Genomic DNA, 115,343 nt, shown 5'->3' with positions numbered 1-115,343 from the left:
AGACAGCGCTGACCACCGCGTACACGTCGTTGACCGAGGTCGGAGCCGGAACTCGGCGTGCGGCGGTGTTGACCGGGCTGGTGCGTTCCACCGCGATCCGCCGCCGCAACGCGGCCGCGGGACCGAGTTCGGTTTTTCGGCAACCGGTTTCGGATCCGGTGAACAAGCTCTCCGAGTTCGAGCGCCGCAAGATCTTGGAGGTGCTGGGCAGTCCCGGGTTCGTCGATCTGGCGCCGTTGCAGGTCTTCGCTCAGCTCCTGGACGAGGGCACCTACCTGTGTTCGGTGTCCACGATGTATCGGGTGTTGCGGGAAAACAAGCAGGTCAAGGAGCGTCGAAGGTTGGCGCGCCATCCGAGCAAGGTGTGTCCGGAGTTGGTCGCCACCGCACCGAGGCAGGTGTATTCGTGGGACATCACCAAGCTCGCGGGCCCGGTCAAGGGACAATATTTCGATGCCTACGTGATGATCGACATCTACTCCCGCTATATCGTCGGGGTCCATGTCCACAATCATGAATCCGGTGTTCTGGCAACAGAATTGATGAAGGAGATCTTCGGAGTCCACGGGATCCCGCAGGTCGTGCACGCCGATCGGGGCACCTCGATGACCAGCAAAACCGTCGCCGCTCTACTGGCCGATCTCGAGGTCACCCGCTCGCATTCACGACCGCGGGTGTCCAATGACAACCCCTACTCCGAAGCACTGTTCAAGACCCTGAAATACGGGCCGGAGTTCCCCGAACGCTTCGGATCACTCACCACCGCAAGAGGATTCATGGATTCCTTCGCCGACTGGTACAACCACGAACACCGCCACACCGGCATCGGCCTACACACCCCCGCCGACGTCCACTACGGGCTGGCCACCGACAAGGCCGCCGAACGGGCAGCCGTGCTCGCCCAGGCCCGCGCGCGGCACCCACACCGCTTCGGCACCACAACGACACCGAAGATCCTCGACCTACCCGACACCGCCTGGATCAACCGACCAACCCAAGACACCACCCAGGAGACCGACACGACAGCCGCTTAACACCCGCTGGACTCATCCACCTTGAAAAATTCCGCCTGGACGGCGTCGATACCCCTGTCGCACTGTGGGGTTACTCCGGCGGCGGCATGGGCAGCGGCTGGGCGGCGGAGATGCAACCGAGTTACGCACCCGAGCTGAATGTCAAGGGCATCGCCATGGGCGCGCCCGTCTCCGACGTGGAATCGCTACTGCACGTGAATGGTTCGATGTTCGCGAGCCTGATCGGCGTCGGCATCTCATCGCTGCGCAATGCCTATCCGAAGTTCGCGGACGCGGTCGACCGGTATATGACACCCGAGGGCAGGGCGATCATGGATCGCACCGCGAATCAGTGTCTGGTGCGCAATGTGCTGAATCTGATGTTCACCGACTATCAGCGGATGCTGACCATTCCGATCGCCGACTTCCTGGCACTGCCGGAGGTGAAGGAGGTCTTCGATTCGACTGTGCTGGGCGACAATCCGCCCACTGCGCCGATGATGGTCTACCAGGGCGTCTATGACGAGGCGGTGCCCTGGTACACCAACGATCGCATGGTCCAGCGCTGGTGCGACGGCGGAACCGCGGTCTACTACAAGCGCGATCACCTCAGCGAACACCTCACGCTGACCACGCTCGGCATGGCCGACGCCTTCAATTGGATCAAGTCCCGGCTCGCCCCCGGCGCGGCCGATCCGGTGGACTGCCGCACCGACAATGTGATCACCATGCTCGGCAATCTGGACGCGCTCGCCACCCAGACCGAGATCGGCCTGAACGCGACTTTCGGCGCGCTCGGTTGGCCGATCGGACCACAGGAGCGCTGAACAGACCGCACAGAACTGTATGAATCCCCACTTCGCGGATTTCGGCAACCCGGTAAGGTCGGCGGCGGCATTCAACCATTTGCCAACGGGGGCTCGCACCAGCGGGCTGAGAGGACGGCTAGCCCAATCGCGGGCGGAGCAGGGCCGTCGACCGTATGAACCTGACCGGGTAATGCCGGCGTAGGGAGGATTCGACATATGTCATCGAAACGTGCCACCGGGAGCTCCGCACCCGTCGACACCGTGACCACCGGCCCGATTCAGGGCAGCGTCAAACACTACGAACTCGTCGAGGCCGACGGCGTGACGCTGCGCATTCCGGTGCGGCGGGTCAACCTCACCAACGGTGAGCATTTCGACCTGTACGACACCTCGGGTCCGTACACCGACGACACCGCGGTGATCGATCTGGAGGCCGGGCTGCCTCCGACCCGCGACTCGTGGACCAAGCCGGATGTTCCCGGTCCGCGCACCCAGTTGGCTTGGGCGCGGGCGGGAATCATCACCGCCGAGATGCGCTTCATCGCCGCCCGCGAGGGCGTGACCCCCGAGGTGGTGCGCGAGGAGGTCGCCGCGGGCCGCGCGGTGATTCCGGCCAATCACAATCACCCCGAATGCGAGCCGATGATCATCGGCAAGAAGTTCCTGGTGAAGATCAATGCCAATATCGGCAACTCGGCCGTGAGCTCCTCCATCGCCGAGGAGGTCGAGAAGATGGTGTGGGCCACCCGGTGGGGCGCCGACAACATCATGGATCTGTCCACCGGCAAGAACATTCACGAAACCCGCGAATGGATTCTGCGGAACTCCCCGGTCCCGGTCGGCACCGTGCCGATCTACCAGGCCCTGGAGCAGGTGAACGGCGATCCCACCAAGCTGACCTGGGAGATCTACCGCGACACCGTGATCGAGCAGGCCGAGCAGGGCGTCGACTATATGACCGTGCACGCGGGCGTGCTGCTGCGCTATGTGCCGCTGACCGCCAAGCGCGTCACCGGCATCGTCTCGCGCGGCGGGTCCATCATGGCGGCGTGGTGTCTGGCGCATCATCAGGAATCGTTCCTGTACACCAACTTCCGTGAACTCTGCGAGATCCTGGCCAAGTACGACATCACCTTCTCCCTCGGTGACGGTCTGCGTCCGGGTTCCATCGCGGACGCCAATGACGAGGCCCAGTTCGCCGAATTGCGCACCCTGGGCGAACTCACCAAAATCGCGAAATCCTATGGCGTGCAGGTGATGATCGAAGGCCCCGGCCACGTGCCCATGCACAAGATCGTGGAGAACGTGCGGCTCGAGGAAGAGCTGTGCGAGGAGGCCCCGTTCTACACCCTCGGCCCGCTCGCCACCGATATCGCGCCCGCGTACGACCACATCACCTCGGCCATCGGAGCGGCCATCATCGCGCAGGCGGGGACCGCGATGCTGTGCTACGTGACGCCGAAGGAACATCTGGGCCTGCCCAATCGCGATGACGTCAAGGTCGGCGTGATCACCTACAAGATCGCGGCGCACTCCGCCGATCTGGCCAAGGGTCACCCGCACGCCCAGGACCGCGATGACGCACTCTCCAAGGCGCGCTTCGAATTCCGCTGGCACGATCAGTTCAACCTGTCGCTGGACCCCGACACCGCGCGGGAGTACCACGACGAGACCATGCCCGCCGAGCCCGCCAAGACCGCGCACTTCTGCTCCATGTGCGGCCCGAAGTTCTGCTCCATGCGCATCTCCGCGGATGTCCGCGAGTACGCCGAGAAGCAGGGTCTGACCGATGTCGCCGCCATCGAGGCGGGCATGGCCGAGAAGTCGGCCGAGTTCGCCTCGACGGGCAACCAGGTGTACCTGCCGGTGGTCTGACGGTTACTTCTTATCCGCCGTGAGCGTCCCGCCGATGGCCCAGCTGTCGGTCGGGACCTCCTGGATCCAGACCTGCACGGCCTCGGCCGGGATCTGTAGGGCGTCGACGAAGGCGTCGGTGACGCGGCGTACCAGATCGCGCTTGGGTTCGACGGTGCGGGGACCCTGCTGGATGGTGACGATGGGCATGACTGTTCTCCTCGATTTCGATTGGTGAATTCGATTGGCCACCTCCGGATTTCCGGTTCTTCCGGCGGCGTGAGAACAGTTCACCGCAGTGCGCGCGCCGGGCCGATGGGCAGTGCACGCACGTAGCGATAAGCAATCCTTATCGTGCCGGTGACACCGCGGCCAGCAGTTCGACCAACAGGTTCAGCCGCGGCGAGGCCGCGTCCGCGCGCACCGCGAGGCCGATGGGCAGGGTCATACCGGGTTCGGCGAAGGGGCGGAAAACCACCCGCGGGTTGTGCACCAGGCGCGCGTTCGAGGCGTACACAACCGTCCACATCGGGATGCCGGAGCCGACGGCGGCCAGAGTGTCTTGCAGATTGCCCGCCGCCGGTGCGGACGTGGGCTCGAAACCCGCACGCTGACAAGCGGATAGGACCAGATCCACCAGCGCCGGGTGATTGCGCCGCTCGGTCAGCCGCAAGGGCAAGGCAGCCAGATCGGCAAGGCGCACCGACGACTCCTCGGCCAGCGGATGCCGCGCGGGTAGCGCCACCACGAGCGGATCATCCCAAGCCGGAAGGAAATCCAGCTCGGGATTCTCCGCCGGTTCGGGCGCGCGCACGAAGGCGGCATCCAAGGTCCCGTCCGCCACCTGTTTGACGCGCTCGCGCACAGGCACCCCGACCAACTCGACCCGCACGTGTGGCGCACGCTCGGCAAACCCGTCGAGCACCGCGTCCAGCCGCTCCCCGAGCCCGCTCACCGTCCCGATCCGGAAAACGGCGGCCCGCTCCCCCGCCAGATCGGCGACCGAGGCCCGCGCCTGATCGGCGGCCGCCAGTACGGCGCGCGCTCCCGGCAGGAACCGCAACCCGGCCTCGGTCAGCGCCACCCGTCGCGGAGTCCGTTCCAGCAGTTGAACTTTCAGCGCCCGCTCCAACCGCCGCACCTGCTGACTCACCGCGGGTTGTGCGATATGCAGCCGCTCGGCGGCCCGCCCGAAGTGCAATTCCTCCGCGACGGTCACGAAATAGCGCAGTTGCCGCAATTCCATCCGAGCCTCCTCGATTCCCGTCGCGTTACCGAAACCTATTTGGCCGCAATGGAACCGATGTCGACGGTGAGCTTCGGCTCGCCATCCTCACCGCCCGCGACCGTCCCCGCCGCCGCCACCCTGTCGAGCACGGCCAGCCCGGCCTGATCCACGGTGCCGAATACGGTGTACGTGGGCGGAAGGGTCGAATCGCCGTAGACCAGGAAGAACTGGCTGCCATTGGTGCCGGCGCCGGTGAGCGGATCCGGTCCGGCGTTGGCCATGGCAAGCGTGCCGCGCGGGTAGAGGACCTGCTCGGTCGCGGCCTTTTCGGGTGAGGCGAATACGTCGGTCGGGTATTCGTTCTCGAATTGATAACCGGGACCACCCATTCCGGTGCCGCTGGGGTCACCGCATTGCAACACCTTCAAGCCGGGCGAGGTGGTCATTCGATGGCATTTCGTCGCGTCGTAGTAGTGCTGCGTAGCCAGGCTGATGAAACTGTTGACCGTGCACGGTGATGCGGCGGTATCCAGCGACAAGCCGATCACGCCCAGACCGGTATTCATCTGATACGGCACCCGGCCGCCCGTATTCGCCCGTATGTCAGCGGTTTTCGGCAACTGCGCGGCGATCTGCCGCAGACCCGGTGTGGCGCGGTACGCGCAACTCACCATGGCCGGTTTCTTCTGAACCGGGTTGGGCAACTGCATGATCATGGTCTCGGTCGCCCATGCCGACACGGTGGTCGTGGTGAGCGGCACCGCCTCGGACTCACCTGCGGGCCGGTTCAGGTAGACCACCGCACCGGCCGCGATCACGATGACCGCCACCAGCATGATCGGAACAGTAACCAGCCACCACACCGGCACGTTGACGCCGCTTCGCCGCGGTGCCGGGTGCTGATAGCCGGGCATCGGGCCATTCCCGTATTGCCTCGGCGGATACCCACCCGGCGCGCCGCCCCCCTGCGGATATCCACCGGGTGGGACAGCCCCCTGCGGATACATCCCGGGAGGGAAGGGTCCTTGCGAATAGGCCCCCGGCGGAATGTCCGTTGGCGGAGTGAAGTCCCAGGGGACGGACCCGGGCGGATGGGTTCCCGGCGGCGGGGCCGGAAATTCGCCCTCGGTCATATCGACCGGTTCCTGCGGCGGTGTCCCGGCCGGGTCCTGATTCACGTTGTCCCCTCACTGTCCTACTGGCCGCGAGACTATTCCGGCGAGTAGAAGGTGCCCTTGCCGGGGGTGTGGGGAAGGTTGGTGTCGATGGTGACCTCTACGCGGCCCGGACCGGTCGGCAGGGTTTCGGGGACCCAGAGGGCGTCGGTGGGGCCGAAGGCGGTGCCGTCGCCGAGAGGGACGGGCGGGAAGCTGCCGGAGGCGCCGGAGTCGAGGTTCTTCCAGGACAGGGTGGCCGTGACACCGCAGCCCTGCGCGAGAATCGGCAGGAAGGTGAAATCAGCCCGGATCCAGACAGTTTGCTTCCCGTAGAAGGTGTTCTGCGGATCGTGGAAGGCCAGGACTTGACCGAAACACGGGAACGCGCCGACGCCGGCGGTATTGGCGGGGGTGAAGGTGGTGACCGGGTCGGCCTGGGCGGGTGCGGCCACCGCCAGCAGGGCGGCGGCCGCGACGGGGACTGCGAGCAATGAGCGGAACAAGCGCATCGGAACTCCTCGGGTCGAATCAGGAAACGACTGTCGGGTACGACTTACCTTCGGTGCGACGGCCGTAAACGCTACGCAGAACTAAGGATTCGCGGGGCGGGTTCGGCGAATCAGCGGTTACCGGGTTGCCAGCGATGCGCGAATTCGTTCGGCGCGGGTGGCGGGCCCGGCAGATCACCCGAGCCGGTGAGGCCGTCGAGGAGAAGGGCCAGTACGCGACGGCGGAGTTGGGCGGCGCGGTGTGGGTCGGGCAGGGTGATGGCGGCGCAGGATTCCAGGATGAGCCCCAGATCCGCGGTGGTGATCTCCTTGCGTAGCCGACCGGATTCGCGGGCGCGGCGGACCAGCTCCTCGTTGAGTTCACCGGCACGCATGACCGCGGGCAGGATCGAATCGTCCGGAGTGAAGGTGCCCGCGAGATGCGTTGTCAGCGAATGCACATCGGCGTCGACGACCCGCTCCAGGAAGCCGACGAGCCCCTGCCAACCGTTCGAATCCTCCAGCGCCGCTTCGGCTTCGGCGTTGTACCGGTGCAGCCCGTCATAGCAGAGCGTGCGCAGTAGGTCTTCCTTACTCGGATAGCGGCGGTACAGGGCGCTGATCCCCACCCCGGCGCGCTCGGCCACCGCGGAGATGGGGGCCTTGGGTTCGGCGAGGAAGACATCGCGGGCGGCGGCCAGGATGAGTTCGTCATTGCGGGCGGCCTGCGCCTTGCGTCCGGGCAGACCCCGCTGAGCTGGGGCTTCGACTGACTTCGACATGAATCGAGAATAGCACTTGAACGGAATCATCCGTTCCGCTATGGTTGGAAACAGAACAAAACGTTCCGTTCCAATAAGGAGAGAATGATGAACGCCATCCGCCCCTTCCGCATCGACGTCCCGCAGACCCAGCTCGACGATCTCGCCGACCGGCTGCGTAAGGCGCTGTGGCCCAACGAACTTCCCGGCGTCGCGGACGCCTACGGCGTACCCAACGGCCGCATTCGCGATCTCGCGCAGTACTGGCTGGAGAGCTTCGACTGGCGCGCCCTGGAGGCGAAGCTGAACGCGTACCCGCAGTTCACCACCGAGATCGACGGTGAGGACATCCACTTCCTGCACATTCGCTCCGAGCGCGCGGACGCCACCCCGGTGATCCTGACGCACGGCTGGCCGGGCTCGATCCTGGAGTACCTGGATGTCATCGCCCCGCTCACCGCCCCGGAGTCCGATCAGGATCCGGCCTTCCACCTGGTGATCCCGTCGCTGCCCGGCTTCGGGTTCTCCGGTCCGACCCGCAGCACCGGCTGGAGCCGCTACCGCACCGCCCGCGCCTGGGTGGAGCTGATGAATCGGCTGGGCTACCAGCGATTCGGCACCATCGGCAATGACGGCGGCTCCATGGTCGCCCCGGAGATGGGCCGCATCGCGCCCGATCAGGTGCTCGGAGTCCATGTGACGCAACTGTTCTCATTCCCCTCCGGCGATCCGGCCGAAATGGCGGACCTGTCCGAGGAGGACATGGCGGGGCTCGCGCATCTGCAGTGGTTCTACGAGAACAAGATGTCGTTCAACACCCTGCACAGCCAGCAGCCGCAAACCATCGCCTTCGCGCTCGCGGATTCCCCGACCGGCCTACTGGCTTGGAACGCACAGCTTTTCGGCGAATCGCTGGACAATGAATTCATCATCGGGAATGTGGCCGTCTACTGGCTGACCGGCACCTCCGGGTCGGCGCTGCGCTTCTACTACGAGGACGCGCATGCCGAGCAGCCGACCGAGCCGACCACCGTGCCGACCGGACTGGCCATGTTCAAGGGCGATTTCCAATCCATTCGCCGATTCGCCGAGCGCGATCACAAGAACATCATCAGCTGGCACGCCTACGACGTGAACTCCGTGCATTCGACCAGCGCGAATGACGCGGCCGGACATTACGCCGCGCATGAGGCCCCCGAGGTCCTGGTCGCCGATATCCGGCAGTTCTTCGCCCAGCTGAGCTGAGCCGACCGGCCACGTGGAGCCTCCCGCATGTCGGCGAGAGGCTCGACGATGGTTCCGGCCCGCGCCCGTTGATGTACTGAATTCACCTTCACGACAACGAATTACACGAGGTGAAAGCAAATGCGAATCGCAATCTTCGGAGGCACCGGAACCGTCGGCCGCGAGGTCGTCACCCAGGCCCTCGCGGCCGGTCACGAGGTCACCATACTGACCCGCTCGGCCGCGAATACCCCTGTCACACATGAGCGTCTGCACGTTGTGGTCGGCGATGTCCTCGATCCGGCCGCCGTCGAGCAGGTGGTCCTCGGCCAGGAGGCGATCATCGTCACCCTCGGCGCGGGCCGCAAAGGCGTGGTGCGCGCCGAGGGCACCCGCACCGTCATCGAGGCCATGCAACGCACCGGGGTCAAGCGGCTCATCTGCCAATCCACCCTGGGCACCGGTGACAGCGCGGGCAATCTCAACTTCGTCTGGAAGTACGTGATGTTCGGCATGCTGCTGCGGCAGGCGTTCGCCGATCACGTGCAGCAGGAGAAGTATGTGCTGGCCGGCGATCTGGACTGGACCATCGTGCGGCCCAGCGCCTTCACCGACGGCCCGGCCACCGGGCAGTTCCGGCGCGGCTTCGGCCCGGCGGAACCCGGTCTGGCACTGAAGATCTCGCGCGCCGATATCGCGGCATTCCTAGTGGAACAGCTCACCGACGCCACCTACGTGCACCGCACCCCCGGGATCTCCAACTGACGCGATGGATCCCGGTCGCCCGGCAATCCAGGGCGGCCGGGATTCCCGGTGCTCAGACATGCTCGTGCGCATCACCCCAGCGCGGGAAGGGATCCGGGAACCCCAGCCACGCCTGCCGCCCGGATTCCATCTCCGCATCGGTGAGCAGGGCCGAATACAGCAGGTCACGCACATGTTGGCGATCCAGTTTTATACCGATGAAAACGATCTCCTGCCCCGGCGGCATATCGAGAGCCGACCAGTACGCGCCCGCTTCGAAGGTGAGATTCGGCCCGGCTTGCGACCAAATGGCGGCCAGGTCCGGACGGCTCGCGAGCCAGAAGAAGCCTTTGCTGCGCAACAGTCTTTGGAGTTGCGCCAGCGCCGCTTCCAGGCGCTCGGGGTGGAACGGGCGATCGGCGGTGAAGGTGATACTGCTGATCCCGTATTCCTCGGTCTCGGGGGTATGCCCACCCGCGAGTTCCTCATCCCAGCCATCGAATTGGGCAGCGAGGTCCGGGTTATAGAGTCCGGTGCCGAGCACTTCGGCGAGATCCAGCACACCGTGCGCCGAATGCACCACGCGTGCGGTGGGGTTGAGCCGCTTCAGGGTGGCCTCCACCGTGCCGACGGCTTTGGCGCTCACCAGATCGGTCTTGTTGAGTACCAGCACATTCGCGAACTCGACCTGATCCACCAGCAGATCGGCGATGGTGCGCGCATCCCCTTCACCCGCTTGCATATTCCGCTCCGCGAGCGCCTGCCCCTTCACCACTTCGGCCAGGAAGGTCGAGGCATCGACCACGGTCACCATGGTGTCCAGTCGAGCGATATCGCCGAGTTTGAACCCATCCTCGAATTCCCACTCGAAGGTCGCGGCCACCGGCATGGGTTCGGAGATGCCCGTCGATTCGATGACGAGGTGATCGAAGCGCCCCTCGCGCGCGAGCCTGCCCACCGATTCGATGAGGTCCTCGCGCAGCGTGCAGCAGATACAGCCGTTGGTGAGTTCGACCAGCTTCTCCTCGGTGCGATCGAGATGCCCCTGCCCCGCGACCAGCGCGGCGTCGATATTCACCTCGCTCATGTCATTGACGATCACCGCCACTCGGCGACCCTCCCGATTGGCGAGTATGTGGTTGAGCAGGGTCGTCTTACCCGCCCCGAGGAAGCCGGAGAGCACGGTCACGGGCAGCTGGGCGGGGTGTTGGGCTGAGGTCACCAGTTAATGGTAACGGTTTTCATTAACCACGGAAGGGTGGGGTGGCCCACGCATGGAGACGAGACCTAGGGTCGGGGTTGTGAAGCTCTTGCCGCTGGCCCCGAATGGGCAGACCCCCGTCCGCGCGCTCACCATCGCGGGGACCGATTCCGGCGGCGGCGCCGGTATTCAGGCCGACTCCCGCACCATGGCGATGTGTGGCGTGCACGCGTGCGTGGCGGTGGCCGCGGTGACCGTGCAGAACACGCTCGGGGTAAGTGGATTCCATGAGATTCCGCCGGAGATCGTGGCCGGGCAGGTGCGAACCGTGGTGGGCGATATCGGAATCGGGGCCGCCAAGACCGGGATGCTCGCCTCCACCGCCATTATCGAAGCCGTCGCGGCGGTCTGCGAAGAGGTCGGCATCGGACGCGAGGGCAGCATCCCGCTGGTGGTCGATCCGGTGGCCGCCTCCATGCACGGCGATCCGCTCCTGCACGCCTCGGCCCTGGACGCCTTGCGCGACACCCTCATTCCCCTCGCCACCGTCATCACCCCGAACCTCGACGAGGTGCGGCTGCTCACCGGTATCGAGGTGGTCGACGATCTCACCGCGCACAAGGCCGCCGAGGCGCTGCACGCGCTCGGGCCGAAATGGGCCATCGTCAAGGGCGGACATCTGCGCACCTCGGAATTCAGCACCGATCTGCTGTTCGACGGCGAGACCTTCCATGAGCTGACCGCGCCGCGCATCGCCACCGGGAATGATCACGGCGGCGGCGACACCCTGGCCGCCGCCATGGCGAGCGCCCTCGCACACGGCTATTCGGTCCCAGCGGCCTTCACCTTCGCCAAGGAATGGACCCGCCGCTGCCTCGAAGCGTCTTACGACCTGGGCGCGGGGCACGGGCCGGTTTCTCCGCTGTGGCGCTTGCACGAAGATGCGACTTCCCTACTCGGCGACGGCACGGGCCCTTCGTAGCAGCCCCGTAGCCTGGGCGCGGGCTCCCAGGAACCTCCCAGCTCCGCCGCAGGGGTGGCCCAGCGTGCCGGACGACCGTAGTGATCATGTCCGACACCGTGACCGCCGTCCGGGCGGCGGAACCCGCAGAGTCCGTGACCGCGCCCGTAGTTGACGTGGTCGTGCCCGTCTACAACGAAGAGGTCGATCTCGGACCGTGCGTGCGCAGACTGCACGCCTTCCTCATCCTGAACTTCCCGTTCACCGCACGCATCACCATCGCCGACAATGCCTCCACCGACTCCACCCTGCGGGTCGCGCGCCAACTCGCCGCCGAACTCGACGGCGTCCGGGTGGTGCACCTGGACCGCAAGGGCCGCGGCCGCGCACTGCGCGAAGTGTGGCAGGGCTCGGACGCACAGGTCGTCGCGTATATGGACGTGGACCTCTCCACGGATCTGAACGCACTGCTGCCGCTGATCGCGCCGCTGGTCTCCGGACACTCCGATCTGGCCATCGGCACCCGGCTGGCCTCCTCCTCTCGGGTGGTGCGCGGACCCAAGCGGGAGATCATCTCGCGCTGCTACAACCTGATCCTGCGTACCTCGCTACAGGCCAAATTCTCCGATGCGCAATGCGGTTTCAAGGCCATGCGCAGCCAGGTGGCGCGCATGGTGCTGCCGCTGGTGGAGGATGGCGAATGGTTCTTCGACACCGAACTGCTGGTGCTGGCCGAACGCATCGGACTGCGCATTCACGAGGTGCCGGTGGACTGGATCGACGATCCGGACAGCCGCGTCGATATCGTCGACACCGCGCGCAAGGATCTGCGGGGCATCTGGCGGGTCGGGCGGGCGCTGGGCTCGGGGCGGCTGCCCATCAATGAGCTACGCGCCGCCATCGGACGCGAACCGCTGGTGGAGGGCGTCCCGCTCGGCATGGTCGGACAGCTGGTGCGATTCGGCATTGTGGGTGTCGCCTCCACCCTGGCGTATCTGCTGCTATACGTTCTGCTGCAATCGATTACGGGTGCGCAGGCGGCCAACTTCCTGGCGCTTTTGATCACCGCCATCGGCAATACCGCCGCCAATCGAGCCTTCACCTTCGGGGTGCGCGGATCCGCGCAGGCGGTATCGCATCAACTGCAGGGCCTGACCATCTTCGGTATCGGGCTGGCATTGACCAGCGGATCCCTTTTCGCACTGCATCATTGGGCGCCGGGCTCGGCGGTACATTTGGAACTGGTGGTGCTGGTGATCGCGAATCTTATCGCGACACTGGTGCGATTCGTCGGATTGCGCTGGGTGTTCCGCAAGGCCGGGGCACACGATGCGGCGGGCAGCCGGTGAACGCACCGCAGGGGCCGCAGATGGAAACCCCCGGGGGTTCAGCTCGCTTCGGTGGATCCCGGCCAAAAGCACGCCGGGATGACGGGGCGGGCCTGCGCCGGGATGACGGGGTGGCCGCGCCGTGGAGCGGCCACGGGCAGATGATCCGCTGGGTGTACTCGCCACCCGACACGCTCTCGAACGACTCATCCGAGGAGGCACGATGACCGCGACATTCACTGAACGCCAGGTGGTTTCGCCGCCACCCGCTGCCGACCCGCGAAGCTCGCGCTGGGAGTATCCGGCGCTGGCGGCGCTGCTCATCGGTACGGCGATCGCCTATCTGTGGAATCTGTCGGTGAACGGCTGGGCGAATTCGTTCTATGCCGCCGCGGTACAGGCGGGTTCGGTGTCGTGGAAGGCGTTCTTCTTCGGCTCCTCCGACGCGGCCAACTCCATTACGGTCGACAAGACGCCACTGTCGTTGTGGCCCATGGAGATTTCGGTCCGGATCTTCGGCCTGCACAGCTGGAGCATGCTGCTGCCGCAGGCGCTCATCGGTGTGGCCTCGGTGGCGCTGCTGTGGGCGACCGTGCGGCGGGTCTTCGGGCCGAGCGCCGGGCTGCTGGCCGGACTCGCGCTCGCCGTGACTCCCGTCGCGGCCCTGATGTTCCGGTTCAACAATCCCGATGCCCTGCTGGTACTGCTCATGATCGCCGCCACCTGGGCGATGACCCGCGCGGTCGAGGACGGCCGCTGGCGGTGGCTGCTGTACACCGGCTTGTTCATCGGACTCGGCTTCCTCACCAAACAATTGCAGGTGCTGCTGGTGGTGCCCGCGCTGGCACTGACCTACCTGGTCGCCGGGCCGCCGAAACTCGGCAAGCGTATCGCGCAGCTCTTCGCGGCCGGGGCGGCCATGCTGGCGGGTGCGGGCTGGTGGTTGCTGATCGCCGAATTCTGGCCCGCCGATGATCGGCCGTATTTCGGTGGCTCACAGCATAATTCGATTGTCGAACTGACCCTCGGCTACAACGGGCTGGGCCGGTTGAACGGCGACGAGACCGGCAGCGTCGGCCCGGGCGGCGAACTCCCCGCCGGCGGCAACGGCATGTGGGGCTCGACCGGTATCACCCGCATGTTCGAACCGCAGCAGGGCGGGCAGATCGCCTGGCTGATTCCGGCCGCGCTCATCCTGCTGGCGGCGGCACTCGTCTTGCGCGGCAGGGCAGCTCGCACCGATCAGCAGCGCGCCGGACTCCTGCTCTGGGGCGGCTGGCTGCTGGTGACCGGACTGGTCTTCAGCTTCATGAAGGGCATTTTCCACCAGTACTACACGGTGGCGCTGGCTCCGGCTGTGGCGGCGCTGGTCGGCATCGGCGTGGTCATGCTCTGGCGCGAACGCGAGAAGCTCTGGGTGCGTGCGGCTTTGGCGCTTGCCCTGGGCGCCACCATCGCGACGGCGTGGATGCTGCTGACCCGCAGCAACTCCTTCCAGCCCTGGCTGCGCTGGACGGTGGCGGCCGCGGGAGTCGCGGTCACCGCGCTACTGCTCGTGCGCCTGCCCCGCAGGATCGAAATCGCGGCGGCCACAGCGGCAATCGTGATCGGTCTCGCCGGACCGCTCGCCTACACGGTGGACACCCTCGCCACCGGACATGAGGGACCGATCCCCAGCGCCGGACCGAATGTGCGCGGCGGCTTCGGCTTCGGCCCCGGTGGGCCGCGCGGTGACGGCGGTGCGCAACCCATGAACGGTGATGGCGCCCAAGGCGGCCCGAACGGCGGGATCCCGGGCGGATCGACCGGTGGCAACCAAGGCGGGCCGAACGGTGGCAACCAAGGTGGTGCGCGCGGCAATCCGGGCGGCGCTCCCGGCGGCGCGAACACCCCGGGCGGTACCGGCAAGGGCGGTCGCGAGGGCGGTGGCGCGGGCAACTTCATGATGGCCAGCAAGCCCAGCGCGAAGATCACCGCACTGCTGTCCGCCAATGGTGACGAGTACACCTGGGTGGCCGCGGCCATCGGTTCGAACAGTGCCGCGGGCTTCCAGCTCGCCACCCAGCTGCCGGTCATGCCGGTGGGCGGGTTCAACGGCAGTGATCCGTCCCCGACCCTGGAGCAGTTCCAGCGGTACGTGGCCGATGGGGATATCCACTACTTCATCGGTGGCGGCGGCTTCGGTTCCAACCGGTCGGGTTCGCACAGCTCCGAGATCACCAAGTGGGTCGAGGACCACTTCACCTCGCAGGAGGTGGACGGCGTAACCCTCTACGACCTGACCGCACCGAAGACGCGGTAGTCCGGACACGACAAGAAGAGCCCGTCTCCGCCGATAGCGGAGACGGGCTCTTCGTTTGCTCTACGGCCGAATCAGGCCAGGCCCCACGCGTGCAGCAGGTAGGTGATATTCGACGCGATGCCGGTGACGACGTTCGCGAGATTCAGTGCGGCGGAGCCGAGATCGATAATGGGCACGACAAAATCCTTCGCGGATCGGGTTCGGGTACGACGAACAACCTAGGACGCTGGGCAAGCGTCCAGCAATGATCTAGTTCACGTATCACCGCAGGTCAGACGAGATGTCGACCACCCGAAAACGCCACTGTGGCCCCCACCACTCCCCTACCCTGGAATCGGCACCCGACAATCCGATCCAGGGACTGTCCGCATGAGCGACCCACTCGCACACCATCCCCCGCTACTCAGCGCTGAACGCCGCGAAGCCTTCTGGCGTCGCTCGGGCTGGCGGCCCGACCTCGCCGCCCGCGAACGGGAGTGCATAGAACAACGCTGGGATGACGAATCCATCGATATGGCAGAGATTTTCGGCTTCTAGCTCAACGCTCGGCAGCCAAAGCGGTGTGCAGGGTGGCCGCCCACTGCTGCACGATCTCCTTGCGGCGCAACGAATCATCGGTGAGCACATCCGCCAGCCCCAGACCGCGCGCCAGATCCAGGGTGGCCTGAACCAGATGGTGCGCAACGGGATCGGAGTCGTCGACGCCGAGCGCCTCCACCGCCATACGGTGCGACGTGCGGCCGAACTTGGCTTCGAGAGGCACAATGCGTTCGCGCAGTGCGGGATCGGCGGCGGCATGGGTCCACACCTGTAACGCCGCTTTGAACAGCGAGGTGGTGTAACCCTCCACGAGCGCGGTCACCACCGCCTCGGTGCGGCCCGCGCCCTCGGCGATCTCACCGATGGCCTGCGCGTCGGCGAGCGACTGGGCCATACGGGTTTCGAACATGTACTCCAGCGCCGCGGTGATCAGATCCTCGCGGGTCGGAAAGTGATGCTGTGCCGCACCGCGCGACACCCCGGCGCGCTCGGCCACCACCGCGACGGTCGCCGCCGCCCAGCCGGTCTCGGCCAGGCAGTCGATGGTCGCCTCCAGCAGCCGCTGCCGGGTGGCCCGGCTGCGGTCCTGCTTGGGTTCGTGGGGTGTAGCCATGGGTAGCTATTCTGCCCAGCTCGGTGGCCGACGCTGAAAGAAGGCCGTCATGCCCTCGATCACATCGGGGGTGCCGAAGAAGCTGCCCGAGCGCTTGGCCAGGGCGAGCGCGGACCGGTCGACCTCGGCGAGGGTGGCGGCGGTGGTGAGCCGCTTACTCTCCGCCAGACCCTGCGGCGAACCCTTGCGCAACTCGCTGATCAGGCGTTTCACCTCCGAGTCCGGATCGTCGGCGGCAATGCTGATGAGACCGTTGCGCTCGGCCTCGGCGGCGTCGAAGGTCTCACCGGTCTGGAAGTAGCGGCCTGCCGCCCGCGAGGTCATCCGGGGCAGCAGAGTCAGCGAAATCACGAAAGGCGCGAGGCCGAGGCGGGCTTCGGTGAGGGCGAAGCTGCTGCCGCGACCGGCGACCGCGATATCGCAGGCCCCGACAATGCCCATCCCGCCCGCGCGCACATTGCCGTCGATCTGGGCGATGACGGGTTTGGGCAGCTCCAGGATGTCGCGCAGTACCCGCACCATCCAGCCGGTGCGGATATCGGCGGCGGCCGCCGGATCGGCGTCCAGGGCCTCCTTGAGATCGGCCCCGGCGCAGAAGGTATTGCCGGTGTGGGTGAGCACCACCCCGCGCACCGCGGAATCGGCGGCCGCGCTCTCCAGTCCCGCCAGCAGCTCGGTCACCAGTTTCGAGGACAGGGCATTGCGATTGTGCGGGGAGTCCAGGGTCAGGACGGCGAATCCGTCCCGCACCTCATAGCGCACGAACGGCGCGTCGGGGGTGGCGTCACTCATCGAATTTCCTTACGGCTCAAAAGAACGCGGCTCAGTAGGACCGGGGCAGGCCGAGCGAATGCTGTGCCACGAAATTGAGGATCATCTCGCGGCTGACCGGGGCCACCCGCGCGATACGCGCGGCCGCGAGCATGCCCGCCAGGCCCACATCGGAGGTCAGGCCCGCGCCGCCGTGGGTCTGGATGGCCTGATCGAGTGCCTTGATACTCGCCTCCGCCGCAGCGTATTTCGCCATATTCGCGGCCTCGGCGGCACCGAAGTCGTCGCCCGAGTCGTACAGGAACGCGGCCTTGCACATCATGACCTTGGCCAGTTCCAGTTCGATCTTCACCTGGGCGAGGGGATGCGAAATGCCCTGGTGCGAACCGATCGGCGCGCCCTTCCAGACCGCGCGCTCCTTGGCGTAGGCGACGGCGCGGTCAATGGCGTAGCGGCCCATGCCGATTGCCATGGCCGCACCCATGATGCGCTCCGGATTCAGGCCCGCGAACAGCTGCGCGATGGCGGCGTCCTCCTGGCCGACCAGGGCGGTGGCGGGCAGGCGCACATCATCGAGGAACAGCGTGAACTGATTGTCCGGCTCGATAATGTCCATCTCCTGCTTCGTCTTCACGAAGCCGGGGGCATCGGTGGGGACGATGAACAGGGCGGGCTGCAGATTGCCGGTCTTGGCGTTCTCGCTGCGGGCCACGATGAGCACCGCCTCGGCCTGATCGACACCGGAGATGAAGATCTTGCGCCCGTTGAGAATCCAGTCCTCACCATCGCGGCGCGCGGTGGTGGTGATCTTGTGCGAATTCGAGCCCGCATCCGGTTCGGTGATACCGAAGACCATCTTGCCGGAGCCGTCGGCCAGCTTGGTCAGCCAGTGCCGCTTCTGCGCCTCGGTGCCGTACTTGGTGATGATGGTGCCGCAGATGGCCGGAGAGACCACCATGAGCAGCAGGCCGCAGCCCTGCGCGGCCAGCTCCTCCTGTACCAGGGCCAGCTCGTAGATGCCCGCGCCGCCACCGCCGTACTCCTCCGGCAGATTGACGCCGAGGAAGCCGAGTTTGCCCGCCTCGTCCCACAATTCGTCGAACGGTTCACCCTTGCGGGCCTTGGGTCCGGCGTAATCGCGGAAGTTGTACTTGGCGGCCAGTTTGGCGACGGCTTCGCGCAGCGCCTTCTGCTCGTCGGTCTCGATGAAGCTCATCGTCTACTCCTGATTTTCTTCGGGCTGGACCACGGCGAGCACGGCACCGACTTCTACCTGCTGACCCGCGATGACATTGAGTTCGGTGAGCACTCCGGCGGCGGGGGCGGCAATGGTGTGCTCCATCTTCATCGCCTCCAGCCACAGAATGGGCTGGCCCTTCTCGACACGGCTGCCCAGCTCGGCGCCCAGGCGGATGACCGATCCGGGCATGGGGGCGAGCAGGGAACCCTCGGCCACCTGATCAGCCGGATCCTCGAAACGCGGCAGGCGGCGCACGGTCACCGGACCGAGGGGGGAATCCACGGCCACCAGATCGCCGTAGCGCGCCACCTGGAAGCGGCGGCGCACCGGGCCGCGCTCGCCCGGCACCTGGAGGATGACGGAATCCGGTGTGGCTTCGAGCAATTCGAGACCCGGATGGCCGTCGACCCGAAGTCCTTCGCGGGTGCGGGTGTAGCGCACCTCGTGCTTACCGGTGACCCGGCTCTCGTACGACTTGGACTGCGGCTGCGACGGCAGATTGCGCCAGCCGCTGGGCAGGCCGAAACCGACGCGGGCGGCCCTGCGATTGGCGGCGGCATCGGCGAGGGCGGCGGCGATAATCGACAGTGCCTCATCGGATTCCGAGGCCAGCGGCGCAGACAGGGCGTCCAGGCCGTGCGTGGCGAAGAAGGCGGTATCGGTGTCACCGGCCAGGAACGCCGGATGCCGCAGGACGCGCACGAGCAGATCGCGGTTGGTGACCAGACCGTGAATCTTGGCGCGTTGCAGCGCCGAGGCCAGCAGATGCGCTGCCTCGTCCCGGGTTTCGGCGAAGGAGATGACCTTCGACAGCATCGGGTCGTAGTGCACGCCGACCACCGAGCCGTCCACCACACCGGTGTCCAGGCGCACGCCGGACTCGGTCAGTACGGTGAATTCGCCCGTGGTGCCCGGGATTTCGAGCTTGTGCACGGTACCGCTCTGCGGCTGCCAATCATGCGCCGGATCCTCGGCGTACAGGCGCACCTCGATGGAGTGGCCGCGCATACCGGGCTGGGTCGCGGGCAGTGGACGACCGGCGGCCACCTGCAATTGCAGGCGAACCAGATCCAGCCCGGTGACCTGCTCGGTGACCGGATGTTCCACCTGGAGACGGGTATTCATCTCCAGGAAGAAGAAGTCGCCCTTCTCGTCGGCCAGGAATTCGACGGTGCCCGCGCCCTCGTAGCCGATGGCCTCGGTGGCGAGCTTGGCCGCTTCGAACAGGCGCGCCCGCATCCCGTCGATCTTCTCGACCAGCGGGGACGGGGCTTCTTCGACGACCTTCTGATGACGGCGCTGAATGGAGCACTCACGCTCGCCGACGGCCCACACGGTGCCCCGGGTGTCGGCCATGACCTGCACCTCGATATGGCGGCCGGTCTCCAGGTAACGCTCACAGAAGACGGTCGGATCACCGAACGCCGATTCCGCTTCGCGCCGTGCGCCTTCCAACTGCTCTTGCAGGTCGGCGAGGTCGCGCACCACGCGCATACCGCGACCGCCGCCACCGGAGGACGCCTTGATGAGCACCGGCAGCATCTCCGCGGTGACCTCGGCCGGATCGAGCTCGGCGAGTACCGGGACACCGGCGGCGTCCATCATCTTCTTGGACTCGACCTTGGAGCCCATCTGCTCGATGGCGGTTACGGGCGGGCCGATCCAGGTCAGGCCCGCGGCCTGTACGGCCTTCGCGAATTCGGCATTCTCGGAGAGGAATCCGTATCCGGGGTGAATGGCGTCGGCACCGGCGGCCAGGGCCGCCTCGATGATCAGCTCACCGCGCAGGTAGGTCTCGCCGGGAGTATTGCCGGGCAGCCGAATAGCCGAATCCGCCTCCGCCACATGCGGTGCGGCGGCATCGGCATCGGAATACACGGCGGTGGTGGCGATTCCCATGCGACGGCAGGTGGCGAACACCCGCCGCGCGATCTCGCCACGGTTGGCTACGAGAACGTTCGTCAGCCCACCCGTCGCCCGGCCACCGCCCCCCACCGAATCGCTTCGCGATGCTGTCATTACGGCCCTCACATTCGGAAGACGCCGAAGCCCTCAGCGCCCTTGATCGGGGCATTGTGGATGGCGGACAACGCCATTCCCAATACCGTGCGGGTGTCGCGCGGGTCGATGACGCCGTCGTCGTACAGGCGGCCCGACATGAACATGGGCAGCGATTCGGCCTCGATCTGCGCCTCGATCATGGCGCGCATACCGGCATCGGCCTCCTCGTTGAACGGGATACCGCGGGCCTCATTGGCGGCCCGGCCGACAATGGAGATGACGCCCGCCAGCTGCGCACCACCCATGACGGCGGATTTCGCGCTGGGCCAGGCGAAGACGAAGCGCGGATCGTAGGCGCGACCGCACATGCCGTAGTGGCCCGCACCGTAGGACGCGCCCATCAGCAGCGAGATATGCGGGACCTTGGAGTTCGAGACCGCGTTGATCATCATCGCGCCGTGCTTGATGATGCCGCCCTGCTCGTATTCCTTGCCGACCATGTAGCCGGTGGTGTTGTGCAGGAACAACAGTGGGATGTCGGACTGGTTGGCCAGCTGGATGAACTGCGTGGCCTTCTGTGCCTCTTCGGAGAAGAGCACGCCCCGCGCGTTGGCGAGAATGCCGACCGGATAACCGTGCAGCTCGGCCCATCCGGTGACGAGACTGGAGCCGTACAGCGGCTTGAACTCGTCGAAGTCGGAGCCGTCCACCACTCGGGCGATGACCTCGCGCGGATCGAACGGGATCTTCAGATCACCGGGAACGATGCCGAGCAACTCGTCCTGGTTGTACAGCGGCTCGATGACCTCGGTGACCGGGCGTGGAGCCGGGCCCTTCTTCTGCCAGTTCAACCGGCGCACGATGGATCGGCCGAGCCGAATGGCGTCCTGTTCGTCCACGGCCAGGTAGTCCGCCAAACCCGAAGTCCGGGCGTGCATTTCAGCGCCGCCCAGGGATTCGTCATCGGACTCCTCACCGGTGGCCATCTTCACCAGCGGCGGCCCGCCCAGGAATACCTTGGAACGCTCCTTGATCATGACCGTGTAGTCGGACATGCCCGGGATGTACGCGCCACCGGCGGTGGAGTTACCGAAAACCAGTGCGATGGTGGGGATTCCGGCCGCCGACAGCCGGGTCAGATCGCGGAACATGCGGCCGCCCGGGACGAAGACCTCCTTCTGCGTCGGCAGATCCGCGCCGCCGGACTCCACCAGGCCGATGACCGGGAGCCGGTTCTCCAGCGCGATATCGTTCATGCGCAGGTTCTTGCGCAGCGTCCACGGGTTCGAGGTGCCGCCGCGCACGGTCGGATCGGGCGCGACGATCATGCATTCGACGCCCTCCACAATGCCGATACCGGCGATAACGCTCGCGCCGACATGGAAGTCACTGCCCCATGCCGCCAGCGGGGCCAACTCCAGGAACGGCGAATCCTCATCCAGCAGCAGCTCGATGCGCTCGCGCGCGGTCAGCTTGCCGCGCTTGCGATGCCGCGCCATCTTGTCCGGGCCGCCGCCCGCGATGTTCTTGGCGTACTCGGCCTCGACCTCGCCGAGTTTGGCCGTCATCGCCTCGGCGGCGGCCTGATAATCCGCCGACTTCGGATCTACGGTGGTGCGCAGAATACTCAAGACTGGAACCCCAATCGCTTTGCCGCCAGGGCGGTCAGGATTTCGTTGGTGCCGCCGCCGATACCGAGAATGCGCACATCGCGGTACTGCCGCTCCACCTCGGACTCACGCATGTAGCCGAGCCCGCCGAACAGCTGAACCGCCTGGTGCGCAACCCATTCCGCGGTTTCGACGGCGGTGTTCTTGGCGAAGCACACCTCGGCGATCAGATCGGTCTCGCCATGGGAGGAGCGTTCGGCGATCTGCCGGGTGTAGACGCGGGCCACATCGATCCGGCGCGCCATCTCCGACAGGGTGTTCTGTACGGACTGGCGGCTGATCAGCGGGCGGCCGAAGGTCTCCCGATCACGGGTCCACTGGAGTGTCAGGTCCAGGCAGCGCTGTGCCTGGGCGTACGCCTGTACTGCCAGACCCACCCGCTCGCTCACGAAAGCGTTTGCGATCTGGGCGAATCCGGAGTTCTCCGGACCGACCAGGTTCGAGACCGGTACACGCACATCGACATACGAGAGTTCGGCGGTATCCGAGGCCAGCCAGCCCATCTTCTCCAGCTTGCGGCTGACGGTGAATCCGGGTGTGCCCTTCTCCACGATGAGCAGCGAAACACCCGCCGCACCACTGCCTCCCGTGCGCACGGCCGTCACGACATAGTCGGCGCGCACACCCGAGGTGATGTAGGTCTTGGAGCCGTTGACGATGAACTCGTCACCATCGCGCACCGCGGTGGTGCGCAGATGCCCGACATCGGAGCCGCCGCCGGGTTCGGTGATGGCCAGCGAACCGATCTTCTCGCCCGCCAGGGTCGGCTTGGCGAAACGCTCGATATGGTCGGCATTGCCGGAGGCGATAATGTGCGGCACCGCGATCCCGCAGGTGAACAGCGAGGCGAACAGACCTCCCGAACCACCCGCGTAATGCATTTCCTCGCACACGATGGCGGCGTCGATGGCATCGCCGTCCGAGCCGCCGCCCGACTCCGGGAACTGGATGCCGAGCAGGCCCAGCGCGCCGGCTTTCTTGTGCAGCTCGCGCGGGATCTCACCCTCCCGCTCCCAGTCGTTCAGGTACGGCAGCACCTCACGCTCGGTGAATCCGCGCACGGCGGCACGCAATTCGCGACGCTCCGGCGTCTCCCAGGGGTTCACATAGGCAGTGCTCATGGCAGCAGCTCCACAGGAATTTCGATGTGCCGAGCCCGAAGCCATTCCCCGAGCCCCTTGGCCTGCGGATCGAAGCGCGCCTGATAGGCCACGCCCTCCCCGAGCAGACCCTCGACAATGAAGTTGATCGCGCGCAGATTCGGCAGCACATGCCTGGTGATCGGCAGTTTCGCGGTCTCGGGCAGCAGCAGGCGCAGCTCGTCCACGGTGAGCGCGTGCACCAGCCAGCGCCACTGCTCATCGGTGCGCACCCAGACGCCGATATTGGCATTTCCGCCCTTGTCACCGCTGCGCGCCAAGGCGATGGCGCCGAGCGGGACGCGCTTGGTCTCACCTGGCGGAAGCGGTTGTGGCAGTGCGGGTTCGGGAACCTCGGCGAGCTCGAGAGTCTCCCCCGCCGGGGCGATGTCCACCGTGCTGCCATCGGGCAGCACGGCGATATGCGGAACCTCCTTCGCATCCACATAGCCGGGCTTGAACACCCCGTACGGACCGCCGTTTCCGGGCGGCGCGGTCAGCGAGAAGCCCGCGTAGCTGGCGAGCGCCAATTCCACTGCCACACTGGAGAATCCGCGACCCACCTTATTCGGGTCCGGATCGCGCACCACGCAGCGCAGCAGCGCGCTGGCCTGCTCCTCGGTCTCGGCGTCCGGGCGGTCCAGCCGGGCCAGGGTCCAGTCCATCTCCGCAGGCCGCACCGGCAGCCAGGATTCCAGTTGTCGTTGCGCCAGTTCGGCTTTGGCCTCGATATCCAGGCCGGTGACAATGAACTCCATCTCATTGCGGAAGCCGCCGATGGTGTTCAGCGAGACCTTGGTGCGCGGCGGGGGCGCTTCGCCCTCGACGCCGCTGATAAGCACTCGATCCGGCCCCTCCTGGCTGAGCGCGATGCTGTCCAGCCGCGTCGTCACATCCGGTCCGGCGTAGCGCGCGCTCTGGATCTCATACATGAGCTGCGCCTCGACCGTATCCACGGTGACCGCGCCGCCGGTTCCGGCATGCTTGGTGATCACGCTGCTGCCGTCCCGGCGCAGCTCCGCGATCGGGAAGCCGGGCCGGTTCAGATCGGCGATCTCGGTGAAGAAGGCGAAATTGCCGCCGGTGGCCTGGGTGCCGCATTCGATGACATGCCCCGCCACCACCGCGCCCGCCAGCGCGTCGTAATCGGTTCGGCCCCAGCCGAAGTGGGCGGCGGCCGGGCCGACCACCAGGGCGGCGTCGGTGACACGCCCGGTCACCACGATATCCGCGCCCGCGTTCAAGCCTGCGGCGATACCCCACGCACCCAGGTAGGCATTGGCGGTGAGCGGCGCGCCGAGTCCGAGTTCGGCCGCGCGCGGCAGCAGATCGTCACCGGCCACATACGCGATCTTCGGTGCGAGACCGAGCTTTTCGGCGACCTCGCCGACCCGCTGTGCCAGTCCGGCGGGATTGAGCCCGCCCGCGTTCACGACAATCTTGACGCCCTTTTCCAGGGCCAGTCCGAGATTGCTCTCCAGCTGTCGCACAAAGGTTTTGGCGTAACCGAGATTCGCGTCCTTCATGCGATCCCGGCCCAGGATCAGCATGGTGAGTTCGGCCAGATAGTCGCCGGTGAGCACATCGAGCTGCCCGCCCTCGAGCATCTCGCGCATGGCGCTCATCCGGTCCCCGTAGAAGCCGGAGCAGTTGCCGATCCGGAGAAGTTCCGGATCCTCGCCGAGCTGACTCATTCCTGGGCCTCCCTGTGCACCGCGCGGCGCAGCGCCATCGCTGCGGTCCGCTCAAGGGTCACATCGGGTCAGAAAAAAATCAAGCCTGCGTGCTTGTTAATTGCCCGAACGGGAGCTCAGCGGGGTATTTGCCGTTGGGGGTTCGGAGGCGCAGGCCCCTGAGAGCCCCCAGAGCGGGTCACCAGGCAGACTGATGGCGTGTCCAAAGACGTCGCCGTGATCGTGCTGCTAGCCCTGGCCGGATTCCTCCTCGGCGGGGCCTACTCGACCTGGAAGACCCTGCGCCCGCTCGCCATCGCACTCGGCATTGCCGGAGTGCTGGCGGTAGCGGGCGCGATTCTCTATCTGATCTAGCCGGTCCTACTCGGCCTCGAGGCGGAAGATGCGCAGATCCTCAGGCACACCACTGAGCGGGGCCGCGAAGAAACTGCGCCGGTAGGGCTTGACACCGAAACCGAGCTCCTCCAGGGTCTCGGGCCCGAGCGCGTCCAGGGTGGCATTGGACAGCATGGTGTTGCCGTTACCGCCCGCCTCCATCACCCGCGCGGCGATCGTGACATCGACACCCAACCAGTCCCCGCCGATCTCCCGCGGGGTACCGGTGTGCAGGCCCATGCGCATCTGCGGGCGATACCCGTCGATATTCACGGCGGTCAGATTCTCCTTGGCCGCCACCGCGGCGCGCACCGCGCGATCCGCGGACGGGAACACCGCCATCAGACCGTCACCCATGCGCTTGATGACCTGACCGCCACGATCGGCGATCGGCGGCTCGATGGCCTTGGCCACCCGGCGCAGTAGTTCCAGGGTTCGCTCGTCACCGGCCGCCAGCGACCAACTGGAGAAGGCCACCAGATCGGTGAACATAATGGTCACGTCCTGGGTGCCGCGGCCCCTGCCGACCCGCTCCAGCATGGCCTGCCAGACCTGCAGCGCACCCAGCCCCAATTCTCGTGCGGCACTGGGAGAATCGCCGACGAACTTATCGGCGGCCCGCGCCACGGCACGGGCGCCACCCGGGCCGGAGACCGAGAGCGGATCACCGAATGCCGGATCACCGGGGAGGTTTTCGCGGGCCTTGCGGACCAGGCCGATGAGATCGCCGCGCTGATTGGCGGCGGTGACCAGCGCCGAAAGCTGCCCGCCGGGGAAGCGGCGGCGGCCGGGCGCGGTATCGGTGTCGTCGAGGGATTCGTCGACCGATTCGGTCGGGACCAGCGGGATCACCAGGTCGGGGTCGATGCGGGGTGCACGCGACTCACGCGCACGAGACCCGTTCGCCTCCCGCGACCGGTTGCGATCGGTCCCCAATCCTTCCGAGCGAGAGGCGTCGGATGCGCGCTCGCCGCCGTCGGAGGGTCGTTCGCTCACGCCCAGAGCGTATCTCAGGGCTCGATCTCCGGATGGATTAATGACTGCCACCTGACACCTTCCGATCGGTACGAGCGGCCACATCATTGGGCCCGCCGATGTTACGAGTGTTTTGGTTGCTGGGCCGATGCTACAGATGACCAGTTTGGCCCGCCAGGCGCTCCCGGGAGGAATTGACACATTTCACACAGTGTTTCCTCGACCGTTTCGAACGATATCGGCCCGATACGGAGATCTCCGTATCGGGCCGATATTCGCCGCCGAACCGGGCAGTGGCCGGCGGCATCCCCGGGCAGGGTCTATGCGTCGCGCTTGTTCACCACCAACAGTGCGGCTCCGAACACGATTCCGACGAACACCGCGAAGTACACCAGGCTGCCCCACGGGCCCCAGTGCCAGTTCGACCCGGCCGCGTCCGCCGACGCCGAGTAGAAGTGTCCGGCATTCGCGAACGGCATGAATGCTCCCACATTGCGGCCGAAGCTGCCGAATGCGCTGAGCAGCGACTCCAGCACGGTCGGCCACAGGATGATGAGCGAGATGGCCGCGGCGGTCTGCCGGACCAGGACGCCGACACCGACGGCCAGCATCACGGACAGGAAGGCGTAGATCGGGACGCCGTAGATGGCGCGGGCATTGTCGGCATTGGTGAGCACCAGCTCGGCCCCGCCCGCCGAACCGCTGATCACCTTGGCCAGCACGAAGGCCAGCAGGGTCAGCACGCCGATCAGGATCGCCCCGAAGGCTCCGATCAATACCGCTTTGGTGAGCAGTACCTTGTCCCGGGCGGGGGTTGCTAGAAATGTGCTGCGAATGGTTCCGAAGCGGTATTCACTCGTTACCGCGAGCGCCGCCAAGATCATCAGCACCAGTACGCCGAAGCCGCTCACACCACCCACGACGGTGGTCACGTGCAGGGGCGGGGTATCGGCCTTCGGTGAACGATTCACCGCCGCGACCAAGGCCGCGAAGCCCAGACCCAACAGCACGATGATTGCCGAGCACCACCACGGCGACCGGGTCGAGGTGAGTTTGATTCGTTCCGCTGCGAGCACGCCCATCAGAGCGCACCTCCCATCACCTGGTCGAAGCCTTCGCCGTGGTACTCCACCGCACTACCGGTCATCTGCATGAACGCCTCCTCCAGCGAGGCCCGCTGCGGCGACAGCTCGAAGAGCGTTATGTCATTGGCACCGGCCAGTTTTCCGACCACATCGGAGGTGACACCGGCGACCACCAGGGCCGCGCCGTCGGCATCCGCGCCCGCCTCGCGCACCGTCATACCGTTGGCGGTGAGCAGACTGCGCAACTGATCCAGCTGCGGACTGCGCACGCGCACAGACTGTTCCGACGCCTTCTCGATGAAATCCTTGGTGGTGGTGTCGGCCATCAATTGACCGCGGCCGATAACGATCAAATGCTCTGCGGTCTGGGCCATTTCCGACAGCAGGTGACTGGAGACCAGCACCGTACGGCCCTCCGACGCCAACCGCTGCATGAAACGGCGAATCCACAGAATGCCCTCGGGATCAAGGCCGTTCACCGGTTCGTCGAACAGCAGCACCTTCGGATCGCCCAGCAGCGCACCCGCCAGACCCAGCCGCTGCGACATACCGAGCGAGAAACCACCCGCGCTCTTATTGGCAACCTCGGAGAGGCCGACCAGCCGCAGCACCTCCTCCACACGTGCGGCCGGAATGTCATTGGACGCCGCCAGCCAGCGCAGATGTGCACGCGCGGAGCGATTCGGATGCACCCACTTGGCATCGAGTAGCGCGCCGACCTCGGTCAGCGGACGCTTCAAATCGCGGTACGGCTTACCGTCGATGAGCGCGGTCCCCGCGGTCGGTTCGTCCAACCCCAGGATCATCCGCATGGTGGTCGACTTACCCGCCCCATTCGGGCCGAGAAAGCCGGTCACCAACCCCGGACGCACCGTGAACGACAGATCCGACACCGCGACGGTCTGCCCGTAGTGTTTGGTCAGGCCCCTCAGTTCGATCATGGGACCAGTCTTCCTCAAGTTGTGCGCGCGCACTATCGATCAGAGGTCGCGCGTCCCGTCCCCCTCGAGGATGACCCGAGCCCCGAGGGGGCACCCGGGTTCACAGAGCCGGGGAGGAAGCCTGCGCCCAGAAACGCTTGGGGATACGACCCGCTCGACGAGCCAGCCAACCGGCCTGGACGGCATTGGCCATGGCGGTCGCCATCAGCACGGGCTCGCGGGCCCGGGTGACAGCCGTCGCGAGCAGCACCGCGGAGCAGCCGAGTTCCATGGCCAGGGCCGCGTCGCTGGCGGTGCCGATACCCGCGTCGAGGATGACCGGGACACCGGCGGCGGCGACGATCATCTCGATATTGTGCGGATTTCCGATGCCGAGGCCGGTGCCGATCGGCGAGCCCAGCGGCATGACGGCGGCGCAGCCGATGTCCTCGAGGCGACGGGCCAGCACCGGGTCATCGGTGGTGTACGGCAGTACCGTGAAGCCGTCGTCCACCAATTGCTCTGCGGCGCTGACCAATTCGATCGCATCCGGGAGCAGGGTGCGCTCGTCGGCGATGACCTCCAGCTTCACCCAATCGGTTTCCAGCGCCTCGCGGCCCAGCTGTGCGGTGAGCACGGCCTCGGCGGCGGTGCGGCAACCGGCGGTATTGGGCAGCGGGGCGATCTCCAAGCGCTTCAACAGATCCAGCACACCGGTACCGCCCGCGGCGTCCACCCGGCGCATGGCGACCGTGGTCAGCTCGGTGCCCGAGGCGATCAGCGCCTCCTCCAGCACGGCCAGATTGTCCGCCCCGCCGGTGCCCATGATCAACCGCGAACCGAACTCGCGACCCGCGATCACCAGCGGATCCATCCCGCTAGCCACCCTGCACCGCCGTCAGCACCTCGAGCTCCCAGCCCCGCCCGACCGGCTCATCCCAGCGCGACTTCGGAAACAGCGCACCGTCCACCGCGACCGCCACACCCTGACACGGCAGATTCAATTGCTCCAGCACCTGACGCACCGTCGGCGCCTCGGCGAATTCATGGTCCGCACCATTGACGGTGATACCAACGGGAACTGCGGTCATCGGGCTCCTCCTGGAGACTGCGGCGTAGCAGCGGCACGCCGACGGTAGTTGGCGGACAGGGCGTCCAGCTCGGCAGCGGTGAGCGAGCGGGGACCGAGCGGCGCACGACGACCGGGCGCGGTGGCGCGGACCGCACGGAGGTCGGTGCCGGAGAGCTGCTCGAACACGGCGCCGCCGGTCATCGGGCTCCCCCGGGGGGAAGCGGTGTGGGGGAAGGGTTTCGGTGGAGGCTCTCGGCCAATCTGCGACTCTCGGCGGGGGTGAGGGGGCGCGGATCGCGGCCGAAGCGGGTGGGGGTGGCGGCCCGGGCCTGCGGGAGGTCGGTGTCGGCGAGCAGTGCCAGTACGGCGTCCGCGGTGACCGGGGTGTCGAGAATTCCGTTGCGGCCGTGGCCCGTTGCCGCGATCACCCGATCGTCGAGGTACCCGATCAACGGCAGGTTGTCCGGGGAACCCGGTCTGGAACCCGCGATGGCCTCGGCGAATTCGTATTCGCCGATACCGGGCAGGATGGCTTCCGCGTCATTGATGAGGTCGCGTACCCCGGCGACGGTGACGGTGGTGTCGAAGCCCTGTTCGTATTGGGTTGCGCCGAGCACGATTCCGTCGCTGCGCGGGACCAGGTAGATGGGGCGGCCGTGCACCCGGGCACGAATCACGCCCTGCGGCGGCGGGGGCGCGCTCGGCCGCCGACGCAGCCGCAGGATCTCGCCCTTCACCGGCCGCACGGGAAGTCCGGGCCACAATTCGGCGGTGGCGGCGCCCGCCGCCAGCACGATGCGATCGTGCCGGAGCTCGCCCAGGCTTTGCGCGGATTTCGTGGACCGTTCCCCGGCAGCGCTCGATGACTCCGACGAAACCACCTGTACGGCACGGAATTCCACACCCGCGGCCACGCACGCCGCGCGCAGTGCCGTCACCAGCGCACGATTGTCCACCGCGGGTTCCGCGGCGCACAGCAGCCCGGCGCGGACCGTCCGTGCCAGCCCGGGTTCGGCGGCGCGCACTCCGGCCCGATCCAGCAGGATCGGCAACCGATCCTGAGCATCGCCGGGATCGCCGAGCAGGAACGGCACATCCTGGGTGTCCAACCAGTCCGCGATGGTGCGCAGGTCCGCGGCGTCCGCAGCGTCGAGGGCGACGGTGAGGGTGCGGGTGGCGGTGAAGAGTTCGGCACCGGTGAGCGCTCGCAGCCGGGCGGCGAAGTCGGGCCAGCGCGCCAGTGAGGCGGCGCCGAACTCCAGGGCGGCCGACTCCCCCGGCCAGCCCTCCGACAGCGGCGCGAGCATGCCGCCCGCGACCCAGGAGGCCCCCGATCCGCTCGCCGGATCGAACAGTGTGACCGTCCAGCCTTCCTCGGCGGCACGCCATGCCACCGAAAGCCCGATCACACCGCCGCCCACGACGGCCAGGGTCCGCACCGTTTCCACCTCGCACTGCATCTCTTGCGCCGCTCGTCGCGGCGCGGGGTCGAACTCATTGTGCCGCCGCACGCGGCCCGGGTCACGGGCGTCACGGCCTCGGCCCGGGTCTCCCCGGTGCCACGCCGCACGCCCGCGTACGCGGACTTCGGGGTCGACGGTCCGGCCAGGTGTGGGTCGCGTGGCCGACGCGAGCCGATCGTGGTCGCACAGGGCCGTGGATCGGGGTGCGGCGGGAATTCACCGCACCGCCCGTTTCGTCCCAACGGTAGCGCGACTAGCGTCGGGGGCGTGCAACCCTCCCACGTGAACCGGCCCGCCACCCCGCGCGAGCGATTGGCCGATGCGCGCCTGTACCTGTGCACCGATGCCCGCCGGGACAAGGGCGACCTCGCCGCCTTCGCCGACGCCGCCCTGGCCGGAGGCGTCGACATCATTCAATTGAGGGATAAGGGCTCGGCCGGTGAGAAGGAATTCGGACCGCTCGAGGCCAAGGCCGAACTCGGCGCTCTCGCCGAGTTGAAGGCCGCCGCACGCAGGCACGGGGCATTGGTGGCCTGTAATGATCGCGCCGATATCGGACTGGCCGCGGGTGTGGACGTACTGCATCTCGGCCAGGGCGATCTGCCGCCCTGGTACGCCCGCACCATCCTCGGCCCCGAGGTGGTGATCGGCCGATCCACGCACAATCGCGCACAGGCCGGGCTGGCCGCCATCGATGAGCACATCGACTACTTCTGCACCGGCCCCGTGTACGCCACCCCGACCAAGCCGGGGCGGCAGCCCGCGGGTCTGGATCTGGTGCGCTCCACCGCCGAATCGCTCACCGCCCGCCCCTGGTTCGCCATCGGCGGGATCGACGATCAGCGCCTGCCCGAGGTGCTCGCGGCCGGTGCGACCCGAATCGTGGTGGTACGGGCCATTACCGAGGCCCGCGATCCGGAATCGGCGGCGCGTGCGCTCAAGCAGCGGGTGCTGGACAACCTCGCCAACTGAGCGGTTTCAGCCCTGCGGTACCGGGTCCAGGCGGATCGGGACGCCGTTGAGGTGGGACATGCCCGCGAGGGGTTCGATATCGGCCGGATCGGTGGACATGAGTTCGTTGGGATTCACGCCACCGGCGGCATTGGCCCGCCGCCAGCCGCCGCGGTGGCCCCAGCCGTGCGGGATGGCCACCGCGCCTTCGGTCATATCCTCGGTCAGGCGGGCGGTGAGTTCTATCGAACCGTTGGCAGAGGTCACCCGGCAGCGGGAGCCGTCGGAAATGCCCGCCACCGCCGCGTCTTTGGGATTGATGCGCGCCGCCTGGACGCGGTCGCCGCGCATCAGGAGTTCGGAGTTGTGCATCCAGGAGTTGTGGGACTTCAGTTCGCGCATGCCGATCAGGCGCAGCGGGTAGGACGGGTCGACGGGAGCGGCGTTCAGGTCCCGGAGTGCGGTGCGGATTTCGTCGGGAGCCAGGTGGACTCGTTTGTCCTTGTGCTGCACCACTTCTCGCAGCACACCGGCGGTGATGGAGTCGGCCAGGACCACACCGTGCGGATGGCGGCGGAGCATCTTCAGGCTCAGGCCGCCGGGGCGCAGACCGAAGCGATCACCGTAGGGGCCGGTGCGCAGGGCCAGATCGACCAGCAGGGGCGGGGTGGGGCGCGCGGAGCGACCACCGGGGAGGCCGCGCAGGCGGCTCAGTAGGCGGCCCGCCGCCTTGGGCCCGATCACGAAGGGCTGCACGCCGATTCGGGTGGCGATGGCGTCGATGATGCGCCACTCCTCGCGCGCCTCACCGTACGGCTCCAGAACGCGCTCGGTGTACTGGGTGTACGGCGTCGGCGCGAGCGCGGTGAACGGGAGCGGGATGTCATCGCGCTCCAGGAAGGTGGTGGCGGGCAGGATGTAGTCGGCGGTGCTGTTGGAATCGTTGCGGTACAGGTCGATCGAGACGTACAGGTCCAGTTGCGCCAGGGCGGTGGACAACTCGCGTCCGTTGGGCACCGAGGAGACCGGATTGCCCGCCGAGGTGAACAGGGCGCGAAGCTGCCCGGGACCAGGCGTGGTGATCTCCTTGGCCATGATCGCGGCGGGGAAGGTGCCCAGCACATCCGGGAAATCGCCTATGCGGGAGCGATTCTTACCGTATTTGATCAGACCGAGTCGGGCATTGAGCTGGGAGACGGCCACCAGCTCCTTACCGAAGACCGAGCCGCCGGGGGTATCCAGATTTCCGGTGACAACGGCCAGTGCGTCGATGAGGAAGGCCACCAGCGTGGCGTGGCGGCCCAGGCAGGTACCGGTGCGGCCGTAGACGGCGGCGGAGTTCGCGCGCGCCAGGTCACGAGCCAGAGTGCGCACCACATCGGGTTCCAGGCCGGTCACCACGGCGGTCGACTCCGGGGTGAATCGTTCGACGGCAGCCCGTAATTCGCGCACACCGGCGGCCTGTGCGCGCAGCGCCGGCGCGTCCTCGAGCCCCTCGGCGAAGATCACCTGGAGCATGCTGGCGAGCAACCAGGCGTCACCGTCGGGCCGCACGCCGACATGCTCGAACAGGTGCGCGGTCTCGGTGCGCCGAGGATCGACCACCACCACGCGCCCGCCGCGCTTGGTGATCGCCATGAGCTTCTCCCGAATTCGCGGCACGCTCATCGCACTACCGTGCGACACAACGGGATTCGCGCCCAGCATGAGCAGGAAATCGGTGCGGTCCAGATCCGGGACCGGCACCGAGGTCAACGACCCGTACAGCAGTTCGCTCGCGACGAAGCGATTGTTGATGTCCTGCGATCCGGCCGAGTACACATGCCGCAGCCCGGCGGCGAGCTGAAAACCCACCAGCCACAACGTATGTGAGTACGAGAACGACGACGGATTGCCGAAGTACCAGCCCAGGCTCTCCCGCCCGTGAGCGGCGATGAGCGCGCGCAGCCGGGCGCCGATATCGTCCAGGGCCTCGTCCCAGGTGACCCGCTCGAATCCGTCCGGCGTGCGGCGCAACGGATACAGCACCCGATCCGGATCATTCTGAATCTCGGTGAACGCGATACCTTTCGGGCACGCGTTGCCTTTCGAGAGCGGATGCTCCTTGTCCGCCCGCAGCCGCACCAGTTTCCCGTCCTCGACGGTGGCGATCAGCCCGCAGAGCGGTTCGCAGATTCGACAGTACGTGGGGATCTCACGCTGGCTCACGCCCTCAAGACAACACCTGAGCCAGGGTGAGGTACAACACATTTCCGGCCATATCCGTGGTCAACTCGGCCTCCCCGATACGGGCCGCGCGGGCATCGCCATTGCCGTCCGAGCACAGCCAGAGGAACTCCGCGCCGGGTATCTCCAGGGTGCGTGGCAATGCGGCCGCCACCGTCTCGGGATCCGCCAGACCGTCCAGACTGACCCGCGCGGGGGTCGCGCGCAGCAGCGGCCAGGCGGCGGCGAAACCGGGATGCAGTGGGCGGGCATCGACCTCGGTCTCGGGTACCCACGCCAATTCGGTGCTCTCCGGATTCCCCCGAGTGCGCAATCGGGTGACCGCGTCGGCGATGACCGTGGTGTATGTCCAGCCGCTGGCCGCGGTGGCGGTCACCCGCTGTGCCCGCACCCGGATGGATCCGGCGACGATGCCCGCCTCCTCCTCGGCCTCGCGGACGGCGGCGCGCACGCTCGACTCGTGTGAATCCCGGGCACCGCCGGGCAGCGCCCAGGTGCCGCCCTGATGACTCCACGCCGAGCGATGCTGCAGCAGCACCGCCGACCCGCCATCGGCGAGCGGGGCGCGCAGCAACAGTCCGGCAGCTCCGAAACGACCCCACTGGCGGGTGCCATCGGGGCTCTCCGCCCAGCCGTCGCCGTCACCACGCATACTTTCGATCCCATCCTCGGACCGCGCCGCACAGACCTCCGGGTGTTCCCGCGTCACGGCACAGGTACGTCCACAATAAGCTCATTCGACATCGACAAGTCGATCGTCCGGTTTCGGTCAGTGGGAGGTGAAATGGTTCGCACCGAGCAGTTGCGGCTCGACGAGCTGTCCCCTCGAGCTGCCGCCGCAGCGGTGCGGGAACGGCTCTCGAGCACCGAGATGCGCCTGTTCGCGCACTCCTCACCGGCCAAATTGATTGCCGTCGGATTGGTTTTGCTGGGTATGTGCCTGGCCGCCGGGGTGGTCACCGCGAGCGCGGTGAACGACCGGCAGCACGCCCTGGACGTGCTTTTGGATCAGGCCGAGCCGGATGCGTACTCGGCGCAGCGGCTGTACACCTCGCTGTCGGTGGCCGACGCCTCGGCCGGTACCGCGTTCATCTCCGGCGGGCTGGAGCCCAAGGCCGTGCGCGACCGCTACAACCAGGCGGTCGGCGAGGCGGCGGCGGAGCTGGTCACCCAGTCCAATCGCAGCGGCGGCGACGCCGATACCCATCTGCGCACCGGCATATCCACCGGCCTGCCGGTCTACTGCGGCATTGTGGAGACCGCGCGGGCCGACAATCGCAGTGGACTGCCGCTCGGCGCCGCCTATCTCAGCGAGGCGTCCAATCTCATGCAGGGCACCGTGCTGCCCATGGCGCAGGAGTTGCAGGAGCATCGCTCGGCCGCCATCACCGCCACCCAGCGCAATCATGTGCGGCCGCCGTGGTCCGCCATCGTGACCCCGCTGCTGGCGGTCGCGGCGCTGATCGCGGCGCAGCTTTTCCTGTCCCGGCGCTGGCATCGGGTGCTCAATCCCGGCCTGCTGCTGGCCACCGGAACCATGGTGGTGCTGCTCGGCTGGACCGTGGTCGCCGGATTCATCTCCGCCGTGGACACCACCGACTCCCGCGACAGCGGCAGCGTCCCCACCGCGGCGCTCACCGAGAGCCGCATCCTGGCCCAGCAGGCCCGCACCGCCGAAACCCTGAAACTGGTGCGGCGCGATACCAGTACCGAATACGACAACACCTATGACAAGGCCACCGACCGACTGCGCGATATCTTCGCCGCCTATGGCGGGGACGCCCCGGGTGCGGGCGAGGTGAAGACCGCGAGCGCCGCACTGGATCGCTGGCGAGCCGCGCATCAGCGGATGAACGACGCGCTCTCCAAGGGCGATTTCATCGGTGCGGGCGCGGTCGCCACCGGTCCGGGCGCGAACGAGGCTTCCGCACAGGTGGACGCCCTGGACCGCGCGCTGGGCAGTGGCATCACCGACACCCGGAACGAACTGCGCAGCAACACCTCCCACGCCGCCCGCACCCTGGACCTGCTGGCGCCGGGCGCACTGGTGTTGAGCACCGCGGCGGCCGTACTGGTGGCGGCGGGTCTGTGGCCGCGACTACGGGAGTACCGATGAACCGCGACCTGATTCGACTACTACCCGCCACCGTGGCGGGGGTCCTCGCGCTGGCGCTCGCCGGCTGCGCGGACGGGGACGCGCCCGCACCGCAGTCGACCCGGGTGCCGAGCTATGTCGAACCGCCACTGCCCTCGGGAGCCATTACCGCACAGGCGAACGCACCCCTGCCGCCCGCCGCGGTGAACTGCGGGGATCCGACCGCGAGCCTGCGCCCGGGCGGCGGTGCGAGCACACCGAATATCGATGCCATCCGCTCGCGCGGGCGACTGCTCGTCGGACTCGATCCGGGCAGCAATCTCTTCAGCTTCCGCGATCCGACCACCGGCACGCTGGACGGATTCGATGTGGATATCGCCCGGGAGCTGGCGCGCGATCTGCTCGGGAATCCCGACTCCGTCGAATACCGGATTCTCGGTTCGGCGGATCGCGAGAAGGCCCTGCAGGAGCACACCGTGGATGTCGTGGTGAAGACCATGACCATCAACTGCGAACGGCGGCAACGGGTTACCTTCTCCACCTCGTACCTGCAGGCGCATCAGCGGGTGCTGACCGTCCGCGACTCCGGCATCAACGGACTCGCCGATCTGGCGGGCAAACGGGTGTGCGTGGTGCCCGGCACCACCTCGCTGGATCTGGTTCGCATCCAACAGCCCGCGGTCTCGATTCTCACGGTGCCCAGCTGGGCGGATTGCCTGGTGGTATTGCAGCAGCGGCAGGTCGACGCCGTCAGCACCGATGACACCGTGCTGGCGGGCCTGGCGGTACAGGATCCGGCCACCGAGGTGGTTGGTCCGAATCTGAGCACCGAGCAGTACGGCATCGGCATCTCACAGGGCTCGGACGATCTGGTGCGCTTCGTCAACGGCACCCTGGAGCGCATTCGCACCGACGGCAGCTGGAACCGCTTCTATCACCGTTGGCTGGCAGCCGAACTCGGTGATGCCGCCATCCCGCCGCAGCCCAGGTACCAGGACTGAGATGACGGATCCCGAGGAACCGGACGCCACCCGCGCCACCGAGCGGGTGGGCGACGACGGCCCGCCGACCCAGGTCACCGAACGCTTCGAGCAGGGCGACGAAGGACCCATCACACAGGCGACCGAACATCCCGCCGCGCCCGAATCCAGCGAATCCACCGGCGCGCAGGGGAATTCGGGCAGTTCCGAGGGCGAGGTGCGCACACCCACCCGGCCCTCGCAGCGGACCGCGCGCATGTCCCGGCCGCGACCGGTGGTGCGGCGACTCGGCGCGGGACTGGTGCCCATTCCCGCCGTGGAACCGGTCGACCCGGAGGCGGAGGTGCTCGCCGATCCGGTGGTGGCCGAGGGGCGCAGATTCTGCTGGCGCTGCGGGAAACCGGTCGGCCGCGCCACCGCCGCGCATCCGGCGGCCACCGCGGGCACCTGCGAAACCTGCGGTGCGCCTTACGATTTCCGGCCGTCACTGCATCAGGGCGATCGGGTGGCCGGACAGTACGAGATCCAGGGCTGTATCGCGCACGGTGGACTCGGCTGGATCTACCTGGCCATCGACCGCAATGTCAGCGATCGCTGGGTGGTGCTCAAGGGCCTGCTGCACGCCGGTGACGCCGAGGCGCAGGCGGTGGCCGTGGCGGAGCGGCAATTCCTCGCCGAGGTCGTGCATCCGAGCATCGTCAAGATCCACAACTTCGTCGAGCATCCGGGCGCGGACGGCTCCCCCGTCGGCTACATCGTCATGGAGTACGTCGGCGGTCACTCCCTGCGCGATCTACTCGAACAGCATGTGCGCCCGGAGCGGATGCCGATCGCCGAGGCCATCGCCTACGTGCTGGAAATCCTTCCGGCACTGGACTATCTGCACTCGGTGGGCTTGGCCTACAACGATCTCAAACCGGACAACATCATGGTCACCACCGATCGGGTGGAGCTCATCGACCTGGGTGCGACCGCCCCCTTCGAGGCGTACGGAAACCTCTACGGCACCAGGGGTTTTCAGGCTCCGGAGATTCCGCAGACCGGACCCACCATCGCCTCCGACATCTATACGGTCGGGCGCACCCTGGCCGTGCTCACGCTGAATCTGCCGATGGCGAAGGGCGCGTACCGTGAGGGCATTCCGGCGGCCGAGGATCAGCCGGTACTGGCCCGGCACGAGTTCTTCCACCGGCTGCTGCTGCGCGCCACCGATCCCGTCCCGGACCGCCGCTTCGCCTCGGCGCGACTGCTCGGCGGTCAGCTCACCGGCGTACTGCGCGAGATTCTCGCGGTCGAGACCGGTAAAGAACATCCGCAGCTGTCAACGCTTTTCAGCCCCCCGCGCACCAGCTTCGGCACCGAGGAGTTCGTGGCGCAGACCGACGGCATCATCGACGGCATCAATCGCGGCACCCTGTTGAGTCCGCGCGCCGTGGTGGCCGCGCTACCGGTACCGCTGGTCGATCCGACCGATGCGTCCGCACCGCTGCTGGCGGGCGCGGCACATCCCGAGGCCCGGCACGCCCTCGACGAACTGCGGCACGCCCGCCAGCGCGCGGCGGCCGAACCCGGCGGCGCGCCGGAGACTTTCGAGCTGGAGGTCACCCTCGCCGAGGCCCGTGCCCACCTCGATCTGGAGCAACCGGCCGCCGCCCGCATGCTGCTGCGGCGGCTCACCGGAACCGACGAGCCGCCCTCCGAGGACTGGCGCGCCGACTGGTATCTCGGCATGGCCGAACTGCTGGAACAGGATTACGAGCGCGCGTTCGCCCGCTTCGACGCCGTCCTGGAGGCCATTCCGGGCGAGATCGCGCCCAAACTCGCGCTCGCCGCCACCGCGGAGCTCATTCTGCAGCACTGGGATTCACCGGAGCCCGAGGAGTGGCGGGCCTACGCCGAGAAGTACTACGCCACCGTCTGGCGCACCGACCGCGGCGTGGTCAGCGCCGCCTTCGGCCTGGCCCGGCAACTGGCCGCCGCCGGTCGCACCGCGGACGCCGTACACGCGCTCGACGAGGTACCGCCCGCCTCCCGGCACTACTCCGAGGCTCGGATGACAGCGGTGCTCATACTGCTCACCAGCGCTCCCGTCGAGGCGCTCGAGGAGGCCACGCTGTATCTGGCCGCGGTACGGGTGCAGGCGCTACCGCCCGGCGAGAGCCGCACCGCACAACTGCGCATCCTGGTGCTGGGCACCGCGCTGGGCTGGTTGCAGGCCGGACACACCCCGAAATCCGTTGCCGCCGAGCTATTCGGAGCGCAGTTCAACGAACGTGAGCTGCGGCGCGGTATCGAGACCGGTCTGCGCGGGCTGGCGCGATCGGCTCCCGGCCGCACCCATCGCTACGCACTCGTCGACCTGGCCAACGCGGTGCGGGCCAAATCCTGGTTCTGACACCGGAAATCCCGGTGCCGCAGCTGTCCTTCGGGGGCAGCCGAGAGGTAGCAGGAACTGGCGAGGGAGGGTCAGTACCTACCGCGGCTGTGCGTATGCGACACGGGTTCCGGGGTCCCTTCGGGAGTGGATCCGAGTACCACTCCGGCAGGGCCATCGTGATGTTTTCGTGAAGCCGTGCGGCGCGGGTCAACCGACCAGACGGGCGGCCGCGCGCGCGATGGCGAGCTCCTCGTTGGTGGGCACCACCAACACGGCCACCTCCGCGCCCTCGGGCGAGATGTACCGGGCGGAGCGATCTTTCGCGGTATTGCGCGCCGGATCGACCCGAATACCGAAGCGCTCCAGCTCGGCCAGCGCCGCCGCCCGGACCTTGGCGTCGTTCTCGCCCACACCGGCGGTGAAGGTGATGGCATCCACCCGGCCCAGCTCCACCAGGTACGCGCCGATATAGCGGCGCAGGCGGTGGATGTAGACATCGAAGGCCAGTTGTGCGGCGGCATCACCGGTTTCGATGAGACGGCCGAGTTCGCGGAAGTCGTTCACACCGGCCAGGCCCTTGATACCGGATTGCCGGTTGAGCAGGGCATCCACATCGTCCACATCCATATCCGCGGTGCGGATCAGGTGGAAGATGATCCCGGGATCCAGATCACCGGAGCGGGTTCCCATGACCAGACCCTCGAGCGGGGTCAGGCCCATCGTGGTGTCCACCGCCTTACCGCCGCGAATGGCGGAGGCGGAGGCGCCGTTACCCAGGTGCAGCACAATCTGATTCAGCTCGGCGCGATCCCGGCCCAGGAATTCGGCGACCTGCCCGGAGACGTACTCGTGCGAGGTGCCGTGGAAGCCGTACCGCCGGACACCATGTGCGGCCGCGACTTTCGCGTCGATGGCGTAGGTCTTGGCGGCGGCGGGCAAGCCGTGGAAGAACGCGGTATCGAAGACCGCCACCTGCGGAACATCCGGTAGCAGTTCGCGGGCGCTCTCGATACCCACCACATTGGCCGGATTATGCAGTGGCGCGAGCGCGGACAGCTGCGAGATGGCCTCGAGCACCTCATCGGTGACGAGTGTCGGCTCGTAGAACACCTCACCGCCGTGCACCACCCGGTGCCCGACCGCGCGCAGGCCCGCATCGGCCAGATCATGCCCGCTCTCGGCGAAGAGGTCGAAGACCAGGCGCAGTCCGGCGGCGTGATCGGGCACCTCACCGTCGTGCTCGTAAGTCTTTCCGTCACTCTGATGTTCGATACTCGGCGAGCCCTCGGCGACGGGTTCGCCGATCCGCTGCACCACCCCGGCGGCGACCACCTGCGCCGAATCCGGATCCAGCAGCTGGTATTTGATCGAAGACGATCCGGAGTTGATCACCAGGACCTTCACTTCGCTGTCTCCTTTCCGCATGAGCGAGGGCCTTGCGTGGTTACACAAGCTGCCGCCTCCAGGCCTGACTCGATCATGCGGTCTGCTGCGCCTGAATGGCCGTGATGGCAACGGTATTGACGATATCGGCGACCAGCGCGCCGCGCGAGAGATCGTTCACGGGCTTACGCAGGCCCTGCAATACCGGGCCGATGGCCACGGCGCCGGCACTGCGCTGCACCGCCTTATAGGTGTTGTTACCGGTATTGAGGTCCGGGAAGATGAAGACCGTCGCCTGCCCGGCCACCGCCGAATCCGGCATTTTGGTACGCGCCACCGTCGGCTCGATGGCGGCGTCGTACTGGATCGGACCCTCCACCAGCAGCTCCGGTTCCCGCTCGTGTACGAGTTTGGTTGCGGTGCGCACCTTTTCGACATCCACGCCGGAGCCGGATACACCGGTCGAGTAGGACAGCATGGCCACCCGCGGATCGATGCCGAACTGGGCGGCCGTGCGCGCGGACGAGATCGCGATATCGGCCAGTTGCTCGGAGGTCGGATCCGGGACCACCGCGCAGTCACCGTAGGCCAGCACCCGATCCGCCAGGCACATGAGGAACACGCTGGAGACGGTGGCGACCCCCGGCATGGTCTTGATGATCTCGAACGAGGGCCGGATGGTGTGCGCGGTGGTGTGCGCGGCGCCCGACACCATGCCGTCGGCGACACCCATATGCACCATCATGGTGCCGAAATACGAGATGTCACCGAGGTATTCGCGGGCGCGGTCCACCGTCATACCCTTGTGCGCGCGTAGCCGGGCATACTCCTGCGCGAACTCGTCGCGCAGCGGACAGGTCTTGGGATCGAGCACCTCGGCGGCCTCGATATCCACCCCGAGTTCGGCGGCGCGACCGCGCACGGCCGCCTCGTCACCGAGAATGGTGAGATCGGCGATCTTGCGCTGCAATACCCTTCCGGCGGCCCGCAGAATACGGTCGTCATCACCCTCCGGGAGCACGATGCGCTTGCGGTCCGAACGGGCGCGCTCGATGAGCTGATACTCGAACATCTGCGGGGTCACGATATTCGGAATCGGAATCTCGATCTGCTGCAACAGCTCTCGCGCGTTCACCCGCTCCTCCATGAGCGCGAGCGCGGTATCCACCTTGCGGATACTGGAGAGCGAGACCCGGCCGCGGGTGCGCGCCGCGGCCTTGGCGGTGGCGAAGGTACCCAGCGCGGTCGAGAGAATCGGCAGCTTGGGCTTGAGCCCCGCCATCAGTCGGGCGATCGACGGCGCGGGCTGCATATCGCCGTTCATGATGATGCCCGCCAGTGACGGAAAACCCTCCGCCTCATGGGCATTCACCAGGGCGAGCAGCACATCGGAGCGATCACCGGGGGTGATGACCGCGACGCCGTCGGTGAGCCGCTCCAGAATATGCTCGGTGGTCATTCCGCCGATGATCACGCTGAGGGCTTCGCGCTGGAGCAATTCCGGGTCGCCACTGTAGATTTCGCCGTCGATGGCCTGGCACAGCTCATCCATGGTGGGGGCCTGCAGCAGCGGCACCTCGGGCAGCGTCCAGGACGGCACGGCGACGGCCTTCGCCAATGCGGCGGTATCGGCCTCGATCTGATCGGGATCGCAGCGGTTGGCGATCACCGCGACCAGTTTGGCGTGCTCGGCCACCAATTCGGTGCGGCACAACTCCACCAGCTGCGCCAGTTCGGTCGGCGTGCGCTCGGCGCCGCGCACCACCAGCAGAACGGGCGCACCGAGATTCACCGCTATGCGGGCATTGAAACGCAGCTCGCTGGGGCTGGCGACATCGGTGTAATCACTGCCCAGAATGAGCACGGCATCGCACTGTTTGGCCATGGCGTGATAGCGCATGACGATCTCGCTGATGGCGGCGTCCGGATCGGCGTGCACCTGTTCGTAGGTGACGCCGATCGACTGGTCGTAATCGTCGTCGGCGGTGGAGTGCTCGAGGAGCAGCTCCAGGATGTAATCGCGTTCGGTCGCCGAGCGCGTAATGGGCCGGAACACCCCGACTCGCGGTGTCGTCGCGGCGAGCGCCTGCAGGACGCCCAGGGCCACGGTGGACTTGCCGGTGTCGCCCTCGGGCGACGCGATGTACACACTGGAAACCGGTGAGGCAGCCATAGTCCGAGAGCCTACCGACCGGTGTCTAATTTGCCCTCCGCTGCGCTGCGGGCGGGCGCTGTATCTTCTGCCCTCCGCTTCGCTGCGGGCGGGTTCGCGACTGTGTTTTCTGCCCTCCGCTTCGCTTCGGGCGGGTTCGCGGCCCTGAAGTCCCGGTTCTTCCCTCCCTCCGCTCCTCCGCTTCGCTCCCCCGCTCCACTCAGTCCAGAACCGGGACGGCCGCGAACCTTGAATGTGTGGTTTACAGGGCGCGCAATCTGGGGGCCAGGTCCCGCTTGAAGAGGTCCAGGAAGCGCGGTTGGTCGTGGCCGGGGGCATGGAAGACGAGGTGGTTCAGGCCCGCGTCCAGGTACGGCTTGATCAGCTCCACGGCCTGGTCCGGATCGCTGGCGACAATCCAGCGCTTGGCGATCTGCTCGATCGGCAGCGCGTCCGCGGCGGCCTCCATCTCGATCGGATCGGTAATGGAGTGCTTCTGCTCGGCGGTCAGCGAGAGCGGGGCCCAGAAGCGCGTATTCTCCAGCGCCAGTTCGGGATCGGTGTCGTAGGAGATCTTGATCTCGATCATCCGATCGATGTCCTCGACGGTGCGGCCGACCTTCGCCGCGCCCTCCGCGACCGCGGGCATGAGCTTCTCGGTGTAGAGGTCCATACCCTTGCCGGAGGTACAGATGAAACCGTCGCCCGCGCGACCCGCGTACCGGGCCACCAGCGGACCACCGGCCGCGATGTACACCGGGATACCGCCCTTGGGCACGTCGTAGATGGACGCGCCGACGGTCCGGTAGTACTCGCCGTCGAAGTCGACGCGATCACCCGTCCACAGCGCGCGCATCAGATCCACCGATTCGCGCAGGCGCGCGAAACGCTCCTTGAACTCCGGCCATTCGCCCTGGTAGCCGGTGGCGATCTCGTTCAGCGCCTCACCGGAGCCGACGCCCAGCATGACGCGCTCCGGGTACAGGCAGCCCATGGTGGCGAAGGCCTGTGCGATCACCGCGGGGTTGTAGCGGAAGGTCGGGGTCAGCACCGAGGTGCCCAGCATGATGCGCTCGGTGCGCTCGCCCACCGCGGCCATCCAGGCGAGCGAGAACGGGGCGTGCCCGCCATTGTGCCGCCACGGCTGGAAGTGATCGCTCACCGTCGCGCTGTCCATACCGTGCTGTTCGGCCGCCACCGCGATCTCCACCAGTTCCCTGGGGCCGAACTGCTCCGCGGACGCCTTGTATCCGAGCTTGAGGTCCTTCACCGCGCCACTCCTGTCGCCTTGTTGCGCTTGGGTTGTGCGGGTCAACCTCCCGCACTGCCGTCCGGACATGTGCCCGATTCACGGCTTACTTCGCACCCTAGTCAGCGATGTGGCGGGGGTCGCACCCACATCGGCGAACCGGGGTGTGACCGCTGGTATTCCGCGAGCGGCGTTCCGGTGGACGGTGTACGAACCGACCAGATGGTAGGACGAATTGACCCTCTTGCCACCCAACGCGCGTCCGATAGCGGACAATTGCCTCCGTGACCTCTATCGAAGAACCGATCCTGTCCTATCTCACCGACATGGACGGCGTCCTCGTGCACGAGAACCACATGGTGCCGGGCGCGGACCAATTCCTGGCCGAACTGCGCGACAACAACATTCCCTTCCTGGTGTTGACGAACAATTCGATCTACACCGCGCGTGATCTCCAGGCGCGGCTGCGACACACCGGCCTCGACATTCCCGTCGAATCCATCTGGACCTCGGCGCTGGCCACCGCGACCTTCCTCCGGGATCAGCGGCCCAATGGAACCGCCTATGTCGTAGGCGAATCCGGGCTCACCACCGCACTGCACGAAATCGGCTACGTCCTCACCGACAGCGATCCGGACTACGTGGTGCTCGGCGAAACCCGGACCTACTCGTTCGAAGCCATCACCACCGCCATTCGCCTGATCTCGGCGGGCGCGCGCTTCATCGCCACCAACCCGGACCCGACCGGACCGTCCCGCGAGGGCATCCTGCCGGCCACCGGTTCGGTCGCGGCGCTCATCACCCGCGCCACCGGCAAGGAGCCGTACTACGTGGGCAAGCCCAATCCGCTCATGATGCGGTCGGCACTGCGCCGGATCAACGCGCATTCGCAGTCCACCGTCATGATCGGCGACCGGATGGACACCGATGTCATCTCCGGTCTGGAGGCGGGTATGCGCACCATTCTGGTGACCACCGGCATCTCCACCCAGGCCACCGTCGAGCAGTACCCATACCGCCCGACCGCCATTCTGCACTCGGTGGCGGAACTGGTCGGCAAGACCAAGGCACCGTTCGACCTCTGAAAGACGTTGCGGTTTACTCGGATTCGAGGATTTCGAGCGCGGCCGACAAGGCCGCGAGCGAATCCACGATCCGGGTGAACTGCTCGATCCCGAGCTCGGCGGTGAGCCGCGCGGCCATCTTCGAGTGCTGCGGGGTGATGCGCCGCACCGCGTCATGACCCTCCTCGGTGATAGCGACGAGTTTGGCGCGCTTATGCAGCGGGTTCGGCCGGTATTCGGCGAAACCCTTGTCCACCAACAGATCCGCTATGCGCTGCACGCTTTGCCGGGTGATGCCCATTTCCCGGGCGATCCCCGCCACCGGCAGCGGCTCGTGCAGCACCGCGCCCAGCACCTGCCACCAGGCAGCGGTGATCCCCGCCGGTTTGGCCAATTCCTCGGCGATGGTGAGGAATTGGCCGTTCAGCTTGAACGACGTGATCGCCGCCGTACTGAAGAGATCCTGTTCGCTACGGCTCATGAGGCGTTCGCCGCCGCGCGACTCTCCTCGTATTCGGCGAGCGCGAAGAATCCGGCCGGGTCGTTCTGCCCGTACAGCCGGTACCAGGCGTCCAGGATGCGCGGCTCGAAGACTTCCAGCCGCCCGAGGATGGCGCGAGCGAAATCCACCGGCATGGTGCCGCTCGCGGTAATGAGGTCGCCGTCGGTGACGGCGGGTTCGTACACGAAACGCTCGCCACCCGAATATCCGCTCATGGCAAGATATTCCGCCGCATTGCTGGTGTGCGGTCGATCATCGAGCAGTCCCGCGCTCGCCAGCCCGAAGGTCGCGCCGCAGATGGCTGCCACCGGGACTCCGGCGGTGAGGAATTCGCGCGCCTTCTCGGCGAAGGCGGCCAGGGCACCGGTCTCCCAGGTGGCCGAGCCGGGCAGGATCAACATGGCACTGTCGGCCGGGGAGAGATCCGCGAGCGCCATATCGGGGGTGACCCGCATACCTCCCATGGAGATCACGGAATCGGTTGTGGCGCCGACGGTTCGGACCTGCCACGCACCGGGTTCGCGATGCCAGAGTTCACGGTTGATATGCGCCGTGGCGAATCCGGTCTCCCAGTCGGAGAAGGTGTCGTACACGGCGAGATGCACTGTTTTCGTCATGACAGCATCCTGTCAAATATGACAGGATGCTGTCAACGATCGTTAGTTCAGCTAAGTGCCTGATCCAGATCGCCCAGCAGATCCTCGACATCCTCGAGACCGATCGAAATCCGCAGCACACCATCCGAAAGACCAATGGCGGCACGGCCTTCCGGGCCCATGGCACGGTGCGTCGTGGTCGCCGGATGGGTGATCAGGGTCTTCGAATCGCCCAGATTGTTGGAGATATCGATAATGCGCAAACCGTTGAGGACCTCGAAGGCACGCTTCTTGCCCGCTTCGGGCGCGGACTTCAACTCGAAGGTCACCACGGTGCCACCGCCGGACATCTGACTCGTGGCCAGCTCGTACTGCGGATGCGACTTCAGGAACGGGTACTTCACCCACGCCACGGCCGGATGCTGCTCCAGGAACTCCGCGATGCGCAAAGCCGACTCGGTGGACTGACGCACGCGCAGCGGCATGGTCTCCAAACCCTTGAGCAGGGTCCACGCATTGAACGGGCTCAATGCCGGACCCGTATGGCGCATAAGGTTTTTCACGGGGCCATCGATGAATTCCCGCGAGCCCAGAATCGCACCGCCGAGCACCCTGCCCTGACCGTCGATGTGCTTGGTACCGGAGTAGACCAGCACATCCGCGCCGAGCTCGAAGCCTTTTTGCAGCAGCGGGGTGGCGAAGACATTGTCCAGCACCACCTTCGCGCCCGCGGCATGCGCGAGATCACAGACCGCGCGCACATCGACCAGCGACTGCATCGGATTGGACGGGGTCTCGAAGAACACCGCCTGGGTGGGCACCGACAGCGCCTCTTCCCACTGCGCCAGATCCTCACCGTCGACGAAGACGGTCTCCACACCCCAGCGCGGCAGAATCTCATTGGCCACCACGAAGCAGGAGCCGAACAGGCTGCGCGCGGCCACCAGCCGGTCACCGGCTTTGAGCAGTGCGCCCAGCGCCGTGAACACCGCGGACATACCGCTCGCGGTGGCGAAACACGCTTCCGCACCGTCGATCAGGCGCAGTCGCTCCTCGAACATGGCAACCGTCGGATTGCCGTAGCGCGAGTACACGAAATGCTCGATCTCGCCGGTGAACGCGGCCTCGGCGGCCTCGGCGCTCTCGTAGACGAAACCCGAATTGAGGAACAGCGCCTCGGAGGTCTCGTCATAGCCGGAGCGGCGCAGTCCACCGCGCACACCCAGCGTGGCCGGGCCGACGCCCTCGGGCAATGGCCGCTCGAACGAACCACCGGTGATCATGACTGCCTCCACGGCAAACCATCGGCGCGCCAGCCTTCGCTGCCGCGGTGTCCCTGCGCGTCGAGCGCGCCTTCGAAACCCTCGAGAACATTGAAGGACGGCGACAGGCCGATGGCGGTGGCCGCGGTGGCCGCGCCGATGGAGCGCTGGCCGGAGCGGCAGATGAAGATGACCGGCGCCTGCGAATCCGATTCGCGCTCGCCCAGGGCCTGCTTCAACTGATCCACGAAGCGCGCGTTCGGGGTGCCGCTGGTGTCCACCCACTCGATCAGCGCGGTCGGCCGGCCGATACCACTGGTGTCGGGGACTCCGACGAATCGCCACTCGGCTTCGGTGCGGACATCCACCAGCACCGCATCCGGATTGTCACGCAACAACTCCCACGCCTGCTTCGGCGTGATATCGCCCGCGTAGCTCACTTCGACCTCCTGTGAATCCGCACTTGCCGCACCGTTGCCCGATGCGCGGCCAGGTCGTCACCCGGAGCACCCCACCGCGGAGGAGGGTTGCCGACCAGCCAGCCGGGGCTTGGCGCTGATACTCATGACCTGCGTTGAGATTGACCGAAAAAAGGGTCCGCTGTCAAACCATCTGTGCTGTGTTTAATTGCCTCCGCTGCGCTGCGGCGGTTCGTGGCCCTGTAACCCCGGTTCTTCCCTCCCTCCGCTCCTCCGCTGCGCTCCCCCGCTCCACTCAGTCCAGAACCGGGGGCGGGCCACGAACACCAGGGCGTACCCGATGGTGTCGCCAATCGCCTTCGCCGCGCTGCGGGGCGCTGTGTCTAATTTGCCTTCGCTGCGCTGCGGCGGTTCGTGGCCCTGTGACCCCGGTTCTTCCCTCCCTCCGCTCCTCCGCTGCGCTCCCCCGCTCCGCTCAGTCCAGAACCGGGGGCGGGCCACGAACATGCAGGTGGATGCGGTTATGGGTTGCAGACCAGCCAGCGGGAATCGTCGCGGGTGAAGTGCCAGGTGGAGGTCGATTCCCTGTCGGCGACCTTGGAGGTGACCTGGGCGGTCGCCTTATCGCCGGTCACCGCGGGATCGGTGAGGTTCACGAAGTCGAAGGTGGTGCCGTCACCGGCCTTGGCGGGTGCGAGCGGGGAGCGCGCCTCGTCGAATCCCGAGCACACCACGCGGTCGTCGAGTGTGCCGGTGGCGCTGCGGGATTGGAGGAACTTGCGGGCGGCCAGGTTGAGGCGGTCGGAATCTGTGACATTCTTCTCAACCGGCGAGACCAGGGCGGCGACCACGATTCCGACGATCACCAGCACCAGCACGCCCGCCGCCACCAGGAAGGGCAGCAGACTGCGGGTACTGCTCTGATCGATCCGTATGTGCTGGTCGTCGGCGTCGCTCATGGCTCGATCATGCCCGGTCGGGGTGGGGAGAACGATGGCGACACCGGTGCGCCGCGATACCGGGCGTTCGCATAGTTCACCGGCACCGGCGCGGGCGGGGGTTCCTCCCACCGATAGAATCGGCACAATTCCCCGCGCGAAAACGGGAATAGCGATACCACGCAGCAACGCTGCAGCTTCGGGGATTCCAACGAGGGGCTACCCGAAGCAAGTGCGTCAACTTAGCCTAAGCTAAGAAAGACGGCTGAGACTTGACGGCAACATAGTTCAACCAAAGGGTGCGCCAAGAATGACCGAACAGAGTGCAGCGACCCGCCCGCTACGCATTGCGATCGTGGGCGCAGGCCCGGCCGGCATCTACGCGGCGGACGCGTTGATGAAATCCGATGCCGACGTGAGCATCGACCTGTACGAGCGGATGCCCGCACCGTTCGGTCTGATTCGCTACGGCGTCGCCCCGGACCATCCGCGCATCAAGGGCATCATCACCGCCCTGCACAAGGTGCTCGACAAGGACCAGGTCCGCCTGCTCGGCAATATCGACTACGGCGTCGACATCAACCTGGAAGACCTGCAGCGCTTCTACGACGCGGTCATCTTCTCCACCGGCGCCAACGCCGACCGCGCACTCGAGGTCCCCGGTATCGACCTGGACGGCTCCTACGGCGCGGCCGACTTCGTCTCCTGGTACGACGGCCACCCGGACGTCCCGCGCGAATGGCCCCTCGAGGCCGAGAAGGTCGCCGTCCTCGGCGTCGGCAATGTGGCCCTGGATGTGGCGCGCGTACTCGCCAAAACCGGCGATGAGCTGCTGCCCACCGAGATCCCGCCGAACGTGTACGAGGGCCTCAAGCAGAACAAGGCGCTCGAGGTGCACGTGTTCGGCCGCCGCGGTCCCGCCCAGGCCAAGTTCACCCCCCTGGAACTGCGCGAACTCGACCACTCGCCGACCATCGAGGTCATCGTGGACCCCGAGGACATCGACTACGACGAGGGTTCGGAGGCCGCACGTCGGCACTCCAAGCAGGTCGACATGATCTGCAACACCCTCGAGCAGTGGGCCATCCGCGATGTGGGCAACCGCCCGCACAAGCTGTTCCTGCACTTCTTCGAGAACCCGGCCGAGATTCTCGGCGAGAACGGCAAGGTCGTCGGCCTGCGCACCGAGCGCACCGCCCTCGACGGCACCGGAAACGTCAAGGGCACCGGCGAGTTCAAGGACTTCGACGTGCAGGCCGTGTACCGCGCGGTCGGCTACCTGTCGCAGAACATCCCGGCCCTGCCGTTCGACGATCAGGCCGGCACCGTGCCCAATGAGGCCGGACGCGTCCTGCTGGACGAGAACGCCGACGGTGCGGCCCGCTTCATGCCGCAGACCTATGTCACCGGCTGGATCAAGCGCGGCCCGGTCGGCCTCATCGGCCACACCAAGGGCGATGCCAATGAGACCATCGCCTGCCTGCTCGACGATGCCGCGAACTTCACCCCGGCCGCCGAGCCGGAGCTGGACGCGGTCACCAAGTTCCTGGAGGACAAGGGCGTCCCCTTCACCACCTGGGCCGGTTGGTACCGCCTGGACGCGCACGAGCGCGCCCTGGGCGAGCCCGAGGGCCGCGAGCGGGTGAAGGTCGTCGAGCGCGAGGACATGCTCCGCGCCAGCGAACCGGACAAGGTTTCCTGACCTACCTGACCTGGCCCAATCCGACAGGTGGACAAGGTCTTCCGCACTTGTCACCGTTGTGAGGCATGCTGATCACGTGTTCGATGCCCATCTCCACATCTTCGACCCGCGGTTCCCGCTGGCCGAGAACGAGGGCTACCTGCCCGACCCCTACACCATCGCGAACTACCGGCACCGCATGCGGCGCTTCGATATCGACGGTGGCGCGGTCGTCAGCGGGTCCTTCCAGGGCACCGACACCAGTTATCTCCGGGCCGCCCTCGCCGAACTGGGCGAGGGCTGGGTCGGCGTCGTCAATCTGACCGAGGACGCCACCGACGAACAGATTCTGGAGTTGGATCGCGCGGGCGTACGCGCGGTCCGCTTCAACTTCAAGCGCGCGGGCGGCGATATCGTCGGGCTCACCATGCTCGCGCTGCGCGCCTATGAGCTGGCCGGCTGGCATGTGGAGCTCTATATCGACGGGTCCATGCTGGGCTCGCTGGAACCGGTCATCACCAAACTGCCGAAGCTCTCCATCGATCACATGGGCATGTCCGATGAATGCCTGCCGTACCTGCTGAATCTGGTGGATCGCGGCGCCAAGGTGAAGGCGTCGGGCTTCGGGCGGGTCGCCATGAATGTGGGGACCGCGCTGCGCCGGGTGCACGCGGTGAATCCCGAGGCACTCATGTTCGGCTCCGACCTACCGGGCACACGGGCCGGGCGGCCGTTCCTGGACACCGATATCCGGGTCATCTCCGATGCGGTCGGTGGCGATCTGCATATGGTGCTGGAGGACAACGCGCGCGCCTTCTATCGCCTGCCCGCCAAGGATCGGCGCATCGAGGATCCCGTGCCGACGCTGCCGCTGGTCCGGCCCGAGCCGCCCACGCTACGACTGAAGCGGTCCGAACTGCCCGCACCGCCCACCCTGCCGCTGCCCCGGATCGACCCTAGATCGCGATAGCGGCGGTCAGCCAGACGCCCGCGGCCAGCAGCGCACCGAACAGCTCCACCAGCATGGACAGGCCGACGCCCTTGAGCGCGTGCACCGTCGACTGCCAGGCGGGCTGCTGTTCGCGCAGCCGCTGCAGCTCCGAAACATAAACGCCCAGAACGAATCCCAGGAACAGACCGATCACCGGCACCACGAAGAAGCCGATGATGCCCAGCACCGCGCCCAGGATCAGCGACCGGTTCGGTACGCCCGCCTCCCGAAGTTTGCGCCCCGGCCAGGTGTATTTGATGATGCCGCTGATCACCAGAAGCGTTGCGCAGACCGCGAATACGGTCCAGGCGGACGCGCCACCGGTCATGATCGCCCACACCAGAACGGCCGCGAGAATCAGGATCACCCCGGGCAGGATCGGCACGATCACCCCGAGCAGGCCGACAAGTATCGCGAGGCCGACCAAGACCTCGCCCGATGCACTCACTGCTGATCCTCCTCTGAATGACCTGCCCCGCATTCTCGTGCATCACGTCGAGATAGTCCCGCCCTGTAGTCGCGGCCCGCCCCGTTTCTGGACTGCGGCTCCATAGACCTGCGCCTTGGAGCGGGGAAGCGCAGCGGAGGGAGGGAAGAAACGGGGTCACGAGGGCCGCGACCCGCCGCAGCGAAGCGGAGGCCGAAAGCACTGCGTTATTGTCATTGCGTCAACACCGGTGTTGTGAGCCGGTGCGCACTGAGTCGACGATGAACCGAGGTAGGGCGTGAGCACTCCATCCACCGCCAAGCAGGGCCCGCTCGCGGGCGTCCGGGTAGTTGAACTGGCCGGAATCGGCCCCGGTCCGCATGCCGCGCTGCTGCTCGCGGATCTCGGCGCGGACGTGGTGCGGGTGCAGCGGCCCAATCAACTGCCCGGCTTCATGGAGCGGCCGCAATGGCGCGGGCGCACCATCGTCGAGGCCAATCTGAAGGATCCGGCCGATATCGAGAAGGTGCTCGGCCTCATCGAGAAGGCCGATGTGCTCCTCGAGGGCTTCCGCCCCGGTGTCACCGAGCGCATGGGACTCGGTCCCGACGTTGCGCTGGAACGCAATCCGCGTCTGGTCTACGGTCGCATGACGGGTTGGGGCCAGTACGGTCCACTCGCCGATCGCGCCGGGCACGACATCAACTACATCTCACTCACCGGTGTACTCAATGCCATCGGCCGCAAGGGTGAGCGCCCGGTCCCGCCGCTGAATATGGTCGGCGACTTCGGCGGCGGCTCCATGTTCCTGGTCTTCGGCATTCTCGCCGCCCTGGTGGAGCGGCAGAGCTCGGGTAAGGGTCAGGTCATCGACTCGGCCATGATCGATGGGGCGCTTGCCCTTTCGCACATGATCTGGGGCATGAAGGGCGTCGGCCTGTGGTCCGACGAGCGCGGTACCAACCTGCTCGACACCGGTATGGCGTTCTACGACACCTACGAGACCTCCGACGGCAAGTACATGGCGGTCGGCTGTATCGAACCGCAGTTCTACGCGGAGATGCTCAAGGGTCTGGAGATCGATCCCGAGGGTCTGCCGATGCAGATCGACCCGAACGGCCAGGAGCAGTTGCGCAAACTGTTCACCGAGAAGTTCAAGACCAAGACCCGCGACGAGTGGTGGGCCATCTTCGAGCACACCGACGCCTGCACCACCCCGGTCCTGACCTTCACCGAGGCGGAACAGAATCCGCATATCCAGGCCCGTACCGGACTGATCGAGATCGACGGCATCGTGCAGCACGCACCCGCGCCGCGCTTCTCGCGCACGCCGTCGGGCATCCCCACCCCGCCGCCGAACGAGGGCACCCCGATCGAAACGGTCTGGGCGGACTGAATCGAGTTCGATAGCGGGACAGCATAAAAGCTCTATCAGCGGAGATAACTCACACATCGCCGACGACTTCTTAGCTTGAGTACCGATCTCCTCGGAAGCTAGCGTCGAACAGTCCAATTCGACGCTTCATCCATCGGGGGAATTACTGTGCTGTCCCGTCGCTCGACCCTTTTCGCCGGCCGCATCGCCACGCTCTGCGCGCTGCCCGTCGCCGCCGCCGTCATCCTGTCCGGCACCGCCCAGGCCGCGCCGATCGATCAGCTCCCGGCCGCACAAGCCGCGGTGACCATCCCGGCCGCCACCGCGATCGAGGCCCCGGCTCCGATCGACGCGCCCGCGGGCCCGGATCTGACCAAGGTCGGCAACTCCGCTCTCGCGGGTGCGGGTGTCGGCGCGCTGGCCGCGGGCGTGCCCGCCGGAATCATCGGCGCCGCGGGTGGCGCGGTGGCCGGTGGCGTCGTCGGCGCGGGCGCGGGCTTCCTGATCGGTATCGGCGCTCCCGCGCTCGCGACCCTGACCACCGCTGCGGTCGGCTGCGCGACCACCGGCTGCCTCATCGACGTTCCGGTCTTCGTGGCCGGTTTGGCCGCCGAGGCCGCGGGCGCGGCCGGCGGTATCGCGCTCGGCGCGGCCATCGGCGCCGTCGGTGGTGGCGCGCTCGGCGCGGCGGCGCTCGGCCTTCCGGCCGCGGCGCTGGGCGCGGGTATCGGCGCCGCGATCGGCGCGGGCGCCGGTGCGGCGGGCGTGACGCCGTAATCGCGGTACATCCGTGAACGCCAGCGGCGGCACCCGAATCGGGTGCCGCCGCTTGGCAATTCGAGATCAGGCCGACGGCTCGACCAGCTGGATGTCCAGCTCGATGGCGATCTTGTCGCCCAGCATGGCGGTGGGCAGACCGGCGGCGATATTGAATTCGCTGCGCTTGATGGTGCCGGTGGCGGTGAAGCCCGCGTGGTGCTTCTGATCGCCGGGGAACAGCTGTACGCCGCCCCACTCGACATCGAGGGTGACCGGCTTGACGACGCCACCGAGGGTGACCTCACCGGTGACCTCGAACTCCTCGGCGATATCGACGGGCTCGGTGACCTTGAAGTGCAGGGTCGAGAGGTTGGCGGTGTCGAGGATCTCAGCGCTGCGGACGTGGCCGTCGCGCATCTCGTTGCCGGTATCGAAGGAGTCCAGGTAGATGGTGGCCTCGATGGTGACGGCCTTACCGGCCTCGTCCACCACGAAGGCGGTCTCGAACTTGTTGAAGCGGCCGCGCACCTTGGAGATGCCCAGGTGGCGAGCGGTGAAGTTGACCGAGGAGTGGTTGGCGTCCAGGTCCCACGCGCCGGGGGCCAGGGTGGTCTGCTCAGAAGTCGTCATGTCCACCATTCAAGCGGACCCCAGTCCGGTTAACCACACCGTCTTGATCCTGGACCTGGCAGGGCTGGGATAACGGAGCCAGGAACAGGCACTATGGATATGTGTCCAGATCCGAATTCGCCGAGTTCCTGATCGCGCGGCGCGCGCAGCTGCAGCCCGAAGACGTCGGGCTGCCCGCCGGACGCCGGCGCCGCACCCCCGGCCTGCGCCGCGAAGAGGTCGCCGCACTCGCCGGTGTCAGCTCCGACTATCTGGCCCGACTGGAACAGGGGCGCGATACCAATCCCTCCAGCGCGGTACTCGGCGCGATCGCGGATGCGTTGCGGCTCAACGAGATCGAACGCCATCACTTCGGCCGACTGGCCATGAGCATGGAGCAGAAGGCCAGCTGCCCCTCCGCCGGACAGGCCCGCGAACAGGTCTCGGACACCCTGCGCGCGGTGGTCGACGCCCTGCACCCCACGCCCGCCTTCGTCCTCGGACGCTGGCTGGACATTCTGGCCTGGAATCCGTCCTGGCGGGATTTCGCCGAACCGCTCGGCATGCTCGACGAATCCGTGCACGGCAGCTTCGCCAGCTACGTATTCGCGCATCCGGACGCACCGAAATACCTCCGGAACTGGTCCGATGCCGCGGATATGGTCGCCTCCGCACTGCGCAACACCCAGACCCGGTTCCCGGACGACCGCAGCCTCGAGGCCCGGATCACCGCCCTTCAGCGCTATCCGGAGTTCGATCGGCGCTGGCGGGAACACCTTGTCATCGACTACCGCACGCACGTGCTGCTCATCGAACATCCGCTGCGCGGGCAGGTCGAGGTGGAGATCGAATCCCTGGATCCGCTCGCCGACCTGACCATTCAGGTGTGGCTGGTCGACCGGCGGAAGGCGCATGCGCCCGGATTGCGGCTGGTCAACGAATAAACCCTCACATTTCAGGCTATTTCGTTCCCCCCGCTCACAAAGGGTGAGCGAACTACAGTTGATCCATGGCTCGGAATTGGCCCATGGTCGAACGGGAGAGCGAGCTCGAGGCGATCACCGCGGCGCTGACCGGCGACACCTTCGTCGGAGCGGTGCTCACCGGTGACGCGGGAGTCGGAAAAACCACCCTGGCCAGGCTCGCGACCAGCGCCGTCAACGGCGGTGCCGGGAATATTCGATGGGTGGCGGGCACCGAATCCGCGCGCAGCATTCCGCTCGGGGTATTCGCGCATATGGTCGGGGTCTACACCGCGCACGATCCGGTCACCTTCATGGCCGCGGCGCGCGAGGCCCTGCTGGCGGACGGGCACACCATAATCGGCGTCGACGACGCCCATCTGCTCGATCAGCTCTCCGCCACACTGCTTTTGCAGCTCGCCATCGACAAGGCCGCGCATATCGTCGCGACCGTACGCAGCGGGGTACAGGTACCGGATGCGGTGACCTCGCTGTGGAAGGACGGGCATCTGCTGCGCATCGACCTGTCGCCATTCAGCCAGCGACAGAGCGTCGAGCTGGTGGAGAACATGCTCGGCGGGCAGTTGGAGGGATTCACCGCCAACCTGATGTGGGAATCCTCCGGGGGGAACGCGCTTTTCCTGCGCCACCTGGTCGAAGGGGCCCTGGAGGCCGGGACGCTGCGACAGGTCAACGGGGTGTGGCAGCTGCGTGGACGGGCCGCAGTCACGTCGGAATTGGCTGCGCTGCTGGAAGATCGAGTCGAACAGCTGCCCGAACCGGTACTGCGGGTGCTGGAGTTGCTCACCTTCTGCGAACCCATCGACCTGGATGTCCTGGCCGAACTCGCGGGCGAGCAGGCCGTCGAGACCGCCGAATCACGCGGCGTCATAAGGATTGTCGAGAACGGGCACCAGCTGCTGGTGCGGTACAACCATCCGCTCTTCGGTGAGGTGATCCGGCGGCGGCTCGGTATCGCCTCGGCGCGACGACTGCGCGGACGGCTGTACTCCTCGCTCAAGGAACGGCCGATCAACTCCGCCTCCGATCGCATCCGGCTGGCCGAATTGGCTTTGGACAGTGACAAATCCGCGGATCTCGAACTCTTCGAGGCGGCGGCCGCCGATGCCATCGGCCTGGCGAATCTCCCACTGGGAGAACGCTTCGCCCGGGCCGCGGTGGAGCGGCGCGGCGGGGTCGAGGCAGCGGATCTGCTCGCGCGGGCACTGCTGTGGCAGGGGCATCGCATCGAGGCCGAACGCACGCTCGCGGTCTTCGATCCGGAGCAGTTGAACGAGGTGCAACTGGCACGCTGGGGAACCACGCGCGTCTCGAATCTGTTGTGGTCCATGGGCGATGCCGATCGGGCCGATGCGGTGCTCGGCACGGTGCGCGGGCTCGCCAAGCATCCGAAGATCATTGCCACCCTGGACGGATTGGCATCGGCGTGTGCGGTCAACGAGAACAAACTCGACGAGGCGTTCGCGCTGGCCGAACCCGTGATGGCCGGTGATGATTCGCCACCGTGGGCGGTGTGGTGGGCGGCGTTCGGTGGCGGACTCGCGCTGGCGCTCATGGGGCGCGGTGAAGCGGCGCGACAGTACGCGGCGCGCGGGCACGCCATCGAATCGCATATCGACGGATTGAATCGGTTCATGTCCGCGCACGCGGAGGTGCTGGCACTCACCTTCACCGGGGATATCGAAGCCGCGAGACGTTGTGCCAGTAGCCCTTACACGTACTCCTCGCCGGGGCAGTACCTCGCCTGGGGCATGACCAAAATCCTGCAGGGCACCGTCGATGTGGCACAGGGCCGGTTCCCGCAGGGCATCGACAACCTCGAACAGGCGCTCGCGGCACTGACCACCGAGGGTGCGGCCGCCTGGATGTTCCCCGCCAGACTCCGTCTGGCAGAGGCGTATTCGGCGCTCGGCCGGCCCGCCGAGGCCGCCGAATCCATTGCCGCCGCACAGCAGCGCGGTGGACGGCACAGCGCGGTATACGAACCCATGCTGGAGATCGCCAAAGCCTGGCAGGCGGCGGCGGAAGGCACCGCGACACCGGCGATTCGGCTCGCACTCGGGGCCGCGGACGCGGCGGCGCGCTCACATCAGCACGCCATCGAGGCCATGGCGCTGCATACCGCGGCGCGCTTCGGGGATCATTCGGTGGCGGGGCGGCTCGCCGATCTGGCCGCGCGGGTGGATGGCCGACTGGTGCAGGTGCAAGCCAGGCACGCGGTGGCGGTCGCCGCCCACGATGGGGCCGGATTGGATACCGCCGCAGCCGAATTCGAGGCGATCGGGGTACTGCTGTCGGCCGCCGACGCCGCCGCGCAGGCCGCCTCGGCGCATGAGCGGGCGGGTGATCGGCGGCGGCTGCTGGAATCGGCCGCCACCGCCAATCGGCTGGCCGCCGCCTGCGGTGGGGCGAGTACGCCCGCACTGCGCGAATCCGCGCAACCGCTGCCGCTCACCTCGCGGGAACGCGAGATCGCGAATCTGGTCGCGGCCGGACTCTCCAACCGGCAGATCGCGGACCGGCTGACGGTCTCGGTCCGCACCGTCGAAGGGCATCTGTACCGGGCGTGCATCAAGCTCGATGTCACCGATCGCGAGACCCTCGCCGATCTGATGCGCGGCGGGTCACCTTCCGGCTAATGCCGAATCGGACCCCCAACCCCATTTATAAACCGTCTCTACCAGCAATTGTGGGATTTCTCTCGAGCTTCGACGTCAGCTATCGGATCCGCTGATTCACATCTGGAACCACTGGTTTCCAATCAGCTACCATCCCCGCCGAGTGGCCGAATCCAGGTCACGGGGGACAGATCCAATCTGATGAGGGTGGTTTCGGCGTGACTCGTCGGCATCGAGAAATGAATACCGGCGTGCGACGCGCCCTGCGCCCCGCGATCGGCGCGCTACCGCTGGCCCTGGCCATCGCCGGTGCGGGCGTGGCCCAGGCGATTCCGCAGCCCGGAGTCACCAAACCGGCCCAGCCGGGAACCTCCGCCCCGAGCGCGAACAGCGACTCCACCCGCCAGCCCGGCACCACGGTCGCACCGCCCGCCCCGCAGCTGAACTACGCCGTCCCGGAGAACCGCCGCCAGGTCCCGGTCGAGACCGAACCCGCACCCGCCATCAACTGGCGGGAACTGCACGCACCCGAACCGGTCGAACCCGTAGCCCCCATCGCACCCCCGCCGCGCACCTTGCGCGTCGGCGATTTCATGTCGGTGGTGCCCGACGAGGTTCCCGATACGATCCTCGCCCCCGTGAACGACGGTGCCGCGAATGTGGAGGCGGCGATCGCCACCGGCGGAAAGTCCATCGGCATCAACCCGACTCGCTCCGACAAGATCGCAGCCGCCACCGCGGCCGGAGCCGCGGGCGGCGCGATCGTCGGCGCGGCAGCCGCAGGGATCCCCGCGGCGATCGCGGGCGGCGTGGGCGGCGCTCTCATCGGCGCCGGCGTCGGCGCGGTCGCGGGAACGGTCGCCATCATCGGCATTCCCGCCGCCGGAGCCGTCATAGGCGGCATCGCCGCGGGCGTAGCCGGTGCGGCGGCGGGTGGTCCCGCCGCCATCGGAACCGCGGCGGCCGGTGCGCTCGCCGGTGCCGCGGCCGGTCTGGCCCCCGCCTTCGCCCTGGGCGCACCCGGTGGCGCGGCCATCGGCGCGGCGGTGGGCGCCGCCATCGGCGCGGCGGCGGTCGGCCTTCCCGCGGCGGCGGGTGGCGCGCTGGTCGGCGGAGTCATCGGCGGTGTCGCCGCCGGAGCCTGGGCGGGCGCGAACCTCTAGCCGCACCACGGCCGCATACGCGTTCGGTACGGAAAACGTTTGCGGCCATACGACTTCGACACGCGCGGGCCGTAACCCGCCGCGCCTGTGAGTCACGGCGTGCCGGGGTGCGAGGTTTCCGATCCGAGCGCGAACCCACCAAACCGCGCGCACGATCGAACTGCCTGCTCAGCGGCACACTGCCGGCCACCGAGGTGCGTACCGCCCCTGCTGATTCAGCAGGGGAGCACCGCAGGGCCGAAGGCGCCCGGGCGCTCACCAATTTCATATCGCTCAGTAATCGACTCCAATCTGATGAGGGTGGTGATCCGGCGTGACCCGTCGACATCTCGTGAAGAAGGCCGTGCTGCGCCGCGCCGTGCTGGTCGGCGCGCTCCCGCTGGCCCTGGCGGTGGCCTGCTCCAGCGCCACCGAACCGCAAAGCGCCGCACCGGCATCCAGCGCGCCGGGCAGCTCGCCGACATCGGGCGTGGTGGGCACTCCCCCGCCGGGAGATTCGGGCACCGGCACACAGCCGACCACTCCCCCCGGCAGCACCACCGCCCCGGGCACCGCCCTGCCGCCGGACACCGCTCCGGGCGCGAGCGGCCAGCCCCCGGCCGCCTTCGCTGCCCCACAGCCCGGAACCCACTCTCCCGCACCGCATCTCGCGGCCCCGGGCCGCTCCCAGCCCGGCGTGACCGCGCCCGGTCAGGTCCAGCCCGGAGTTTCCATCCCCGCCGGTGACCATCCCGGCCCCGTGCAGCCCGGCGTGACCACCCCCAACCGCCCACCCGCACCCGCACCCCAGGCGAACTACCCGGTCCCCGCCAACTACCGGCCGATCCCGCAGGTGGAACCGGCCCCGCCGGTCAACTTGCAGAGCCTGCACGCCCCGACGGTCGTCGAACCGGTAGCCCCCATCGCCCCGCCTCCGCGCACCCTGCGCCTGGGCGATTTCACGACGGCCGCCCCAACCGATGTCCCGGACCAGGTTCTCGACACCGTCAACAATGCGGCCGCCGGTACCGAAGCCGCCATCGCCACCGGTTTCAACTCCATCGGCATCAACCCGAGCCGCTCCGACCGGATCGCGGCGGGCACCCTCGCGGGAGTCGCCGCGGGCGCGACCGCCGGAGCGCTGGGTGCGGGCATTCCCGCCGCGGTCGCGGGCGCGGTCCCGGGTGCGGTGATCGGCGCCGTGGTCGGCGGTGTCGCGGGCGGCGCCCTCGGCAGCATCGGTGCCACCGTCCTGCCCTGGACCGCGCCGATCGACATCCCCGGCGGAATCGTGGGCGGCGCCCTGATCGGCGCCGCAGTGGGCGGTGCCGCCGGCGCAGCCGTGGTCGGCCTCCCGGCAGCCGCGGTGGGCGGTGTGGCGGGCGGTGTCGCCGGCGGCGCGGTCGGCGGCTTCCTCGGCGGCGCGTTCTGACACACCAAGCGAACCACCACCGGTCGACGGCCACGCCTCAGCCAAGTCCGGTGGTGATTACATCGCGCTCAGGGAGCGGGCGTAGTTGAGCTGGTGCATGGTCGTCGGAAAGGTCTGCCGGTCTTGGACCGGGATCATGCGACATATCGGTCGCGGTCCAGATCGCGCCGCGCAGCGGCATCGTTCCGGACGGGGTGACCACACCACCCTGCACCACGCCGTGACGGGCGCCATCCGGACCGTTCGGAATCTGTTGTGGCACAGGCAATCCACTGGATCGTGCGAATGGGCATACCCGCACCGGTCCCGGGGCCGTTCCGCAGCGACCGCCGATTGCTGATTCCACTCGCGATCTCGATCATTCTCATCCCGAAGGCTGAGACACTCGCGGTGTTCAGCGGATCAGAAGAGGGTGGGTTCGCCGAAGCCGGGGGTGCGCTCGATTTCGAGGAGGCGCTGTTTGGTGGTGATGCCGCCGGGGGCGGAGAAGCCGTGTAGGGCATGGTCTGCGGCCAGGACTCGGTGGCAGGGGACTATCAGGGGGATCGGGTTGCGGCCCAGGGATTGGCCTACGGCTTGGGCGCCGCCGGGGGCGCCTATGCGGTTGGCGATATCGCCGTAGCTGAGGGTGTGGCCGGGGTGGATGGCGCGGGCCACGGCGTAGACGGCGCGGTCGAAATCGTTGAGGGGGCTGGTGTCCAGGGGAATCCAGTCCAGATCGTCGAGGTCACCGGCGAGGTGGGCGCGGATCTTCTCGATGGCGGTGGCGATTTCGGCGGTGGGTGCCGCTTCCTGGATATCGAAGGTGCGGTGTTTGCGCAGGATGTAGGCGCGGGTGGACTCCGGGTCGCCGTCGGGGAGGGCGAAACGCAGCACCCCGGCGGGGCTCCAGGCGATGGCGCAGGTGCCTATCGCGGTATCGAAGAGCGCCGCCGAGGCGAGCGGGCGGTCCGGGTGCGGCATAGGGCCAGTGTGCACCCGAGGTCCGACAAGTCCGGCCATTTCAGGCCAGTTGTTCAGAATTGGACTGTTTCTTCACGGCAGGGGATTGTCGCCAGGTCGGCGAGGGGCGAGCGGGTACGCCGGACACGACGTGCGACCACCTCGGCGGGCGGGGCATCCTGTCGCGCGTAGGCGGCGGCGAGGTCGGAATACTGCCGTACCCCTTCATATTCCGCGGCCGACCAGTCCGACATCGGCGCATGCGGCCGGTACCGCTCCAGCAGCGCGCCCCAGCGCTCATCCGGCGTGGGAGCGAACCGGTAGACGATCCCGGCGAAGACTGCGACAACCAGCAGGGAGACGAGCGTTGCGATCATTACTCGATACTGGCCCGCTCTGGACTTGAAGAAAATATCCAGTACCCGGATACTGGCCCTTATGGCAATACGAGTGATCGGCGCGGCCAGCCTCACACGCGACCTGGGCCGCTGGCGACAGGACGAACCCGGCAGCGCGGCGGCCGACAGCGGAAAGCGCTCCAGCCGCCCCGCCTACGTGGCGCTCGCGGAGAGCATTCGACTGCTCATCCACGACGGCCGCGCCCCGCTCGGCGTGGCCCTGCCCAGTGAACGCGATCTGGCCACCAGCCTGGCCGTCAGCCGCACCACCGTCACCTCGGCCTACGCCCTGCTGCGCGAGCACGGCTATCTGATCAGCAGGCAGGGTTCGCGCAGCACGGTGGCGCTACCGCCGACCGTGGTGCACGACGGCGCCAAACCCGCGCGCAGCCTGCTGGCCATGATGGCGCAGCCGGAGCTGCCCACCATCGATATGACCTATGCCGCCATGGCCGCGCCGGTCGAGATGACGGACGCGTATACGACCGCGCTGCAAGGACTTCCGACCTATCTGGGCACACACGGTATGGACCCGGTGGGCATGCTCATGCTGCGCGAGGCCCTTGCCCGCCGCTACACCGAGCGCGGCCTGCCGACCGATCCGGAGCAGATCCTGGTCACCCTGGGCGCACAGCACGGGCTGCGACTGCTGCTCAATGTGCTCACCACTCCGGCGGAACGCGTGCTGATCGAGCACCCCTCCTATCCGAATGCCATCGAGGCGATTCGCGATGTGGGCGCGCGTCCGGTCCCGGTGCCGCTGCGACCGGACGGCTGGGATCTGGACGGAATCCGCAGCGCCGCAAGGCAAACCGCCGCCAGCGTGGCGTATCTGGTTCCGGATTACCATAATCCGACCGGCTTGCTGCTACCCGCCGAGGGGCGCGCCGAATTGGCCGCCATCGCCCGCGAAACCCGGATGACCGTCATCGTCGACGAATCCATGGTGGATCTGCATCTCACCGATCACGAAATCATGCCGCCCGTAGCGTCATTCGCGCGTGGTACGGAGATCGTGACCATCGGTTCGGCGTCGAAATCGTTCTGGGGCGGCCTGCGCGTGGGCTGGGTGCGCGCCAATCAGTCCCTGATCACCAAACTGCTCGGCACCCGCTCGACCATGGACCTGGGCACCCCGGTCATGGATCAGCTGGCGACGGTGCACCTGCTCCAGCACGCGGACCGAATCCTCACCGTGCGAAGGGAACAGCTCCGCTCCCGCCGAGCCGCCCTACTCGATGCCCTCGCCGAGGAGCTCCCCGACTGGCGCGTCTCCCCCGGCGCGGGCGGCATGTCCCTCTGGGCCCAGCTCCCCGCCCCCGTCTCCAGCGCCCTGGCCGCCACCGCCCCCAATCACGGCGTATTACTCGCCGCCGGACCACGTTTCGGCGTCCAAGGCGCCTTCGAACGCTTCCTCCGCCTCCCCTTCACCCACGAGGAAGGCGATATCCGCCTGGGCGTGAAATCCCTCGCAGCGGCGTATGCGTCGCTGACCCCACACGCCGCCGAGCCCCTGGCCCCCCTGACCTGCTACTGACCCGCCTGAAACGCCTCGTCCCGCTGCACTTCAGCACAGCGGGAGAGTCTTTATTACGTTACGGGACAACTGATCTCGCGAGTTCGGGGTAACTCACCGGGTACGTCCAAAACAGTTTCGGCACCCAACCGCACCCCGCGTCCCCAACAGCCAACGGCTCTCAGCCGTGCGCCGAAGTCTCGGGGAGGCGGTACGGCACAACTGATCTCGCGAGTTCGGGGTAACTCACCGGGTACCTCCAAAACAGTTTCGACACCCGACCGCACCCCGCGTCCCCAACAGCCAACGGCCCTCAGCCGTGCGCCGAAGTCTCGGAGAGGCGGGTCAGCCGATGATGTCGTGGCGGACGATGGTCTGGTCACGACCCGGGCCGACACCGATGCAGGACATGCGAGCGCCCGAAAGCTCTTCCAGGCGCAGGACATATGCCTGGGCATTGGGGGGTAGCTCTTCGAAGGTGCGAGCACCGGAGATGTCCTCCCACCAGCCGGGCATCTCCTCGTAGATCGGCTTGGCGTGGTGGAAATCGGTTTGGGTGGTGGGCATTTCGTCGAAACGCTCACCGTCGATCTCGTACGCCACGCAGATCGGCACGGTGTCCAGGCTGGAGAGCACATCCAGCTTGGTGAGGAAGTAGTCGGTGATGCCGTTGACGCGCGTGGCGTAGCGGGCGATCACCGCGTCGAACCAGCCGGTGCGGCGTGCGCGTCCGGTGGTGACACCGACCTCACCGCCGGTCTTGGCCAGGTACACGCCGGACTCGTCGAAGAGTTCGGTCGGGAACGGACCGGAGCCGACGCGGGTGGTGTACGCCTTCAGGATGCCGAGCACGGTCTCGATCTTGTTGGGGCCGATGCCCGAACCGACCGCCGCGCCACCCGAGGTCGGGTTGGAGGAGGTGACGTACGGGTAGGTGCCGTGGTCGACGTCCAGCAGGGTGCCCTGCGAACCCTCCAGCAGCACGATCTCTTCGCGTTCGAGGGCCTGGTTCAGCAGCAGGCGGGTGTCGGAGATGCGGTGCTTGAAGCCTTCGGCCTGCTCCAGCACCTCGTCGACCACCTGCTGCGGGTCCAGCGCGCGGCGGTTGTAGATCTTCACCAGCACCTGGTTCTTGAATTCCAGTGCGGCCTCGACCTTCTGGGTGAGGATCTTCTCGTCCAGCACATCGGCGACGCGCACACCCACGCGCGCGACCTTGTCCTGGTAGCAGGGGCCGATACCGCGCCCGGTGGTGCCGATCTTCTTATTGCCGAGGAAGCGCTCGGTGACCTTATCGATGGCCACGTGGTACGGCATGATCAGGTGCGCGTCGGCCGACAGCAGCAGGCGGGAGGTGTCCACGCCGCGCTCTTCCAGGCCCGCGAGTTCGGTGAGCAGTACGCCCGGATCGATCACCACGCCGTTGCCGATGACGTTGGTCACACCGGGGGTGAGGATGCCGGACGGAATCAGATGCAGTGCGAAGTTGTCGCCATTGGGCAGCACCACGGTGTGACCCGCGTTATTACCGCCCTGATAGCGCACAACCCATTGGACGCGGCCACCGAGCAGGTCGGTCGCTTTGCCCTTGCCCTCGTCGCCCCACTGGGCGCCGATCAGCACGATTGCCGGCATTAGAAGACTCCTACGGGTTCGACGCGCAGTGCCTTGGCACTGCAGCTATCCGCCGTCGGAAGGCGGTGGCCGGAGGCACAGTCTAGTAGATGCTCGAATACCCCCAGGTTCGCGACCCGGCACGGGACGAAACCGACGTAACGGGTGAGCTTCGAAGGCGGCGCGGCAAATGAAGCGGGGCTATGGTGACACGGGGAGCCGGGCCGGTAAGCGGGCCCGCAGGAGCGCAGCGAGGCGATGGTGTTGTCAGGTCAGAGGAGGGTGTACGGCAGTTGAGTACCCATGTTCTCCGCTGCGACGGCGCACCCGTACCGATCGCGCTCGCTTCTCTCCCGCTCACCCAGACCTCGGCCATACCGGATACGAATGTCCTGGACGAGTTGCTTCCCGTCATGGCCGCGGACAGTCTGCCCCGCCTCATCGTGCTCGGTGAGGACGCCGGGCTCGCCGCGGTGCTGACCCATCTGATGCGCACCGAACGCCTCGGCGTCGAGATCGGCTATGTGCCCGTCGACCGCACCTACGGGTCGCGCGCCTACGAGACCGGTACCGGTTCGGCCGCCGCCAAGCGCGCGCTCGAGGGTAAGCCGATGGAGACCCCGCTCATTCGCGATGACACCGGCAAGGTGCTGATCGGCCGTGCCACCCTGGTCGGCGAGGGCGGGGAGAAGCTCGAAGGCGAAGCGTACGTGGACGACACGCGGTTGTTCACCGGTAAGGTCGCCGCACTGCTGGTGTCACCGACACTGGAGATGCCCGGCCTGCACGCGAGCGCGCAGCGCGGGATCCTGGGTAAGAAGCGTTGGGCGCAGGGTCGGGCCATGCAGCTCGGCACGCGTGGCGCCATCGTCACCCGCGACGGCATCACCACCGATAAGCCGGTGCGGCGCTCCACCTTCTACCGGCATCATGAACCCTGGCTGCTGGTCCGTTGACCTTCACCCGGTGAATCCGGGTTCCATACAAGGAGTCCGATGAGCTCTCCCCGTGCGATCGGCCGTGCTTCGGGGGCGGTGCGGCCCAGTCCGGTATTCCTGCTCGTGGTCGCGATCGCGGCGGCGGGCGGCGTGCTGGCCTGGACCGCCGATCTGCTGTCCAACCAAGCGAAACTCGGGGTTTTCCTGATGGTGGTGGCGGGCTGGGTGGTCTCCATCTGCCTGCACGAGTTCGCGCACGCGTTCGTGGCGTGGCGGGCCGGGGACCGCGAGGTCGAACTGCGCGGATATCTGACGTTGAATCCGCTGAAATACAGTCATCCGCTGCTGTCGATCGGCTTGCCGCTGCTGTTCATCGCCATCGGCGGGTTCGCGTTGCCGGGTGGTGCGGTGTACGTGAATTCGAACAGTTTCGGTGCGCGCGTCCAGCGGATGCTGAGCGGTGCGGGACCGGCCACCAATGCCGCCTGCGCGATCGTGCTGCTGGTGATCGTGCGGCTGTGGGGTAGTTCGTATTCGCATTCCGCGTTCTGGTTCGGGCTGAGTTACCTCGCGTTCCTGCAGATCATGGCGACCGTGCTGAATCTGATCCCGGTGCCGGGGACCGACGGGTACGGGATTCTGGAGCCGTCGCTGAGCTATCAGACGCGGCGGTCGATGGATCAGATCAAGCCGTACGGGATTCTGATTCTGGTGGCGCTGCTGTTCGTGCCGCAGATCAATATCTTGTTCTTCGACGGGATTCGCGCGCTGTTCGAGCTGTCGGGCGTGCCGTCGTTCTGGTCGGACTTCGGTAGTCAGCTGACACGGTTCTGGCGCTGACAGATGTGTGGCCGGGCTACCCCTCGTCAGCCCGGCCATGGTGGGAAGTTATCGGCACGAGTGCCCATGAACCCGAGTAGCGGACTACTCGAATCAATCGATCGGCGTCACATAGGGATTCGCGACGGTCGGCGGCAGTAGCGCGATCGAGGAGAGTCTGCGCATACCGCACACCTGCATGAGGTCGACCACGATCGAGCGCAGTTGTGCGAACACGACGTGCGCCGAGATGCCCGCGCCGTCGACCAGATCCTTGGTCGCGCCCTTGGCGACCGTACGCAGGATGCGGGTGGCCTCGGCCGCATCGGGTTGATCACCCGGATCGGCGAGGACCATCTGCCGCACCACATCCACGGCGTCGCCGAGCCGCTCGACTTCGAGAGTCAGTCGCGGGTCCAGGATTTCGTCATCGCGCACGAGAGACAGGGCCCGGCGCAACAGGACTCGGGTATTGCGGACCGCGTTGTCGAGGGGGTCCGCCACTTCGCGCAGGCGCTCGAGCCGGGCACGCGAATTCCAGTACAGCGGTGAGATTCTGCTGATCTCCCGCCCGCCCTCGAGAGTTGAGCGCAGCGTGTCGAGCCGGGATTGGGTGCCGCGCACCGCCTCCAGCGCGTTCTTGATCTTGTCGGCGTCGTGTTCGAGCAGTCCGTCCGCACAATCGGTGAGGGATTTGCCCATGACGCCCAGAATGTCGGCGGCCTGCTGTCTGGCGCGGCGCACCGGATGCAGTGGAATCGCCGCCACCACCACGATGCCGACCATGCCGCCGACCAAGGCGTCGATGATGCGCAGATGCGAGGCGCCGCTCGCCGGTGGCAGGAGCGTGGCCACCAGCACCGCCGACGATGCCGCCTGCATGGTGATGACCGGGCCGCCGTCGAGGAAGACGGCCGCGCACATGGCGAAGATGACGAGTATCGAAATCTGCCAGACGCCGGTACCCACCCGCGAGACGAACAGATCGCCGATACCGATGCCGACCGCGACACCCACGATCAACTCGACCGCGCGCCGCAATCGCGCCCCGAACGACACACCGATGGAGATCATGGCCGCCATCGGCGCGAAGAACGGCTGCGGATGACCGACGATATTGTGCGCGATGAACCAGGCCACGCCCGCGCCGACCGCGCACTGCACGATCGGCAGCAGTGACGAGCGGACCCGTGCGGTCGCCGTGCGCATGCGTGCGACGCCGCTGTCCTTGGCGGCGTCGAACGTGGTGCCCAGGCCACTGCTCAATGTGGTCAGTCGAGGCCGAGTTCGGCGGCCGCGCGCGGATCGCAATCCTCGAGCAGGTCGAGGCAGCGCGCGTACTCGTCGGTCTCGCCGATGGTGCGGGCGGCACGGGCCAGCGCGCCGACACTCCGCAGGAATCCGCGATTGGGTTCGTGGCTCCACGGCACCGGGCCGAAGCCCTTCCAGCCATTGCGGCGCAACAGGTCCAGGCCGCGGTGGTAGCCGGTGCGGGCGAACGCGTACCCGGCGAGGGTGTCGGCGTTCACCTCGTCCTTACCGCGTTCGAGAGCGCCTTCTGCCAGGTAGGCCCAGGCGATGGAGGCGGTCGGATGTGCCGCCGCGACCTGCACCGGGTCCTTGTTCTCCAGCAACGCGTCCTCGGCGTCGGTGTTTTCCGGGAGCAGTACCGGCTGGGGTCCGAGCAGATCACCGAAGGAGGTCATGCCGATCATTCTGCACCGACTATCGGAATGCTCAGTAGGCTGACCGTCGAATCACAGTTCCGCCGAAGCGAGGGGTAGCGCGTGTCCGACTCGAACGACGACCAGCAGCCACAGGATTCTGCCGTCCCGGCAGCTCCCGGCAAGGGCGCCGACCAGGACACAGCAGCCGCACCCGAAACCGCCGCCACCGAGGTGATCCCCACCTCCAAGCCGGGCTTCGCCACCATCAAGTACGAACCGCCGCAGCCGAACGACGGCCCCACCGCCCGCATCCCCGCCACCCCGCGCCCCGCGGGTACACCTGGTGCCGAGGGGCAGGGCGGAGCGCCCACTCCGGCGGGACAGAGTGGAGCGGCTTCTCCGGCAGGACAGGGCGGCGCGCCCGCGCAGAGTGGTGGTGCGCCCGGGGCGGTCGGACCGGGCAATGCGTCCGGCGCGGCGGGACCGGGCGGCCCGGCACAGGGTGGTCCGGCACAGCGAAAACTCCCCCCGCACTTGGGCGGTCCCGCACAGCAAAGTGCCCGCTCGGCACAGCAGGGCGCAGCGCGGCAGGGCGCGACCTCGAACGCCGCCGCACCGCAGGGCGGTGCGCAGCCCCCCGCGACCGCACAGCCCGGAAACCCGGTGGACTCCGGAAACCCGCCTCCCTCAGCGGATGTCACCACCCAGTTCAAGGTCGTCCCGCGCGCGGACGCGCAGCAGCGGCCCACGGGTCAACCGGGCAGCGATTCGGCCGCACAGTCGAATAACGCAGCCACGCAACCGGGTTCGCCCGCGGATCGGACCGATGCCGCCCGCGCGGACAACTCGGCCGATCCGGCCGCCGGGCCCGGTGCGGCCGCGGCGAACGCTGCTGGTGGACAGGGTGTTTCCGGCGGCCGGGCCGGATCGACAGCGAACGACGCGTCCACCGACGCGGCACAGCGCCCGGCGGATGCGGGTACGAACCAGAGCGCGGCGGGTCAGGCCGGAGCGCGGGAGCCGGGTTCCGCACAGGGCGATGCGGGCGCACCGATCGGGTCGGATGAGAAGTCCGCGGCTGGATCCGAAGGCGGCGCGGACGCTACCGAGCAAGGCGCGGCCGACGGTGACGCGGATTCGGAAACCGTTGTGATGAAGCGTGTTCCGATGGGAGCGGAGGACGCCACCACCGCGCTGCCGATTGTCTCGGGTGAGCAGAAGACCGAGAAGATGCGGGTTTCGGGGCCGCAGGGGCGGGCCGTGAGCAAGCCGCCCGCTTCGCCGCGGATGAATCAGGGGCCGCGGAATGTGGGGCCGCGCGTCAGTTCACCGGAGCAGGCGGGTCCGGCGGGTCCGGTCGAGGAGACCCGGCCGTCGCCGCCGCGTCCGCCGCACGCACCGCGACGCCCGGGCAGTGCGCCCTCGCCCGCCGATATGCAGCCGACCGCGCCCGCCGTCCCGATTCGCGGGCCGCGCGCCATGCCGGCCGGACCGCAGCGTGTCGGGCCGGGCGCGCCGCAGGGGCCGGGTGCACCCATCGGGCAGAACGGGCAGGGCGGCTCGCAACTACCCGGCGGACCGGGACAGGGCGCGCCGCAGGGGCCGAACAGCCAAGGCGGACAGCAACGCCCCGGTGGGCCCGGGCAAGGCGGACCGCAGGGATCCGCTGTCCCGCTGACGAAGCCGGGCGGGCAGGGATCCGGTGCGCCGCAGGGGCCGAATGGTGCGCGGGAAGTCGGCGGGGCACCCGGTGCACAGGGGCAGAGCGGGGCTTCGCAGGGAGCGCCCGGTGTTCAGGGGGTTGGACAGCGGCCGCAGGACGGTCAAGGGCTCGACGCGGGGCGGACCATTGCCGCGCCACAGCGGGTACCCGCGCCCGGCGAGAATGCTGACGCACCCGCGAAACCCGTTGCGGGATCCCGTAATCGGGTGTTGATCATTGCCGGGGCCTTGGTAGCGGTGGTCGCCGTGGTGATCGCGGTGGTCGCATTCATGGCGAATTCCTCGGACAATTCACCCGAGGCGCAGGTCAAGAGCTCGATAACCACCTACACGGACGGGCTGGCGAACGGCGATCTGGAGAAGTTGCGCGGTATCACCTGCGGTGCGCAGCACGATTTCTACCAGAACATTTCGGCCGACCAGTTCGCCGGTGTGTACCGAACTTCCAAGGAGCAGAAGAGCATTCCCGTGGTGAAGAGTGTGGATGCCATCCGCATCACCGGGGATACCGCGCTCGCGCAGGCGACGGTCTACACCGAGGCCGATCCGAGCAAGGCGTCGGCGCGCACCTTCGACCTCCAGCACACCTCCGATGGCTGGAAGGTCTGCGATCCGGCTAACGGCCAGAACTGACCTGCAGATGTTCCGAGCGGGCGATGACGCATTCGCGCCGCTGCCCGCGACGAACATCACATACACCTGGTCAACAGTCCGACTCGCCGGTAGCATGGCCCGGATTGTCTGGGCCAGCCACGATGGCGTGTCGGCGCCTCCGTGGCCTCCTGCCGCGTTGCCGTGCCGACTCCGATCGGGCTTGGACCCACCAGGTTTCGATTGTGCAGGGAGCTGAACACCATGACGGAGACGGCCGAGGCGGCCGCCGCCAGCGCCACCGCCACCGATCTGGTCGGTCGGCATTTCCGAGTGCGGGATCACTACGAGGTGGGCCGTGAGAAGGTTCGTGAATTCGCGCGCGCGGTCCGCAACAACCACCCCGCCCACCACCACGCGCAGGACGCTCGCGAGCTCGGCTACTCCGGTCTGCTCGCACCGCCGACCTTCGCCTCGGTGATCGGCGCGGCCACCACGCGTTCACTGATCGGCACCGTACTCACCGAGTACGACGTCTCGCAGTTCCTACAGACGGACCAGATCTTCGAGTACCACCGCCCGATCCTCGCCGACGACCTGCTCTCGGTGGATGTGGCGATCGAGCAGATCCGCTCCTACGGCGGCAATGACTTCATCACCGTCAAGGTGACGTTCACCGATGCGGACGCGCTCCCGGTGCTGGCCGCGACCACCACCATCGTGGCCCGCCTGGGTGTGGAGATCGACGCGGCGATCGCGGAGACCATGGCGGGCGTGGTCATGCACGGCCACGTCGCGGACAGCGCCTCCAGCGCCTCGGACCCGAACGGACTGATTCTGCTCGCGCCCGAGGATGTGGCCGCCTTCCGCGATCCCGCCCCGGCGTTGCCGGTGCGCACCGTGCCGACCGCCGCGACGCTGACCGCCGGGACCGAGCTGCCGGATGCCCGGATGCCGGTCACCCGCGGTGATCTGGCCAACTACGCCGGTGTGTCGGGTGATCCGAACCCGATCCACTTCAGCGATACCGCCGCGCAGCTGGCGGGTCTGCCGACCGTGGTGGCGCACGGCATGCTCACCATGGGTATGACCGCCAGCTACCTGGTCTCCTGGCTGGGCGACCCGGCGGCGCTGGGCAAGTTCAGCGTGCGCTTCTCCGGCTTCGTGCCGGTGTGGCCCGCCGCGGCGACCTTCGTGGACTTCACCGGCAAGGTGAAGTCGGTGGATGCCGAAAACGGGTCCGCCACCATCGTTCTCGGGGCGACCTCGGAGGGTAAGAAGCTCTTCGGCCGGGCAGTGGCCGAAGTACGCCTCTCCGCCTGATTTCGAAAGACACAGGGCGGGCCGCGCATTCACGCGCGGCCCGCCCTTTTCGTCCGGGGCACTGCTCAGTTCAGCGTCACGTGCATCAGATAGACGTTGTAGTCGCTCCAGGTGGACATGGTGAAGTACAGGTCGTCGCCGGTGGACCAGGGGTGGATGAAGCCGCCGTAGAGCTCCGGGAATTGCAGGGCGCTGACCGTCGCGGCGCTCTCGGACCAGACGCCCTGGGGTGAATCGGATTCCCGCACGACGAGAGCGGCCTTGGCGGTGTCGAGGTAGCTCATCTGCCAGACCTTGCGGGCGGCGTCGTAGCGGACGGACAGCTCCGCGGCGGGGGCCTCGACGATTTGGGAGGCGGAGGTGTAGCCGCCCACCGGGGTCCATTCACCGTTCCGCCAGTACTGATACGCGGTGGTGTTGAGGACCTGGTCCTTGGGGACGCGGGCCAGGCCGACCGAGCCGAGGCGGGTATTGGGGGTGCCGAACATGTACACCCAATCGCCCTGCGGCACCATGGCGGCGACCTGGAAGTTGGAGACGCCGAAGATGTTGTCCCACTTGGCGTGTGGGTCCTTGGTCCAGGTCTCGCCGTGATCGTCGGAGTAGGCGATGCCACCGTAGTTGGTGTACCAGGTGCCGGGAATGCTGTTCCAGGTGCGAATCGACATGTAGCTCATGTACTGCCGGTCGCCCAGCGCGAACCCGGAGGTCGGGATGGTGGTGATCTCGACATTGTCGAGCTTCTTGCTGGTGAGCAGTTCGCCGGCGTGGCAGCGCGCGTCGGTGACCATGCGGTCGAAGGTGACGCCGTCGGTCAGATCCTTATCGCTGCTGAAGGCGAGCAGATTGCTGCGCCAGTCCTCCCCCATACCGCCCGGCGGATGGAAATCGCGACCGACGGTGTCGCCGAAGGCGATAGCGACCTCACCGGGTGCGCTCTCCCACATGATGCCCAGGTCGGTGCCCTGGACCTGCCAGCGTTTATCGGTGCGGTTGACCGAGTTGGCCCCGGTCAGCTTGGCCACCTCGCGCACGGCGGACACCCGGGGGATGGGGCGCGCCGGAGCCTGGGGGGCGGCCTCGACACCCGGATGCGCCGGTTCCGGGCCGGGCGGCACCGCGGGTGGGTTCGGGTTGGGGAAGGCGAAATTGAACGCCTGTGGATGCAGGATGAGCCGCGGAATGCCCAGTTGCTCATTGAGACTCGGCGGCGGTGCGGGCAGATCGGTCAGATCAGGGCACGGGTTGATGCACGGATCGGTGGGTAGCTCCATCTTGATCCGTTTGGTGTTCTCCGGCGGCGGGCCGGGATCGACCGTGATGGCCGGATAGGAGATCGGCACCTCCATGGTCTTGGGGACCAGGGATTCGTGCACCGGTTCCGGATCGGACTTACACGGTCCGATACCGGGAATCGACTCCGCCGCACCGGGTTCCGACGGTGTTGCCGTGGCGATCGTGGGGTTGGCGGCGACGAGTACCCCCGCGCCGAACACCATCGCTCCCACCGCGGCCAGCAGCCGTTCGGCCATGCGTCAAAACCTCTCGACAATCGGGCTCTCCGGACACATCCGGCAGCAGACCCTACCCGGGACCCCCGGTGATCCGCGGGCACTCGCCCGAGATCAACCGAATCGATAGCCGAATCCGGCAGCGGCTCAGCGCACCGCCTGGAAAACGAAGACGGTCGCGCCGATTCGAATGGCGTCACCGTCGGCCAGCACCGCGGCGCTCTCGATGGCCTGCTCGTTGATGTAGACCCCGTTGGCCGAGCCCAGATCCTTGATCAGCAGGCCGGCCCGGCTCGGGGTGATCTGCGCGTGGTAGCGACTGGCCTTGGGGTCGTCCAGGACCAGATCGTTATCGGTCATGCGGCCGATCTTCATGCCGCCCACCGCGATCGGAACGACCCGCCCCTCGGCGGTGAGCAGCTGTCCGGCCCGGACCGCGCGCGGCATCTCGGTGACGGTCTCGGTCATGGCCTTGGCCAGCCGCTCGACCTCGGCGATCTGACCGGTCAGCAGCGGCTCCTGCCGCAGCACCTGCTGCTCCAACGCGATCAGCGCCGGACCGGGATCGATACCGAGCTCCTCGGAGAGCACCCCGCGCACCCGGCGGCACGCCTCCAGCGCGTCCGCCTGTCGCCCGGATAGGTAGAGCGCCGTAATCAACTGCGCCCACAACGGTTCTCGCAGCGGATGCGCGTTGGTCATGGCCACCAGTTCACCGACCACGGACGAAGCACGGCCGCAGGCGATTTCGGCGTCGACGCGCGCGGAGGCGACCAGCAGTCGCTCCTCATCCATTGCGGTGGCGAAGCTTTCGGCGAACGACAGTCCGGAGAGATCGTCGAGCGCGCGACCCGTCCACTGCGCCAAGGCATCCGCGTACCGGCGGGCCGCGCTCTCGTGATCACCCAGATTGGCGGCCTCGGTACCGGAGCGGCGGATGGTCTCGAAACGCCCCAGATCGCAGTGCTCATCGGAGATTTCGAGTCGATACCCGGACGATTCGGTCCGCAGCACCGCGGCCGGATCGACACCGGCATTGCGCAGTGTCTTACGAATATTGGAGACGAACACCTGCAAGCTGGCCTGATAGGAATCCGGCGGCTCGTCATTCCAGACGATATCCGCCAGCGCCTGCGAAGAGACCGCACGCCGCCGGTTCACGGTCAACGCGGCCAGCAGTGCGCGCGGCTTGGGGCCGCCGACCAGTACTGGACGGCCGCCGACCAGCACTTGCACAGGCCCGAGGACCCGCACATCGAGAGTCATTGCGCTGCACCTCGTGTAGAAAAGCGAACCGCCGCGGCAGCACCTGGCCACCGCGGCGGGCTCTGCTCACTGGGCCGGAGTTTTACCGGCCTCGGAGCTACCTTACTTGGCGCTGATGGAGCGACCGGCCGACTTCAGGTCGTTGCACGCCTCGAGCACGCGTGCGGCCATGGAGGTTTCGGCCTTCTTCAGGTAGCTGCGCGGGTCGTAGACCTTCTTGTTGCCGACCTCACCGTCGATCTTCAGCACGCCGTCGTAGTTGGCGAACATATGCCCAGCGACCGGGCGGGTGAAGGCGTACTGGGTGTCGGTGTCGACGTTCATCTTCACCACACCGAAGCGCAGCGAATCCTCGATCTCGGACTTGAGCGAGCCCGAACCACCGTGGAAGACGAAGTCGAACGGCTGCGCGTCCGCGCCCAGACCCAGCTTGGCGGCGGCGACGCGCTGGCCCTCGGCGAGCACCTCGGGCTTGAGCACCACATTGCCCGGCTTGTACACACCGTGCACATTGCCGAAGGTGGCGGCCAGCAGGTACTTACCGTTCTCGCCAGCGCCGAGCGCGTCGATGGTCTTCTGGAAGTCCTCCGGCGAGGTGTACAGCTTGTCGTTGATCTCGGCCTCGACGCCGTCCTCTTCACCACCGACCACACCGATCTCGACCTCGAGAATGATGTTCGCCGCATGGCACTGCTTGAGCAGCTCCTTGGCGATCTCCAGGTTCTCGTCGATCGGGATCGCGGAGCCGTCCCACATATGCGACTGGAACAGCGGGTTCAGCCCGGCCTTCACGCGCTCGGCCGAGATGGCGATCAGCGGCCGAACGAAGGTGTCCAGCTTGTCCTTCGGGCAGTGATCGGTGTGCAGCGCGATCGTGATGTCGTACTCGGCGGCCACCACATGCGCGAACTCGGCGAGCGCGACCGCGCCGGTCACCATGCTCTTCACACCCAGGCCCGAACCGAATTCGGCTCCGCCGGTGGAGAACTGGATGATGCCGTCACTGCCCGCGTCGGCGAAACCCTTGATCGCGGCGTTGATCGTCTCGGACGACGTGCAATTGATCGCGGGGAACGCGAAGGAGTTCTCCTTGGCCCGAGCAATCATCTCGGCGTAGATCTCCGGAGTCGCGATGGGCACAATGACCTCCGTAGTGGTGTGCTGTGTACAACAATTCTGTCAGGCGACACCCTAAGGCAGTGTGGTTTCAACGCACTCGGTGGCCTCGGACCGAACATCCTGAGCGGACGCTGTGAGACATTCTGTGATGGACCGCATTCCCCGGTAGGGTGGTGCCCGTGACCTTGCTGGCCGTGTCCGATGCCGTGACGACCAACGTCGCGCTCCCCGCGATTCTCGATCCCATGCACCTCCTCACCGAGACATGGCTCAAGAACGCGGTGCTCCCGGCGATCTTGGTGATCGTCTTCATCGAGACGGGGCTGCTGTTCCCGATTCTGCCGGGCGATTCCCTGCTGTTCACTGGCGGTCTGCTGAGCGCCCAGTCGAACCCGCCGGTCTCCATCTGGGTGCTGCTGCCCGCGGTCATTCTCATCGCATTCCTGGGTGACCAGTCCGGATATTGGATCGGCCGAGCCATCGGCCCGGCCCTGTTCCAGAAAGAGGACAGTCGCTTCTTCAAGAAGAAGTACGTCACCGAGACGCACGAATTCTTCGAGAAGTACGGCCCCAAGACCATCATCCTGGCGCGCTTCGTGCCCATCGTGCGCACGTTCATGCCGGTGCTGGCGGGCGTCTCCAAGATGGATTACCGCAAGTTCGTCACCTTCGACATCGTCGGCGCCATTCTCTGGGGCGGCGGCGTCACCGTGCTCGGCTACTTCCTCGGCAATGTGGAGTTCATCCGCAAGAACGTCGAGGCGATCTTCCTGCTCATCGTGTTCGTCTCGATCCTGCCCGGCATCGTCACCGTGGTGAAGAACCTGCGTGGACGCGGCGCCGTCGAGCAGGAGCTGGCCGCCACGTCGAACGAGCCGAACCGCTAGAGCCATCGGTGTCGACGACCCCACTAACCTCCGCCCTGAGCGCCTTCGGGCCGCTCGAGACGGCCGGGCCGGTGATCGTCTGGACCGTGGTCCTGACCTTCGTCTTCCTGGAGTGCGCGCTCATCATCGGGCTGTTCCTACCCGGTGATTCGATGCTCATCACCGCGGGTGTCGTACTCGCCTCGCAGGCCACCGGCGAGATGCATATCTGGGCGCTGGCGGTCGGGACCATGATCGCGGCCATCGCCGGTAATCAGGTCGGCTATGTGATCGGACAGCGCACCGGACATCACCTGGTGGCGCGTAAGAACGGCAAATACATCAATACCCGGAATCTGGGCCGGGTGGCCGAGCTGTTGCATCGGCACGGTTTCCTGGCGGTGCTCATCGCACGATGGATTCCGTGGGTGCGCACGCTCTGCCCGCTGGTCGCGGGTGCGGCCGGAATGGATCACCGCAAATACACCATCGCCTCGACCATCGGCGCGATCATCTGGGCTCCGGTACTGCTGCTGATCGGGTATTACGCGGGCGGTTTCCTGGAGAGCGTGTCCTGGCTGATGCCCGCGGTGATCGGCACGCTGGTGGTCGGGCTGATCCTGGGGACGATTGTCGGCGTGCGCCAGTACCGGGCGGAAATGTCGCGGCCCGCAGAGGATTTCGACCTGGATTCGGAGTGCGAGACGGTGCCGCTGGACGTCCGCCGGATCAACGGCTGAGAGATTTCACAGCCCCGCGGCGGTGACCGTATGCGCGGCTTCCATGAGTTTCCAGCCCGAAAGTTGCACGGAGAGATCGCGTTCGGGGGTGCGCGAGGCCGAGACCGAACCGCCCTCGAGACGACCCGCGCCGGAGATGCCGGGTAGTCGGGCGGGGAGTCGCCAATCCGGGCCGAATAGGGGTTCACCCTCGACCTCCAAACGGTTCTCCCAGGCGGCCGTGGCCGAATTGCGGACTATCGCGGCGGCTATGCGACGGGCGTTCACCTGCGCGATCTCATCACCGGGGAGCATGACCGCGGCCAGTGCGAGATAGCGGATCAGAATGCCGTTGAAGAGGCCGCCGTCCCCGCCCCCGCCGCCGATGACCACACCGCCGCCGACCATATGCTCCTCGATGGCGGCGATCATGCGGACCGCGCGCTCGACATGCCGGGGTTCACCGGTGTGCACCGCGAGTTCGGTCTCCAGGCCGAGCACCACGCCCTGGCAGTAGCTGTAGGTGGGGCGCTCCACTTCACCCGAGGGCAGGTGGATGCCGTCGAGGATGAGCCCGGAGTCCTTATCCCGCAGGGTGCTGTCGAGCCAGTCGGAGATCTCCTGGGCGCGGGGGTAGCGGCCGAGCCGGGCCATGGCAATACCGACCGGACCGTTCGCCGGGGCATTGAAGAAATCCGAACCCTTACGCCACGGCACCGCCCCGAACTGCGACTCGAACCCGGCGTACAACTCCTTGTCCAGCGCGAGCAGCGCACCGCGCACCTCGGCGACGCCCTGGGTGCGCTCGGCACGCTCCAAAGAGATTGTCAGCCAGGCCATATCGTCGTAGTAGTTATTGGTCCAGCCGGAGATATTGCGCAACCGCATGGCATGCGCGATGGACCAGATCCGCTTCTGCCGCACCGGGGTCGGCGACCGATTCGCCGCGTCGACGGCGCAATCCACCAGATGCGCCTGCCACCAGTAATGCCAATTCGCGAAGCCGCGCTCGCGCTTGGTGGCGGGCCACCCCACCACCCCGAGCGCCGTCCCCGGCATACCCCACAGTGCCCGCAGGTGCCGCGATACGATCGCCGACTCCGCCAGATCGGCGCGCTCCGACCAGAGCGCGGCGGTCGGCTCGATATTGCGCCCGGTCCGCGAAGTCATAGGACAAATACTGCCAGCCGAACGCCCGACTTCGTGGCTGATTTGTTACCACTGTCCAGCTCTCGCACCCCCGTGCCTGGTGACAGGGGGGTGCTGAGCCCGGGCGTGTCACCCGGTGGCGGCGGGAAGGCGGAGCTACCAGGCGTTGGCGAGGTCCGCGTGCTGGCGGATCCAGGCGTGCATGGCGATGCCCGCCGCGACGCCGGCGTTGATGCTCCGAGTGGAGCCGAACTGGGCGATCGAGACCGTCAGCAGGGCGGCGTCCTTCGCGGCGTCGGTGACGCCCGGCCCCTCCTGTCCGAAGAGCAGCAGGCAATCGCGGGGCAGCTCAGCGGTTTCCAGCGGAACCGAGCCCGGGACGTTGTCCACCGCGACCACGGTGAGATCGTTCGCGACCGCGAACTTCAGGAGTTCGGCGGTATCCGAATGGTGGTGGATGTGCTGGTAGCGGTCGGTCACCATGGCACCGCGGCGATTCCAGCGCTTGCGGCCGACAATGTGAACCGCGGCCGCGCCGAAGGCATTGGCGGTACGGACGACGGTGCCGATATTCGCGTCGTGGCCGAAGTTCTCGATGGCCACGTGGAAGGGGTGCCTGCGGCGGTCGATATCGGCGATTATCGCCTCGCGGGTCCAATAGCGGTAGGCGTCAACGACATTGCGGCGGTCGCCGTGCGCGAGCAACTCCGGATCCAGCCGCGGATCGTCCGGGGGTTCGGTGCCGAACTCCTCGACCCACGGGCCGACGCCGTGCGGATGCTCACCCCACTCCGTGGGACCGGCGGGGTCACCCTCGGTGGCGTCGGGGGCGGGCGGGTCGTCGGAGATACGGGCGGAACTCACCCGGGCCATCGTAATGGCAGGTCAGCGGAGCCCCGATCGGCGCGGCTAGTTGCTGGAGCTGCCCACCACGCCGACCACGATGCCGAACACCAGGAAGAGCAGTCCCAGAACCAGCAGGCAGGTGGCGACGATGCCGCAGATATAGCCCGCGTTCACCAGGCCGCGCCCGCCGATGGTGCCCTGTGAGGCGTCGATCTCATCGCGGGCCCGGCGGCCCATCACCCAGGCCACCGGTCCGAGGAACTGGCACAGCACCAGACTCAGAATGCCCAGGATGAGCACCGTGGTGGTCTGCGGATGGTCCGGTGGCGGTGCGCCGTAATACCCCGGCTGATACCCCGGTGGCGGCGGTTGATAGCTCATGCACATGATGCTAGGTCTTCGTGCTGGCCCCACCACGCATTTACGGGTCTGCTCCCTCGTGCCGGGGCCCCGCTCCCGACCACGATGAAAGGTATGAGCGATACGTCCGCCCTCCCCACTATCGTGCTCGACATGCCCGACCCGGAACCCGTCCCGCCGCCGCACTCGGGCTCGGGCGACGTGTTGCGCACCTTTCTGGTGACGCCGTTCCGGGCACGCACCTGGAAGGAATTCGCCTATCTGATCATCGCTTTCGGGCTCGGCTGCATCGCTGTCGCCTATCTGTTCCTCGGTTTCGGCGGCAGCCTGTACGCATCCATCGTGCTGATCGGCATCCCGTTGCTGGCGTGCGTGATTCTCGGCGGACGCGTCTGGGGCCGGATCTATCGGGTGCTGTGCTCGGTGCTGCTGGATTCTCCGCTACCGGAGCCGCCGCCGTTCACCTTCCGCCCGGGCGTATGGGGCTGGTTGCGCGGTGCGTTCACCGATCGAACCTCTTGGCGCGCACTGCTTTTCCTGGTGATCCAGGCGGTGCACGGCATGGTGATCGGCTATGTGACGCTGATGGTGGTGCTGATGACGGGATTTATCGCACTGTCACCGATTCCGTGGGCGCTCGGCGATCCCACCAATGTGGACGAGAACGGGGTGGAGCATCACTCCCTGATGCAGTTCGGCGACTTCTACGTCGACACCTGGCCGCGCACCCTGGCCCTGAGCGCGGTGGGCATCATCGGCTGTTTCCTGCTGCCGTGGCTGATTCGCGCGGTCTGCCATCTGCATCGGCTGCTCGCGCTGTGGCTGCTCACCCCGACCGAGCGTGATCGCCGGATGGCCGAACTACAGGAGAGCCGCCGCGCGGCGGTCGAGGATTCCACCGCCACCCTGCGCCGGCTGGAACGCGATCTGCATGACGGCACCCAGGCGCGACTGGTCAGTATCGCGATGATGCTCGGACGTGCGGAAGAACGCCTGGCCTCGGGCGGTGACGCCGGTGAACTCATCGCCCAGGCGCGTGCGGGGTCCAAGGAAGCGCTGACCGAACTGCGTGAACTGGTGCGCGGCATCCATCCGCCCGCTTTGGAATTGGGCTTGGAACCGGCACTGGAAACCCTCGCGGCGCGTTGCGCCGTCCCGGTGGAGTTGCGCGTATTGCTGCCGGTGCGACCGAGTCCCGCCATCGAGGCCATCGCCTACTTCTCGGTGGCCGAACTGCTCACCAATGTGGTGAAACACGCCGGCGCCAACCGGATCTGGGTGGCGGTACTGCCCAGCGGCGCGGATGCGCTGATGGTGAGCGTGCGCGACAACGGCCAGGGCGGTGCGCTGCAACCGGCCGAGCGTCCCGGCGAAACCACTGTGGCGGGCGGACTTTCGGGGCTGGCGGCGCGCGCTCGGTCGGTGGACGGCACGCTGCACGTGGACAGTCCCGCCGGCGGGCCGACCGTCATCACCATGGTGCTGCCGATCGCGGGACCGGAGTGATCGACCGTACCCGCGACCCCCGAGCCAACCCCCCAGCGCGAGAGGACCCCATGACCGTCGGCACCGAGCAGGAGTCCCACCGATTGCGGGTGGTGATCGCGGAGGACAACGCCATCCTGCGCGACGGCCTGACCGCACTGCTCGCCGATCGCGGGCATGAGGTCGTCGCGGCGGTCGGCGAGGCGGACGGGTTGGCGGCGGCCGTGGCGGAGCACCGGCCGGATGTGGCGGTGGTGGATGTGCGGATGCCGCCGAGCTTCACCGATGAGGGTTTGCTGGCGGCGCTCGCACTGCGCCGCAGTCACCCCGAGACCGGTGTGCTGGTCTTCTCGCAGTGGATCGAAACGCGCTATGCCACCGAACTACTCGCCGCGGGCGCGGGCGGTGTGGGCTATCTGCTCAAGGACCGGGTGGCCGATATCGGCGATTTCACCGATGCCCTGCGGCGGGTCGCGACCGGCGGCACCGCCCTCGATCCGGAGGTGGTGAGTCAGCTCATGGGTGCGGCCCGGCAACAGGATTCGCTCGCGCGGCTCACTCCGCGCGAGCGCGAGGTATTGGAGTTGATGGCGCAGGGCCTGTCGAATTCGGCGCTGGCACAGGCGCTCACGGTGACCGAGCGGGCGGTGGAGAAGCATATCGGCAATATCTTCACCAAGCTGGAGTTGCCGCCGTCGGATCTGCATCATCGGCGGGTGCTGGCGGTTCTCCGGCTGAAGGGTTGAAACGTCGCTGTGCGGTTGCCAGGCGTGGAACACTGGTTCCATGGTTCGGTCGAGTCCCACGGAAAACGTGAAAGCCGTTGCGTCCTGGCCTGATCACCTATTGACGCTGGCGGAGTGGTCGGCGCTACCCGATGAGCGCGGCTCCTGCCGCGAATTGGTGGACGGCGTACTGCTGGTGGCCCCGCAGCCGCCGCGGCATCAATTGGCGGTGTGGCGCTTGGCCGCTCAATTGGAGCCGGCGCTGCCGCGCCGGGTGGCCGCGCTGGCCCGCGTCGAATTGGTGATCGAGGAGACCCATCCGCCGACGGTGCGGGTACCGGATGTGCTGGTGGTGGGTGGTGCGGCCGGGGCATCGCATGCGACCCGGGTGCGCCCTTGCGATGTCTTGGCGGCCATAGAGATCGTCTCGCCCGGCTCGCGGCGCACCGATCGCGTCATGAAGTTCGCCGAGTACGCCGAGTGCGGTATCGAGCACTACTGGCTGCTGGAGACCGACGGGTCGGTGCGGTTGACCACCTTCGGATTACGCGACGGCCGCTATGAATCCACCGGCGACTACACCGGACACGTCACCCTCGAACTCGACGGCATGGTGCTCCCGCTCGACCTGGATGCTCTTACCGCCCTGCGCACAACGGCCTGACCTCGCCGGATCCGCCACCCACAAGGGAGAACGGGACTATCCTGGAGTTCCGTAAGCCGTGGTTGGAGGGTCTTCATGGACCACGCGCGTGTACTTCGCACCGTGCTCGGCGTCACCGCCGCGTACCTCGTCACTCTCTGCGTCTGGCTGGCCTGGCTGGTGCCGCTCACCCCGCCGGGCACGGTGCCGCTGCAGGTGATCGTGCTGGTCGGTATGTTCGGCACCTTCCTCGGCGTCGGAATGCTGCTCGCACAGCAGCCCTCACACAGCGATCGGCAGCTGCGCCGGCACGGCCTGGAGGGCTGGGCCACCATCGAGGGCATACATCCGCTCACCCCCACCGACCATTGGACCGAACTCACCGAACTCGAGCTGGAGCTGGTGGTGCCGGGTTCGGAGACCTATCACGGCAGCATCGTCTTCGATGTGGAGCCGGTGATCCGGCCGAGAATCACTGTGGGCGGGATACTTTCGATCCGCGTCGATCCGGCGAACCGCGATCGCATCATGGTGTGCCTGTAGCGGTCGGCCGTGACCGCAGGCAGCCTGCCCGATTTGCCCGGCCTGCCCCGTAGCATCACTGGTCATGACCACCGCTACACCCCCGGACCGCCAGGAAGCGCCGCTGCTGCTGGATACCGAGCCGCCGCGCACGCTGAGCTTCAGCGACCAGGCGGCCTTCTGGCTGAATCTCGGCGTCAGCCTGATCGGGTTCAGCGGCGCGGCCTATGTGCTGTTCCCGACCGGACACGCCCCACTGCCGATCGCGGGCGCGTTGCTGGCCACGCTGGTCGGCACCGTCGCCGGTATCGCCATGGTCGCCGGGACCGGCGCCGTGGGCACCCGCACCGGCGCACCGGCGATGGCGGTGCTGCGCGGCCTGTTCGGCACCAAACTCTCCTACCTGCCGACCGCCGCGAATATCGTGCAGTGCATCGGCTGGGGTGTGTACGAGCTGACCGTCATCGCGCTGGGCGTCTCGGCGCTCACCCATGATCGGGTCCCGCACGCGCCGGTGATCGTGGCGGCGGGCATCCTGTCCACCACCATGGCCATCTGGCCGCTGCGAGTACTGCACATTCTGCGCAAGTACGTCTCGGTGGCGGTGGGTATCGCACTCGTCTACTTCACGATTCAGCTGCTGCGGCAACCGGTTCCGGAGCTACCCGATACCAGTTGGAGCGGATTCTTCCCGGCCGTGGACACCACGCTGGCGGTATCGGTGTCCTTCGTCCCGCTGGCCGCCGACTACACCCGGCATTCGCGCTCGGCGCGTACCGCGGCGGGGGCGGCCACGCTCGGCTATTCGGTCGCCCAGTTCTGGTGCTATCTGCTGGGCATCCTGGCCATTCTGCAGGCGGGCGGCAATACCGAGCACATCTTCGACACCCTGCTGGGCGTGACGGCGGGCTGGGCCTTCTTCGCGGTGCTGGTGCTGCGCGAATCCGATCAGTCCTTCGCGAACGTCTACTCGACGGCCATGTCCATTCAGAACCTGCTGCCGCGGGTCGACCGCCGTGTGCTGGCGCTCGGTGTCGGCGTCATCGTCACCGTATTGGCGCTGCCGGTGCGCGACTTCAGCGGCTACGCCAACTTCCTGTATCTGATCGGCTCGGTCTTCGTGCCGTTGAGCGCGGTGCTGATTGTCGACTTCTTCTTCGGAAGTGGCAGGCACGGTTGGGATCTCGCACAGAACGCACCCGCTCGCCCGCTCATGCTGCTGCCCTGGGTCATCGGATTCGTGGTGTATCAGCTCTGCAATCCGGGCTCGCTCACCTGGTGGGTGAACCTCTGGACCAAGGTGCGGGACGCCATCGGATTCCACCCCGGCTGGTGGTCGTCGGCCTCGCTGTTCTCCTGGCTGGCAGCGGCTTTCGTCACCGCCGTGCTGGTGGCCGTACAGCGCCGGAGGGCCTGACCCGATGGAGCGGGACCGCGTCTTCGGAATGGGTTCGGACCCGCTCGTCGCCCCCGACTGGCCGCCCCTGACCGCACCGGAGATCGCGGACCTGCTCGGCCCGGACGCGCGGATCGAATGGCGCAGTCCCCGACCGCTCTCCGCCACCGCGCAGGTGCGCACCGCCGACGGCACACCGGTGATCGTCAAGCGGCTCCCCCGCACCCTGCGCGATGCGGCGGCGCTCGGCGAAGAGCACGGGTTCATGAATCACCTGCGCGGCAACGGAATACCGATCCCGCGGGTACTGCTCACTCGCGAACACGGCGAATTCACCTACGAGGTACAGGAACTCGGCATAGGTGATGACCTGTATCGCGGCACCTTCTCCTGGTCGCCGTATCAATCCCGGGCGCAGGCCGCCGCGGCCGGGCGCACTCTGGCCCAATTACACCTGGCCGCAATCGGATACGACGCCCCGGCGCGCCCGACCCGCCCATTACTGGCGAGCTTCACCGTCTTCTCCTCCCCCGATCCGATCGCCGCGGTGGAGAAGCTGGCCACCAGCCGCCCGGCCCTCGCGGACTTCCTCGCGACCCACCGCTGGCAGGCCGAGATGGAGCGGCTCCACCTCCCCTTCCACTCCCGTCTCCACCCATTGCTGAGTGAGTTGTCCCCGCGCTGGACGCATAACGACTGGCACGGCACCAACCTGCTCTGGACGCACGAAACCCCGTCCACCGTCATAGATTTCGGGTTGTGCGACCGCACCACCGCCATCCACGACCTGGCGATCGCCATCGAACGCTGCGCCGTCGACTGGATCTCGCTCCGCGATGACGGTCTCGCCCGCATCCAGTTCGATCAGGTGCGGGCCCTGCTGGACGGCTATCGATCGATCCGCCCGCTGACGGTGACCGAGTCGCGCGCGCTGCCGCGGCTGCTACCGCTGGTGCACGCCGAATACGAGCTCTCCGAGATCGACTACTTCCTCGGCGTGGTACCCGGCGGCAATCCCGAGAACGCCGAAATCGCCTACCGCCATTACTTTCTCGGCCACACCGCCTGGTGGGCGGGAGAGGGGCAAGCCCTGCTGGCCGCCCTGCGCTAACGGTGCGCGCGAGGATCCGCCAGCAGGTACTGCGCGGCGGTGTAGGTGCCGAGAATGACGCCCTCGGTGACCCGGCGCGAGCGCTCGCCGCGGGCGAAGATCTTGCGCAGCACGATGAGTCCGTCCGAGACGGTGAACAGCAGTGCGCCCAGGCCGAGGCGGCTGCGCGGATCACGACCCGGAATATTCAGGCCCGCAATGTTTTTCGCACCCGGGGCGATACCGGGATCCGAGGCCAGGGTGGCCGCGGTGCCCAGCGTCGCACCGTAGGCGGTGAGCGGCAGGGCGACCGCGGGAGCCTTCGCCCGCAGCAATGCCGCGGCACCCAGCCAGGCGGCCAGCCGCTGTCCGGCGATGGCGGGCTGCGGCCTGCCACCGCGCCGCCACCACAGCCAGGAGTATCCGGTCTGCATGACGGCGAAAGACGATGCGCCCGCGATCAATCGGCGATCATCGTCCGGTTCGATGAGCAGGATATCGCCCACCGTCGCGGCGGCCAGCGCGCCGAGAAGTACTGTGCGATCGGCGGATTCGAGCCCGTCGTCATTGGTGGCCACATCCGCCGCCAGCAACGGCATCAGCAACGGCTTCGCGACCCACTGCAATTTGTCGCGGCCGGTGACAGCGCCGAACACTGTCACGGCCGCCGCGCCGACGAATGCGGCGCGGAACGGCCGCGGCATCAGAAGGAGGGTTCCGCGGGAGCGGGCGGCAGCACCGCGACCTGACCGGCATAGGACAGGCCCGCACCGAAACCGAGCAGCAGGGCCAGCTGACCACCCTTGGCCTTACCGGTCACCAGCATCTCCTCCATGGCGAGCGGAATCGACGCCGCCGAGGTGTTGCCGGTGTTCTCGATGTCATTGGCCATGGGCAGATCGTCGGGCAGGCCGAGATTCTTCTTCATGAGCTCATTGATGCGGGCATTGGCCTGATGCGGGACGAACACCTCGATGTCCTCCTTGGCCACGCCGGAGAGCTCGATGGCGCTCGACAGCGCGCGCGGCAGGGTCACAGCCGCCCAGCGGAAGACCTTGGGGCCCTCCATATGCAGGGACATCCGGCCGATCGGGTCGACCTCGGGATCGGTGCCCTGCATGGCCTGCGCCTTGTTCATGTACGCCAGGAAGTCGACGTCCTGGGCGATGGCCTCGGCGTTCTCGCCGTCACTGCCCCAGACCGTCGGGGAGATACCGTTCTCCTCGGCGGGGCCGATCACGACCGCGCCCGCGCCGTCACCGAAGATCATGGCGGTGCCGCGATCGGTCGGATCCAGGCCGACGGTCATGGTCTCGGCGCCGATGACCAGGATGTACTCGGCCGAACCGGCGCGAATCATATCGGTGGCCACCCCGAGGCCGTAGCAGAAGCCGCCGCAGCCCGAGACCAGGTCGAACGCCGGAATACCGTTCATTCCGAGATCGGAGGCGATGGACGGGGCGCCGTGCGGGGTGAGCTTGAGCCAGCTGGAGGTGCACAGCACCAGCGCGCCGATCTTGGAGCGATCGATGCCGGTGTTCTTCAGCGCGCGTTCGCCCGCCGCCACCGACATCGATCGAATCGTCTCGTCGCCGCTGATCCAGCGCCGGTTGTTGATACCGGTGCGGTCGAAGATCCACTCGGGAGTGGAGTCGAGTACCTCGCACACCTCGGCATTGCTGACGATGCGCTCGGGCCGGTAAGCGCCGATGCCGAGCATCGCAACATTCTGAGGACCCTTGTTGATTGCAATGCTCACCACAGGTGACTCACACGACCCTTCACAACAGCAGTTCGACAACGTTGTCGGACAGAAGACCAGCACCCAGGCTAACCCAGGGCACCTCTTCAGCCCAGCGCCAGATCCTTCAACCCCAGAATCGAGCGGTACTCCAGTCCTTCGGCCGCGATCACGCCGTCAGCACCGGTTTCGCGATCCACCACGGTCGCCACACCCACCACGATGGCCCCGGCCTCGCGCAGTGCGCGCACCGCGGTGACCGGCGAGTTACCGGTCGTGGTGGTGTCCTCGACCACCAGTACACGCTTGCCCACAATGTCCGGGCCCTCGATCTGACGCTGCATACCGTGCGTCTTGGCGGCCTTGCGGACCACGAACGCGTTGATGGGTCGCCCCGGCGCGTGCATGACCGCGGCGGCCACCGGATCGGCGCCCATGGTGAGCCCGCCGACGGACTCGAAGTCCCAGTCCGCCACCAGTTCACGCAGCAGTTTGCCGATGAGCGGCGCCGCCTCGTGTTGCAGGGTGGCCCGGCGCAGGTCCACGTAGTAGTCGGCTTCCTTGCCCGAGGACAGGGTGACCTTGCCGTGCACGACAGCGAGTTGGCGCACCAGTTCGGCCAGTCTGTCCCGGTCGGTCGTCGTTACCTGCATTGCTGTGTCTATATCCTTCCGCGTGCGTTGAAAAGGCCCCGATTCAGGCGGGTCACCAGGGACCGCGGGATCAGTCCGGCGACCGCGGCGATCGCTTTGTACTGCATGCCGGGCACGCTGATCACCCGGTTCTTCTCCAGATCCGCCAGTGAGCAGGCGACCACCTGATCCACGTTCAGCCAGAACGGCCTGGGTAGCGATTCGGTCGGCAGACCGGCCCGCTCATGGAATTCGGTGTGGACCAATCCCGGGCACAAGGCCTGCACCCGGACGCCGGTCCCGGCCAGCCCGCTCGCCAGCCCTTGCGAGAAGGATACGACGTACGCCTTGGAGGCCGAATAGGTCGAGCCCCGCCCGGGTATCAGCCCGGCCATACTGGCTACATTCACCACGGTTCCATTGGCGGCGTGCAGCATGGGCGGCACGGCCGCGCGGGTCAATCGCACGACCGCGGTGACGTTGACATCGAGTTGCGCTCGCAGCCGCTCCGGGTCCGCTTCCCAGAACTCGCCGGCGAGCCCGAATCCCGCGTTGTTGACCAGGAATTCGACGCCGTCGGCCAAGCGGGCGGCCACCCTTTCGCGATCGGGTGCGAGCGCCAGATCGGCCGGCAGCACCTGCGAGCGCGCCCCGAACCGCACCTCGAAATCGTGTGCGAGCGCACCGAGCCGGTCCTCGTCCCGGGCCACCAGCACCAGGTCGTAACCGAGGGCCGCGAGCCGGGTCGCGTACGCCCTGCCGATACCGGAGGTGGGACCGGTGACCAGGGCCACCGGGCGGGTGGCACCGGGCATACGAACGCTCATCGACTACCCATCACTCGCACGACTGGGGAACGGTCGGCGATGACCGGGACTGCGCCACCATTCTGGACCCTCGCGGGCCGACACACGCCGAATACACGCGCGAAGGCGGAGATCGAAACGCCCCGGCCCGGGAATCTCCGCCGCGGGTGCGTTCGAGATCTCGGTACCGGAGCGTCGGGCTCACCTGGGGGTCGGGCCCTGGTAGGGCCGGAAGCCCGGATGGAAGGGGCCACCGGGCGGGGCACTGCGGCCCTGATCCTTGCGCCAGCCCTGTTCGGGCTCCTCGTCGCGCGGGTCCCCGATTTCATCGTCGTGCCACTCGTCCTCAGGGGCGGGGCGACGCGGATCGTCCTCGTCGGGATCCTCATCGGCGGGCGGCCAGTTGCGGCGCGGGCGATTACGCGGATCCGGCACGACTTTCAGTGCGGGACGCCAGTTCTCGGGCTCGCCCGCACCTTCGTCCTCGCCCTCGGCTCCGGCGATATCGCCGAGCACGGGGCTGTAGTCGTCCTCATCGTCCCCGGCGGGGCGGGTGCGGGCCCGTTCGGGCTCGTAGTCGCCGTCCTCGTCGTAACCGTCGTAGTCGTCATCCTCCGGAACCGGATGCGAGCGACCGGGTTCGGGCAGTTCATCGCGACCGCGCTCGGAGTTGATCACCGGCGGCAGCACGTGCAGCAGCCCGGACAGGCGCAGCACGGCGTCGATCGCCATCTCCCAATCCTTGGCCACCGAACTGACATGCAGCATGCCGAGCGTCCAGTTGCCCTCACTCCAGAGCTGCTGCACGGTATCGGGCAGCGATTCGATGAAGGCCACCATGCGCTGGTCCACCGCATGCCGGGCGATATCGGGATTGGTCGCGAAGACCACCCGATCACCAATGGCGCCAAGCATTTCCAGATCGTGATCCTTGGGCGGGGCGGCGGTCTTCATGCGCAGATCGATATCGATGTCCGACCCGATCTGCCGGCGCACCGCGACCAGGGTGGCGGCATCCTCCAGATCGAAGAGAACGAACTTCTCGCCCTTGCGATTACCGGAGACCACATCCACCGCGGAGAGGTACCCGAGCTTGGCCAGCGCACCGCGCCGCCAGGTGGAGGCCAGCGCCGGTTCCACCGAAACATAGGTGTACCCCTGGGATTTCGCCCAGACCTGGCGCACATGCCCCGTGCGCTGCCGCTGCAGCCGATCGAAATAGAGCAGCACGATCGCACCCACCAGCGCGATCGCCGCCAACCCGAACCATATAGCCGTCATCGCCGCCTACCCTACTGTGTCCAATTTGCCCTCCGCTGCGCTCCGGGCGGGTTCGCGGCCTCGAAGTCCCGGTTCTTCCTTCCCTCCGGCTCCTCCGCTGCGCTCCCCCGCCTCCGGTCTGTCCAGAACCGGGACGGCCGCGAACCTGAGAGCGGTTGTCTTTCACCGGGTTCCGCCGGGTAAAGACGTGCTGATGATGAGCTTGGCCTGGATCGAGCCGTCGGCGGATTTATCGCCTTGGACCATCACCATTTCGCCCACCGGCAGGTCCGCCACCTTGGTACTGCCCAGCGAAATCACCTGCGTCCGTTCGTCGGTGTGCACGGTCACCGTAGTGCCGGAGAGGGTGGTCATGGTCAAGGTGGTGCCGTCATTGCTCGCGAGCGTGCCCATATTCGCACCGAGAGAGTCGATATCGCCCAGGCCCGGAATCTCCGGGATGCCGCTGGGCAGCGGCTGTGAAGAGGTGTTTCCGGGTAAACCGGGGAACGCGAGTCCGCTGGTGCGGGTGGTGCTGGCCGCGGCGGAGGTATCGGACGAATCCTTGTTCGCCAGAAGCACTCCCGCCAGCACACCGGCCAGCGCGACGAGGACGAGGGCCGCGATCGCGATGCCGATCCACATACCGGTTTTGCGGGGCGGCTGCGGTGGGCCGGGCTGCTGTGGGAAGCCCCCGGGCTGATAACCGCCGGGGCCGCCGGTCTGGCCGTAGCTCACGCCGCCCTCGGGCCCGGGCATCTGCCCGTATCCGGCGACACCGCTCGGGGCGTACCCCTGGGGATAACTCGCGGTGGGTGGTGCGTACCCGCCGCCCGTCTCGTATCCGCCCCAACTGGCGTCATACGGCGGCAGCACCCGGGTGGCCTCGGGTCCCTGCTGCTGTGCGAAGTACTCGGTGGGCGAAATGGTGGGGGCCGCACCGTGGGGATCGGCGACTTCCGAGGGGTACCCGACCTGCTCGGTGGGGTGCGCGACCCGCTCGGTCGGCTCCTCCCCGGGCTCAGGTTCGGGCCGCCGCGACCACGGATCGCTCGGGTTGGTCATGACCTCCAGCCTAAGCTGCTCTGCAAATTTTGCCTCCGCTTCGCTACGGCGGTTCGCGGCCCTGTAACCCCGCTTCGCTCCCTCCCTCCGCTCCTCCGCTTCGCTCCCCCGCTCCACTCAGTCCAGAAGCGGGGGCGGGCCGCGAACACACAGGTCAGCTCATCGCAGCGAGGCCCCCGGAGAGTCGTCTCCGGGGGCCTGAGCTGAGCTGTTCTCCGAACGGACTAGCGGCCGACGATCAGGGAATCACCGTCGGGGGTGACATTCACCTTCACGATGTCGCCGTCCTGAACCTCACCGGCGAGCAGTTCCTTGGCGAGGGTGTCGCCGATGGACTGCTGGATCAGCCTGCGCAGCGGCCGGGCGCCGTACGCCGGATCGTAGCCGCGCACCGCGAGCCAGAACCGGGCCGAATCGGAGACGTCCAACTTCAGGCGGCGCTGCGCGAGCCGCTTCTGCAGCTGGTTCAGCTGGATGTCGACGATCGACTCCAACTGCTCCTCATCGAGCGGATGGAACATGACCACATCGTCGAGGCGGTTCAGGAACTCGGGTTTGAAGGCGGCCCGCACCGCGTTCATGACCATCTCGTTCGAACCGCCCGCACCCAGATTCGAGGTGAGAATCAGGATGGTGTTGCGGAAGTCGACCGTGCGGCCCTGACTGTCGGTGAGCCGGCCCTCGTCGAGCACCTGCAGCAGGATGTCGAACACATCCGGATGCGCCTTCTCGATCTCGTCGAAGAGCACCACCGAGTACGGCCGCCTGCGCACCGCCTCGGTGAGCTGACCGCCCTGGTCGTATCCGACATAGCCCGGAGGCGCACCGACCAGGCGGGCCACCGAATGCTTCTCGCTGTACTCGCTCATATCGATGCGGATCATGGCGCGTTCATCGTCGAACAGGAAGTCGGCCAACGCCTTTGCCAGTTCGGTCTTACCCACGCCGGTGGGTCCGACGAACATGAACGAACCGGTCGGCCGATTCGGATCGGCCACGCCGGCGCGGGCGCGGCGCACCGCATCGGAGACCGCCTGTACCGGCGCCTGCTGTCCGATGACCCGGCGGCCGAGTTCGTCCTCCATGCGGAGCAGCTTCTGAGTCTCGCCCTCCAACATGCGGCCGACCGGAATACCGGTCCACGCGGAGACGACCTCGGCGATATCGTCCGGGCCGACCTCCTCCTTGAGCATGACGTCACCGTCGGCGGCGCCCTTGGCCTTGGCCTCGGCCTCGGCGAGCTCCTTCTCCAGCTTGGGGATTCGCCCGTACCGGAGTTCGGCGGCCTTGCCCAGATCGCCATCGCGTTCGGCGCGCTCGGATTCGCCGCGCAGACTCTCCAGCTGTTCCTTGAGCCCGCTCACCGAATCGATGGCCTGCTTCTCGTTCTGCCAGCGGGTCATCAATTGGTTGAGCTGTTCGCGGTCGTCGGCGAGTTCGGAGCGCAGCTTCTCCAGGCGAGCCTTGGAGGCCTCGTCGGTCTCCTTGGCGAGGGCGACCTCCTCGATCTCGAGTCGCCGCACGGCCCGCTCCACCTGGTCGATCTCCACGGGACGCGAGTCGATCTCCATGCGTAGCCGGGACGAGGCCTCGTCGACCAGGTCGATGGCCTTGTCCGGCAGGAACCGGGAGGTGATGTAGCGGTCCGACAGCGTGGCCGCGGCGACCAGCGCCGAGTCGGTGATGCGCACGTGATGGTGGTTCTCGTAGCGCTCCTTGAGCCCGCGCAGAATGCCGACGGTGTCCTCGACGGAGGGTTCGCCGACCAGCACCTGCTGGAAACGACGCTCCAGCGCCGGATCCTTCTCGATGTGCTGGCGGTATTCGTCCAGGGTGGTCGCGCCGACCAGACGCAGTTCACCGCGGGCGAGCATCGGCTTGATCATGTTCCCGGCATCCATGGCGGATTCACCGGTCGCGCCCGCGCCGACGATGGTGTGCAGTTCGTCGATGAAGGTGATGATCTGTCCCGCACTGGATTTGATCTCTTCCAGGACGGCTTTGAGCCGCTCCTCGAATTCGCCGCGGTACTTGGCGCCCGCGACCATGGCGCCGAGGTCGAGCGAGACAAGTTTCTTGCCGCGCAACGACTCCGGGACATCACCTTCGATAATGCGCTGGGCCAGGCCCTCGACGATGGCGGTCTTGCCGACGCCGGGTTCGCCGATGAGCACCGGATTGTTCTTGGTGCGCCGGGACAGCACCTGCACCACGCGCCGAATCTCGGTGTCGCGCCCGATAACCGGGTCCAGTTTGCCGTCGCGGGCGGCGGCGGTCAGGTCGGTGGAGTACTTCTCCAATGCCTGGTAGCTGCCCTCGGGATCGGGGTTGGTGACCCGGGTGTTGCCGCGCACGGCGGTGAACGCCTCACGCAGCGCATCGGCGGTCGCGCCGTATTTGAGCAGCAGCTGCGAGACATCGGAGTCCCCGGCGGCCAAACCGACCATGAGGTGCTCGGTGGAGACGTATTCGTCCCCCATTTCGGTGGCCAGTCGCTGGGATGCGGTGATGGCGGCGAGCGCCTCCCGTCCGAGTTGCGGCTGGGTGGTCGCTCCGGTGGCGCGGGGCAGTCGGTCGACCATGTCCTGCGCCTCGCGTCGAACCGTCGCGGGATCGGTTGCGACGGCCTTCAACAGGGGTGCGGCGATGCCGTCGGTCTGATCCAGCAACGCCACCAGCAAGTGCGCCGGACGGATCTCCGGATTTCCCGCGGCGGAGGCCGCCTGGAGTGCGGCGGTCAGGGCCGCCTGGGTCTTGGTGGTGGGATTGAACGAGTCCACGTTCACCTTCCTACTAGTCGCTTACACGATCCAACGCGACAAGAGTTGAGTCTGTTCCACTCAAGTCTGACGAATTTCCGGCGCGACCACCAGTGCCGAAGGTCCTTGGTAAGGCTACTCGCCATCAACAAAACCGAATGGCCTGAATGACACCGGTTTCGAGGCCTTTCCGCCTACGATGAGGCGGGTTCGTTGACGCATCACCCGCTCATCCCTAGCTCGGACATCCCGGACGAATGGAGCAGCAATGCGCGCGATCGTGGTTCGAGAATTCGGGGGCAAACCCGAAGCGGCCGATATGCCCACCCCCGAGACCGGACCCGGCATGCTGAAGATCGAGCTCGAGGCCGCGGGCGTCAACCCCTTCGACCAGCGCATTATCGACGGCTTCCTGGACGGCAAGCTGCCACACGACTTTCCGCTCATTCCGGGCGTGGACGGGGCCGGGCGGGTCGTCGGCATCGGAACCGATGTCACCGATGTGGAGTACGGCGAACGCGTGGTCGGCAAATTCCTCAATCCGCCGCTCGGGCACGGCACCTTCGCCGAATTCATCGTGGTGCCCGCGACCTCGATCATCGCCCGGATTCCGGACGAGGTGACCTCGATCCAGGCCGCCGCACTGCCCACCGCGGGCATCACCGCACTGGATCTCATCCACGCGGCCAAGGTGGGCGCGGGTCAGAGCGTGCTGATCGTGGGCGCGTCCGGCGGCGTCGGCTCCTACCTCGTACAGCTCGCCGCATTGGCCGGCGCGCATGTGATCGCCACCGCCCGGCCCGACGACACCGATCGGATGATCCGGCTGGGCGCCTCCGAGGTGGTCAACTACGGGCGGATCACCGTCACCGACTCCCCCACCCATGCCGAGAGCTCACCGCTGACGGTCGCCGATTCGGTGCGCATCACCCTGCCCGCCGGAGTCGATGTGCTCTTCGATCTGGTCAGCGCACCGCCGGCGTTCGCCGACAATGCCGGCGTGGTCAAGGCCGGAGGCGCGGCGTACACCACCACCTGGGCCGCCGACGAGGAGGCCCTGAAGGCACGCGGCATCGGCGGCGGAAACTTCGAATCCACCGGCGGCGCACCGGAATTGCGGGAACTGCTGCGCGATGTCGGCAATGGCGATCTGGTGGTCCCGATCGACAACACCCCACCCCTCGAGGCTGCCGCGGATGTAATCGGCGCGTCCGGCGCACGAGGCAAGACCGTGCTGGTTATCTGAACCCCCGGTACCGCAAATCCACCGGCTCCGGCTATATCCGTGCGACCACCGTTTTTTCAGGGATACTTGACCCGGAGGACCGCCTGGAACCAGGCGAGTCCGGGGTAGTAGCAAGGAAAGGAAAGCTCGACGTCGTGGATGCGCGTTCAGCAGCGCTGGTCCGCGCAAACTTCCGGACAGTCGTCGAAGCCCCGCACGGGCCGGAACGACTGATCAGCGCGTTCTACGGACATCTATTCGCGGAGATCCCCGCCCTGCGGGAGCTCTTCCCCTCGGCCATGGATATGCAGCCCAAGCGGCTGGTCACGGCCGTGCAGTTCGTACTCGACAATCTGGAGGATTGGGACCGGGCGCAGCGATTCCTGGAGCAGCTCGCGCGCGACCACCGTAAATACGGGGTAGAGGCGGCGCACTACGACATTGCCGGTCGTGCGCTGCTGGCGGCGTTCCGCTCCTATAACGGGGTCGGGAATTGGAGTCGGCAGCTGGAGGCGGGATGGCAGGACATCACCATCCTGATCTCGGCCTCCATGGCCATCGGCGCGAATTCCGATACGTCACAACCGTATTGGGAGGCGACCGTGGTCGGGCACCGGCGAGTGGTCGACGATCTGGCGATCGTGCGACTGCAATCCGATACCCCGATTCCGTATCAGGCCGGCCAGTATGTGCCGGTGGCGATTCCGCAGCGCCCGAAGATGTGGCGGTATCTCTCGCCCGCGATTCCCGCGAATCAGTACGGAGAGATCGAGTTCCATGTCCGCAAGGTGCGCACCGGCTGGGTGAGCCCGGCCATCATCAATGAGACCAAGGTCGGCGACCGCTGGATGATCGCGTCCCCGCTGGGCGGGTTGCACGTGGATCTGCAGAGTCGGCGCGATGTGCTCATGATCAGCTCCGGCACCGGTATCGCGCCGATTCGCGCGCAGCTGATCGAGATGGGGCGGCGCGGTATCAATCCGCGCGTGCACCTGTTCATGGGCGGACGGTACCCGTGCGATCTGTACGACGTGGAGAACATGTGGCAGCTGTCGCAGAGTAATCCGTGGTTGACCGTTATTCCGGTGTGCGAGAACGAAACCAATCCGTGGTGGCATCCGTATCCGCCCGCCGATCCGCCGTTCGGTATGCATCGGCGGTTGATCGGTAATCTGGGCGCGGTGGTGGCCAGCTTCGGCGCGTGGGCGGACCGGCAGATCCAGATCGCCGGATCGGCGCGGATGATCGCGGACACCAGGCGCGCACTGCTCGCGGTCGGCACCCCGGAGTCGGCCATAAACTCGGACCCGGTATGAGCACCGCCGTCACGAACCCCTCCCCGGCTCCATCACCCAGTCATCCCGGCATGTTTTCGGCCGGGATCCACTGACCGAGGATCCCGGCCAAGAAGCGCGCCGGGATGACCGGACTGGGCGTGAGTAGTGTTGTTGAACAACGTTTTTCGATGAGCAGGAGGGTGCGGTGACGCAGGACCCCGATCAGACCGGACCGATTCGGATCGGCGAGCCGAACGAATGGCCCGCCACGGTGGTCGGGGCGCACCGGCTGCGCGAGGACCTCACCGTGGTGCGGTTGATCGGCGAGTTCGTGCCGTTCGCGCCCGGCCAGTCGGTGGAGGTGCGGACCCCGCAGCATCCGAATATGGTGCGGCGTTTGTACCCCGCGCTGCCGCCGTCGCTGGACGGCAAGCTGGAGTTCCATATTCGGACCGTGCCCGGCGGCTGGTGTAGCGGCTCCATGGTGGCCGACACCCGCACCGGCGACGAGTGGAAGGTCCGCAATCCGGCGGGCTGGCTGGCGGTGGACGAGGCCGCGACCGAGGTGGTGATGATCGCCGACGGTATCGGCCTGGCCCCGCTACGCGCTCTGCTGCTCGACCTCTCGCGTCGCGAGCAGCCGCCGCGCACCCACCTGTTCGTCGGCGGCCGCTACCCCCGCGATCTCTACGCCTCGGATATGCTGGCCCTGCTCGGCAATGAAATGCCCTGGCTGACAATCATTCCCGTGGTGCTGGACGAGGACGATCCGGACTGGATCGACGACTGGTACGAATCCTGTCGGGTGGATATCGGCTTCCAGCCGGAGGAGTTGATCACCGGCACCCTCGCCGAGGTGGTCTCCCGCTTCACCCCGCTGGACCATCAGCACATTCTGGTCTGCGGTGGCGCGGCCACGGTGCACGCCACCGTCGAGATGCTGGTGGCCACCGGCACTCCGCCGGAACTCATTCGCTACGAAGGCTTTTAGGCCCGCGGCGAGGTAGATCGTTTGGTGCCCCGCACCGCTGCCGAGCGACAGGCAGCGGCGCGGGGGTCTGTGGAATCCGCTCAGAAGAGCGGATCGTGCCGGATATTCGCGGTGGGCATGCCCGCCGCCATCAGGCGGAACTTGGTGGTCTGCACCATCGAGGGTGAGCCGACGATCTGCACATCGCGATCGTCCCAGGAGCCGAAACCCGCTACCACCTTGCCGATTTGGCCGACCAGTCGCGGTTGCAGGCCCGGATGTTCCCGGGGCTCACCGGAATTGGAGAGTTGCCACCACGGATCCTCATCACTCTCGGTGACCGGGGTGATGGTGAGCCATTTGTTGGCCAGTGCGAGTTGGCTGAGGATCTCCAAATCGTAGAGGTCACAGGGGTAGTGGCCGCCGACGAAGAGATCGACCTTCGGGTTGGAGCGGCGCTGGGTCATGGCCATGAGTTGAGCGCGCAGCGGGGCGATACCGGTGCCGCAGCCGACCATGAGCAGTTTGCGCCGGGTATTGCGAGGCACGCCGAGCCCGCCGAGCGGTGAGCCGATCAACCACTGTTCGCCGACCTTGGTGTGCCCCACCATGGCCGGGCTCACCCAGCCGCCGGTGACACCGCGGATATGGAATTCGATCTCACCGCTCGGATTGGCGGGGATGGCCGGGGACAGGTACCGCCACATGCGCGGGCGGGAGGGGATCTGCACGCTCATGTACTGCCCCGCCGCGTACTGGATGGGTTGATCCAGCTTGAGCCGAACGATGGCGAGATTGCGCAGTACCTCACGGTGTTCGATGACGGTGCCGGTCCAGACCGGCGGGGTGCTCTCCCGGTCGGCGGCCTCCATCATGGTGCTCGCGATGAGGTCCAGGCCCTCATCCCAGGCGCGGCCGATCTCGTCGGTCCAGATTTCGGTGCCCGCATAGGCCTCGAGTGCGGACCGGAGTGATTTGCCCACGGCCGCATAGTGTTCGGCGACGACACCGTACTTGCGGTGATCGCGGCCGAGTTGGGCCAGGAAGGGCAGCAGCTTCTCCGGTTCTTCGAGCCGATCGACCACGTACGCAATGGCTTTGACCAACCGGTCGCGCTGGGCGTCCAGGGCGGCGGGGAAGAAATCGCGAACCTGCGGGTACTCGGTGAAGAGGATGGCGTAGAAGGAACGAGCCAGTTTCTCAGAGCCACCGTCTTCTGCAGCTACCGACTTGAACGTCGTTCTAATCAATGCGACGGTCCGCGAATCCATTTGTGTCACAACCCCATTTCGCACTCGAACACAGGCAGATCGGCGAGTGCAGTGCTGCGGGACACTCGACAGCGGCCGTTGCTGAGCAACTATAGGCGAGGTTTGCCAGCAACGGAACGGGACGTTTCAACAACACGCCTGTAATTCCCCAAAAACGAGCGCACGGCAAGCAATCACACCGGAAAACAGACTGTTCAACTGGGAAACGCCGAGCAAGACCAGTCCGATCCCGTCGATCTTGGGGGATTCGTTTTGCAACCTTCAGATATCGAGCGACCCCGCCGCAACTCTGACAGGGTGTGAATCCCTTTGCCAGATAAGGACAAAGCTCTCAATCAGCAAATAATTCAACCGAGCGGTCTGTATGAAATTCATGATCAACCTAACGGATAAATCATTGCTTCGCACAAAGAAACTCAGCACATAGCCTGCAACAGCGAAAACAGCGCCCCGGAAACCGGAGCGCTGCTTTCAACCCTTTTCAGGGTCCGGGGACTTAGTCCCCGGTAAATCCCTCCGTACCGATCAGGTGCGGCGGTGCCTAGGCTGCCAGACCACGAGCGCCGTACTGCGCTGCGGCGGAGTCAGATCCGGGCGGTACCCCGCCCGCAGCCGATCCACCTCATTGCTCAGCTCGGATACCCGCTGCTGTAGCTCCTCGACCTGATTGGTGAGTTCGATGATCCGTTTGATGCCCGCCAGATTGACGCCCTCGTCCTGGGACAGACGCTGCACCTCGCGCAGCAGCTGCACATCCCGGTCCGAGTAGCGTCGCCCGCCGCCCGAAGTACGTTGCGGCGAAACCAGACCCAGCCGGTCATAGGTGCGCAGCGTCTGGGCATGCATGCCCGCCAGCTGCGCCGCCACCGAGATCAGGAAGTACTGTGCCTCGGCGGCTTTCTTCGGATCGGAACTCATCACGCACCTGCCCATCCAGCACGCGGATCGAAGCCACTGGTCTTCTCCGCCTCCGCATAGCGCCGCAGCGCTTCGGCGGCATTGTCGTCCAGCTTCTGCGGGATCGCGACCTTGACGGTGACGAGCAGATCGCCCGCGCCGCCGTCGCGCTTGGGAACACCGCGCCCGCGCACCCGCAGGGTCCGGCCGTCGGCGGTACCCGGGGGCACCTTGACGCCTACGCGTCCCTCCAGTGTCGGCACGGAAACCGTTGTACCCAAAACCAGCTCGCTGTAACTCACCGGGAGCACCAGGGTCAGATCATCACCATTGCGGCCGAAGACCTTGTCCTGGCTGACGTGCACGGTGACGAACAGATCGCCGGGCGGTGCGCCCCGCAGACCCGCTTCACCCTGCCCCGCCAACCGGATTCGCTGACCATCGCGCACCCCCGGGGGGATACGTACGGTGATGGTGCGGGTCCGATTCTGAATACCGGAGCCGTGGCAGTCGACGCACGGGTCGTCGATGATCGACCCGGTGCCCCGGCAGTCCTCGCACGGCTCACTGAATCCGAACGCGCCCTGATTCCGGCTGACCACGCCGGAACCATTGCAGTGCGGGCAGACTCGCGGTGAGGTGCCAGGCTTGGCGCCGCTGCCGTGGCAGGTGGTGCAGGCGGCCGGGCTGGTCATCCGCAGTGGCACCGTCACGCCCTGGGCGGCCTCGCGGAAGCCCAGGGTCGTCTCGGTCTCCACATCGCTGCCGCGCCGCGGCCGCGAGGAGGTGCGGGTGCCGCCCCGGTTGAACAATCCGCCGAGCAGGTCACCGAGGCCGCCGTCACCGGCGCCCGCCTGCTGCCCGCCGAAGATATCGCCCAGGTTGAAGTCACCGGAGAAGCCACCGCCGGGCTGGCCGTAGCCGGCGCCGGGGGTGAAGCCGCCGCGGCCGAAACCGCCGCCCGCGAAGAGCTTTCGCGCCTCGTCGTACTCCTTGCGCTTCTCCGGATCGGACAGCACAGCATGCGCCTCGCTGACGAGCTTGAAGCGCTCCTCGGCCTTGGCGTCACCCGGATTCTTATCCGGATGCAGATCACGGGCGAGTTTGCGGTACGCCTTCTTGATCTCGTCCTGGCTGGCGCCGGAGGCGATACCCAGCTCCTTGTAGAAGTCCTTTTCGAGCCACTCCCGATTCACCGGGCATCTCCTCCTCTCGAATTGCTCAGCGCCGGTGTCCCGTTCGGGACGTCCGGCGTCTTACTCGGTGCCAGCGGCATCGGGGTCGGCGTTCGTCGTCTCTGATGCGGCCGAGCCATTCAGATCCTCTGTCCGATCGGTCACTCCGACCAGCGCGTGCCGCAGCACGCGATCGCCGAAGCGGTACCCCTTGCGCATGACCATGCCGATTACCGGATCGTGTCCGGAGCCCTCGTGCTGAACGGCCTCGTGCAGGGTCGGATCGAACGGGTCGCCCGCCGAACCGAATTCCTCGAGGCCCTGCTTCTGCAGGGCGGTGGCGAGCTTGTCGGCGACCGCCTTGAGCGGTCCCTCCAGATCACCGTGTGCGCGGGCGCGGTCGAGATCGTCGAGCACACCGAGCAGTTCACTGACGACCGTCGCCTTGGCATTGTCGATGGTGGCCTTGCGGTCCCGTTCGACACGGCGGCGGTAGTTGGCGTACTCGGCGGTGAGCCGCTGCAGATCCGAGGTGCGCTCGGCGAGTTCGGCGCTGATGGTGTCGGCCATCGCCTCTTCGGCCAGCACGTCGGCGGCCGAAGCCGCGGTGAAATCCTCCACCGCGGCCTCGCCGAACTCACCCGTGACCGGTTCCTGTTCCGGGTTCGGGTTCGTCACTTCTTCTCCGGCTCCTCGACGACCTCGGCGTCGACAACGGTGTCATCGGCGTCCGGCGCGGCCTGGCCGTTGCCCGAGGCAGCCGATTCGGCGGCCGAGGCGTCGTAGATGGCCTGACCCAGCGCCTGCGACTCGGTGGCGAGCTTCTCCACCGCGGTCTTGATGACGGCGATATCGGTGCCCTTGAGCGCCTCGTTCGCCTCGGCGATGGCCGACTCGACCTTCTCCTTGATGTCCGCCGGGACCTTGTCCTCGTTGTCCTTGATGAACTTCTCGGTCTGGTGCACCAGCGATTCGGCCTGGTTGCGGGTCTCGGCCTCTTCGCGACGGGCCTTGTCCTCCGAGGCGTGCGCCTCGGCGTCCTTGACCATGCGATCGATCTCCTCCTTGGACAGGCCGGAGCCGTCCTGGATCTTGATCGTGTTCTCCTTGCCGGTGCCCTTGTCCTTCGCGGTCACGTGCACGATGCCGTTGGCGTCGATGTCGAAGGTGACCTCGATCTGCGGCACGCCGCGCGGGGCCGGCGGGATGCCGGTCAGCTCGAAGGAGCCGAGCAGCTTGTTGTGCGAAGCGATCTCGCGCTCACCCTGGAAGACCTGGATCTGCACGGACGGCTGGTTGTCGTCGGCCGTGGTGAAGGTCTCGGACCGCTTGGTGGGGATGGTGGTGTTGCGCTCGATGAGCTTGGTCATCACGCCGCCCTTGGTCTCGATACCCAGCGACAGCGGGGTGACATCGAGCAGCAGGACGTCCTTGACCTCACCCTTGAGCACACCGGCCTGAAGCGCCGCGCCGACGGCGACGACCTCGTCCGGGTTCACGCCCTTGTTGGGCTCGCGGCCACCGGTCAGCTCCTTGACCAGATCCGAGACGGCGGGCATACGGGTCGAACCACCAACGAGGACAACGTGATCGATGTCGCCGACGGCGATGCCCGCGTCCTTGATGACGGACTGGAAGGGCTTGCGGGTGCGGTCCAGCAGATCGGAGGTGATCTTCTGGAACTCGGCGCGGGTGAGCTGCTCATCGAGGAAGAGCGGGTTCTTGTCCGCGTCGACGGTGATGTAGGGCAGGTTGATCGAGGTCGACTGCGAGGACGACAGTTCGATCTTGGCCTTCTCCGCGGCCTCGCGCAGGCGCTGCATGGCCATCTTGTCCTTGGTCAGGTCGATGCCCGAGGACGCCTTGAACTTGTCGACCAGCCAAGCGACGACGCGCTCGTCCCAGTCGTCGCCACCGAGGTGGTTGTCACCGGAGGTCGCGCGGACCTCGACGACGCCCTCGCCGATCTCCAGCAGGGACACGTCGAAGGTGCCGCCGCCGAGGTCGAAGACCAGGATGGTCTGTTCCTTATCGCCCTTGTCCAGGCCGTACGCCAGCGCGGCCGCGGTGGGCTCGTTGACGATGCGCAGCACGTTCAGGCCCGCGATCTGCCCGGCCTCCTTGGTGGCCTGGCGCTGCGCGTCCTCGAAGTAGGCGGGGACGGTGATGACCGCGTCGGTGATCTCCTCACCGAGGTACGCCTCGGCGTCGCGCTTCAGCTTCATGAGCGTGCGCGCGGAGATCTCCTGCGGGGTGTACTTCTTGCCGTCGATCTCCACGGACCAGTCCTCGCCCATATGGCGCTTGACGGACCGGATGGTGCGATCGACATTGGTGACCGCCTGGTTCTTCGCGGGCTGACCCACGAGAACTTCGCCGTTCTTGGCGAAGGCGACGATGGACGGGGTAGTGCGCGAGCCCTCCGAATTGGCGACGACGACCGGCTCACCGCCTTCGAGAACGGCGATGACCGAGTTCGTGGTCCCGAGGTCGATACCGACCGCACGAGCCATGGTGATTCCTCCTGGTTGACGTACCTATGTGTCTTAGCGGCGGGATCTTGCCCCGAGACGGGGCAGGATCCTCAGCAACACTGAGCGTGGTCGGCTCAATCCTGCACCGGATGTTCGTCCTGTGCAAGTTGAACTTGAGTCAGCCTCGCTCAACCTTGTCTGACATGCACCAACGGGGGACGCGCGACATCTATTCCAGGGAGCGGAGAAAAATTTCCCGGAATCGAGATTACTTCGCGGGATAGAGGGAGAGCGGCTCACCCTGAGTGGAAACGACCAGGTAGCCGGACCGCGAGCCCTGTCCGGCGTAGATGGAGACCGTCGGATCCTTATCGGTCTTGTGCTCGATGCCGATATGGGCGATCGCGCTCTCGGGCACCCCGGCCGACGCGGGCGCACCGGCGAGCACGCTCGCCAACTTCGGCAGATCGAAGGTGGACATGTCCAACGGTTCGACGCCCGAACTGCGCGGTACATCACTTCTCTGCTTGAACTCGCCGTTGTATATGTAGTAATCGTCATGATCGTCCGTTCCCGACGGGCGCTCGATCACCACGTAATCCGGGTACAGCGTCAGATCGTTCGCGATGCTGTCGCCGAAGTGATCCCGGTACGCGGCAACGAAACTCGCCAGCCCCGCGCCGGTCGTGGCGTCGGGCATCTCCGGTTTCGAGACGGTACTGCGGGCGACGCAACCGCCCAGCGCGCCCACCACCGCCGCGGTCGACAACGCGGCTATGGCGATCTTCCAGCGCCGCAGCTCATTTCGGCGCTGCGGCCGAATCAGCGCACTGGCCATCAGATTCGCGGGAATCTGCAGATCGTCGATGAGCTTGTCCAGGTCGCCGAAGGTGCGCGCTCGCATCGCCGCCGCCGTCCGCTGCGCGTGCTCCGCCTCGGTCAATTCGCCTTCGGCCCGGGCATTGTCGAGCAGGGCACAGGCGTCCACGCGATCGGCATCGCGGGCACGCAGGCTCTGATTGCGGTAGTCGGCCATGGTCTTGATCCGTCCTATCTGCCGAACGGGTACGAACGCGTGACCACGCCCGTCGGGGTCGCCTCGAGGAAACCGCTCTCATTCACCTTGTTGCTCACGTAGATCCGCACGATAGGCGTGGGCGGGCCGCCGCGCGTGGGCGGCATCTGATCGGGCTCGAAACCGATATGGCTGATTTCGCCCTGCGCCACCTTCAGGTCTCCGGGTGCGCTGACCAGCAGTTTTCCGAGTGCGGCGGTGTCGATCGCGCCCAGATCGAAGACGGGTGCGTCGGTCTTGCGCGTGGTCGGGGCCGAATCCGCGACGAAACCGCCTCGATAGTCGTAGTCCACCTGACGATTCGGCTGTCCGGGCACCATGCGCTTCAGGATCGCGTAGTCCGCGTAGAGGTTCAGGTCATCCACGGACAGGTCACCGAACTTGGCCTTGTATTGCGCTATAAACGCCGAAATACCTTCCCCGGTATGCAGTTTCGGGATACTCAGCACGATCGGCGCGACAGTTCCCATCTGCACCCCGGCAGGCGCGGCCGGAATCGGCGCGGGCCTGTTCACTGCGGCGAACCCGGCCACGAACAGTGCCGCACAGGCCGCGAGCACACCCCATCCGAACAGTTGCCCGCGATACGAACGCGGCGGCTGCGCCACGGCGGGCGCGTTCACCGAGCGCTGGAGATCGGCGGTCAGCTCCGCCAGCTCCCCCACAGTCCGCGCCTCCCCCGCCAAATCGGTCAGGGCGCGATGATCGCCCTCGTTCAACTGTCCGTCCGCGAGCCCCGCATCGAGTAGCAGACAGGTTGCCGCGCGATCGCTGTCCCGAGCCCGAGTACGCGTGGGATACCGGCTGACCTCAGCCTGCCGCGTAGGCGGCGCGGCCACCCGGGTCTCGGTCTTCCCCGGTTGCAGATCCCCCACCAACCGCGCGAGCTGCTCCAGCGTCTGCGCCGTCTGCGCCCGCTGCGACCGCTGCTCATACTCGTCGGCCCCCAGCTGCCCCTCTTCATAAGCAGCATCGATACGAGCCCGGGCATTCACCCGATCGATATCCCGCGCCCGCAACCGCCCGGCGCTCGCAGACCCCGCCGCATCGGACGATCTCGCACTCACCAGCGGATCGTATCCGTCCACCGCCCACCCGGACGAACGAAGCGGACATACCGCATGGAACACTCTTTGCTAATAGTTCGCCAAAGGAAGCCTATGAGTCTCGAGTCTCTCGCCGCGGTGATCCTCGGCGCTACCGCCGCGATCACCGTCGGCACCGTCGGCACCGCGCACGCCGATATCCCGGTGACCATCCTGTCCGGAGGGCCGGAGGGCAGTGCCATCACCGGGTTCTGTGGCGTCCACTATCGGGCGACCCTGACCCCCACCCCCGGTGTGCCCGACAGCCTCCGCCTCGAAATCCAGGGTCTCGACCCCTTCGGCCCCGCGGCCGGCCCGAACGGCTGCGACGCACCGGTGAACTACACCTGGGTCAATACCTCCACCGGCGCAGCCGATTACGGCCCGCGCTACCTCAATGCCCACGCCATCCCCGGCGGCGGAGACACCTCGATGGCGGACCTCCCCACCGGCCCCGGCCGAATCCAGGTGAGCGTCACCGGCACCCAGAACGGCTTCTCCTTGAACAGCTTCTATCTAGCCCAGATCGACCTGCCCTGATCCTGCTTCGGGACAGATCGACCCCGCACCACCAACCGCGCGAAGGGAAATCCATGCGACCTCGCACCCTCATCACCGCTGGCATCACCGGAGCGACCACCCTGGCCCTCACCCTCGCGGGCGGCGGTGTCGCCGATGCGCAAGAACTCGCGCCGAGTCAGGTCTTCTTCGGACAGGCGCAGGGCCGGGCGCTGTTGGGTGGCTGCGGTGTCGATTTCCGGGCGTGGGTCGATTACAACCCCGATCGGCCGGGGTCGATCACGCTGAATCTGCAGGGGTTGAACACCTATGGTCCCAGTGGGGATGCTCCCGGCGGTTGTGATGGCTGGGTGGCGATTCGCTGGGCGAATCCCGCGGGGCTGCGCATCGACTGGTTCACCGAATGGCGGCCGGTGCACGCGGGGCCCGAGGGCGGCGCGACCACGGTGCTGGATCTGCCCACCGGGTCGGGGCGGGTGCTGATGGATATCGGGGGCACCGCGCACAGCGCCGCCTATGAGTCCCGTTATGTGGCGGCCTTCGACGTGCCGTGACTTCCGGACACGCACTGCGCCCGAAATAACCGATTTTCGCAGGTTGGCGGGCCAAGATCGAGGTCTTGGAACCTGCGGCTGAGGAGGCCCGATGGGTGTGCGATTCGGCATCTCGATCCCGCCTACCGCGGCGGCGCTGGAAGACGTGCTGGATATGACGAAGACCGCCGAGGATGCGGGGCTGGATCTGGTGGGGATCCAGGATCATCCGTACGCACCGGAGTTCGGCGATACCTTCGCGGTGCTCGGAGCCTGTTTGAGCGCGACCGATCGGATCAGCGTTTATCCCGGGGTGGCGAATATGCCGTTGCGGCGGCCGTCGATGCTGGCCAAGCAGGCTGCCACCTTCGATCTGTTGAGCGGCGGGCGGTTCGAACTCGGCGTGGGGGCGGGTGCCTTCGAGGACGGCATCGTCGCCATGGGCGGACCGGAACTGAAAGGCCGAGCCGCGCTGTGCGCGCTCGAGGAGGGCATCGAGATCATCCGCGCCACCTGGAGACCGGGGCGGCTGGTCTCGGTCCAGGGTGACGAATACACGGTGCAGGGGATCGCGGGCGGTCCCGCACCCGCACACGATATGGGTATCTGGATCGGAGCCATGGGGCCACGCGCCCTGGACCTGATCGGCCGGGTAGGCGACGGATGGGTTGCGCCACTGCCGAATTGGTTGCCCTGGGAGAGATGGCGAGGTGCGCAGGATCGGATCGACGCGGCGGCGCGGGCGGCGGGACGCGATCCGAGCGGAATCACGCGGATGGCGGCGCTCCCGGGGGCGATCAGTGATCAATCGCTGCGACCTCGGCCGCGCGGGAACGATCCGATCAACGGCTCCGCCCGAGAATGGGCGGAAATCATTGCGGCCCTGCATAAGAACGCCCGGTTCGACACCTTCATCTACTGGCCGCCCGGTTTCGATGTGGACCAGGTGCAGCGCTTCGCACGTAGGGTGGTACCGATCGCGCGCGAAATGATAGGCGCGGCTCAACCTTCCGAGATCAGTCCAACAGGGGGAAGCGACCGGAGCTGATCAATCCGGCGATGGCGTCCATTTTCGCTTGCGGGGCAGCGTAATCCGGGTGTGCCCCGAGCACCGCGGCGGCATCGCGTAGCGTGGACATCTGCTGGGCGGCGGCTGCCACGCCGCGACCTCCGGGGGTGATCCGGTGGGCGGCGAACGCGGGGCGGTGCGGGTCTACGCGGCCGAGGTCGATGGCCTTGTCGACGCGGCGGGAGCAGCGGCAGAAGGCTTGCGGGGCGGCCAGACCGCACGCGGCGGTGAGGAAATTGCCCAGACGTTTCTTGGTGCGCTCCAGGCGTTTTCGATAGGCGGCGGGCGTGGTGTCGGTGATCCAGGCCGCCTCGGTGGAGCTCAATTCGAAGATATCGGAGAGTACGAAGGCGATGCGTTCCTCGCGGGCCAGGCATTGCAGCATGGCCTGGGTGCAGTTGAGCCTGGTCTCATGGGTGAGCAGCTCGGATTCGGGGCCGCGGTAATCCGCTTCGGCCAGACCGTCTTTCAAGCCCGCCCCGTAGGAGTCGAGGCTGAGCTCGATCGCCTCCTGCGGGGTTCTGCGCTTGAGGTTCAGCAGGTAGTTGACGCCGATCCGGTACGCCCAGGTGAGCAGTTTGGCCTCGCCCCGCCAGGTGCCGAGCTTGCCGATGACCCGCAGCAGAATCTCCTGGGTGGCGTCCTCGGCGTCGGCGGGCCGCCACACCATGCGCAGCGCCAGCCGGTAGATCGGATCCTGCAGCAGCACCACCACTTCGGAGATCGCGGCCCGATCGCCGTCGATCGCCCGAGCGACCAGCGCGAGCTCCCGCTCGTCCGGTCCGTGCCCCGCATCGGCGGACGGCTCTGATTCGGTCTCCACCCCGCCAGCTTGGGACGGAAACGGCCCGTCCGCAACAATTTCCGGCGGGGATCACGGGACGGGCCGGTTCCGCACCCCGTGATCGCCCCTGCCACAGCGGTCTCAGGCGACGACCGCGGCCGTAATGAGGGCATGCCTGTGAATCCAGTCGGCGACCGCGGTGCCGATGCGGTCCGGCTGATCCTCCGGGCAGTGGTGTCCGGCCGGTCCGATATTCGCGATCTCGGTGGCGGCGAAGGTTTGCGCCGCCCACTCCATCGCGGCGGGCGAGCCGAGGCCGACACCGTTCTCCACAGCCATCACCAGCTTCGGCACCCGCGGGCTGTCGGCCATCCACCGGTCGTAGTTCTCGATAATTGCGACCACATCGGCGGGCTCACCGTCGAGCGGGAATTCACGCGGCCACACCAGCATCGGCTTGCGGGACTCCGGTGTCGGGTAGGGCGCGCGGTAGACGTCGAGGGCCTCGGGGGTGAGGGTGTGAGTGGAGGCGGGCAGGTTGAATTCGATGAACATATTCCGCTGCAGCACCATCTCCTCGCCCTCCGGGGAGCGGAAGCGGCGGAAGAGCTCCGCGCCCTGCGGCGGCAGCTCCGACCAGTGCATGGGCCGCAGGAAGGTCTCGACCACGGAGATTCCCCGCACACGTTCGGGATGCCTTGCCGCCCAGTGCATTCCGAGCGCACCGCCCCAGTCGTGACCGACGATGACGACCTGATCCAGGTGCATGGCCTCGAACCAGGCGTCGAGGTAGCGGGCGTGGTCCACGAACCGGTAGTCACTCTCCGGCTTACCGGAGGCTCCCATTCCGATGAGATCCGGTGCCAGCACCCTTGTTTCGCCACTGACGTGCGGAATCACATTGCGCCAGATGTAGTTCGAGGTGGGATTGCCGTGCAGGAACACCACGGGGATATCCCCGGTCCCGGTATCGCTGTAGTTGATGAACGAGTCGAGTACATCGATGGTTGGCATGGTGGCCGTTCCTTCCGAGTGAATTGCCTTCACCCGGTTGGACACGCACCGCGGCGCGCTGTGACTACCCGCGCGCGTGATCCACCTCACATGCCGCGGCGGTCCCGGGTGCGGCGGTCAAACCGGGGTGGATACCAGGGGTGAGCCCATTGCCGACGGCGGCCCGCTGCAGCAGCCGGACCATCACGGCCCGCTCCCCCTCGTCCAGCGCCGAGAGGATTTCGGCGTCGAGTCCCCTGGCCAGGGCGGCCGCCTCGGCGAGCAGCTCTCGGGCGGCCGGGAGCAGATGCACCGCATGGGCGCGCCGATCCACCGGATGCCGGCGGCGTTCGACGAGTCCACGCTTCTCCAGGTCGTCGACCAGCCCGACCATCACATTGCGGTGGATGCCCAGCGCCTCGCACAGCTGCTGCTGGGAGCGCCCGTCATTGGCTTCGAGAATCCGCAGGGTGCCGAATTGCGGGGGTTTGATGCCGAGCGGCGCCAGCAGTTCGGCGAATCGGTAGGCGGAGTGGGAACCCAACTGCCCCAGCAGGAATGCGGGGGAATCGAACAGCCGTGGGAACTGGGGTTCGGCATCGCTCACCCCCTCAGAGTACATCAAGGCATGAATCATGATTGCCCTCTTGATTGATAATCACTTCAAGTGCATAGTTTGAGGGGTCGCAACGCCCCACCGAATCGAAGAGAGCTCGCCGTGGAACCCGACACCGCGCCCCCCGACACCGTCTCCACCCTCGACCCGCGCCGCTGGATCGCCTTCGCCGTCGTCCTCGCCGCCGGATTCATGGATCTGCTCGACGTGACCATCGTCAATGTGGCCGTCCCCAGCATCCAGAACGATCTGAAAGCCGAGTACTCCCAGATCGAATGGATCATCGCCGCCTATGTACTGTCCTTCGCGGCGGTGCTCATCACCGGTGGCCGACTCGGCGATATCTACGGCCGCAAACGGCTGTTCCTGCTCGGCATGACCGGCTTCACCCTGGCCTCGGCGGCCTGCGGTATCGCCTCGGATCCGGCCGTACTCATCGGCTCCCGCTTCGTACAGGGTGCGATGGCCGGACTGATGGTGCCGCAGATCCTCGCCATCATCCGGGTGACCTTCCCGAAGCATGAGCGCGCCAAGGCGATCGCCATCTACAGCGGGGTCGGCGGCTCCGCCTCCGCGGTCGGCCTATCCCTCGGCGGCCTGCTGGTGCAGTGGAATCTCTTCGATCTGGGCTGGCGGCCGATCTTCCTGGTCAATATCCCGGTCGGTATCGCCGCGCTCATCGCGGCGAGCATCGTGATGCGGGATTCACGCTCCGCACATGCCCCCAAGCTGGATATCGTCGGCATGGTGCTGGCGGTCTCGGCGGTCGTGCTGCTCGCCTATCCGCTCACCGAGGGCCGTCAAAAAGATTGGCCCGCTTGGACATTCATTATGATGGGCACGGCCGCGGCCGCCTTCGCCACCTTCGTGGTCTATGAGCGGTGGCGGGCGCGCACGGTCGGCTCACCACTGATCGACCTGGACCTGTTCCGGTCCCGTCCCTTCACCATCGGCCTGTCGTCCTGGCTGCTGTTCTGGATCGGCATGGGCGGTTTCTTCCTGATCTGGACGCTGTTCATGCAGGCCGGTCTGGGCTGGTCGCCCATGCGGGCCGGGCTCACCTCGGTGTTCTTCGCGGTCGGCGCGGGCATCGGCGCGGGCACCTCGGTGAGCGTGCTGGCGCCGAGGTTCGGCCGCTGGGTGCTCATGGCGGGTGGCCTGGTCACCGCGGCCGGGTTCGGCATATACGGCTGGATGGCCGCGCACTACGGCAGTGATTTCGCTTCCTGGCAGATGGTGTTGCCGCTCATCGTGACCGGTACCGGATTCGGCATCGTGGTAGCGCCGACCATCGATATGCTGCTCGGCCAGATCCCGGATCGGGAGGCGGGCGCGGCCTCGGGCCTGCTCAATACCGGTCAGCAGTTGGGGATGGCGCTGGGCGTGGCGCTGGTCGGCATCATCTTCTTCGGACAGCTCGATCATGATTCGGCGCGCGGCGTGGACGCGGTCACCGCGCAGACCCGCACCGAACTCGCAGCAACCGGCCTGCCCGGACCGGCGCAGGAGGAGATTCTCGCGAATTTCCGTGCCTGCGTGCGGGATCGGTCCGCCGCGGTCGATCCGTCCGCGGTACCGGAGAGCTGCCGGAGCACCGGCGGCGATGCGGCCGTGGCGAAGACGCTCAGCGGTGCGGGCGCGGAGGCCAATGCGGTCAACTTCGCGCACACCTTCGACTACACCCTGGCCTGGGGTATCGGTCTGATGGTGCTGGTATGCCTCGGTTTCGCGGCCCTGCCGAAGGAGACCAGGCTGGAGCAGCACGAACTCGATGACCTGGACAACGAACTGGTTCAGGTCTGATCGGAGCACCAGCGCGGCCCACGGGTCCGGCCGAAACGCCGGATCTGTGGGCCGTTTTCGTGCCCGCATCGCCCGAAGCGAGAAGAATCGCCGACTGTCAACATCTTTCGACAGGAGTGAACCATGCGGGCTGCCACGGTGACCAAGGGCGAATTCCAGGTGCGTGACCTACCCGAACCGACTCCCGGGCCCGGACAGTTGGTGGTGAACGTCCTGCGCTGCGGTATCTGCGGCTCCGATCTGCACGCCCGCGCGCACTGCGATGAGCTCGCCGACCTGGCGGCCGCCACCGGATATCAGCACTTCATGCGCTCGGAGCAGAGCGTGGTGATGGGGCATGAATTCTCCGGTGCGGTGGTCGATTACGGGGCGGACACCCGGCGCCGCTGGAAATCCGGTACACCCGTGGTGGCCTTGCCGATCCTGCGCAGCGGGCGCGAACCACAGCTGACGGGATTGTCCGTGCACGCGCCCGGCGGCTACGCCGAGCAGGTGGTGGTGCAGGAGTCCATGACCTTCGCGGTCCCCAATGGCTTGTCCGCCGAGCATGCGGCACTGACCGAGCCGATGGCGGTGGGCTGGCACGCGGTGCGCCGGGGGCGGGTCGGCAAGGGACAGACGGCATTCGTCATCGGTTGCGGCCCCATCGGTCTCGCGGTCATCTCGATGTTGAAGGCATCGGGGGTGCGGCTCGTCATCGCCAGTGATTTCTCCCCGCGCCGCCGGGAGCTCGCCGCGGCGTGTGGCGCCGATGTGGTGGTCGACCCGGCGGTGGACGCACCGTGGACGGCCTCGCCGAAGAAGTCCCGCATCACCGGTGCGAGCGATGTGCTCAACCTCGGCTTCGACGCCATGGAACGCCTGCGGCGCCTGCCGAATATCCCGTGGTGGTACGTCTTCCGCCTGGCACACGCCCTGAACAAGGGACCGGCCGGGCCGGTCATCTTCGAATGTGTCGGCGTACCCGGCATTCTCGATCAACTGCTGACCGCGGCCCCGCCCATGTCCCGCATCGTGGTGGTCGGGGTGTGTATGGAATCGGATCGCATCCACCCGGCCACGGCCATCAACAAGGAGATCGAACTCCGCTTCGTACTCGGCTACGACCCGGGCGAATTCCGCGACACGCTGCACATGATCGCCGATGGCAAGGTCGACCCGAGCCCGCTGATCACCGGCACGGTCGGCCTGGACGGTATCGACGCGGCGTATACCGCACTCGCCTCCCCCGACCACCATGCCAAGATCCTCGTCGACCCGCGCAGCTCCGCGACCGCGCCCTGATCAAGGGGTGATTCGGGCGAACGGGGTGGTCGGCGGTTCGTGCAGGATCTCCAACAGCCCCTCGGCGCTGCGGGCCGCGGTCAGGCAGGCGTTCGCGGTGAACTGATCGGCGAGGGGGTGGCCGGCTCGCGTACGCCACTTCCGAACCGCGGCAAGGGCTTCCGTGCGCTGGGTGGCCAGATCCGTATGTGCGGAGAGGCCGAGGCGGCGGTGTGCCGCCACGCCCGCGCCGCCGATCAGGCGGTGCAGTTCGGCCAGATCCCCGGCGGGCAGCGGGAGTTCGTCGGCGCGCAGGTGGCCGAGCAGCCGGAGTTCGGTGAAGCCGTGTACGTCGGCGAGCAGTGTCCGCACCCGGGGTAGCAGGTTGTCCGCCTCGGTGCCCGGATTGGCGATGAGAATGCGGGCCAGGGCGGTGAGCGCCGAATGCGCCTTCAATTCCTCCGCGCGCTGGGCGAATTGGATATCGAGGACGGCGCGGAGTTCATCGAGGCCACTGCGCTGGGTGAGTTCGGCCGCGAGCGTGGCGGAGTCTCGAACGCCGAGTCGAATCAGAGTGACGGCCAGGCGAATACCGAACAGGCCGAAGCGGGCCGCGAGGTGGGCGCGCAACTCCGGAGGTAGTGGTAGGGGTAGGTCGGGGCGGGCGAAGCGATCCGCCGACAACAGGGCGGCGGCGAGGGTGTCCGTCGGCACCCCGGCGAGCACCTCGAACGCCTGGTACTCACGCTGCCGAAGAGTCGCGGCGGCGAACGCCAGCAGTCCCGCCACCGGAATCACCGACTGGCACAGGCCCGTTCGCTCCAACTCCCCCGCGAATCGCGAGGCCACATCGCGCGCCGAGTTCAGGGCGTCGATCCGGCCCGCGCCGATCTCATCCGCGCGCGAGACGACGCCGATGACGCCGAGCGGACCGCCGGCGCCGACCGGATGACCCTGCCGCGCACCGACTCCCGAGCCACTCGCCGCCGAGCCGATCTGTTCGAGGAACTCCACATCCGCGGTGTCCAATCGCCGCAGCAGGTAGACCACCGCGTCGGCATTGGGCAGATCCGCTCCGCCGCCACCGGGCGCGAGCAGATGCGAGGTACGCGCGGACACATCCCGCGAGAGTGAGGAGATGCCCGGGGTATCGATGATCGTGGTCTGCGCCAACTCCGCCGAGGGCCACTCCACCTCGAGATGCTCGACCTCCCGCGGCGCTCCCGAATTCCAGCGCAGCGCGGACAGATCGAAGGTCAATCCGTGCGCGCCCGGCAGCCCCTCCGCGCCACGCCCGCGGCGCACCACCACATCGGCTCGCGCGCCGTCCCGCGCGTACGCGGTCACCCGGGGCGCGTTCCCATTGCGATACCAGGTCACCAGGCGGGTGCACTCGGTCGCGTCGGTGGGTGCGATGTCCTGCCCGACCAGCGCGTTCAACAGTGTCGATTTGCCCGCCTTGAGCTGTCCGGCCAGCGCGACTCGCAATGGCTGATCCAACCTGCGCGCGCACTCCTCGACCTGACCGCGCACCCCCGCATACTGCACGAAGGCCCGGCGCGCGGCCGCCAAAAGCCCCCGGGTCTCGGCCCCCACCCCATATCCGGCCGTACCCAGGTCATACCTCACAGGCTCACGCTCTCGAACCACATCGCACCTCCACGCATCGCCAACTCTTCGCGCCGGCCCCGGCCCGCGTTAGCACCGGGACCTCCGGCGACCGTGGTCAGTGTGCGGGAAGCGCCGGATGGGTGGGGGCCGGGGTCAGGATGAGGGTGGCGCGGCGGCGCAGCTCGGCCAGGATGTGCAGGCGGCGCTCCACGGCGGCGGTGCGTTCGGCGCGACGGGTGGACTCCAGGTTGGCGGCCTCCTGGGCGGCGCGCAGGGATTCGTCGAGCGAGCGCAGGGTGCGTTCGGCAATGGCGGTGAAGTGATCACGCAGCAGTCGATGGATACGGTGCAGGCGATCCTTGGTCTCCTTACCG

General features: G+C 67.1%; 106 protein-coding genes and 2 riboswitches (2 of these 108 running past the window's edge). Of the genes, 44 read left to right on the top strand and 62 right to left on the bottom strand.

The genetic code is table 11. The annotated features are described in order from the left end of the window. The 3 genes from OHB26_RS13340 to thiC form a co-directional block, all read left to right on the top strand. Window positions 1-1,034, top strand: a protein-coding gene (locus tag OHB26_RS13340; RefSeq protein WP_330185432.1) for an IS3 family transposase; it begins 381 nt to the left of the window's first position. Within the gene, window positions 1-1,034 belong to an annotated coding region that runs on past the window's edge; the region does not span the whole gene. Beyond that, entirely contained in the window at window positions 977-1,840 is an 864-nt protein-coding gene (locus OHB26_RS13335) for a lipase family protein (protein ID WP_330185629.1), read from the top strand. Before OHB26_RS13340 ends, OHB26_RS13335 begins: the two co-directional genes overlap by 58 nt. Window positions 1,841-1,915: 75 nt before the next feature. Next, window positions 1,916-2,044: riboswitch (TPP riboswitch) on the top strand. Then, window positions 2,039-3,697: a phosphomethylpyrimidine synthase ThiC gene (thiC, locus tag OHB26_RS13330; RefSeq protein WP_330184481.1), complete on the top strand. Its 1,659-nt coding sequence runs from the start codon at window positions 2,039-2,041 to the stop codon at window positions 3,695-3,697. It overlaps the preceding riboswitch by 6 nt. 3 nt (window positions 3,698-3,700) lie before the next feature. On the opposite strand, the gene dmpI is transcribed toward thiC, so the two are convergent. The 5 genes from dmpI to OHB26_RS13305 all read right to left on the bottom strand — a co-directional run bounded on the left by dmpI (window position 3,701) and on the right by OHB26_RS13305 (window position 7,331). Beyond that, the gene (gene dmpI / locus OHB26_RS13325; protein WP_330184480.1) at window positions 3,701-3,928 is read right to left on the bottom strand and encodes a 4-oxalocrotonate tautomerase DmpI; all 228 of its coding nucleotides are present in this window, start codon (window positions 3,926-3,928) and stop codon (window positions 3,701-3,703) included. A gap of 97 nt (window positions 3,929-4,025) precedes the next feature. Next, complete coding sequence (locus OHB26_RS13320; protein WP_330184479.1) at window positions 4,026-4,922, bottom strand: LysR family transcriptional regulator; 897 nt, start codon at window positions 4,920-4,922, stop codon at window positions 4,026-4,028. A gap of 35 nt (window positions 4,923-4,957) precedes the next feature. After that, the gene (locus OHB26_RS13315; RefSeq protein ID WP_330184478.1) at window positions 4,958-5,740 is read right to left on the bottom strand and encodes a peptidylprolyl isomerase; all 783 of its coding nucleotides are present in this window, start codon (window positions 5,738-5,740) and stop codon (window positions 4,958-4,960) included. Window positions 5,741-6,114: 374 nt separating this feature from the next. Then, a complete protein-coding gene (locus OHB26_RS13310) occupies window positions 6,115-6,570 on the bottom strand; it encodes a hypothetical protein (RefSeq protein ID WP_330184477.1) in 456 nt (151 codons plus the stop codon). A gap of 110 nt (window positions 6,571-6,680) precedes the next feature. Next, window positions 6,681-7,331, bottom strand: a complete 651-nt coding sequence (locus OHB26_RS13305; RefSeq protein ID WP_330184476.1) for a TetR/AcrR family transcriptional regulator — start codon at window positions 7,329-7,331, stop codon at window positions 6,681-6,683. A gap of 84 nt (window positions 7,332-7,415) precedes the next feature. On the opposite strand from OHB26_RS13305, the gene OHB26_RS13300 reads away from it, so the two are divergent. Beyond that, on the top strand, window positions 7,416-8,555 hold the full coding sequence (locus OHB26_RS13300; protein WP_330184475.1) for an epoxide hydrolase family protein: 1,140 nt from the start codon (window positions 7,416-7,418) through the stop codon (window positions 8,553-8,555). Window positions 8,556-8,675: 120 nt separating this feature from the next. Further along, on the top strand, window positions 8,676-9,299 hold the full coding sequence (locus OHB26_RS13295) for an NAD(P)-dependent oxidoreductase (protein WP_330184474.1): 624 nt from the start codon (window positions 8,676-8,678) through the stop codon (window positions 9,297-9,299). A gap of 52 nt (window positions 9,300-9,351) precedes the next feature. Here the strand turns inward: OHB26_RS13295 and OHB26_RS13290 are convergent, their stop codons facing one another. Then, window positions 9,352-10,500 carry a GTP-binding protein gene (locus OHB26_RS13290; protein ID WP_330184473.1) on the bottom strand — a complete coding sequence of 383 codons (1,149 nt, stop codon included), beginning with the start codon at window positions 10,498-10,500 and terminating at the stop codon, window positions 9,352-9,354. A gap of 79 nt (window positions 10,501-10,579) precedes the next feature. Between OHB26_RS13290 and thiD the strand changes: the two genes are divergently transcribed. From thiD to OHB26_RS13270, 4 genes are all read left to right on the top strand, one after another. Then, window positions 10,580-11,461, top strand: coding sequence for a bifunctional hydroxymethylpyrimidine kinase/phosphomethylpyrimidine kinase (gene thiD / locus OHB26_RS13285; RefSeq protein ID WP_330184472.1), 882 nt, complete (start codon window positions 10,580-10,582; stop codon window positions 11,459-11,461). Between the two features lie 86 nt (window positions 11,462-11,547). Then, window positions 11,548-12,789 carry a bifunctional glycosyltransferase family 2/GtrA family protein gene (locus OHB26_RS13280; protein ID WP_330184471.1) on the top strand — a complete coding sequence of 414 codons (1,242 nt, stop codon included), beginning with the start codon at window positions 11,548-11,550 and terminating at the stop codon, window positions 12,787-12,789. 202 nt (window positions 12,790-12,991) lie between these two features. Then, window positions 12,992-15,070 carry a glycosyltransferase family 39 protein gene (locus tag OHB26_RS13275; RefSeq protein WP_330184470.1) on the top strand — a complete coding sequence of 693 codons (2,079 nt, stop codon included), beginning with the start codon at window positions 12,992-12,994 and terminating at the stop codon, window positions 15,068-15,070. Window positions 15,071-15,439: 369 nt separating this feature from the next. After that, complete coding sequence (locus tag OHB26_RS13270) at window positions 15,440-15,607, top strand: hypothetical protein (RefSeq protein WP_330184469.1); 168 nt, start codon at window positions 15,440-15,442, stop codon at window positions 15,605-15,607. A gap of 1 nt (window position 15,608) precedes the next feature. On the opposite strand, the gene OHB26_RS13265 is transcribed toward OHB26_RS13270, so the two are convergent. From OHB26_RS13265 to OHB26_RS13235, 7 genes are read right to left on the bottom strand one after another with little or no spacing between them, the layout of a single operon-like run. Further along, window positions 15,609-16,223 (bottom strand): TetR/AcrR family transcriptional regulator, encoded by a 615-nt coding sequence (locus OHB26_RS13265; protein ID WP_330184468.1) that lies wholly within the window; start codon window positions 16,221-16,223, stop codon window positions 15,609-15,611. A 6-nt stretch (window positions 16,224-16,229) separates the two neighbouring features. Further along, window positions 16,230-17,015 (bottom strand): enoyl-CoA hydratase family protein, encoded by a 786-nt coding sequence (locus tag OHB26_RS13260; RefSeq protein WP_330184467.1) that lies wholly within the window; start codon window positions 17,013-17,015, stop codon window positions 16,230-16,232. A gap of 31 nt (window positions 17,016-17,046) precedes the next feature. Next, the gene (locus tag OHB26_RS13255; protein WP_330184466.1) at window positions 17,047-18,210 is read right to left on the bottom strand and encodes an acyl-CoA dehydrogenase family protein; all 1,164 of its coding nucleotides are present in this window, start codon (window positions 18,208-18,210) and stop codon (window positions 17,047-17,049) included. Window positions 18,211-18,213: 3 nt separating this feature from the next. Next, the gene (locus tag OHB26_RS13250) at window positions 18,214-20,253 is read right to left on the bottom strand and encodes an acetyl/propionyl/methylcrotonyl-CoA carboxylase subunit alpha (protein WP_330184465.1); all 2,040 of its coding nucleotides are present in this window, start codon (window positions 20,251-20,253) and stop codon (window positions 18,214-18,216) included. Between the two features lie 8 nt (window positions 20,254-20,261). Continuing rightward, window positions 20,262-21,866: an acyl-CoA carboxylase subunit beta gene (locus OHB26_RS13245; RefSeq protein WP_330184464.1), complete on the bottom strand. Its 1,605-nt coding sequence runs from the start codon at window positions 21,864-21,866 to the stop codon at window positions 20,262-20,264. Further along, window positions 21,863-23,011 (bottom strand): acyl-CoA dehydrogenase family protein, encoded by a 1,149-nt coding sequence (locus OHB26_RS13240; protein ID WP_330185628.1) that lies wholly within the window; start codon window positions 23,009-23,011, stop codon window positions 21,863-21,865. The genes OHB26_RS13245 and OHB26_RS13240 overlap by 4 nt, the downstream gene beginning before the upstream one ends. Before the next feature lie 11 nt (window positions 23,012-23,022). Beyond that, the gene (locus OHB26_RS13235) at window positions 23,023-24,738 is read right to left on the bottom strand and encodes an acyclic terpene utilization AtuA family protein (protein WP_330184463.1); all 1,716 of its coding nucleotides are present in this window, start codon (window positions 24,736-24,738) and stop codon (window positions 23,023-23,025) included. A 198-nt stretch (window positions 24,739-24,936) separates the two neighbouring features. Between OHB26_RS13235 and OHB26_RS13230 the strand changes: the two genes are divergently transcribed. Continuing rightward, complete coding sequence (locus tag OHB26_RS13230) at window positions 24,937-25,092, top strand: hypothetical protein (RefSeq protein ID WP_330184462.1); 156 nt, start codon at window positions 24,937-24,939, stop codon at window positions 25,090-25,092. A 6-nt stretch (window positions 25,093-25,098) separates the two neighbouring features. Here OHB26_RS13230 and OHB26_RS13225 read toward each other — a convergent pair whose 3' ends face one another. The 7 genes from OHB26_RS13225 to thiO all read right to left on the bottom strand — a co-directional run bounded on the left by OHB26_RS13225 (window position 25,099) and on the right by thiO (window position 30,604). Further along, a complete protein-coding gene (locus OHB26_RS13225; protein ID WP_330185627.1) occupies window positions 25,099-25,866 on the bottom strand; it encodes an adenylate/guanylate cyclase domain-containing protein in 768 nt (255 codons plus the stop codon). A gap of 542 nt (window positions 25,867-26,408) precedes the next feature. Further along, the gene (locus OHB26_RS13220; RefSeq protein ID WP_330184461.1) at window positions 26,409-27,170 is read right to left on the bottom strand and encodes an ABC transporter permease; all 762 of its coding nucleotides are present in this window, start codon (window positions 27,168-27,170) and stop codon (window positions 26,409-26,411) included. Further along, window positions 27,170-28,114, bottom strand: a complete 945-nt coding sequence (locus OHB26_RS13215) for an ABC transporter ATP-binding protein (protein WP_330184460.1) — start codon at window positions 28,112-28,114, stop codon at window positions 27,170-27,172. The genes OHB26_RS13220 and OHB26_RS13215 overlap by 1 nt, the downstream gene beginning before the upstream one ends. A gap of 100 nt (window positions 28,115-28,214) precedes the next feature. Then, on the bottom strand, window positions 28,215-28,967 hold the full coding sequence (locus tag OHB26_RS13210; protein ID WP_330184459.1) for a thiazole synthase: 753 nt from the start codon (window positions 28,965-28,967) through the stop codon (window positions 28,215-28,217). A 4-nt stretch (window positions 28,968-28,971) separates the two neighbouring features. Beyond that, window positions 28,972-29,184, bottom strand: coding sequence for a sulfur carrier protein ThiS (gene thiS / locus OHB26_RS13205; protein WP_067571380.1), 213 nt, complete (start codon window positions 29,182-29,184; stop codon window positions 28,972-28,974). Then, entirely contained in the window at window positions 29,181-29,366 is a 186-nt protein-coding gene (locus OHB26_RS13200) for a hypothetical protein (protein WP_330184458.1), read from the bottom strand. The genes thiS and OHB26_RS13200 overlap by 4 nt, the downstream gene beginning before the upstream one ends. Beyond that, complete coding sequence (gene thiO, locus OHB26_RS13195; protein WP_330184457.1) at window positions 29,363-30,604, bottom strand: glycine oxidase ThiO; 1,242 nt, start codon at window positions 30,602-30,604, stop codon at window positions 29,363-29,365. Before thiO ends, OHB26_RS13200 begins: the two co-directional genes overlap by 4 nt. Before the next feature lie 291 nt (window positions 30,605-30,895). Between thiO and thiE the strand changes: the two genes are divergently transcribed. Beyond that, window positions 30,896-31,600, top strand: coding sequence for a thiamine phosphate synthase (gene thiE / locus OHB26_RS13190; protein ID WP_330184456.1), 705 nt, complete (start codon window positions 30,896-30,898; stop codon window positions 31,598-31,600). Window positions 31,601-31,606: 6 nt separating this feature from the next. Here the strand turns inward: thiE and OHB26_RS13185 are convergent, their stop codons facing one another. Together OHB26_RS13185 and OHB26_RS13180 are read right to left on the bottom strand one after the other, a co-directional pair. Next, window positions 31,607-33,787: a molybdopterin-dependent oxidoreductase gene (locus OHB26_RS13185; RefSeq protein ID WP_330184455.1), complete on the bottom strand. Its 2,181-nt coding sequence runs from the start codon at window positions 33,785-33,787 to the stop codon at window positions 31,607-31,609. Window positions 33,788-33,791: 4 nt separating this feature from the next. Beyond that, window positions 33,792-34,457 (bottom strand): NUDIX domain-containing protein, encoded by a 666-nt coding sequence (locus tag OHB26_RS13180; protein ID WP_330184454.1) that lies wholly within the window; start codon window positions 34,455-34,457, stop codon window positions 33,792-33,794. 132 nt (window positions 34,458-34,589) lie between these two features. Here OHB26_RS13180 and OHB26_RS13175 point away from each other — a divergent pair, with 132 nt between their 5' ends. The 3 genes from OHB26_RS13175 to OHB26_RS13165 are packed head-to-tail and all read left to right on the top strand — an operon-like array spanning window position 34,590 to window position 39,275. Then, entirely contained in the window at window positions 34,590-35,921 is a 1,332-nt protein-coding gene (locus OHB26_RS13175) for a hypothetical protein (protein WP_330184453.1), read from the top strand. Then, a complete protein-coding gene (locus OHB26_RS13170) occupies window positions 35,918-36,901 on the top strand; it encodes a glutamate ABC transporter substrate-binding protein (RefSeq protein WP_330184452.1) in 984 nt (327 codons plus the stop codon). Before OHB26_RS13175 ends, OHB26_RS13170 begins: the two co-directional genes overlap by 4 nt. Further along, the gene (locus OHB26_RS13165) at window positions 36,864-39,275 is read left to right on the top strand and encodes a serine/threonine-protein kinase (protein ID WP_330185626.1); all 2,412 of its coding nucleotides are present in this window, start codon (window positions 36,864-36,866) and stop codon (window positions 39,273-39,275) included. The genes OHB26_RS13170 and OHB26_RS13165 overlap by 38 nt, the downstream gene beginning before the upstream one ends. 189 nt (window positions 39,276-39,464) lie before the next feature. On the opposite strand, the gene OHB26_RS13160 is transcribed toward OHB26_RS13165, so the two are convergent. The 3 genes from OHB26_RS13160 to fgd all read right to left on the bottom strand — a co-directional run bounded on the left by OHB26_RS13160 (window position 39,465) and on the right by fgd (window position 44,062). Further along, window positions 39,465-40,682 (bottom strand): acetate kinase, encoded by a 1,218-nt coding sequence (locus OHB26_RS13160; RefSeq protein ID WP_330184451.1) that lies wholly within the window; start codon window positions 40,680-40,682, stop codon window positions 39,465-39,467. A 52-nt stretch (window positions 40,683-40,734) separates the two neighbouring features. Beyond that, window positions 40,735-42,813 (bottom strand): phosphate acetyltransferase, encoded by a 2,079-nt coding sequence (gene pta, locus OHB26_RS13155; protein WP_330184450.1) that lies wholly within the window; start codon window positions 42,811-42,813, stop codon window positions 40,735-40,737. Between the two features lie 241 nt (window positions 42,814-43,054). After that, complete coding sequence (fgd, locus tag OHB26_RS13150; protein ID WP_330184449.1) at window positions 43,055-44,062, bottom strand: glucose-6-phosphate dehydrogenase (coenzyme-F420); 1,008 nt, start codon at window positions 44,060-44,062, stop codon at window positions 43,055-43,057. 305 nt (window positions 44,063-44,367) lie between these two features. Between fgd and OHB26_RS13145 the strand changes: the two genes are divergently transcribed. After that, on the top strand, window positions 44,368-45,126 hold the full coding sequence (locus tag OHB26_RS13145) for an HAD-IIA family hydrolase (protein WP_330185625.1): 759 nt from the start codon (window positions 44,368-44,370) through the stop codon (window positions 45,124-45,126). A 13-nt stretch (window positions 45,127-45,139) separates the two neighbouring features. On the opposite strand, the gene OHB26_RS13140 is transcribed toward OHB26_RS13145, so the two are convergent. From OHB26_RS13140 to OHB26_RS13120, 5 genes are all read right to left on the bottom strand, one after another. Next, entirely contained in the window at window positions 45,140-45,586 is a 447-nt protein-coding gene (locus OHB26_RS13140) for a MarR family winged helix-turn-helix transcriptional regulator (protein ID WP_330184448.1), read from the bottom strand. Next, window positions 45,583-46,224, bottom strand: a complete 642-nt coding sequence (locus OHB26_RS13135; RefSeq protein WP_330184447.1) for a type 1 glutamine amidotransferase family protein — start codon at window positions 46,222-46,224, stop codon at window positions 45,583-45,585. Before OHB26_RS13135 ends, OHB26_RS13140 begins: the two co-directional genes overlap by 4 nt. A gap of 47 nt (window positions 46,225-46,271) precedes the next feature. Continuing rightward, complete coding sequence (locus OHB26_RS13130) at window positions 46,272-47,486, bottom strand: O-succinylhomoserine sulfhydrylase (RefSeq protein WP_330184446.1); 1,215 nt, start codon at window positions 47,484-47,486, stop codon at window positions 46,272-46,274. After that, the gene (locus tag OHB26_RS13125; RefSeq protein WP_330184445.1) at window positions 47,483-47,905 is read right to left on the bottom strand and encodes a rhodanese-like domain-containing protein; all 423 of its coding nucleotides are present in this window, start codon (window positions 47,903-47,905) and stop codon (window positions 47,483-47,485) included. The genes OHB26_RS13130 and OHB26_RS13125 overlap by 4 nt, the downstream gene beginning before the upstream one ends. Before the next feature lie 14 nt (window positions 47,906-47,919). Then, a riboswitch (SAM riboswitch) is annotated at window positions 47,920-48,035 on the bottom strand. 370 nt (window positions 48,036-48,405) lie between these two features. Further along, entirely contained in the window at window positions 48,406-48,843 is a 438-nt protein-coding gene (locus OHB26_RS13120; RefSeq protein WP_330184444.1) for an Rv0361 family membrane protein, read from the bottom strand. Window positions 48,844-49,132: 289 nt separating this feature from the next. Between OHB26_RS13120 and OHB26_RS13115 the strand changes: the two genes are divergently transcribed. After that, on the top strand, window positions 49,133-50,524 hold the full coding sequence (locus tag OHB26_RS13115; RefSeq protein WP_330184443.1) for an FAD-dependent oxidoreductase: 1,392 nt from the start codon (window positions 49,133-49,135) through the stop codon (window positions 50,522-50,524). A 76-nt stretch (window positions 50,525-50,600) separates the two neighbouring features. Continuing rightward, the gene (locus OHB26_RS13110; protein ID WP_330184442.1) at window positions 50,601-51,473 is read left to right on the top strand and encodes an amidohydrolase family protein; all 873 of its coding nucleotides are present in this window, start codon (window positions 50,601-50,603) and stop codon (window positions 51,471-51,473) included. Here the strand turns inward: OHB26_RS13110 and OHB26_RS13105 are convergent. After that, window positions 51,460-51,975, bottom strand: a complete 516-nt coding sequence (locus tag OHB26_RS13105) for a DUF456 domain-containing protein (RefSeq protein ID WP_442942934.1) — start codon at window positions 51,973-51,975, stop codon at window positions 51,460-51,462. The genes OHB26_RS13110 and OHB26_RS13105 overlap by 14 nt on opposite strands. A 244-nt stretch (window positions 51,976-52,219) precedes the next feature. Between OHB26_RS13105 and OHB26_RS13100 the strand changes: the two genes are divergently transcribed. Both OHB26_RS13100 and OHB26_RS13095 read left to right on the top strand, forming a co-directional pair. Then, the gene (locus OHB26_RS13100) at window positions 52,220-53,317 is read left to right on the top strand and encodes a CaiB/BaiF CoA transferase family protein (protein ID WP_330184440.1); all 1,098 of its coding nucleotides are present in this window, start codon (window positions 52,220-52,222) and stop codon (window positions 53,315-53,317) included. Window positions 53,318-53,464: 147 nt separating this feature from the next. After that, window positions 53,465-54,073 carry a hypothetical protein gene (locus OHB26_RS13095; RefSeq protein ID WP_330184439.1) on the top strand — a complete coding sequence of 203 codons (609 nt, stop codon included), beginning with the start codon at window positions 53,465-53,467 and terminating at the stop codon, window positions 54,071-54,073. A gap of 66 nt (window positions 54,074-54,139) precedes the next feature. Here the strand turns inward: OHB26_RS13095 and OHB26_RS13090 are convergent, their stop codons facing one another. Further along, window positions 54,140-54,685 (bottom strand): YceI family protein, encoded by a 546-nt coding sequence (locus OHB26_RS13090; protein ID WP_330184438.1) that lies wholly within the window; start codon window positions 54,683-54,685, stop codon window positions 54,140-54,142. 101 nt (window positions 54,686-54,786) lie between these two features. Here OHB26_RS13090 and OHB26_RS13085 point away from each other — a divergent pair, with 101 nt between their 5' ends. From OHB26_RS13085 to OHB26_RS13070, 4 genes are all read left to right on the top strand, one after another. Continuing rightward, complete coding sequence (locus OHB26_RS13085; RefSeq protein ID WP_330184437.1) at window positions 54,787-55,608, top strand: helix-turn-helix domain-containing protein; 822 nt, start codon at window positions 54,787-54,789, stop codon at window positions 55,606-55,608. A 65-nt stretch (window positions 55,609-55,673) separates the two neighbouring features. After that, complete coding sequence (locus OHB26_RS13080; protein ID WP_330184436.1) at window positions 55,674-58,286, top strand: helix-turn-helix transcriptional regulator; 2,613 nt, start codon at window positions 55,674-55,676, stop codon at window positions 58,284-58,286. A 197-nt stretch (window positions 58,287-58,483) separates the two neighbouring features. Next, window positions 58,484-59,428, top strand: coding sequence for a hypothetical protein (locus tag OHB26_RS13075; RefSeq protein ID WP_330184435.1), 945 nt, complete (start codon window positions 58,484-58,486; stop codon window positions 59,426-59,428). 313 nt (window positions 59,429-59,741) lie between these two features. Then, window positions 59,742-60,839, top strand: coding sequence for a hypothetical protein (locus tag OHB26_RS13070; RefSeq protein ID WP_330184434.1), 1,098 nt, complete (start codon window positions 59,742-59,744; stop codon window positions 60,837-60,839). Window positions 60,840-61,241: 402 nt separating this feature from the next. Here the strand turns inward: OHB26_RS13070 and OHB26_RS13065 are convergent, their stop codons facing one another. Further along, complete coding sequence (locus tag OHB26_RS13065; RefSeq protein WP_330184433.1) at window positions 61,242-61,802, bottom strand: methylated-DNA--[protein]-cysteine S-methyltransferase; 561 nt, start codon at window positions 61,800-61,802, stop codon at window positions 61,242-61,244. A gap of 53 nt (window positions 61,803-61,855) precedes the next feature. After that, window positions 61,856-62,158 (bottom strand): hypothetical protein, encoded by a 303-nt coding sequence (locus OHB26_RS13060; protein WP_330184432.1) that lies wholly within the window; start codon window positions 62,156-62,158, stop codon window positions 61,856-61,858. 61 nt (window positions 62,159-62,219) lie between these two features. Between OHB26_RS13060 and yczR the strand changes: the two genes are divergently transcribed. Next, the gene (gene yczR / locus OHB26_RS13055) at window positions 62,220-63,716 is read left to right on the top strand and encodes a MocR-like transcription factor YczR (RefSeq protein WP_330184431.1); all 1,497 of its coding nucleotides are present in this window, start codon (window positions 62,220-62,222) and stop codon (window positions 63,714-63,716) included. A gap of 324 nt (window positions 63,717-64,040) precedes the next feature. Here yczR and OHB26_RS13050 read toward each other — a convergent pair whose 3' ends face one another. After that, window positions 64,041-65,330 (bottom strand): adenylosuccinate synthase, encoded by a 1,290-nt coding sequence (locus OHB26_RS13050; RefSeq protein ID WP_330184430.1) that lies wholly within the window; start codon window positions 65,328-65,330, stop codon window positions 64,041-64,043. 272 nt (window positions 65,331-65,602) lie between these two features. Here OHB26_RS13050 and OHB26_RS13045 point away from each other — a divergent pair, with 272 nt between their 5' ends. Together OHB26_RS13045 and OHB26_RS13040 are read left to right on the top strand one after the other, a co-directional pair. Further along, entirely contained in the window at window positions 65,603-66,265 is a 663-nt protein-coding gene (locus OHB26_RS13045; protein WP_330184429.1) for a hypothetical protein, read from the top strand. Between the two features lie 39 nt (window positions 66,266-66,304). Continuing rightward, on the top strand, window positions 66,305-67,087 hold the full coding sequence (locus OHB26_RS13040; protein ID WP_330184428.1) for a site-2 protease family protein: 783 nt from the start codon (window positions 66,305-66,307) through the stop codon (window positions 67,085-67,087). A gap of 93 nt (window positions 67,088-67,180) precedes the next feature. On the opposite strand, the gene OHB26_RS13035 is transcribed toward OHB26_RS13040, so the two are convergent. Both OHB26_RS13035 and OHB26_RS13030 read right to left on the bottom strand, forming a co-directional pair. Beyond that, window positions 67,181-68,275, bottom strand: a complete 1,095-nt coding sequence (locus OHB26_RS13035; RefSeq protein ID WP_330185624.1) for an FUSC family protein — start codon at window positions 68,273-68,275, stop codon at window positions 67,181-67,183. A 62-nt stretch (window positions 68,276-68,337) separates the two neighbouring features. Next, entirely contained in the window at window positions 68,338-68,772 is a 435-nt protein-coding gene (locus tag OHB26_RS13030) for a DUF3151 domain-containing protein (RefSeq protein WP_330184427.1), read from the bottom strand. An 81-nt stretch (window positions 68,773-68,853) separates the two neighbouring features. Here OHB26_RS13030 and OHB26_RS13025 point away from each other — a divergent pair, with 81 nt between their 5' ends. Both OHB26_RS13025 and OHB26_RS13020 read left to right on the top strand, forming a co-directional pair. Beyond that, window positions 68,854-71,088, top strand: coding sequence for an Rv0361 family membrane protein (locus OHB26_RS13025; protein ID WP_330184426.1), 2,235 nt, complete (start codon window positions 68,854-68,856; stop codon window positions 71,086-71,088). Window positions 71,089-71,310: 222 nt separating this feature from the next. Then, window positions 71,311-72,369 carry a fused (3R)-hydroxyacyl-ACP dehydratase subunits HadA/HadB gene (locus tag OHB26_RS13020; protein ID WP_330184425.1) on the top strand — a complete coding sequence of 353 codons (1,059 nt, stop codon included), beginning with the start codon at window positions 71,311-71,313 and terminating at the stop codon, window positions 72,367-72,369. Window positions 72,370-72,434: 65 nt separating this feature from the next. Here OHB26_RS13020 and OHB26_RS13015 read toward each other — a convergent pair whose 3' ends face one another. The 3 genes from OHB26_RS13015 to fbaA form a co-directional block, all read right to left on the bottom strand. Then, window positions 72,435-73,901, bottom strand: a complete 1,467-nt coding sequence (locus OHB26_RS13015; protein WP_330184424.1) for a DUF4185 domain-containing protein — start codon at window positions 73,899-73,901, stop codon at window positions 72,435-72,437. Window positions 73,902-74,027: 126 nt separating this feature from the next. After that, complete coding sequence (locus tag OHB26_RS13010) at window positions 74,028-75,146, bottom strand: BTAD domain-containing putative transcriptional regulator (protein ID WP_330184423.1); 1,119 nt, start codon at window positions 75,144-75,146, stop codon at window positions 74,028-74,030. Between the two features lie 102 nt (window positions 75,147-75,248). Then, window positions 75,249-76,286 (bottom strand): class II fructose-bisphosphate aldolase, encoded by a 1,038-nt coding sequence (gene fbaA, locus OHB26_RS13005; RefSeq protein WP_330184422.1) that lies wholly within the window; start codon window positions 76,284-76,286, stop codon window positions 75,249-75,251. Window positions 76,287-76,459: 173 nt separating this feature from the next. Between fbaA and OHB26_RS13000 the strand changes: the two genes are divergently transcribed. Continuing rightward, window positions 76,460-77,152, top strand: a complete 693-nt coding sequence (locus OHB26_RS13000; RefSeq protein WP_330185623.1) for a DedA family protein — start codon at window positions 76,460-76,462, stop codon at window positions 77,150-77,152. A gap of 8 nt (window positions 77,153-77,160) precedes the next feature. Then, window positions 77,161-77,871 carry a DedA family protein gene (locus tag OHB26_RS12995; protein ID WP_330184421.1) on the top strand — a complete coding sequence of 237 codons (711 nt, stop codon included), beginning with the start codon at window positions 77,161-77,163 and terminating at the stop codon, window positions 77,869-77,871. Window positions 77,872-77,877: 6 nt separating this feature from the next. Here the strand turns inward: OHB26_RS12995 and OHB26_RS12990 are convergent, their stop codons facing one another. The 3 genes from OHB26_RS12990 to OHB26_RS12980 form a co-directional block, all read right to left on the bottom strand. After that, window positions 77,878-79,020 (bottom strand): glycoside hydrolase family 76 protein, encoded by a 1,143-nt coding sequence (locus tag OHB26_RS12990; RefSeq protein ID WP_330184420.1) that lies wholly within the window; start codon window positions 79,018-79,020, stop codon window positions 77,878-77,880. Window positions 79,021-79,155: 135 nt separating this feature from the next. Further along, the gene (locus OHB26_RS12985) at window positions 79,156-79,863 is read right to left on the bottom strand and encodes a TrmH family RNA methyltransferase (RefSeq protein ID WP_442942933.1); all 708 of its coding nucleotides are present in this window, start codon (window positions 79,861-79,863) and stop codon (window positions 79,156-79,158) included. Between the two features lie 45 nt (window positions 79,864-79,908). Then, on the bottom strand, window positions 79,909-80,226 hold the full coding sequence (locus tag OHB26_RS12980; RefSeq protein WP_330184418.1) for a DUF4190 domain-containing protein: 318 nt from the start codon (window positions 80,224-80,226) through the stop codon (window positions 79,909-79,911). 93 nt (window positions 80,227-80,319) lie between these two features. Between OHB26_RS12980 and OHB26_RS12975 the strand changes: the two genes are divergently transcribed. The 6 genes from OHB26_RS12975 (at window position 80,320) to OHB26_RS12950 (ending at window position 86,087) form a co-directional block, all read left to right on the top strand. After that, window positions 80,320-81,711: a sensor histidine kinase gene (locus OHB26_RS12975; protein ID WP_330184417.1), complete on the top strand. Its 1,392-nt coding sequence runs from the start codon at window positions 80,320-80,322 to the stop codon at window positions 81,709-81,711. A 50-nt stretch (window positions 81,712-81,761) separates the two neighbouring features. Next, window positions 81,762-82,436, top strand: coding sequence for a response regulator transcription factor (locus OHB26_RS12970; RefSeq protein ID WP_442942932.1), 675 nt, complete (start codon window positions 81,762-81,764; stop codon window positions 82,434-82,436). A gap of 40 nt (window positions 82,437-82,476) precedes the next feature. Continuing rightward, entirely contained in the window at window positions 82,477-83,079 is a 603-nt protein-coding gene (locus tag OHB26_RS12965) for a Uma2 family endonuclease (RefSeq protein WP_330184416.1), read from the top strand. 75 nt (window positions 83,080-83,154) lie between these two features. After that, window positions 83,155-83,601: a hypothetical protein gene (locus OHB26_RS12960; protein ID WP_330184415.1), complete on the top strand. Its 447-nt coding sequence runs from the start codon at window positions 83,155-83,157 to the stop codon at window positions 83,599-83,601. A gap of 64 nt (window positions 83,602-83,665) precedes the next feature. After that, on the top strand, window positions 83,666-84,997 hold the full coding sequence (locus OHB26_RS12955) for a purine-cytosine permease family protein (RefSeq protein ID WP_330184414.1): 1,332 nt from the start codon (window positions 83,666-83,668) through the stop codon (window positions 84,995-84,997). 4 nt (window positions 84,998-85,001) lie between these two features. Next, entirely contained in the window at window positions 85,002-86,087 is a 1,086-nt protein-coding gene (locus tag OHB26_RS12950) for a phosphotransferase enzyme family protein (RefSeq protein WP_330184413.1), read from the top strand. On the opposite strand, the gene OHB26_RS12945 is transcribed toward OHB26_RS12950, so the two are convergent. From OHB26_RS12945 to clpB, 7 genes are all read right to left on the bottom strand, one after another. Continuing rightward, a complete protein-coding gene (locus OHB26_RS12945) occupies window positions 86,084-86,770 on the bottom strand; it encodes a lysoplasmalogenase (RefSeq protein ID WP_330184412.1) in 687 nt (228 codons plus the stop codon). The two genes, OHB26_RS12950 and OHB26_RS12945, sit on opposite strands and share 4 nt — an antisense overlap. Beyond that, window positions 86,770-87,828, bottom strand: a complete 1,059-nt coding sequence (locus OHB26_RS12940; RefSeq protein ID WP_330184411.1) for a beta-ketoacyl-ACP synthase III — start codon at window positions 87,826-87,828, stop codon at window positions 86,770-86,772. The genes OHB26_RS12945 and OHB26_RS12940 overlap by 1 nt, the downstream gene beginning before the upstream one ends. 86 nt (window positions 87,829-87,914) lie before the next feature. After that, window positions 87,915-88,460 carry an orotate phosphoribosyltransferase gene (gene pyrE, locus OHB26_RS12935; protein WP_330184410.1) on the bottom strand — a complete coding sequence of 182 codons (546 nt, stop codon included), beginning with the start codon at window positions 88,458-88,460 and terminating at the stop codon, window positions 87,915-87,917. A gap of 8 nt (window positions 88,461-88,468) precedes the next feature. After that, a complete protein-coding gene (locus tag OHB26_RS12930) occupies window positions 88,469-89,266 on the bottom strand; it encodes an SDR family NAD(P)-dependent oxidoreductase (protein ID WP_330184409.1) in 798 nt (265 codons plus the stop codon). A gap of 180 nt (window positions 89,267-89,446) precedes the next feature. Beyond that, window positions 89,447-90,526 carry a hypothetical protein gene (locus OHB26_RS12925; RefSeq protein ID WP_330184408.1) on the bottom strand — a complete coding sequence of 360 codons (1,080 nt, stop codon included), beginning with the start codon at window positions 90,524-90,526 and terminating at the stop codon, window positions 89,447-89,449. Window positions 90,527-90,688: 162 nt separating this feature from the next. Then, on the bottom strand, window positions 90,689-91,570 hold the full coding sequence (locus OHB26_RS12920) for a DUF5666 domain-containing protein (RefSeq protein ID WP_330184407.1): 882 nt from the start codon (window positions 91,568-91,570) through the stop codon (window positions 90,689-90,691). 224 nt (window positions 91,571-91,794) lie between these two features. After that, on the bottom strand, window positions 91,795-94,350 hold the full coding sequence (clpB, locus tag OHB26_RS12915) for an ATP-dependent chaperone ClpB (protein ID WP_330184406.1): 2,556 nt from the start codon (window positions 94,348-94,350) through the stop codon (window positions 91,795-91,797). A gap of 247 nt (window positions 94,351-94,597) precedes the next feature. Between clpB and OHB26_RS12910 the strand changes: the two genes are divergently transcribed. The 3 genes from OHB26_RS12910 (at window position 94,598) to OHB26_RS12900 (ending at window position 97,822) form a co-directional block, all read left to right on the top strand. Further along, the gene (locus OHB26_RS12910) at window positions 94,598-95,575 is read left to right on the top strand and encodes an NADP-dependent oxidoreductase (RefSeq protein ID WP_330184405.1); all 978 of its coding nucleotides are present in this window, start codon (window positions 94,598-94,600) and stop codon (window positions 95,573-95,575) included. A gap of 134 nt (window positions 95,576-95,709) precedes the next feature. After that, complete coding sequence (locus OHB26_RS12905; RefSeq protein WP_330184404.1) at window positions 95,710-96,870, top strand: FAD-binding oxidoreductase; 1,161 nt, start codon at window positions 95,710-95,712, stop codon at window positions 96,868-96,870. Between the two features lie 166 nt (window positions 96,871-97,036). Next, entirely contained in the window at window positions 97,037-97,822 is a 786-nt protein-coding gene (locus tag OHB26_RS12900; protein WP_330184403.1) for an FAD-binding oxidoreductase, read from the top strand. Window positions 97,823-97,902: 80 nt separating this feature from the next. On the opposite strand, the gene OHB26_RS12895 is transcribed toward OHB26_RS12900, so the two are convergent. The 7 genes from OHB26_RS12895 to OHB26_RS12865 all read right to left on the bottom strand — a co-directional run bounded on the left by OHB26_RS12895 (window position 97,903) and on the right by OHB26_RS12865 (window position 105,760). Next, complete coding sequence (locus OHB26_RS12895) at window positions 97,903-99,072, bottom strand: globin domain-containing protein (protein ID WP_330184402.1); 1,170 nt, start codon at window positions 99,070-99,072, stop codon at window positions 97,903-97,905. Between the two features lie 525 nt (window positions 99,073-99,597). Next, window positions 99,598-99,990 (bottom strand): heat shock protein transcriptional repressor HspR, encoded by a 393-nt coding sequence (locus OHB26_RS12890; protein ID WP_330184401.1) that lies wholly within the window; start codon window positions 99,988-99,990, stop codon window positions 99,598-99,600. Beyond that, window positions 99,990-101,165, bottom strand: coding sequence for a molecular chaperone DnaJ (gene dnaJ, locus OHB26_RS12885; RefSeq protein ID WP_330184400.1), 1,176 nt, complete (start codon window positions 101,163-101,165; stop codon window positions 99,990-99,992). The genes OHB26_RS12890 and dnaJ overlap by 1 nt, the downstream gene beginning before the upstream one ends. Before the next feature lie 60 nt (window positions 101,166-101,225). Then, window positions 101,226-101,822: a nucleotide exchange factor GrpE gene (grpE, locus tag OHB26_RS12880; protein ID WP_330184399.1), complete on the bottom strand. Its 597-nt coding sequence runs from the start codon at window positions 101,820-101,822 to the stop codon at window positions 101,226-101,228. Beyond that, complete coding sequence (gene dnaK, locus OHB26_RS12875; RefSeq protein ID WP_330184398.1) at window positions 101,819-103,657, bottom strand: molecular chaperone DnaK; 1,839 nt, start codon at window positions 103,655-103,657, stop codon at window positions 101,819-101,821. The genes grpE and dnaK overlap by 4 nt, the downstream gene beginning before the upstream one ends. Before the next feature lie 229 nt (window positions 103,658-103,886). Then, window positions 103,887-104,654: a DUF1707 SHOCT-like domain-containing protein gene (locus OHB26_RS12870; RefSeq protein WP_330184397.1), complete on the bottom strand. Its 768-nt coding sequence runs from the start codon at window positions 104,652-104,654 to the stop codon at window positions 103,887-103,889. Between the two features lie 14 nt (window positions 104,655-104,668). Then, window positions 104,669-105,760 carry a DUF1707 SHOCT-like domain-containing protein gene (locus OHB26_RS12865; RefSeq protein ID WP_330184396.1) on the bottom strand — a complete coding sequence of 364 codons (1,092 nt, stop codon included), beginning with the start codon at window positions 105,758-105,760 and terminating at the stop codon, window positions 104,669-104,671. 93 nt (window positions 105,761-105,853) lie between these two features. Between OHB26_RS12865 and OHB26_RS12860 the strand changes: the two genes are divergently transcribed. The 3 genes from OHB26_RS12860 (at window position 105,854) to OHB26_RS12850 (ending at window position 107,878) form a co-directional block, all read left to right on the top strand. Beyond that, window positions 105,854-106,318, top strand: a complete 465-nt coding sequence (locus tag OHB26_RS12860; protein WP_330184395.1) for a hypothetical protein — start codon at window positions 105,854-105,856, stop codon at window positions 106,316-106,318. Window positions 106,319-106,371: 53 nt separating this feature from the next. Continuing rightward, the gene (locus OHB26_RS12855) at window positions 106,372-106,851 is read left to right on the top strand and encodes a hypothetical protein (RefSeq protein ID WP_330184394.1); all 480 of its coding nucleotides are present in this window, start codon (window positions 106,372-106,374) and stop codon (window positions 106,849-106,851) included. Window positions 106,852-106,942: 91 nt separating this feature from the next. Then, a complete protein-coding gene (locus OHB26_RS12850; RefSeq protein WP_330184393.1) occupies window positions 106,943-107,878 on the top strand; it encodes an LLM class flavin-dependent oxidoreductase in 936 nt (311 codons plus the stop codon). On the opposite strand, the gene OHB26_RS12845 is transcribed toward OHB26_RS12850, so the two are convergent. From OHB26_RS12845 to OHB26_RS12835, 3 genes are all read right to left on the bottom strand, one after another. Then, complete coding sequence (locus tag OHB26_RS12845) at window positions 107,847-108,722, bottom strand: RNA polymerase sigma factor (protein ID WP_330184392.1); 876 nt, start codon at window positions 108,720-108,722, stop codon at window positions 107,847-107,849. The two genes, OHB26_RS12850 and OHB26_RS12845, sit on opposite strands and share 32 nt — an antisense overlap. Before the next feature lie 102 nt (window positions 108,723-108,824). Continuing rightward, window positions 108,825-109,730, bottom strand: coding sequence for a haloalkane dehalogenase (locus OHB26_RS12840; RefSeq protein ID WP_330184391.1), 906 nt, complete (start codon window positions 109,728-109,730; stop codon window positions 108,825-108,827). A gap of 31 nt (window positions 109,731-109,761) precedes the next feature. Then, the gene (locus tag OHB26_RS12835; protein ID WP_330184390.1) at window positions 109,762-110,283 is read right to left on the bottom strand and encodes a MarR family winged helix-turn-helix transcriptional regulator; all 522 of its coding nucleotides are present in this window, start codon (window positions 110,281-110,283) and stop codon (window positions 109,762-109,764) included. Window positions 110,284-110,394: 111 nt separating this feature from the next. On the opposite strand from OHB26_RS12835, the gene OHB26_RS12830 reads away from it, so the two are divergent. Together OHB26_RS12830 and OHB26_RS12825 are read left to right on the top strand one after the other, a co-directional pair. After that, window positions 110,395-112,095: an MFS transporter gene (locus OHB26_RS12830; RefSeq protein ID WP_330184389.1), complete on the top strand. Its 1,701-nt coding sequence runs from the start codon at window positions 110,395-110,397 to the stop codon at window positions 112,093-112,095. Window positions 112,096-112,218: 123 nt separating this feature from the next. Then, entirely contained in the window at window positions 112,219-113,379 is a 1,161-nt protein-coding gene (locus tag OHB26_RS12825) for a zinc-binding dehydrogenase (protein ID WP_330184388.1), read from the top strand. Here the strand turns inward: OHB26_RS12825 and OHB26_RS12820 are convergent, their stop codons facing one another. Next, a complete protein-coding gene (locus OHB26_RS12820; protein ID WP_442942930.1) occupies window positions 113,380-114,987 on the bottom strand; it encodes a dynamin family protein in 1,608 nt (535 codons plus the stop codon). A 97-nt stretch (window positions 114,988-115,084) separates the two neighbouring features. Continuing rightward, window positions 115,085-115,343 carry the final stretch of a dynamin family protein gene (locus OHB26_RS12815; protein WP_330184387.1) on the bottom strand. It continues 1,574 nt past the right edge of the window, so only the last 259 of its 1,833 coding nucleotides appear in the window; the start codon falls outside the window, past its right edge — the gene reads right to left on this strand; the stop codon is at window positions 115,085-115,087.

This window comes from Nocardia sp. NBC_01503 (assembly GCF_036327755.1).
Lineage (GTDB): Bacteria > Actinomycetota > Actinomycetes > Mycobacteriales > Mycobacteriaceae > Nocardia.
Note: the sequence above shows the minus strand (reverse complement) of the source record. Positions and strands in the feature narration are given on the sequence as shown.

Bases quoted from the DNA above. Each gene is read 5' to 3' on its own strand.
- OHB26_RS13210 (WP_330184459.1), bottom strand. From the start codon at position 28,967: ATGGATCCGCTGGTGATCGCGGGTCGCGAGTTCGGTTCGCGGTTGATC.
- OHB26_RS13160 (WP_330184451.1), bottom strand. From the start codon at position 40,682: ATGCGGAAAGGAGACAGCGAAGTGAAGGTCCTGGTGATCAACTCCGGA.
- OHB26_RS12950 (WP_330184413.1), top strand. From the start codon at position 85,002: ATGGAGCGGGACCGCGTCTTCGGAATGGGTTCGGACCCGCTCGTCGCC.
- dnaK (WP_330184398.1), bottom strand. From the start codon at position 103,657: ATGGCTCGTGCGGTCGGTATCGACCTCGGGACCACGAACTCGGTCATC.
- OHB26_RS13215 (WP_330184460.1), bottom strand. From the start codon at position 28,114: ATGATCGAACTGAGGGGCCTGACCAAACACTACGGGCAGACCGTCGCG.
- OHB26_RS12960 (WP_330184415.1), top strand. From the start codon at position 83,155: ATGGACCACGCGCGTGTACTTCGCACCGTGCTCGGCGTCACCGCCGCG.
- OHB26_RS12910 (WP_330184405.1), top strand. From the start codon at position 94,598: ATGCGCGCGATCGTGGTTCGAGAATTCGGGGGCAAACCCGAAGCGGCC.
- OHB26_RS13305 (WP_330184476.1), bottom strand. From the start codon at position 7,331: ATGTCGAAGTCAGTCGAAGCCCCAGCTCAGCGGGGTCTGCCCGGACGC.
- OHB26_RS13265 (WP_330184468.1), bottom strand. From the start codon at position 16,223: ATGGCTACACCCCACGAACCCAAGCAGGACCGCAGCCGGGCCACCCGG.
- OHB26_RS13020 (WP_330184425.1), top strand. From the start codon at position 71,311: ATGACGGAGACGGCCGAGGCGGCCGCCGCCAGCGCCACCGCCACCGAT.
- OHB26_RS12920 (WP_330184407.1), bottom strand. From the start codon at position 91,570: ATGACCAACCCGAGCGATCCGTGGTCGCGGCGGCCCGAACCTGAGCCC.
- OHB26_RS13165 (WP_330185626.1), top strand. From the start codon at position 36,864: ATGCCGCCATCCCGCCGCAGCCCAGGTACCAGGACTGAGATGACGGAT.
- OHB26_RS13130 (WP_330184446.1), bottom strand. From the start codon at position 47,486: ATGATCACCGGTGGTTCGTTCGAGCGGCCATTGCCCGAGGGCGTCGGC.
- OHB26_RS12925 (WP_330184408.1), bottom strand. From the start codon at position 90,526: ATGACGGCTATATGGTTCGGGTTGGCGGCGATCGCGCTGGTGGGTGCG.
- OHB26_RS13120 (WP_330184444.1), bottom strand. From the start codon at position 48,843: ATGAGCGACGCCGACGACCAGCACATACGGATCGATCAGAGCAGTACC.
- OHB26_RS13115 (WP_330184443.1), top strand. From the start codon at position 49,133: ATGACCGAACAGAGTGCAGCGACCCGCCCGCTACGCATTGCGATCGTG.
- OHB26_RS13170 (WP_330184452.1), top strand. From the start codon at position 35,918: ATGAACCGCGACCTGATTCGACTACTACCCGCCACCGTGGCGGGGGTC.
- OHB26_RS13280 (WP_330184471.1), top strand. From the start codon at position 11,548: ATGTCCGACACCGTGACCGCCGTCCGGGCGGCGGAACCCGCAGAGTCC.
- OHB26_RS12825 (WP_330184388.1), top strand. From the start codon at position 112,219: ATGCGGGCTGCCACGGTGACCAAGGGCGAATTCCAGGTGCGTGACCTA.
- pyrE (WP_330184410.1), bottom strand. From the start codon at position 88,460: ATGCAGGTAACGACGACCGACCGGGACAGACTGGCCGAACTGGTGCGC.
- OHB26_RS13300 (WP_330184475.1), top strand. From the start codon at position 7,416: ATGATGAACGCCATCCGCCCCTTCCGCATCGACGTCCCGCAGACCCAG.
- OHB26_RS12930 (WP_330184409.1), bottom strand. From the start codon at position 89,266: ATGAGCGTTCGTATGCCCGGTGCCACCCGCCCGGTGGCCCTGGTCACC.
- OHB26_RS12975 (WP_330184417.1), top strand. From the start codon at position 80,320: ATGAGCGATACGTCCGCCCTCCCCACTATCGTGCTCGACATGCCCGAC.
- OHB26_RS13080 (WP_330184436.1), top strand. From the start codon at position 55,674: ATGGCTCGGAATTGGCCCATGGTCGAACGGGAGAGCGAGCTCGAGGCG.
- pta (WP_330184450.1), bottom strand. From the start codon at position 42,813: ATGGCTGCCTCACCGGTTTCCAGTGTGTACATCGCGTCGCCCGAGGGC.
- OHB26_RS13295 (WP_330184474.1), top strand. From the start codon at position 8,676: ATGCGAATCGCAATCTTCGGAGGCACCGGAACCGTCGGCCGCGAGGTC.
- yczR (WP_330184431.1), top strand. From the start codon at position 62,220: ATGGCAATACGAGTGATCGGCGCGGCCAGCCTCACACGCGACCTGGGC.
- OHB26_RS13050 (WP_330184430.1), bottom strand. From the start codon at position 65,330: ATGCCGGCAATCGTGCTGATCGGCGCCCAGTGGGGCGACGAGGGCAAG.
- thiS (WP_067571380.1), bottom strand. From the start codon at position 29,184: ATGACCGCAGTTCCCGTTGGTATCACCGTCAATGGTGCGGACCATGAA.
- OHB26_RS13320 (WP_330184479.1), bottom strand. From the start codon at position 4,922: ATGGAATTGCGGCAACTGCGCTATTTCGTGACCGTCGCGGAGGAATTG.
- OHB26_RS12955 (WP_330184414.1), top strand. From the start codon at position 83,666: ATGACCACCGCTACACCCCCGGACCGCCAGGAAGCGCCGCTGCTGCTG.
- OHB26_RS13145 (WP_330185625.1), top strand. From the start codon at position 44,368: ATGGACGGCGTCCTCGTGCACGAGAACCACATGGTGCCGGGCGCGGAC.
- OHB26_RS12895 (WP_330184402.1), bottom strand. From the start codon at position 99,072: ATGGATTCGCGGACCGTCGCATTGATTAGAACGACGTTCAAGTCGGTA.
- OHB26_RS12990 (WP_330184420.1), bottom strand. From the start codon at position 79,020: ATGACTTCGCGGACCGGGCGCAATATCGAGCCGACCGCCGCGCTCTGG.
- OHB26_RS13310 (WP_330184477.1), bottom strand. From the start codon at position 6,570: ATGCGCTTGTTCCGCTCATTGCTCGCAGTCCCCGTCGCGGCCGCCGCC.
- OHB26_RS13015 (WP_330184424.1), bottom strand. From the start codon at position 73,901: ATGGCCGAACGGCTGCTGGCCGCGGTGGGAGCGATGGTGTTCGGCGCG.
- OHB26_RS13065 (WP_330184433.1), bottom strand. From the start codon at position 61,802: ATGCCGCACCCGGACCGCCCGCTCGCCTCGGCGGCGCTCTTCGATACC.
- OHB26_RS13270 (WP_330184469.1), top strand. From the start codon at position 15,440: ATGAGCGACCCACTCGCACACCATCCCCCGCTACTCAGCGCTGAACGC.
- OHB26_RS12980 (WP_330184418.1), bottom strand. From the start codon at position 80,226: ATGAGCTATCAACCGCCGCCACCGGGGTATCAGCCGGGGTATTACGGC.
- OHB26_RS13105 (WP_442942934.1), bottom strand. From the start codon at position 51,975: ATGCGGGGCAGGTCATTCAGAGGAGGATCAGCAGTGAGTGCATCGGGC.
- thiC (WP_330184481.1), top strand. From the start codon at position 2,039: ATGTCATCGAAACGTGCCACCGGGAGCTCCGCACCCGTCGACACCGTG.
- OHB26_RS13040 (WP_330184428.1), top strand. From the start codon at position 66,305: ATGAGCTCTCCCCGTGCGATCGGCCGTGCTTCGGGGGCGGTGCGGCCC.
- OHB26_RS13175 (WP_330184453.1), top strand. From the start codon at position 34,590: ATGGTTCGCACCGAGCAGTTGCGGCTCGACGAGCTGTCCCCTCGAGCT.
- OHB26_RS13315 (WP_330184478.1), bottom strand. From the start codon at position 5,740: ATGCTGGTGGCGGTCATCGTGATCGCGGCCGGTGCGGTGGTCTACCTG.
- OHB26_RS12965 (WP_330184416.1), top strand. From the start codon at position 82,477: ATGGTTCGGTCGAGTCCCACGGAAAACGTGAAAGCCGTTGCGTCCTGG.
- OHB26_RS12870 (WP_330184397.1), bottom strand. From the start codon at position 104,654: ATGGCCGACTACCGCAATCAGAGCCTGCGTGCCCGCGATGCCGATCGC.
- OHB26_RS12860 (WP_330184395.1), top strand. From the start codon at position 105,854: ATGAGTCTCGAGTCTCTCGCCGCGGTGATCCTCGGCGCTACCGCCGCG.
- OHB26_RS13030 (WP_330184427.1), bottom strand. From the start codon at position 68,772: ATGACCTCCTTCGGTGATCTGCTCGGACCCCAGCCGGTACTGCTCCCG.
- OHB26_RS13275 (WP_330184470.1), top strand. From the start codon at position 12,992: ATGACCGCGACATTCACTGAACGCCAGGTGGTTTCGCCGCCACCCGCT.
- OHB26_RS12850 (WP_330184393.1), top strand. From the start codon at position 106,943: ATGGGTGTGCGATTCGGCATCTCGATCCCGCCTACCGCGGCGGCGCTG.
- OHB26_RS13250 (WP_330184465.1), bottom strand. From the start codon at position 20,253: ATGACAGCATCGCGAAGCGATTCGGTGGGGGGCGGTGGCCGGGCGACG.
- OHB26_RS13200 (WP_330184458.1), bottom strand. From the start codon at position 29,366: ATGACCGGCGGCGCCGTGTTCGAGCAGCTCTCCGGCACCGACCTCCGT.
- OHB26_RS13255 (WP_330184466.1), bottom strand. From the start codon at position 18,210: ATGAGCTTCATCGAGACCGACGAGCAGAAGGCGCTGCGCGAAGCCGTC.
- OHB26_RS12945 (WP_330184412.1), bottom strand. From the start codon at position 86,770: ATGCCGCGGCCGTTCCGCGCCGCATTCGTCGGCGCGGCGGCCGTGACA.
- OHB26_RS13260 (WP_330184467.1), bottom strand. From the start codon at position 17,015: ATGAGTGACGCCACCCCCGACGCGCCGTTCGTGCGCTATGAGGTGCGG.
- OHB26_RS13060 (WP_330184432.1), bottom strand. From the start codon at position 62,158: ATGATCGCAACGCTCGTCTCCCTGCTGGTTGTCGCAGTCTTCGCCGGG.
- OHB26_RS13090 (WP_330184438.1), bottom strand. From the start codon at position 54,685: ATGACGACTTCTGAGCAGACCACCCTGGCCCCCGGCGCGTGGGACCTG.
- OHB26_RS13220 (WP_330184461.1), bottom strand. From the start codon at position 27,170: ATGGGCGTGCTCGCAGCGGAACGAATCAAACTCACCTCGACCCGGTCG.
- OHB26_RS13135 (WP_330184447.1), bottom strand. From the start codon at position 46,224: ATGACGAAAACAGTGCATCTCGCCGTGTACGACACCTTCTCCGACTGG.
- OHB26_RS13180 (WP_330184454.1), bottom strand. From the start codon at position 34,457: ATGCGTGGTGACGGCGACGGCTGGGCGGAGAGCCCCGATGGCACCCGC.
- OHB26_RS12970 (WP_442942932.1), top strand. From the start codon at position 81,762: ATGACCGTCGGCACCGAGCAGGAGTCCCACCGATTGCGGGTGGTGATC.
- OHB26_RS13235 (WP_330184463.1), bottom strand. From the start codon at position 24,738: ATGAGTCAGCTCGGCGAGGATCCGGAACTTCTCCGGATCGGCAACTGC.
- OHB26_RS13035 (WP_330185624.1), bottom strand. From the start codon at position 68,275: ATGCGCACGGCGACCGCACGGGTCCGCTCGTCACTGCTGCCGATCGTG.
- OHB26_RS12890 (WP_330184401.1), bottom strand. From the start codon at position 99,990: ATGAGTTCCGATCCGAAGAAAGCCGCCGAGGCACAGTACTTCCTGATC.
- OHB26_RS12855 (WP_330184394.1), top strand. From the start codon at position 106,372: ATGCGACCTCGCACCCTCATCACCGCTGGCATCACCGGAGCGACCACC.
- OHB26_RS13010 (WP_330184423.1), bottom strand. From the start codon at position 75,146: ATGACTCTCGATGTGCGGGTCCTCGGGCCTGTGCAAGTGCTGGTCGGC.
- OHB26_RS13140 (WP_330184448.1), bottom strand. From the start codon at position 45,586: ATGAGCCGTAGCGAACAGGATCTCTTCAGTACGGCGGCGATCACGTCG.